The 115,343-nt window shown below is 37.9% G+C and carries 100 protein-coding genes and 6 tRNA genes (1 of these 106 running past the window's edge); 73 read left to right on the top strand and 33 right to left on the bottom strand.

Going from position 1 to position 115,343, the window contains the following annotated elements:
• Positions 1-789, top strand: partial view of a MalY/PatB family protein gene (locus KO505_RS05590; protein WP_216054467.1) — the 3' portion only. The gene continues 339 nt to the left of window position 1, outside the view; the window shows 789 of its 1,128 coding nt (coding positions 340-1,128); its start codon lies beyond the left edge, outside the window; the stop codon is at positions 787-789.
• Between the two features lie 75 nt (positions 790-864).
• On the opposite strand, the gene KO505_RS05585 is transcribed toward KO505_RS05590, so the two are convergent.
• Positions 865-1,539, bottom strand: coding sequence for a nitroreductase family protein (locus KO505_RS05585; RefSeq protein WP_216054466.1), 675 nt, complete (start codon positions 1,537-1,539; stop codon positions 865-867).
• Positions 1,540-1,639: 100 nt separating this feature from the next.
• Positions 1,640-2,146, bottom strand: coding sequence for a DUF3087 domain-containing protein (locus tag KO505_RS05580; protein ID WP_216054465.1), 507 nt, complete (start codon positions 2,144-2,146; stop codon positions 1,640-1,642).
• A gap of 252 nt (positions 2,147-2,398) precedes the next feature.
• Here KO505_RS05580 and KO505_RS05575 point away from each other — a divergent pair, with 252 nt between their 5' ends.
• The 5 genes from KO505_RS05575 to KO505_RS05555 all read left to right on the top strand — a co-directional run bounded on the left by KO505_RS05575 (position 2,399) and on the right by KO505_RS05555 (position 5,446).
• The gene (locus tag KO505_RS05575) at positions 2,399-2,827 is read left to right on the top strand and encodes a hotdog fold thioesterase (protein ID WP_216054464.1); all 429 of its coding nucleotides are present in this window, start codon (positions 2,399-2,401) and stop codon (positions 2,825-2,827) included.
• Positions 2,827-3,600, top strand: coding sequence for a HupE/UreJ family protein (locus KO505_RS05570; RefSeq protein ID WP_216054463.1), 774 nt, complete (start codon positions 2,827-2,829; stop codon positions 3,598-3,600). Before KO505_RS05575 ends, KO505_RS05570 begins: the two co-directional genes overlap by 1 nt.
• Positions 3,601-3,829: 229 nt before the next feature.
• Entirely contained in the window at positions 3,830-4,579 is a 750-nt protein-coding gene (locus KO505_RS05565; protein ID WP_216054462.1) for an enoyl-CoA hydratase-related protein, read from the top strand.
• A 195-nt stretch (positions 4,580-4,774) separates the two neighbouring features.
• Positions 4,775-5,149 carry a response regulator gene (locus KO505_RS05560; RefSeq protein ID WP_216054461.1) on the top strand — a complete coding sequence of 125 codons (375 nt, stop codon included), beginning with the start codon at positions 4,775-4,777 and terminating at the stop codon, positions 5,147-5,149.
• 6 nt (positions 5,150-5,155) lie between these two features.
• The gene (locus KO505_RS05555) at positions 5,156-5,446 is read left to right on the top strand and encodes a metalloregulator ArsR/SmtB family transcription factor (protein ID WP_216054571.1); all 291 of its coding nucleotides are present in this window, start codon (positions 5,156-5,158) and stop codon (positions 5,444-5,446) included.
• Between the two features lie 88 nt (positions 5,447-5,534).
• On the opposite strand, the gene KO505_RS05550 is transcribed toward KO505_RS05555, so the two are convergent.
• A complete protein-coding gene (locus tag KO505_RS05550) occupies positions 5,535-6,284 on the bottom strand; it encodes an outer membrane protein assembly factor BamD (protein ID WP_216054460.1) in 750 nt (249 codons plus the stop codon).
• A 121-nt stretch (positions 6,285-6,405) separates the two neighbouring features.
• Between KO505_RS05550 and rluD the strand changes: the two genes are divergently transcribed.
• The 5 genes from rluD (at position 6,406) to KO505_RS05525 (ending at position 12,610) form a co-directional block, all read left to right on the top strand.
• Positions 6,406-7,389, top strand: coding sequence for a 23S rRNA pseudouridine(1911/1915/1917) synthase RluD (rluD, locus tag KO505_RS05545; protein WP_216054459.1), 984 nt, complete (start codon positions 6,406-6,408; stop codon positions 7,387-7,389).
• Positions 7,370-8,155 (top strand): peptidoglycan editing factor PgeF, encoded by a 786-nt coding sequence (gene pgeF, locus KO505_RS05540; RefSeq protein ID WP_216054458.1) that lies wholly within the window; start codon positions 7,370-7,372, stop codon positions 8,153-8,155. Before rluD ends, pgeF begins: the two co-directional genes overlap by 20 nt.
• A gap of 356 nt (positions 8,156-8,511) precedes the next feature.
• A complete protein-coding gene (gene clpB / locus KO505_RS05535) occupies positions 8,512-11,094 on the top strand; it encodes an ATP-dependent chaperone ClpB (RefSeq protein ID WP_216054457.1) in 2,583 nt (860 codons plus the stop codon).
• A gap of 321 nt (positions 11,095-11,415) precedes the next feature.
• A complete protein-coding gene (locus KO505_RS05530; RefSeq protein ID WP_216054456.1) occupies positions 11,416-11,802 on the top strand; it encodes an STAS/SEC14 domain-containing protein in 387 nt (128 codons plus the stop codon).
• 55 nt (positions 11,803-11,857) lie between these two features.
• The gene (locus KO505_RS05525; protein ID WP_216054455.1) at positions 11,858-12,610 is read left to right on the top strand and encodes an SDR family oxidoreductase; all 753 of its coding nucleotides are present in this window, start codon (positions 11,858-11,860) and stop codon (positions 12,608-12,610) included.
• Between the two features lie 42 nt (positions 12,611-12,652).
• On the opposite strand, the gene KO505_RS05520 is transcribed toward KO505_RS05525, so the two are convergent.
• Positions 12,653-15,184 (bottom strand): PilZ domain-containing protein, encoded by a 2,532-nt coding sequence (locus tag KO505_RS05520; protein ID WP_216054454.1) that lies wholly within the window; start codon positions 15,182-15,184, stop codon positions 12,653-12,655.
• Between the two features lie 312 nt (positions 15,185-15,496).
• Here KO505_RS05520 and radA point away from each other — a divergent pair, with 312 nt between their 5' ends.
• A complete protein-coding gene (gene radA / locus KO505_RS05515; RefSeq protein ID WP_216054453.1) occupies positions 15,497-16,861 on the top strand; it encodes a DNA repair protein RadA in 1,365 nt (454 codons plus the stop codon).
• A 111-nt stretch (positions 16,862-16,972) separates the two neighbouring features.
• On the opposite strand, the gene KO505_RS05510 is transcribed toward radA, so the two are convergent.
• A complete protein-coding gene (locus KO505_RS05510; RefSeq protein WP_216054452.1) occupies positions 16,973-17,332 on the bottom strand; it encodes a PilZ domain-containing protein in 360 nt (119 codons plus the stop codon).
• A gap of 135 nt (positions 17,333-17,467) precedes the next feature.
• Positions 17,468-19,147: an energy-dependent translational throttle protein EttA gene (gene ettA, locus KO505_RS05505; RefSeq protein ID WP_216054451.1), complete on the bottom strand. Its 1,680-nt coding sequence runs from the start codon at positions 19,145-19,147 to the stop codon at positions 17,468-17,470.
• 323 nt (positions 19,148-19,470) lie between these two features.
• Here ettA and KO505_RS05500 point away from each other — a divergent pair, with 323 nt between their 5' ends.
• From KO505_RS05500 to KO505_RS05455, 10 genes are all read left to right on the top strand, one after another.
• Positions 19,471-19,641, top strand: a complete 171-nt coding sequence (locus KO505_RS05500) for a hypothetical protein (RefSeq protein WP_216054450.1) — start codon at positions 19,471-19,473, stop codon at positions 19,639-19,641.
• A 649-nt stretch (positions 19,642-20,290) separates the two neighbouring features.
• The gene (gene glyA, locus KO505_RS05495; protein WP_216054449.1) at positions 20,291-21,547 is read left to right on the top strand and encodes a serine hydroxymethyltransferase; all 1,257 of its coding nucleotides are present in this window, start codon (positions 20,291-20,293) and stop codon (positions 21,545-21,547) included.
• A gap of 142 nt (positions 21,548-21,689) precedes the next feature.
• Positions 21,690-22,190, top strand: a complete 501-nt coding sequence (nrdR, locus tag KO505_RS05490; RefSeq protein ID WP_216054448.1) for a transcriptional regulator NrdR — start codon at positions 21,690-21,692, stop codon at positions 22,188-22,190.
• A 46-nt stretch (positions 22,191-22,236) separates the two neighbouring features.
• Positions 22,237-23,403 carry a bifunctional diaminohydroxyphosphoribosylaminopyrimidine deaminase/5-amino-6-(5-phosphoribosylamino)uracil reductase RibD gene (gene ribD / locus KO505_RS05485; RefSeq protein ID WP_216054447.1) on the top strand — a complete coding sequence of 389 codons (1,167 nt, stop codon included), beginning with the start codon at positions 22,237-22,239 and terminating at the stop codon, positions 23,401-23,403.
• A 3-nt stretch (positions 23,404-23,406) separates the two neighbouring features.
• Entirely contained in the window at positions 23,407-24,048 is a 642-nt protein-coding gene (locus tag KO505_RS05480) for a riboflavin synthase (RefSeq protein WP_216054446.1), read from the top strand.
• Between the two features lie 38 nt (positions 24,049-24,086).
• Positions 24,087-25,196 carry a bifunctional 3,4-dihydroxy-2-butanone-4-phosphate synthase/GTP cyclohydrolase II gene (ribBA, locus tag KO505_RS05475; protein WP_216054445.1) on the top strand — a complete coding sequence of 370 codons (1,110 nt, stop codon included), beginning with the start codon at positions 24,087-24,089 and terminating at the stop codon, positions 25,194-25,196.
• Positions 25,197-25,344: 148 nt separating this feature from the next.
• Positions 25,345-25,809, top strand: a complete 465-nt coding sequence (gene ribE / locus KO505_RS05470; protein WP_216054444.1) for a 6,7-dimethyl-8-ribityllumazine synthase — start codon at positions 25,345-25,347, stop codon at positions 25,807-25,809.
• Between the two features lie 12 nt (positions 25,810-25,821).
• A complete protein-coding gene (gene nusB / locus KO505_RS05465; protein WP_216054443.1) occupies positions 25,822-26,241 on the top strand; it encodes a transcription antitermination factor NusB in 420 nt (139 codons plus the stop codon).
• Between the two features lie 33 nt (positions 26,242-26,274).
• A complete protein-coding gene (gene thiL, locus KO505_RS05460; RefSeq protein ID WP_216054442.1) occupies positions 26,275-27,252 on the top strand; it encodes a thiamine-phosphate kinase in 978 nt (325 codons plus the stop codon).
• A complete protein-coding gene (locus tag KO505_RS05455) occupies positions 27,252-27,767 on the top strand; it encodes a phosphatidylglycerophosphatase A (RefSeq protein WP_252731655.1) in 516 nt (171 codons plus the stop codon). Before thiL ends, KO505_RS05455 begins: the two co-directional genes overlap by 1 nt.
• A gap of 268 nt (positions 27,768-28,035) precedes the next feature.
• Here the strand turns inward: KO505_RS05455 and pssA are convergent, their stop codons facing one another.
• Both pssA and rnt read right to left on the bottom strand, forming a co-directional pair.
• Positions 28,036-28,833: a CDP-diacylglycerol--serine O-phosphatidyltransferase gene (gene pssA, locus KO505_RS05450; protein WP_216054441.1), complete on the bottom strand. Its 798-nt coding sequence runs from the start codon at positions 28,831-28,833 to the stop codon at positions 28,036-28,038.
• 118 nt (positions 28,834-28,951) lie between these two features.
• Complete coding sequence (gene rnt, locus KO505_RS05445; RefSeq protein WP_252731654.1) at positions 28,952-29,656, bottom strand: ribonuclease T; 705 nt, start codon at positions 29,654-29,656, stop codon at positions 28,952-28,954.
• 325 nt (positions 29,657-29,981) lie between these two features.
• Here rnt and KO505_RS05440 point away from each other — a divergent pair, with 325 nt between their 5' ends.
• The gene (locus KO505_RS05440; protein ID WP_216054439.1) at positions 29,982-30,863 is read left to right on the top strand and encodes an OmpA family protein; all 882 of its coding nucleotides are present in this window, start codon (positions 29,982-29,984) and stop codon (positions 30,861-30,863) included.
• Positions 30,864-30,866: 3 nt separating this feature from the next.
• Here KO505_RS05440 and mnmC read toward each other — a convergent pair whose 3' ends face one another.
• Positions 30,867-32,180, bottom strand: a complete 1,314-nt coding sequence (gene mnmC / locus KO505_RS05435; protein WP_216054438.1) for an FAD-dependent 5-carboxymethylaminomethyl-2-thiouridine(34) oxidoreductase MnmC — start codon at positions 32,178-32,180, stop codon at positions 30,867-30,869.
• Positions 32,181-32,412: 232 nt separating this feature from the next.
• Here mnmC and fabB point away from each other — a divergent pair, with 232 nt between their 5' ends.
• The 10 genes from fabB (at position 32,413) to purF (ending at position 46,002) form a co-directional block, all read left to right on the top strand.
• On the top strand, positions 32,413-33,621 hold the full coding sequence (fabB, locus tag KO505_RS05430; protein WP_216054437.1) for a beta-ketoacyl-ACP synthase I: 1,209 nt from the start codon (positions 32,413-32,415) through the stop codon (positions 33,619-33,621).
• Between the two features lie 98 nt (positions 33,622-33,719).
• Positions 33,720-34,853, top strand: coding sequence for a 4-phosphoerythronate dehydrogenase (locus tag KO505_RS05425; protein WP_216054436.1), 1,134 nt, complete (start codon positions 33,720-33,722; stop codon positions 34,851-34,853).
• Positions 34,854-34,945: 92 nt separating this feature from the next.
• Positions 34,946-35,965: an aspartate-semialdehyde dehydrogenase gene (locus tag KO505_RS05420; RefSeq protein ID WP_216054435.1), complete on the top strand. Its 1,020-nt coding sequence runs from the start codon at positions 34,946-34,948 to the stop codon at positions 35,963-35,965.
• A 250-nt stretch (positions 35,966-36,215) separates the two neighbouring features.
• Positions 36,216-40,100, top strand: coding sequence for a FimV/HubP family polar landmark protein (locus KO505_RS05415; RefSeq protein ID WP_216054434.1), 3,885 nt, complete (start codon positions 36,216-36,218; stop codon positions 40,098-40,100).
• Between the two features lie 65 nt (positions 40,101-40,165).
• A complete protein-coding gene (truA, locus tag KO505_RS05410) occupies positions 40,166-40,951 on the top strand; it encodes a tRNA pseudouridine(38-40) synthase TruA (RefSeq protein WP_216054433.1) in 786 nt (261 codons plus the stop codon).
• Between the two features lie 135 nt (positions 40,952-41,086).
• On the top strand, positions 41,087-41,959 hold the full coding sequence (gene accD, locus KO505_RS05405; protein ID WP_216054432.1) for an acetyl-CoA carboxylase, carboxyltransferase subunit beta: 873 nt from the start codon (positions 41,087-41,089) through the stop codon (positions 41,957-41,959).
• Positions 41,959-43,239: a bifunctional tetrahydrofolate synthase/dihydrofolate synthase gene (folC, locus tag KO505_RS05400; RefSeq protein WP_216054431.1), complete on the top strand. Its 1,281-nt coding sequence runs from the start codon at positions 41,959-41,961 to the stop codon at positions 43,237-43,239. The genes accD and folC overlap by 1 nt, the downstream gene beginning before the upstream one ends.
• 1 nt (position 43,240) lies before the next feature.
• Positions 43,241-43,912 carry an SPOR domain-containing protein gene (locus KO505_RS05395; RefSeq protein WP_216054430.1) on the top strand — a complete coding sequence of 224 codons (672 nt, stop codon included), beginning with the start codon at positions 43,241-43,243 and terminating at the stop codon, positions 43,910-43,912.
• Between the two features lie 73 nt (positions 43,913-43,985).
• The gene (locus KO505_RS05390) at positions 43,986-44,477 is read left to right on the top strand and encodes a CvpA family protein (RefSeq protein ID WP_216054429.1); all 492 of its coding nucleotides are present in this window, start codon (positions 43,986-43,988) and stop codon (positions 44,475-44,477) included.
• A 13-nt stretch (positions 44,478-44,490) separates the two neighbouring features.
• A complete protein-coding gene (gene purF, locus KO505_RS05385) occupies positions 44,491-46,002 on the top strand; it encodes an amidophosphoribosyltransferase (protein WP_216054428.1) in 1,512 nt (503 codons plus the stop codon).
• A gap of 153 nt (positions 46,003-46,155) precedes the next feature.
• Here the strand turns inward: purF and folD are convergent, their stop codons facing one another.
• Positions 46,156-47,010, bottom strand: coding sequence for a bifunctional methylenetetrahydrofolate dehydrogenase/methenyltetrahydrofolate cyclohydrolase FolD (gene folD / locus KO505_RS05380; protein WP_216054427.1), 855 nt, complete (start codon positions 47,008-47,010; stop codon positions 46,156-46,158).
• A 276-nt stretch (positions 47,011-47,286) separates the two neighbouring features.
• Here folD and KO505_RS05375 point away from each other — a divergent pair.
• The 17 genes from KO505_RS05375 to KO505_RS05295 all read left to right on the top strand — a co-directional run bounded on the left by KO505_RS05375 (position 47,287) and on the right by KO505_RS05295 (position 64,045).
• Positions 47,287-47,363, top strand: a tRNA-Pro gene (locus KO505_RS05375).
• 33 nt (positions 47,364-47,396) lie between these two features.
• Positions 47,397-47,473, top strand: a tRNA-Arg gene (locus KO505_RS05370).
• Between the two features lie 25 nt (positions 47,474-47,498).
• Positions 47,499-47,574, top strand: a tRNA-His gene (locus KO505_RS05365).
• Between the two features lie 9 nt (positions 47,575-47,583).
• Positions 47,584-47,668 (top strand) — tRNA-Leu (locus KO505_RS05360).
• Positions 47,669-47,684: 16 nt separating this feature from the next.
• Positions 47,685-47,761, top strand: a tRNA-Pro gene (locus KO505_RS05355).
• 233 nt (positions 47,762-47,994) lie between these two features.
• Positions 47,995-49,305: a trigger factor gene (gene tig, locus KO505_RS05350; protein WP_216054426.1), complete on the top strand. Its 1,311-nt coding sequence runs from the start codon at positions 47,995-47,997 to the stop codon at positions 49,303-49,305.
• A gap of 90 nt (positions 49,306-49,395) precedes the next feature.
• Positions 49,396-50,028, top strand: a complete 633-nt coding sequence (gene clpP / locus KO505_RS05345) for an ATP-dependent Clp endopeptidase proteolytic subunit ClpP (protein ID WP_216054425.1) — start codon at positions 49,396-49,398, stop codon at positions 50,026-50,028.
• Between the two features lie 91 nt (positions 50,029-50,119).
• Positions 50,120-51,388 carry an ATP-dependent protease ATP-binding subunit ClpX gene (clpX, locus tag KO505_RS05340; RefSeq protein WP_216054424.1) on the top strand — a complete coding sequence of 423 codons (1,269 nt, stop codon included), beginning with the start codon at positions 50,120-50,122 and terminating at the stop codon, positions 51,386-51,388.
• Between the two features lie 119 nt (positions 51,389-51,507).
• Positions 51,508-53,859 carry an endopeptidase La gene (gene lon / locus KO505_RS05335; RefSeq protein WP_216054423.1) on the top strand — a complete coding sequence of 784 codons (2,352 nt, stop codon included), beginning with the start codon at positions 51,508-51,510 and terminating at the stop codon, positions 53,857-53,859.
• 209 nt (positions 53,860-54,068) lie between these two features.
• Positions 54,069-54,344: a nucleoid-associated protein HU-beta gene (hupB, locus tag KO505_RS05330; protein WP_216054422.1), complete on the top strand. Its 276-nt coding sequence runs from the start codon at positions 54,069-54,071 to the stop codon at positions 54,342-54,344.
• A gap of 13 nt (positions 54,345-54,357) precedes the next feature.
• A tRNA-Asp gene (locus tag KO505_RS05325) sits at positions 54,358-54,434 on the top strand.
• Between the two features lie 109 nt (positions 54,435-54,543).
• Positions 54,544-56,421, top strand: a complete 1,878-nt coding sequence (locus tag KO505_RS05320; RefSeq protein ID WP_216054421.1) for a SurA N-terminal domain-containing protein — start codon at positions 54,544-54,546, stop codon at positions 56,419-56,421.
• A 299-nt stretch (positions 56,422-56,720) separates the two neighbouring features.
• Positions 56,721-57,974 carry an efflux RND transporter periplasmic adaptor subunit gene (locus KO505_RS05315; RefSeq protein WP_216054420.1) on the top strand — a complete coding sequence of 418 codons (1,254 nt, stop codon included), beginning with the start codon at positions 56,721-56,723 and terminating at the stop codon, positions 57,972-57,974.
• A 9-nt stretch (positions 57,975-57,983) separates the two neighbouring features.
• Positions 57,984-58,709, top strand: coding sequence for an ABC transporter ATP-binding protein (locus tag KO505_RS05310; protein WP_216054419.1), 726 nt, complete (start codon positions 57,984-57,986; stop codon positions 58,707-58,709).
• Positions 58,710-58,726: 17 nt separating this feature from the next.
• On the top strand, positions 58,727-61,237 hold the full coding sequence (locus tag KO505_RS05305; RefSeq protein WP_216054418.1) for an FtsX-like permease family protein: 2,511 nt from the start codon (positions 58,727-58,729) through the stop codon (positions 61,235-61,237).
• 15 nt (positions 61,238-61,252) lie between these two features.
• On the top strand, positions 61,253-62,686 hold the full coding sequence (locus tag KO505_RS05300) for a sigma-54 dependent transcriptional regulator (protein ID WP_341206002.1): 1,434 nt from the start codon (positions 61,253-61,255) through the stop codon (positions 62,684-62,686).
• A gap of 15 nt (positions 62,687-62,701) precedes the next feature.
• A complete protein-coding gene (locus KO505_RS05295) occupies positions 62,702-64,045 on the top strand; it encodes a PAS domain-containing sensor histidine kinase (RefSeq protein ID WP_216054417.1) in 1,344 nt (447 codons plus the stop codon).
• A gap of 111 nt (positions 64,046-64,156) precedes the next feature.
• On the opposite strand, the gene ychF is transcribed toward KO505_RS05295, so the two are convergent.
• From ychF to leuS, 17 genes are all read right to left on the bottom strand, one after another.
• Complete coding sequence (gene ychF / locus KO505_RS05290; RefSeq protein ID WP_216054416.1) at positions 64,157-65,248, bottom strand: redox-regulated ATPase YchF; 1,092 nt, start codon at positions 65,246-65,248, stop codon at positions 64,157-64,159.
• A gap of 42 nt (positions 65,249-65,290) precedes the next feature.
• Complete coding sequence (pth, locus tag KO505_RS05285; protein WP_216054415.1) at positions 65,291-65,881, bottom strand: aminoacyl-tRNA hydrolase; 591 nt, start codon at positions 65,879-65,881, stop codon at positions 65,291-65,293.
• Between the two features lie 26 nt (positions 65,882-65,907).
• Entirely contained in the window at positions 65,908-66,528 is a 621-nt protein-coding gene (locus KO505_RS05280; RefSeq protein WP_216054414.1) for a 50S ribosomal protein L25/general stress protein Ctc, read from the bottom strand.
• Between the two features lie 274 nt (positions 66,529-66,802).
• Complete coding sequence (locus KO505_RS05275) at positions 66,803-67,714, bottom strand: hypothetical protein (RefSeq protein WP_216054413.1); 912 nt, start codon at positions 67,712-67,714, stop codon at positions 66,803-66,805.
• A gap of 326 nt (positions 67,715-68,040) precedes the next feature.
• Positions 68,041-69,012: a lipoyl synthase gene (gene lipA, locus KO505_RS05270; protein WP_216054412.1), complete on the bottom strand. Its 972-nt coding sequence runs from the start codon at positions 69,010-69,012 to the stop codon at positions 68,041-68,043.
• A 30-nt stretch (positions 69,013-69,042) separates the two neighbouring features.
• Positions 69,043-69,702 (bottom strand): lipoyl(octanoyl) transferase LipB, encoded by a 660-nt coding sequence (gene lipB / locus KO505_RS05265; RefSeq protein ID WP_216054411.1) that lies wholly within the window; start codon positions 69,700-69,702, stop codon positions 69,043-69,045.
• A gap of 8 nt (positions 69,703-69,710) precedes the next feature.
• A complete protein-coding gene (gene ybeD / locus KO505_RS05260) occupies positions 69,711-69,983 on the bottom strand; it encodes a DUF493 family protein YbeD (protein ID WP_216054410.1) in 273 nt (90 codons plus the stop codon).
• Between the two features lie 91 nt (positions 69,984-70,074).
• On the bottom strand, positions 70,075-71,229 hold the full coding sequence (locus KO505_RS05255; protein WP_216054409.1) for a serine hydrolase: 1,155 nt from the start codon (positions 71,227-71,229) through the stop codon (positions 70,075-70,077).
• Between the two features lie 200 nt (positions 71,230-71,429).
• Complete coding sequence (locus tag KO505_RS05250; RefSeq protein WP_216054408.1) at positions 71,430-72,191, bottom strand: septal ring lytic transglycosylase RlpA family protein; 762 nt, start codon at positions 72,189-72,191, stop codon at positions 71,430-71,432.
• A 10-nt stretch (positions 72,192-72,201) separates the two neighbouring features.
• Entirely contained in the window at positions 72,202-73,317 is a 1,116-nt protein-coding gene (rodA, locus tag KO505_RS05245; RefSeq protein ID WP_216054407.1) for a rod shape-determining protein RodA, read from the bottom strand.
• Positions 73,310-75,226: a penicillin-binding protein 2 gene (gene mrdA, locus KO505_RS05240; protein WP_216054406.1), complete on the bottom strand. Its 1,917-nt coding sequence runs from the start codon at positions 75,224-75,226 to the stop codon at positions 73,310-73,312. Before mrdA ends, rodA begins: the two co-directional genes overlap by 8 nt.
• A 12-nt stretch (positions 75,227-75,238) precedes the next feature.
• Positions 75,239-75,709 carry a 23S rRNA (pseudouridine(1915)-N(3))-methyltransferase RlmH gene (rlmH, locus tag KO505_RS05235; RefSeq protein WP_216054405.1) on the bottom strand — a complete coding sequence of 157 codons (471 nt, stop codon included), beginning with the start codon at positions 75,707-75,709 and terminating at the stop codon, positions 75,239-75,241.
• A 21-nt stretch (positions 75,710-75,730) separates the two neighbouring features.
• Positions 75,731-76,075, bottom strand: a complete 345-nt coding sequence (gene rsfS / locus KO505_RS05230) for a ribosome silencing factor (protein ID WP_216054404.1) — start codon at positions 76,073-76,075, stop codon at positions 75,731-75,733.
• A gap of 120 nt (positions 76,076-76,195) precedes the next feature.
• A complete protein-coding gene (nadD, locus tag KO505_RS05225) occupies positions 76,196-76,852 on the bottom strand; it encodes a nicotinate (nicotinamide) nucleotide adenylyltransferase (protein WP_216054403.1) in 657 nt (218 codons plus the stop codon).
• Positions 76,836-77,885, bottom strand: a complete 1,050-nt coding sequence (gene holA / locus KO505_RS05220) for a DNA polymerase III subunit delta (RefSeq protein ID WP_216054402.1) — start codon at positions 77,883-77,885, stop codon at positions 76,836-76,838. Before holA ends, nadD begins: the two co-directional genes overlap by 17 nt.
• Positions 77,886-77,890: 5 nt before the next feature.
• Positions 77,891-78,379, bottom strand: coding sequence for an LPS assembly lipoprotein LptE (gene lptE, locus KO505_RS05215; RefSeq protein ID WP_216054401.1), 489 nt, complete (start codon positions 78,377-78,379; stop codon positions 77,891-77,893).
• Between the two features lie 137 nt (positions 78,380-78,516).
• Positions 78,517-81,090, bottom strand: a complete 2,574-nt coding sequence (leuS, locus tag KO505_RS05210) for a leucine--tRNA ligase (protein ID WP_216054400.1) — start codon at positions 81,088-81,090, stop codon at positions 78,517-78,519.
• 421 nt (positions 81,091-81,511) lie between these two features.
• Here leuS and KO505_RS05205 point away from each other — a divergent pair, with 421 nt between their 5' ends.
• From KO505_RS05205 to KO505_RS05145, 13 genes are all read left to right on the top strand, one after another.
• Positions 81,512-81,961 carry an N-acetyltransferase gene (locus tag KO505_RS05205; RefSeq protein WP_216054399.1) on the top strand — a complete coding sequence of 150 codons (450 nt, stop codon included), beginning with the start codon at positions 81,512-81,514 and terminating at the stop codon, positions 81,959-81,961.
• 141 nt (positions 81,962-82,102) lie between these two features.
• The gene (locus KO505_RS05200; RefSeq protein ID WP_216054398.1) at positions 82,103-82,795 is read left to right on the top strand and encodes an aspartate/glutamate racemase family protein; all 693 of its coding nucleotides are present in this window, start codon (positions 82,103-82,105) and stop codon (positions 82,793-82,795) included.
• Between the two features lie 320 nt (positions 82,796-83,115).
• On the top strand, positions 83,116-84,201 hold the full coding sequence (locus KO505_RS05195; RefSeq protein WP_216054397.1) for a GGDEF domain-containing protein: 1,086 nt from the start codon (positions 83,116-83,118) through the stop codon (positions 84,199-84,201).
• Between the two features lie 26 nt (positions 84,202-84,227).
• Positions 84,228-84,722 carry an ATP-binding protein gene (locus KO505_RS05190; RefSeq protein WP_216054396.1) on the top strand — a complete coding sequence of 165 codons (495 nt, stop codon included), beginning with the start codon at positions 84,228-84,230 and terminating at the stop codon, positions 84,720-84,722.
• Between the two features lie 55 nt (positions 84,723-84,777).
• Positions 84,778-85,284 (top strand): DUF6265 family protein, encoded by a 507-nt coding sequence (locus KO505_RS05185; RefSeq protein WP_216054395.1) that lies wholly within the window; start codon positions 84,778-84,780, stop codon positions 85,282-85,284.
• A 267-nt stretch (positions 85,285-85,551) separates the two neighbouring features.
• Complete coding sequence (locus KO505_RS05180) at positions 85,552-87,180, top strand: methyl-accepting chemotaxis protein (protein WP_216054394.1); 1,629 nt, start codon at positions 85,552-85,554, stop codon at positions 87,178-87,180.
• A gap of 195 nt (positions 87,181-87,375) precedes the next feature.
• On the top strand, positions 87,376-87,798 hold the full coding sequence (locus tag KO505_RS05175) for a tetratricopeptide repeat protein (protein WP_216054393.1): 423 nt from the start codon (positions 87,376-87,378) through the stop codon (positions 87,796-87,798).
• Positions 87,799-88,047: 249 nt separating this feature from the next.
• Positions 88,048-88,881 (top strand): MipA/OmpV family protein, encoded by an 834-nt coding sequence (locus tag KO505_RS05170; RefSeq protein WP_216054392.1) that lies wholly within the window; start codon positions 88,048-88,050, stop codon positions 88,879-88,881.
• Positions 88,882-88,897: 16 nt separating this feature from the next.
• Positions 88,898-89,353 (top strand): DUF3019 domain-containing protein, encoded by a 456-nt coding sequence (locus KO505_RS05165; protein ID WP_216054391.1) that lies wholly within the window; start codon positions 88,898-88,900, stop codon positions 89,351-89,353.
• On the top strand, positions 89,353-90,060 hold the full coding sequence (locus KO505_RS05160; protein WP_216054390.1) for a response regulator: 708 nt from the start codon (positions 89,353-89,355) through the stop codon (positions 90,058-90,060). The genes KO505_RS05165 and KO505_RS05160 overlap by 1 nt, the downstream gene beginning before the upstream one ends.
• An 18-nt stretch (positions 90,061-90,078) precedes the next feature.
• Entirely contained in the window at positions 90,079-91,380 is a 1,302-nt protein-coding gene (locus tag KO505_RS05155) for an ATP-binding protein (RefSeq protein WP_216054389.1), read from the top strand.
• 83 nt (positions 91,381-91,463) lie between these two features.
• Entirely contained in the window at positions 91,464-92,015 is a 552-nt protein-coding gene (locus KO505_RS05150; protein WP_216054388.1) for a YdeI/OmpD-associated family protein, read from the top strand.
• Between the two features lie 261 nt (positions 92,016-92,276).
• The gene (locus KO505_RS05145; protein ID WP_216054387.1) at positions 92,277-94,115 is read left to right on the top strand and encodes a hypothetical protein; all 1,839 of its coding nucleotides are present in this window, start codon (positions 92,277-92,279) and stop codon (positions 94,113-94,115) included.
• A gap of 79 nt (positions 94,116-94,194) precedes the next feature.
• On the opposite strand, the gene KO505_RS05140 is transcribed toward KO505_RS05145, so the two are convergent.
• The 4 genes from KO505_RS05140 to KO505_RS05125 form a co-directional block, all read right to left on the bottom strand.
• On the bottom strand, positions 94,195-94,410 hold the full coding sequence (locus tag KO505_RS05140; protein WP_216054386.1) for a hypothetical protein: 216 nt from the start codon (positions 94,408-94,410) through the stop codon (positions 94,195-94,197).
• Positions 94,411-94,573: 163 nt separating this feature from the next.
• Positions 94,574-95,311: a hypothetical protein gene (locus KO505_RS05135; protein ID WP_216054385.1), complete on the bottom strand. Its 738-nt coding sequence runs from the start codon at positions 95,309-95,311 to the stop codon at positions 94,574-94,576.
• 158 nt (positions 95,312-95,469) lie between these two features.
• Entirely contained in the window at positions 95,470-98,643 is a 3,174-nt protein-coding gene (locus tag KO505_RS05130) for an efflux RND transporter permease subunit (protein WP_216054384.1), read from the bottom strand.
• Between the two features lie 12 nt (positions 98,644-98,655).
• Positions 98,656-99,852, bottom strand: a complete 1,197-nt coding sequence (locus KO505_RS05125) for an efflux RND transporter periplasmic adaptor subunit (protein WP_216054383.1) — start codon at positions 99,850-99,852, stop codon at positions 98,656-98,658.
• 189 nt (positions 99,853-100,041) lie between these two features.
• Between KO505_RS05125 and KO505_RS05120 the strand changes: the two genes are divergently transcribed.
• The 4 genes from KO505_RS05120 (at position 100,042) to KO505_RS05105 (ending at position 105,648) form a co-directional block, all read left to right on the top strand.
• Positions 100,042-100,656, top strand: coding sequence for a TetR/AcrR family transcriptional regulator (locus KO505_RS05120; protein WP_216054382.1), 615 nt, complete (start codon positions 100,042-100,044; stop codon positions 100,654-100,656).
• 320 nt (positions 100,657-100,976) lie between these two features.
• On the top strand, positions 100,977-103,286 hold the full coding sequence (locus KO505_RS05115) for a S9 family peptidase (RefSeq protein ID WP_216054381.1): 2,310 nt from the start codon (positions 100,977-100,979) through the stop codon (positions 103,284-103,286).
• Between the two features lie 157 nt (positions 103,287-103,443).
• The gene (locus KO505_RS05110; protein WP_216054380.1) at positions 103,444-103,734 is read left to right on the top strand and encodes a DUF1244 domain-containing protein; all 291 of its coding nucleotides are present in this window, start codon (positions 103,444-103,446) and stop codon (positions 103,732-103,734) included.
• Positions 103,735-104,022: 288 nt separating this feature from the next.
• Entirely contained in the window at positions 104,023-105,648 is a 1,626-nt protein-coding gene (locus tag KO505_RS05105; protein WP_216054379.1) for a GAF domain-containing hybrid sensor histidine kinase/response regulator, read from the top strand.
• 90 nt (positions 105,649-105,738) lie between these two features.
• Here the strand turns inward: KO505_RS05105 and kynA are convergent, their stop codons facing one another.
• The gene (gene kynA / locus KO505_RS05100; RefSeq protein WP_216054378.1) at positions 105,739-106,587 is read right to left on the bottom strand and encodes a tryptophan 2,3-dioxygenase; all 849 of its coding nucleotides are present in this window, start codon (positions 106,585-106,587) and stop codon (positions 105,739-105,741) included.
• 317 nt (positions 106,588-106,904) lie between these two features.
• Between kynA and KO505_RS05095 the strand changes: the two genes are divergently transcribed.
• Positions 106,905-108,257 (top strand): sodium-dependent transporter, encoded by a 1,353-nt coding sequence (locus KO505_RS05095; RefSeq protein ID WP_216054377.1) that lies wholly within the window; start codon positions 106,905-106,907, stop codon positions 108,255-108,257.
• Between the two features lie 83 nt (positions 108,258-108,340).
• Here KO505_RS05095 and KO505_RS05090 read toward each other — a convergent pair whose 3' ends face one another.
• Positions 108,341-109,246, bottom strand: a complete 906-nt coding sequence (locus KO505_RS05090) for an AraC family transcriptional regulator (protein WP_216054376.1) — start codon at positions 109,244-109,246, stop codon at positions 108,341-108,343.
• Positions 109,247-109,392: 146 nt separating this feature from the next.
• Between KO505_RS05090 and KO505_RS05085 the strand changes: the two genes are divergently transcribed.
• The 5 genes from KO505_RS05085 (at position 109,393) to mmsB (ending at position 115,154) form a co-directional block, all read left to right on the top strand.
• Positions 109,393-110,895 carry a CoA-acylating methylmalonate-semialdehyde dehydrogenase gene (locus tag KO505_RS05085; protein ID WP_216054375.1) on the top strand — a complete coding sequence of 501 codons (1,503 nt, stop codon included), beginning with the start codon at positions 109,393-109,395 and terminating at the stop codon, positions 110,893-110,895.
• Positions 110,896-110,995: 100 nt separating this feature from the next.
• Positions 110,996-112,153, top strand: a complete 1,158-nt coding sequence (locus KO505_RS05080; RefSeq protein ID WP_216054374.1) for an acyl-CoA dehydrogenase family protein — start codon at positions 110,996-110,998, stop codon at positions 112,151-112,153.
• A 51-nt stretch (positions 112,154-112,204) separates the two neighbouring features.
• Positions 112,205-112,981, top strand: coding sequence for an enoyl-CoA hydratase (locus KO505_RS05075; protein WP_216054373.1), 777 nt, complete (start codon positions 112,205-112,207; stop codon positions 112,979-112,981).
• 98 nt (positions 112,982-113,079) lie between these two features.
• A complete protein-coding gene (locus tag KO505_RS05070; RefSeq protein WP_216054372.1) occupies positions 113,080-114,207 on the top strand; it encodes an enoyl-CoA hydratase/isomerase family protein in 1,128 nt (375 codons plus the stop codon).
• Between the two features lie 53 nt (positions 114,208-114,260).
• Positions 114,261-115,154, top strand: coding sequence for a 3-hydroxyisobutyrate dehydrogenase (gene mmsB / locus KO505_RS05065; protein WP_216054371.1), 894 nt, complete (start codon positions 114,261-114,263; stop codon positions 115,152-115,154).
• The last annotated feature ends 189 nt before the right edge of the window (positions 115,155-115,343 follow it).

Below are 115,343 nucleotides of genomic sequence, written 5' to 3'. Positions count from 1 at the left end.
ACACCTAATTATCCACCAATGTTCGCAGCACCAGCTAATAACGATTTAATTCGTGAAGAAGTAGGCACTGTTTTAGAAAATGGCCGTTGGACATTAGACTTTGCACAGTTAGAGGAAAAGGCATCTGATCCCAAAACCAAACTGTTTATTATGTGTAACCCAATGAATCCAGTGGGCACAGTAATGACAGAGGAAGAGTTAAGTAAGGTTGAGGCTATCTGCTTAAAGCATAACGTTGTTTTATGTTCAGATGAAATTCACTGTGACTTAATTTTAGATGAAAATGCTACTCATATTCCGGCGGGGAAATTAGCTGAAATCGGTTCTCAAACCATAACGTTAATGGCAGCAAGTAAAACCTTTAATGTTGCAGGTTTAGGCACATCGTTCGCTATTATTCCTGATGCGAGTGTCCGTTTGAAGTTCACTAAAGCCAGTGCTGGAATTGTACCTTGGGTAAATTTTATGGGCTTAGTAGCAACTGAAGTTGCATTTACTCAATGTGATGATTGGCACCAAGAGCAACTTGAATATTTAAGGGGGAATTTGGATTACGTGGTTGAACAAGTAGAAAAATTAAATGGTTTTTCTATTATCAAACCACAAGCCACTTTCTTAGCTTGGATTGATGGTTCTGAGTTAGGTGTTAGTAATGTTCATACTTACATGGAATCTAAAGGTGTGGGTCCGTCACCGGGTAAAGACTTTGGCTGGCCTAAATTTACTCGTATTAACTTTGGTTGTCCGCGCAGTATGTTAGAACAAGCGTTTGAACGTTTAAATAAATAAACATTCATATTTGTTTGCCAAGTTGTTACTGGTTAAGCCCTAATCATTATTAGGGCTTTTTTGTGGTTACAATATTTATAAAAAACTGGCTATCTGTGCCAATGTTTTTTTAGTTTGAGCGTGCTCTGGGACACTTGCATCTGCAGCAGGGTAACCTGCAATAATTAACATATAAGGGCGTTCATCTTCTGGCCGGTCACAAATTTTAGATAAGAAGTGCATCGGTTTTGGCGTATGAGTAAGGGTAACCAGTCCGGCATTGTGTAATGCATTTATCAGAAAACCCGTGGCGATGCCTACCGATTCGTGCACATAGTAGTTGGTGTTTTTATCTTCCGCATTCACACCACCTTTTTTCTGACTAAACACAGCGATTAACCATGGAGCATGTTCTAAATAAGGTTTATTTGAGTCAGTACCTAAAGGCTTTAACGCTTCCAGCCACTCTTCGCCAGCACGACCAGAGTAAAATCCTCGTTCATGTTGTTCTGCTTGTTCTCGCACTTGCTGTTTTACTTGATGTGAATGTATAGCGGTGAAATGCCACGGTTGATGATTCGCGCCACTTGGTGCAGTACCAGCTGCTTTTATGCAGTTTTCAATAATAGCTTGGTCGACGGGGCGGTCACTGAAACTTCTTATACTGTGTCTGCGTTTGATATCGAGATAAAACTGCTCAGAACGGGCTAACATTTCATCAGCAGGGTATTCAATATAATCAGTTAATGGGGTTGAATCGTGTTGTTTCATTGAGGCTCTCCGTGATTAATCGTCTATAGATTAACGATTTAACCACGGGTTAAGCAAGGATGGATTAGTTAATGTATTAAAATGTTAATCAGTATTTGTATTAGTAAGCTGACAAGCTTTTTCGTTCGAAATTTTCAGTGTTTATAGTTAAATTAAGGCTTGCAATTTGGCTGTCTAACTCAGCCGCTTTAATATTCAATGAACTAAGCGTAATAGTATTGTCATCCAAAGTGTATAATTGAATACAGGCTTTATAGTAAAAGTACATAATCTCGATGGCTGTTACGTCGTTCTCATTAACCGCTAAGTTAATCTTTTTGCTCTTTCGATGAATTTGATTAAGGACTTGTTTTAGATCCCACACATAAGCAATTTCATACATAAAAGGGTGTTGTTTATATTTTGCTAATATAGAACCAATAATAAATGACGCGATTACGACCCCTGCAAAGTTGATCCAAAAGTGCGAGCTTTCACCATCGTTCACCAGATAAATGACTAAGGTTGAAATGGAGAGGGATAGTACAATTAATCCAACAATACATGCCAAAATGACTTTGTTTAGATGTTTTCTATAACGAGTTTTATCAATGTTTTCTAGTTTCATTTTTCACTTATTCAGCAATTAAATTAAATAGGTTGTGTATTAAGTTGTGCACTTAATATGACGGAATATTTAGAATATAACTAATTTTATAACACTGAGTATACATTAAGGTGAATAGCGAATGAACGTAAGTCTACGAACTAAGTGTATGTTTCGATGAAAAAGCCAAAATTAGCGATAAAGCATTAATATTTCGATATAAATTACGTTAATATAGCGGCAATAGTAAACGTGATTAAGGTTGTTTATAACATGAGTATTTGGTTTTTACCTCCAGAATTGAGTGTCATTAATTCATGGAACAAAGGTACTATGTTGGAGCATTTAGGAATTGAAATAACGGAAGTTGGGGAGGATTACATTGAAGGGACTATGCCTGCGGATAATCGCACTTTTCAACCGTTTAAACTCGTTCATGGTGGTGCCAACGTTGTTCTCGCTGAATCGTTAGGTTCGATAGGAGCTCAGTTAACCATTGACCCAGCCCAATATTATTGTGTTGGTCAAGAGGTAAACGCAAATCATTTACGAGGGGTTCGACAAGGAACGGTTCGTGGCAGAGCTGAACAAGTTTATAAAGGTAAAACGTCTCAAGTTTGGGAAATAAAACTGTATGATCAACGTAATAAAATGACCTGTATTTCTCGATTGACGGTCGCTGTAGTTAAGGTAGTAAAATAATGAAAAATGCAATAATAATGACTTTGGTTCTGTTTATATCCATGATGACCTTATCCAGCCAAGCGATTGAAACTGGGGATAAAACGGAAAATCAAAAAGTAAAAACAACGGATAAAAAAACCATGACCATCTCGCCAGAGATGAAAGCAGCTATGGTAGCAAAAGATAATAACAGCAATACACAGCCCGCTAATGTGGTTGATGGATTATCTACGTCAGAACGCTTTGTAAAATACTTACATTCAGGCTTTATTCATATTATTCCAAAAGGCATTGATCACATTTTATTTGTGCTTGGATTATTTTTATCCACCATCATGTTCAGAAAACTAGTATGGCAAGTCACTACGTTTACCTTAGCGCATAGCATAAGTTTGGGGTTAGCCGCGTCAGGGGTTATTTCAATAAGTGCGGATATTATCGAGCCGCTTATTGCATTAAGTATTGCGTTTGTTGCTTTTGAAAATATCAGAAACTCAGAAGCAGGCTCCTCAAGATTGATCATGATCTTTATTTTTGGTTTGTTGCACGGTTTAGGCTTTGCTTTTGTACTCACTGAATTTGGTTTGCCTTCCAACTCTTTCGTAACGTCATTATTTGCCTTCAATATAGGTGTGGAAGTAGGGCAGTTAACTGTTTTGGCTGTAGCTGGAGTACTTTTATATTCTTGGAGTAAAAAGCCAAGTTATAGAATGTTCGTGCAAATTCCCGGTTCAGTGTTAATAGGTTTTGTTGGACTTTATTGGACAATTGAAAGGTTATTAAATATTTAAGTTGAATTCAGATCTAGCAACAGTTAATGTATTTCCGGTACATTTAGCTGTTGCTTTATGACAATAGAGTTAATTTCCAACAAAAATAATAAATAGGAAATGTTATGTATTCATCAAGTCGAGGTATCGGTCTAGGTACCGTCATAGTATTAGTCGTACTAATCGCTTTAGCTACATTTATAACTAAATTGTAACTGACTTCTAAATTAAACTTCAAAAGGCAATAATTGTGGGTAATAACCATATTATAACGTCCATTGCTAATCGTATTTTAACGATTACTATTTCACGGGAATCAGCAAAAAATGCGTTGTCGTTAAGTATGTATAGCGAATTAACTAATGCATTAAAGTTATTGGATAACGATCCAAATTTGTCAGTTGCAGTGATAACTGGCAGCCAAACTTGTTTTACGGCAGGTAACGATTTAAAAGACTTTATGTCTGGTGGAGCTTTAAATGAGCAACACCCTACAGTACAGTTTTTATATCAAATAGCCTCTACCAAAAAGCCTATTATAGCTGCAGTCGCAGGCCCAGCCATTGGTATTGGGACTACAATGTTATTACATTGTGATCTGGTATATGCAGCGAATAACTCAGTGTTCCAGTTACCTTTTGCCCAACTAGGTTTATGCCCAGAAGCGGGGTGTAGCGATATACTGCCGAGAATAACTGGACACGTTAAAGCATTTGAAATGGTGGTTTTAGGTGATAGGTTCTCGGCTCAAGATGCATTAGAGGTGGGGCTGATCAACAAAGTCAGTTCAGCAGAAGATGTGTTAAGCATCGCAAATGATGCCGCATTGAAACTTACTAAATTACCTGAAAATGCAGTTAGTACCAGTAAACAATTATTAAAACGAAATACTGAAAAGCGTGTGTTAGATTCAATTGCTGCTGAATTAGTCCAGTTTGAAACTTTATTAAATTCAGAACAAAGCCAAAAAATTATCTCGTCCTTCTTTAATCGGAAATAGGGAAAGGTTTACCAGTTCACCTATTTCTTTAACCAATTATCGTATATATCAAACATGGTTCATACGAAAGTAACCTAAAGAAGTGTGATCCTGTCGATATTTAATTTATCGCTCTGTAAAATTACTGTATAACGCTATTAATATATTTATTAGGTATAATAAATTAGATTTGTATTACTCTGGAGTAGTAAGTAAATGTCAGATTTGAGTTCACTGTCTTATCTCATCGTTGATGATGTTAGCTCTGTGAGAGTATTTTTACGACAAACTCTGGTTCATATGGAAGTGACCGAAATTTATGAAGCCTCTTGTGGGGCAGATGCATTAGATGCATTTAAAAAGCACATTCCGGATGTGGTGTTTTTGGATATTGAATTACCAGACTCTGATGGCCAAGAAATATTAAAACAAATTCGAAGTATTAAAAGTAATGCATTTGTCGTTATGGTTTCGGCGCATAGTACAGTAGACATTGTGAAGTACTCACTATCTCATGGGGCTGCTGGATTTATAGTTAAACCTTTTTCTCCTAAAAAGATAACGACCATTTTGAAAAAGTTTCAGGGGTAAATATTGATGAAATTAGAAGATATGCAGTCTTGTGCGCCCAAAGCACTCAAGTTACTTAAAACAATGGCCAATGAAAAAAGACTATTTATATTATGTAATTTATTAGACGGTGAATTGTCTGTGAATGACCTTGCAGAAAGAGTTGAACTCAGCCAGTCAGCTTTATCTCAACATCTAGCAATATTAAGACAAGATAAGTTTGTACAAACCAGAAAAGAATCTCAAACCGTATATTACTCTTTGTGTGGGGAAGATACTCAGCAAGTTATGGCATTACTTCATAAATTATATTCTTAACCTGAGCTAGTTAATATAAGAAAAAATTTGTATTAACAAACAGATATAAAAAAAGGAACCTAAGGGTTCCTTTTTTTATTGATTCGTTTTACTGATTATTTTGCAGTGCCAATTCCGCATCGGCTTTCATTTCAGGTAAACCTAAACTGTCATACGCACTTATCATAATAGTCAGCGCATCTTTTACCGATGTACTTTGCTGGTAATATTCTAATACATATTTACAGCGGTTTAAGGCCGCGACATAAGCAGAACGACGCATATAATATTCAGCAATTACAATTTCATGGTGTGCCAGTTTATCTAACAAAATCATCATACGTTTTTTGGCGTCAGGGATATATTTACTTTCTGGGTAATTATCCACCAATCTATTAAAGTCATTAAATGCTTCGCGTGAAGTCACCATGTCTTTGTCAGCATTCTCTATTCCAAAAAAGTCTTGAAATCCGTTTATCCCTGTTTCCATATTCACCAAACCTTTCATGTAGATAACATAGTCTAACTGAGGGTGGTTTGGGTTCAAATTGATAAAACGGTCTATTGAAGGTAAAGCTTCCGCAAACTTACCTGATTTATAATATGCAAATATCAAATCTAGTTGAACTTGGCGAGATAAAGGACCAAATGGGTACCTAGACTCTAAGTCGCTTAAAATAGTAATAGCACGGTTATACATGCCATCATTGAGCGATTTTTTCGCTTCGACATATCGAGCTTTAGGAGAATTATCTGATACACGTTCCACTTCATCTTCTGGCGAAGTGGTGCAACCTACAAGTGTTAGAGACAAAACTGTGAATATTGACAGTTGACGAAGAGTGTTAAAATTAAACATTATTTACTACCTGGAGAGTTTTCTTTTCTCGTTATCATAAAAATCGCGTAGAATACGAATATCGACGGCATTCTAACGTACTCTTCGTTAGCATGCACTTTCAAAATTCAAATTATTTATTATGACAAAACAAACAATTGAACTACAAGCACAAGTAAACGAAGAACAATTTGGCAAACGCTTAGATCAGGTTATTGCTGAATTATTTCCTGAATATTCACGCAGCAGACTTAAAGAGTGGATCTTAGCCGAAAAAGTTCAAGTCGATGGTGAAATAATTTCTAAACCTCGATTAAAAATGAACGGTGATGAAGAAATTGTTATTCATGCTGAATTAGATATTGAAGTCCATCATCAACCTGAAGACATAAAACTTGAAATCATTTATGAAGATGATGATATTTTAGTAATCAACAAACCGACAGACTTAGTTGTGCACCCAGGTGCAGGGAATCAGTCGGGTACTATTTTAAATGCGTTGTTATACCATTTCCCAGAAATTGATAAAGTTCCGCGTGCTGGCATTGTTCATCGTTTGGACAAAGATACAACGGGACTCATGGTTGTAGCTAAAACCGTACCTGCTCAAACGCAACTTGTGGCAGATTTACAAGCTCGCCAAGTTACACGTGAATACGAAGCGGTATGTTTAGGGCGCTTAACTGCTGGGGGCACGGTTGATAAACCAATTGGACGTCACCCAACAAAACGTACAAATATGGCGGTTAATGCATTTGGACGTGAATCAGTAACGCACTATCGACTGATAAAAAAATTCCGTGAACACACTCACATCAGGTTAAGACTAGAAACCGGACGTACCCACCAAATTAGGGTTCATATGTCTTATATTAAACATCCATTGGTTGGTGATGTTCAATACGGTGGCAGAGTTAGAACACCAAAAGGTGCATCTGAAGAGTTGTTGGCAACCATGCGAGGTTTCAAACGCCAAGCTTTACATGCAGCTATGTTGCGATTCCATCATCCGGTAACTGAAGAAGAAATGACATTTGAAGCTCCGTTGCCAGATGATTTTGTGAATTTGTTAGCGGCTCTAAATCAAGACTTAGAAGATCATAAAGATGACATGGATTACTGCTAGTTTTCCGTTTCTTGCGCAAGCATCGGTAAATAAAATTGGTGCAGTGACGACGACGAGAGAAAATGGTGTTTCCTTAACACCATTTAACTCGTTTAACCTTGCAACGCATGTAGGTGATAACTTATCTCACGTTCTAACCAACCGTGCTATTTTACGGGATTATTTGTCACAAGATGTTCAACACCCATCTGAACCGTTTTGGTTACAACAAACACATAGCTCAACGGTATTATCATTGCCTAACCAATATTTTTACGAATGTGCTACGGATACCGCGCCAATCGCAGACGCCAGTTTTACCTGTGAACCTTACGTTACCTGTGTGGTAATGACGGCAGATTGTTTACCTTTGTTAGTGGTAAATAATGACGCAACTGAAGTGGCCGCGATTCATGCTGGTTGGAAAGGTTTAGCGAATGGCATTATCGAAAAAACGATGAATGCGATGACCAGTTCAAATGATCAGCTACATGTTTGGTTAGGTCCAGCTATCGGCGCGAATGCTTTTGAAGTTGGGGAAGATGTACGTCATCAATTTGTTAGCCAATCCTCCCAATTTGATGCTTGTTTTGTACCCTATGAAGATAAGTCATTTAAATATTTAGCTGACATCTATCAAATCGCCAAATTGCAGTTACACGAGCTTGGCATCACACATATTTCAGGTGGAGACTATTGCACTTACTCACAACCTGAATTGTTTTTCTCATATCGGAGAGAAGGGCAAACTGGTCGTATGGCGTCGCTAATATGGATCAAACAATAACACATAGATAAGCGCCACTCTCATTTAATAAATAGTGTGGCCTTCCCCCCAAATACACTCTATTCTAGAGTTTGTAATATTATCTTTTCTGTTTATTAGGCGGCGAATATGCGCGGCCAACTAGACATAAATTGAGTCAGAAGTGGTTCTATCTAAGCGTTTGTTTATCATGTTTGTAGAACAATTAGTAACCAGTTTATAGGTTGACGATTCGTCATCCATAGTATTCGTTATACATAGACCGTTGTGGCAATCTGCAAAACTATATCTTTGTTTTACCATTGAAATTTGAACTTACGTCCTCAAATTTACAATAACAAGATTATATTAATTAACTCTCAATTGAGGCAATGAAAATGCGTTTAGATAGATTAACCAACAAATTTCAGCAAGCTATTGCTGATGCTCAATCGTTGGCGTTAGGCCGTGATCACCAATATATTGAGCCAGTTCATGTTTTACAGGCACTATTGAATCAAAAGAACAGCACGATAATGACGATTTTACATCATTGTCATATCAGTGCCCCTGAGTTACGTTCAAAGGTTTCTCGAGAATTAGAAAGCATTCCAAAAGTCACAGGTGTTGGTGGCGATATTCAACTTGCACGCGGCACGGCATCAGCACTTAATCTGTGTGACAAACTCGCCCAACAACGCAAAGACAAATTTATAACGAGTGAAGTATTTTTATTAGCACTCGTGGATGACAATGGCGCAGCAGGCAAAATATTAAAGCTGTTAGGTTTAACCAAAGAGAAAATCGATGATGCGATAAACTCGTTACGCGGTGGTCAAAAAGTTGAAGACCAAAATGCAGAAGACACCAGACAAGCATTAGAAAAATACACGGTTGATTTAACTGAACGAGCTGAACAAGGTAAGCTCGATCCTGTTATAGGTCGCGATGAAGAAATTCGACGGACGGTGCAAGTATTGCAACGTAGAACCAAAAATAATCCAGTATTAATTGGTGAGCCGGGTGTTGGTAAAACCGCGATTGTTGAAGGTTTAGCACAAAGAATTATTAACGGTGAAGTACCTGAAGGACTAAAAGACAAACGCGTATTATCGTTAGATTTGGGAGCCTTAATTGCTGGGGCTAAATACAAAGGCGAGTTTGAAGAACGCTTAAAGTCAGTCCTAAATGAATTAGATAAAGAAGAAGGCCGCGTTATTTTATTCATAGATGAGATACATACTATGGTCGGCGCGGGTAAATCGGATGGCGCAATGGATGCGGGCAATATGTTAAAACCGGCGTTGGCTCGTGGTGAGTTACACTGTGTTGGTGCAACAACATTAGATGAATACCGACAATATATTGAAAAAGACGCCGCGTTAGAACGCCGTTTTCAAAAAGTTCAAGTAGATGAGCCAAACGTAGAAGATACCATTGCAATATTACGTGGTTTAAAAGAGCGTTATGAATTACATCATTCCGTCGATATTACCGACCCAGCAATTGTTGCGGCGGCTAAGTTATCACATCGTTATATAAGTGATCGTCAATTGCCGGATAAAGCAATAGACTTAATTGATGAAGCGGGTTCTAGCATAAGAATGCAAATAGACTCTAAACCTGAAGAGTTAGAAAAATTAGAACGTAAAATTATTCAATTAAAACTAGAAGACAATGCGTTATTAAAAGAAACCGACGAAGCAAGTAAAAATCGCTTAATGATAATTCGCGAGCAAATAGCCAATTTGGATAGTAAATACAAAGAGCTAGAAGAAGTTTGGATTTCAGAAAAAGCGGCGTTAACAGGAACACAAAATATTAAGGAAGCACTAGAGCAGGCGAGAATGGACTTAGAAGTTGCTCGTCGTGCTAGTGATTTGCAACGAATGTCTGAATTGCAATATGGTCGAATTCCAGAATTAGAGAAGCAGCTGGACTTATCTGCACAAGTTGACATGCAAGGCATGAGCTTATTACGCAACAAAGTGACAGAGACTGAAATTGCAGAAGTGTTATCACGTTGGACAGGTATTCCAATTAACAAAATGCTTGAAAGTGAACGCGACAAACTCTTGTTATTAGAAGATCAGTTACATAAAAAAGTAGTGGGTCAGTCAGAAGCGGTCATTGCAGTGTCTAATGCAATTCGTCGTTCACGTGCTGGTTTATCTGATCCAAATCGACCTAATGGTTCATTTTTATTCTTAGGTCCAACAGGGGTTGGTAAAACAGAACTTACAAAAGCACTGGCGCATTTCTTATTTGACTCAGAAGACAATATGGTTCGCATAGATATGTCTGAGTTTATGGAAAAACATTCAGTAGCTCGTTTAATTGGTGCACCTCCAGGTTATGTTGGATATGAAGAAGGTGGCTATTTAACCGAAGCGGTTCGCCGTAAACCTTATTCAGTTATTCTATTAGATGAAGTTGAAAAGGCCCATCCAGATGTATTTAATATTCTATTGCAAGTATTGGATGAAGGTAGATTAACCGATGGTAAAGGCCGTACGGTAGACTTTAGAAACACAGTGATAATAATGACATCTAATTTAGGATCAGACATGATCCAAACGTTATATGTTAATGAATCTGAGGGTAATTATCAGCAAATGAAAGCGGCCGTTATGGACGTGGTTGGCAGTCACTTTAGACCTGAATTTATCAACCGTATTGATGATACTGTGGTATTCCACCCGTTAAATAAAGCTGAAATCAAAGAGATTGCCGTTATTCAACTAGCCGGTTTGCGTAAACGATTAGCGGAACAAGATGTGGAATTGGAGTTATCAGAGGCTGCATTAGATAAAATTGCTGATGCCGGATTTGATCCTGTCTATGGTGCTAGGCCACTAAAACGTGCGATTCAAATGTATATTGAAAATACTCTAGCGCAAGAATTATTAGCAGGGAATATCAAGCCTAAAGATAAAGTTGTGCTGGATATTGTTGATGATAAGTTTGTGATAGTGGAATAACAGAACTGTTATAAGTCGTATGTGTTAAGTTGTAAAAAAAAGAAGTGAAGCAGTCTTTAGTTTTATGCTCATATTGAGTGTTAAATTGAGGCTGCTTTTTTTATTTCAAATGCGGACGTCTCCTAGGGGGGAGAGAGTAGAGCTAAGCTGGATGCCAGAGCAAAAGCAGGAAGCGCTCCACAGGCGACAAATTGACTTAACTGTTTGTGCAAATTAGAGTGGCTTTAAACGTTATTTACACGCTAATAGAAATAGAGTCTATTTCAATTACGTTAGATGTTGTGTTTAACCAAAAAATTAATTTTACTGGGAGTTATTATTATGAGCAGTATTAAACATGGATTATCAATTGGCTTGGAACGGTCTGAAAATGACTTTTTTCTTTCATTAAAAGTGGTTGGTAAACTTACTCACGACGATTATAAAACAATTACACCCCTGCTAGATTCTGCACTAACTCAAGTAACAGACCCTAAAGTTAATGTGTTAATTGATGCTTCTGAACTTGAAGGTTGGGAGTTAAGAGCAGCATGGGATGACTTTAAACTTGGCCTTAAACATAACAATGAGTTTCATAGAATTGCCATTTACGGTAACCAGAAATGGCTAGCGGTCTCGGCAAAAATTGCAGATTGGTTCACGTCAGGTGAAGTTCAGTATTTTGAGAATTTACAAGACGCGGTTACTTGGGTTCAAAATAATCAATAGACTTACATTTTAGATTAATCTAAATGTTTGAATATTATGTTTTAAAGGGCAATTAATGACTAAACAAAAAGTGGTAATAATTACAGGAGGTGGTCGTGGTATTGGTGCCGCAACAGCGACGCTTTTTGCAGATAACGGTTACGCCATTTGTATTAATTATAAAAATAACTCACAAGCTGCAGAGTCTTTAGCTGAGCGCATCAAAGATAAAGGTGGTAAATGTATTACGGTACAAGCAGATGTCTCTTGTGAGCAAGATGTAGAGCGATTGTTCACAACGGTTGACAGAGAATTAGGTCAGTTATCAATCCTGATTAATAACGCTGGAATTTTAAAACAACAATCACGCTTAGAGCAGATGAATGCACAGCGGATAAATGAAATTCTCATTAACAACGTTACCAGTTATTTTATTTGTAGCCGAGAAGCGGTTAAACGTATGTCTACCAAGAATGGAGGTTTAGGCGGCGTTATTGTTAATGTCTCGTCTGGCGCAGCAAGGTCTGGATCACCAAACGAATACATCGATTATGCTGCTTCCAAAGGTGCAATAGATACCCTTACAAAAGGACTTTCATTAGAAGTTGCTGATGAAGGTATTAGAGTAAATTGTGTACGCCCTGGTTTAATTCACACCGACATGCATGCCGATGGCGGAGAACCTGACCGAATCGAAAGATTAAAAGATTTGATACCATTAAAAAGAGGCGGGTTTCCAATAGAAGTTGCCGAAGCTATTTTTTGGTTAGCGTCTGAGAAGTCGTCATTTTCGACGGGTAATTTCTTAGATTTAGCTGGTGGTTTGTAATCAAGGTTAGCGAATGAAGCGTTAATCTTTAATAACGATCTATTAATCAACCAAACGATTTTTCTTCATCATTTGTTGTCTTAACTGCTCGGTTTTGAACCCTAATCGGGTCATTACTTCGTCAGAGATATCAATGACATCACCGACACCAATGATGCTCCATAAGCGCTCTTCTAGTTCTTGCGCTCGGTGAATGGCGTAATTACCAACGTAAGCTAGTTCTTTGGCGATATAGTCCATGTCAGGACGACCTGTTCTTGATATAAAGATACGATATGCAAAGAACAAATCTGACTGTAATGTTGAGCTAACAAAACTAGCCAATTTTTCATTGGTCATAAATTGATCATTGTATTGAGCAATGAAAGCACGATCTTCTGTTTCTTCTCTTGGGCGGAAGCGAACATATAAATCAATATATTCTGGTCTGTCAGTGCGTTTTAATTTTGTTAACACAGGTGCGAAAACTGAAATTAATGCATTACCTTTTAATAATGGATAAAAGGTAGTTGCATGATCATCTGGTTTATACTTTTGTAACATCTGATGCAATAAATTAGTTTCAGTACCTTTACCAACCGTATTAACCTTTAATTTGCTGTTTTCTTTGGCAAAATATACTGGCAAGTTGTGAATGCTTTTAGCTGATATATTACGTAAACATTTAGATAATCCTGGGAATTTACTCTGCATTTTAGCCGGCGTTAATTTACTAATATTCTGACTGATCAAACGTCTAAAAAATGTCGCAGCAGGGTGTTCACCATTAGGTTCGTATGTACGAAGGTTCATAATGAGTTTATTACGCGAAATAGTCATTACTTCATAAGGTAATTTTTGCAATTTAAATGCTTTGGTGACTTTTTGAAAATCAGGCATCGCCAATAAAATGATGTCGCCTTTTTTATGTTCACCAGCCTCTTCAAGGACTATCTGTAAACCATGTTCGGAAAAGTCCCTTGTTTCACCTTTAATATTTTCCTCAGACTCTGGATCTTCAATGGTGATCCCTGACTTATAAAGGTAACGAGCTTCAGAACGTAAATTAACGTACTCAATTGATTCTACTGCAACAGAAATATAACGTTTTAACTTTGGATGACCAAACTGAGTTAATTTGGGAACTAACGCTTGATTAAACTTGTGATTTACTTGGTACTGCTCAGCAAAGTCATCGCCTTTAATTGGGGTCATACTGACCACGTATTTTAAATCTTTCAACATCGCCATAATTTTGTCAGACGGAGGCTGGTTTAATTGCTTTATTTCTTCACCGGCGCTATCAGGAATAGATAATGGTAAATAAGCGTCTTTTTCATTGGCGATTGATATTTGTAATTTGAATACCTTCCAACTGGCTTTTTTGGCACCAAAACCAAGAAAAGCACTTTTTAAATCTGGCTGTTGGTTTAACTCTTCTGATGTTGCACTGTAAAAATAGAGTTTGCCTTGTTTGGCATGGGTAAAACAAAATAATAAAGACTCGTTAACCAAATTGTCAGAATCTATAATAGCTTCTAACCTTGGTTTATTTAGGATCTGTTGCAAAACTAAGTTTTTATTTTCATCACTAAAATAACCTAACGTTTCACGATTATTTTCTGTAGCGAGTGCCATAGTCGGTAATAATCTGCCTTGTATTTCACGCATGAAAACAGGTAAGAAAGTCGATCTTGGCAAGTAATATTGTTCAAAACCTTTGATAATAATAGCGTCTAAGGTATTTTCTAAATTGACTTTATATTTACGTTTATTGCCGTTAATAAAGGTACTTAAAAATTCGTCAAAAGACGTAACATCTTCGGCAAAAGAACGTTTCATGCGAATATAATTGTAATTGGCGCCGGCACTTTCTATCCCGACAATTTCATATTGAATACCGTCTTTTAAACCAAGAGAAAACTCTTCCTCCAGACCAGTTAAATACAGAGCCACTTTTTGCCCTAATGCGACTTCTTTGGCCGCTGGAATTTTAACTTTAGCGCCACTAATAGACAAATCACTTGTACTGGCTTTTAATACATTGCCAATACCAAATTGCAATTCAACATTAATGCTGAAGTTCATCCGTTCTTCGTGCCGAATGCCATATTGGGTAAAGTGAACAATTTCTCCGCCATAGTCTGAGATAACTTTCTCTACTACTTTATTTGTTTTTTTAACTACTTGAGTAGGGGCTAATGATTTGTCTTTTTCAACTTGACGCTTTTCTTGTTGGATCTTATGCATGATCCTAAAATTGTTGTCAGCTTGTAAAACCGTTTCATAAACACCTATGGTGTAACGGCCAAACTTTTCAACTTGCTCAAGAAATATATTTTTGGCTAATTCGTCAAGGTAATGAATTTGACCTTTGTGCTCAAAGATAGTGGGTTCACCATCTACACTGCCGCGAAGATCGATAAGTCGATTACAAGGTTGAGCTAAACGTTTGAGCTCCATCTTGATCAGGAATTGCTTTGATTTAGGCACATCATCAGTCGCGGCTTTGAACTGAGCGTCAAAATCCGGTTGATTGATCACTGCTTTTAGATCTTCAATGATGCCATTGAATTCCTGTAAGTCAGCTGCCATAAATTAAGTAACCCCTTGTTTTTATTATTATTACTGGTTAATAGTAATTAAAGTCATAGCCATTATTAATCATCAGTTATTTAAGGTTAATTGATTGATATTGCTATGCTATTTTGTCTAGTGTCTAACCTAAGCAACATATATGCCATAGAAAATTAGTATAAGATTCTAAAGCAACTCGTTTGCCAGATACAAGACACCATTCAATTAATTGCGTATTAGAAATTAGTTTAAGCTTATTGTAAGCATTATTATCGGGTAAACTTCAATAGATGCTGTGTGACTTGAATGTATTAAGGAAATGTTAAATAAATGGCAAAAGCAAAAATAGCGTATGTATGTAGTGATTGTGGTGGTGAATTTCCGCGTTGGCAAGGGCAATGTAGCGAATGTGGGGCTTGGAATACCATATCAGAGTTTCGTGTTGCGCCTAAACAAAGTTCCGCTGGTGCAAAATATGTTGGTTATGCAGGTCAAGTTGAAAATAAAGTACAAACGTTAAGTAATATTGATTTACAAGCATTACCAAGATTTAGCAGCGGTTATAAAGAGTTAGATCGAGTGTTAGGCGGCGGTATTGTTCCGGGATCAGCCATTTTAATTGGTGGTAGTCCTGGCGCGGGTAAAAGTACATTATTGTTACAAACAATGTGTTATTTAGCTCAACACATGACTACTTTATATGTCACCGGTGAAGAAAGTTTACAGCAAGTGGCTATGCGAGCCCATAGATTAGGTTTGCCGTCAGATAAGTTAAATGTGTTGGCAGAAACCAACGTTGAAACGATTTGTACCCATGCTGTTAATCTAAAGCCGGCGATTATTGTTGTAGACTCGATTCAAGTTATGCATGTTTTAGATGTGCAATCAGCGCCTGGAAGTGTTTCTCAAGTAAGAGAAGGTGCGGCGTATCTAACTCGCTTTGCTAAACAAAATAATGTGGCGGTTGTGTTAGTTGGACACGTAACTAAGGATGGCTCATTAGCAGGACCAAAAGTGTTAGAGCATTGTATTGATGCGAGTGTGATGCTTGATGGTGATGAAGATGGCAGATATAGAACATTAAGAGGCACCAAAAATAGATTTGGTGCGGTAAATGAGTTAGGTGTTTTTGCTATGACGGACAAAGGATTAAAAGAAGTCACTAATCCGTCTGCTATATTTTTAAACCGAGCTGAAGGAGATTCGTCCGGGAGTTCTGTAACTGTATTGTGGGAGGGAACCCGCCCACTATTAGTTGAAATTCAAGCGTTAGTCGATGCATCTCAAATGGGTAACCCAAGACGAATTGCTGTTGGTTTAGATCAAAATAGATTAGCAATGTTATTAGCGGTATTACATCGACACGGTGGCTTGATGTTAGGAGACCAAGACGTATTTGTGAATGTTGTTGGCGGTGTCAAAGTGTCAGAAACCAGCGTTGATTTGGCATTATTATTAGCTATGGTTTCAAGTTTTAGAGATCAACCGCTAGATCGTGAATTAGTCGTTTTTGGAGAAGTGGGGTTAGCCGGCGAAATACGCCCAGTGCCTAGCGGACAAGAAAGACTGAGGGAAGCGGCAAAACATGGTTTTAAAAAAGCCATAGTCCCAAAGGCTAATATGCCGAAAGACGCCATACCGGGTATGAAAGTTATTGGTATAGCAAGACTGTCAGAAGCATTAGAGCATTTATAAAAATCAAAGCTAAAAACACATGGAAAGCGCTTATAACCAAGCATAGTGTTAGATATTAGGCGTTAAATGTTTGATTTTTGTGCCTGCAAAGCAGGCAAAGATCAAACGATTTTAAGGGTAAGTTAAACTTGTAAGCTCTCTATCTAAAATATCTTCATTGCCCAAGTTAAGGGCAATTAAGCGTTTTAAATGGGACACACTGTCCAAATCAATTTTAGAACAGACGATGCCTATATTATGATGTTCAACATGGGTAATTGACCCTTCAATGTTTATTTCTATTTCTGTGTCTGGCAATGTAAATGACAAAGTACATGATTTGTTTACCGAGTCATCAAGTTCTTGTGTATAACTGACTAGAGCGCCTTTTAACGACAAGTCAACCAAACTGGTCTGGAAAGATTGACCTTGTATGGTTAATTGAGCAGGGGTGGAAAAAATGATGCGAGTAAAACGTCTATTATCTTCCATGGTCAAACCTTATTAGCTGAATTGAGTTTAATTATAAGAACAAATAGTGTTTGTTAGCATGGAACTAGAAAACGTAAATTGCAAGTAATAAAAAAGGGCTGTTAGCCCTTTTAATTATTAAATAAAATTACAATATTAGTTTAAACGTTTATATTTAATTCTATGTGGTTCAGTCGCTGCTGCACCATAGGTTTTTTTCAACCATTCGTCATATTCAGTAAAGTTACCTTCAAAGAAACTCACTTGACCTTCATCGCGATAATCGATTATGTGAGTTGCAATTCTATCTAGGAACCAACGGTCATGTGAAATAACCATAGCACAACCTGGGAATTCTAGAATCGCTTCTTCCAATGCTCGTAAAGTCTCAATATCCAAGTCATTTGTTGGTTCGTCGAGTAATAATACATTACCACCGGTTTTAACTAACTTAGCTAAATGAACACGGTTACGTTCACCACCAGATAGCTGGCCTATAATTTTTTGTTGATCGGTGCCTTTAAAGTTAAAGCGGCTCACATAAGCGCGCGCTGGTACTTCATAATTACCGATTTGGATCAGTTCACTGCCTTCCGATATTTCTTCATAAACCGTTTTAGAATCTTCCATATCGTCACGGAATTGATCAACACTGGCCAGTTTTACTGTTTCACCTAGGGTGACGGTGCCCGAGTCTGGGGTTTCTGCGCCGGAAAGCATTTTAAATAAAGTCGATTTACCTGCGCCGTTAGCGCCAATAATACCGACAATAGCGCCTTTAGGAATAGAGAAACTTAAATCATCAATCAAGACACGATCGCCATACGATTTAGTTAAATTCTCAACGTCAATGACTTTATCGCCAAGGCGAGGCCCAGGTGGAATATATAATTCATTGGTTTCATTACGCTTTTGGTTTTCATTACTTGATAACTCTTCAAAGCGAGCCATACGGGCTTTACTTTTTGCTTGACGTCCCTTGGGATTAGAGCGAACCCAGTCAAGCTCATGTTTAATGGTTTTTGCTAAGGCATTTTCGGTACGTTTCTCTTGTTCAAGACGTGCGTCTTTTTGCTCAAGCCAGTTGGTGTAATTACCTTCATAAGGAATGCCGTGGCCACGGTCTAATTCTAAAATCCAACCAGCTACATTATCTAAGAAATATCTATCATGGGTTATGGCTACAACTGTACCTGAGTAATCATGTAAGAAACGCTCCAACCAAGCTACTGATTCCGCATCCAAGTGGTTAGTTGGTTCATCAAGTAATAACATGTCTGGTTTTTCAAGTAATAAACGACACAAGGCTACACGACGACGTTCACCACCACTGAGAACTGCAATCTTTTGGTCCCATTCTGGTAAACGTAAAGCGTCTGCTGCACGCTCTAAAACATTATCGATGTTGTGGCCATCTTGAGCGTTGATAATATCTTCTAATTGACCTTGCTCTTTAGCCAGTTTATCAAAGTCAGCACCTTCTTCAGCATATTCACTATAAACTTGGTCAAGACGCGCCATCGCATTTTTTACTTCAGATACTGCTTCTTCAACCGCTTCACGCACAGTTTGGTTTTCATCAAGTTGAGGTTCCTGAGGCAAATAACCCACTTTGGTGCCGGAAAGAAGTTTTGCTTCACCTTCAAATTCAGTATCAACACCCGCCATGATTTTGAGTAAGCTTGATTTACCTGAACCGTTTAAACCCAAAACACCAATTTTAGCGCCAGGGAAAAAACTTAATGAAATGTCTTTTAATATTGTACGTTTCGGTGGAACAATCTTGGAAACGCGGTTCATCGACATGATGAATTTATCTGGTAACGGCTGAGCCATATTGAGACCTTAAAAAAATAAAAGTGGATGTTCGTTTCACTGCAAGTATTTAGCAATGTTGAATGGTTTATATAAGCCATTCAAATGTATTAAGGATGGTATCGGATTAGGTATTATAAGATCAAGATTTAACGTCGTTATTCACCATTTAGACATGACGGATTGAGTGAACTGATGAATTTATTAACAGACCGAATTACTTTGAGGTTGAAAAACAATTAAGGAAGCGTGATAGCTAATTCGGTAAACAGTATTAAAGTCTGTTTGCGTTTATAACTAAAGCCGTGTGGGCAGTTAAATTCAAAGTAACAGGTATAAAAATAATGAAACCACAGCATATAGCGAAAGCATATGATCATTTAGTGCACCTTTGGCAAAATAACAGTTTTGATATGAGTAATGGCATTGAGCAACATAAACGAGCCATTAATTTTGTAGATAATAGAAATCGAGCTCTTGATGTTGGATGTGGCTGTACAGGTCGGTTTTTTTGATTTATTAGAAGACACGGGCTTTACAACTGAAGGTATTGATATTTCGAGTGAAATGCTAAATTTAGCACGGACTCATAATCCCAATACTAAATTCTATCAACACGATATATGTGAATGGCTAATACCAAATACCAATTAACTATGACTTAATAACCGCGTGGGACAGTATTTGGCATGTTCCAATAGAACAGCAACAGAAGGTATTAACAAAATTAATATCAAGCCTGAACCCAAATGGGGTTTTCATTTTTTCCTGTGGAGGCACAGAGCAAAAAGGAGAACATACTGATACATCTATGGGGAAAGGGTTTATAACTCCACCTTAGGGGTTAATGGATTTTTACAGCTGTTTATTGATTTAGACTGCATATGTCGACATTTCGAATACGATCACCCCCCCAGAGTTACATCGCTTTTTTATAAACCCAAAGAAGTATCAAAAGATTCTGCATGAGTTTTAAGGAAATTTAATATTAGCTAATTTAGAACCGTACCTTTTGACTGATATCTAATTGTTCTAAATCATAAATATTTCTAATGCTCCGGCTATATTATTTTTTTTAATTTGCGCGTATTATACGGCCAAATTTTGTTTTGTAACTTCAACTTTTAACCATTGTTAGAGACTTAAATTAGCCGAGGTGTGGATATGCTAACTCGTGATATGAATATCGCCGATTTTGACCCAGAATTATGGGAATCTATTCAACAAGAAACTAAGCGTCAAGAAGATCACATTGAGTTGATCGCTTCTGAGAACTACTGTAGTCCTCGTGTTATGGAAGCTCAAGGTTCACAATTAACCAATAAATATGCTGAAGGTTACCCTGGCAAACGTTATTACGGTGGTTGTGAGTATGTTGATGTTTCTGAACAATTAGCTATCGATCGTGCTAACCAGTTATTTGGTTCTGATTACGCTAACGTTCAACCCCATTCAGGCTCTCAAGCAAACTCTGCGGTATTCCAAGCATTAGTTAATCCTGGCGATACAGTGTTAGGTATGAGCCTAGCGCACGGTGGTCACTTAACTCACGGTTCTCACGTAAGTTTCTCTGGTAAAATCTACAATGCAGTTCAATACGGCATTAATGAAGAAACCGGTGAATTAGATTACGAAGAAGTTGAAGCACTAGCTCGTGAACATAAACCTGCGATGATTATTGCTGGTTTCTCTGCATACTCAGGTATTGTTGATTGGGCTCGTTTCCGTAAAATTGCGGATGAAGTTGGCGCGTACTTATTTGTTGATATGGCTCACGTTGCAGGTCTTGTTGCTGCAGGTGAATACCCAAATCCAGTACCACATGCTCACGTTGTAACAACAACAACTCATAAAACATTAGCCGGTCCACGTGGCGGATTAATCATTTCTGGTTGTGGTGATGAAGCCGTTTATAAAAAATTAAACAGTGCTGTATTTCCAGGTGGTCAAGGTGGTCCTTTATGTCACGTTATTGCTGCAAAAGCAGTGGCGTTTAAAGAAGCGTTACAACCTGACTTTAAAGAATACCAAAAGCAAGTTGTAATAAATGCTAAGAAAATGTGTGAAGTGATGATGTCTCGTGGTTACGATATCGTTTCTAATGGCACACATAATCATTTGTTCTTAGTTGATCTAATTGCTAAAGACATGACAGGTAAAGATGCAGACGCGGCATTAGGTAAAGCATTTATCACAGTAAATAAAAACTCTGTGCCAAATGACCCACGCTCTCCATTTGTTACTTCTGGTTTACGTTTAGGTACACCAGCGGTTACTCGTCGTGGTATGAAAGAAGCTGAAATGGTTGAGTTAACAAACTTAATCTGTGACGTTTTAGATAACATTGAAGACGAAGCAAACATTCAAGCTGTTAAAGCAAAAGTACAAGACCTTTGTGCTCGATTCCCTGTTTACGCATAAGCATAAATAGTTGCTCGAAAACAGCCTGTTAGCTGTGTTAAACTAAGCCGCGATTTTCGCGGCTTTTTTATTGATATAAAATACTCTTTTCTTTATTTATATTAACAAGCAACTTCATCTCGTATAACTAGTAGGTTTTTTTATGCATTGTCCATTTTGTTCAGCAACGGAAACTAAAGTAATTGACTCCCGTTTAGTTGGTGGTGGTTCACAAGTTCGTCGCCGTAGAGAGTGCAATTTATGTAATGAACGTTTTACTACCTTTGAAGGGGCGGAGTTAGTCATGCCTAAAGTGGTAAAACGGGACGGAAAACGTGAACCATTTAATGAAGATAAAATGTGTGCTGGTATTTTACGGGCCCTAGAAAAACGACCTGTCAGCACAGAACAAGTTGAACAATTAATACTGAGCATCAAAAAAGAAATACGAATGACTGGCGAGCGAGAAGTCAGCTCTGAATTTATTGGTAACTTAATCATGGATGGCTTAGTACAAGTGGATAAAGTGGCTTATGTAAGATTTGCCTCTGTTTATCGTTCATTTGAAGATATTAAAGAGTTTGGTGAAGAGATTGCTAAAATCGGTCAACAAGCGGATAAAAAAAATGAACTTAGCAAACTTCAATCCAAGCTATTCGATTAGATAGCGGTTTAAGAAAAGGTTTAACCTTGATTATTAAGATAACTCTATGAGCTTTTCTCTAGCAGATCACCAATTTATGGCTAGAGCTATTAATTTAGCTAAAAGTGGCCGATTCTCCACTAGCCCAAATCCAAATGTGGGCTGCGTGGTTGTTAAAGATAACCAAATTATTGGCGAAGGTTGGCATCAAAAAGCGGGTTCCGGACATGCTGAAGTTAACGCATTAGCAAACTTAACACCGGAACAAACCACCGACGCAACCGCTTATGTAACCTTAGAACCATGCAGTCATTTTGGTCGAACACCACCTTGTGCAAATCGTTTAATTGACGCCAACATCAAACGTGTTGTCGTTGCCATGTTAGACCCAAATCCATTAGTCGCGGGCAAAGGCATATTATTGTTAATGCAGGCTGGTGTTGATGTCAAACTTGGGTTATTAGAGGATGATGCTAGAGCAATTAACACAGGTTTTTTATCTAGAATGGAACGTAAACGTCCATTTGTAACCGTTAAAATGGCGTCTTCTTTAGATGGAAAGTCAGCGCTTGGTAATGGTCAAAGCAAATGGATCACTTCAGCTCAAGCAAGGGCGGATGTTCAAACGTATCGAGCTGCTTCATGTGCCATTTTATCAACTGCTAAAACAGTGATTGCCGACAACGCCAAATTAAATGTGCGTAAGGAACAGCTCAATTTCCAGTATCCTTTGAATGACGTCGTTTCTGAAATTAGGCAGCCAATAAAAATAATTTTAGACAGTCGTGGTGAATTAGACCCTAGATTGCAAGATAAGCTGGCATTATTTGATGACAATACACCTATTGTTATTGTTAGAAACGACACTGACCCATTACCAGAAAGTCAACGGACAAATGTTAAATATATTCAAATTCCTTACGATCTGACAAAAGGCAAGTTTGATATTGCACGTTTGTTAGATTGGTGTGGTATTAATGAGATCAATAACTTGTGGGTAGAAGCGGGGGCGACGTTAGCAGCCTATATAATTGAACAACAATTGTTTGATCAATTAGTGGTTTATATCGCACCTAAAATCATGGGAGTAAACGCGCAGGATGTTATGCCTGTAGGGCCATTTAGTTCCATGGAGCAAGTCATTGATTTGCAATTAAAACAACTTGTTCAGTTAGGCCAAGATATGCGCCTAAGTTATGTTAACAATTCTAAGTTTAAGAAATCTGAGGAATAATCCGTGTTCACAGGAATAGTTGAAGCGACAGGCAAGATCAGCTCTTTAGTAAAAAAGGGCGGCGATTATCAAGTTACAGTAAATAGCGGTGAACTGGATTTATCTGATGTTAAGTTAGGTGACAGTATTGCCACCAATGGTGTTTGTTTGACGGTTGTTGAACTTCTAAATGACGGTTATGTGGCCGATGTCTCAAATGAAACCATTAAACATACCGGATTTGCACATTATAAAAATGGTCAGATGGTTAATCTTGAGAAAGCCATGTTACCAACCACGCGTTTTGGTGGTCATATGGTCAGTGGTCATGTTGATACGGTAGCTAAGTTATTAAAAGTTATCAATAACGGTCGTGCCATTGATTTATGGTTTGATTTACCCAATGACATAAAAAAATACATAGTAAAAAAAGGCTCAATAACCATAGACGGCGTAAGCTTGACGGTGAATGAAGTCGAAGCGCAACAATTTAAGTTAACCATAGTTCCGCATACGTCGGCTCAAACCACCTTGGAAAATTTAACCGTAGGTGCTGCAGTAAATGTAGAAGTTGATATAATCGCTCGTTATGTCGAGCGTTTGGTGAGCAAATCAGACGAAGGCGTCACTATGGGTTTGTTAGCAAAGTCAGGTTTTTTGAAATAGAACCTTCATTTTAGATTTAAACGATTCTGGTAGAAGAAATGAAATTAAATACCCCTGAAGAAATAATAGAAGATATCCGTCATGGCAAAATGGTCATTTTGATGGATGATGAAGATAGGGAAAATGAAGGTGATTTGATCATGGCAGCAGACATGCTAACGCCTGAACATATTAACTTTATGGTAACTCATGCTCGTGGATTAGTGTGTTTACCAATGACAGAAGAAAGAGCTATAGCGCTTAATTTGTCATTAATGGTAGATAATAACAATGCACAGTTTGCCACAAATTTTACGGTATCGATTGAAGCAGCCGAAGGTGTTACTACTGGGATTAGCGCGGCGGATAGGGCTCGTACAGTACAAGCTGCGGTTTCGGTAAACCCAAAACCGTCTGACATAGTGCAGCCTGGACATATATTCCCACTGGTTGCTAAAAAAGGTGGCGTATTAACGCGTGCAGGTCATACAGAAGCGGCAGTTGATTTGGCTCGTTTAGCTGGACGTATAGATGCGGGTGTTATCGTTGAGATCTTGAACGAAGATGGCTCTATGGCTCGCCGACCAGATTTAGAGATTTTTGCAGAAAAACATGATTTAAAAATTGGTACCATCGCCGATTTAATTGAATATCGTAATTTAAACGAAACTACAGTTGAACGTATCGCTAAATGTAAACTACCAACTAAGTTTGGTGAATTTGATTTATATACTTTTAAAGACACGATTGATGAGCAAGTACATTTTGCTTTGGTTAAAGGTGATATTGAACAACAAGAGTCTCCTTTAGTTCGTGTTCATTTACAGAATACGTTTAGTGATCTTTTGTCTTCTGACCGTTCAGTGAATAGAAGTTATGCGATTGACAGTGCACTTGAAAAAATTGCTGCAGAAGGTGGCGTGTTTGTCTTATTAGGTAAACAAGAAGATACCGCTGACCTTATTAATATAGTGAAACGCTTTGAAGCTGAAGACTCAGGTGAAACCTTAGCCCCAGCTAAATGGACGGGCACATCACGTAATGTTGGTGTTGGTTCACAAATGTTAGCGCAATTAGGCGTTAAAAAAATGCGACTGTTAAGTTCACCTAAGAAATACCATGCATTATCTGGTTTTGGCTTAGAAGTGACAGAATACGTAAGTGAATAAAAAAATAACTCACCAGTTACGATTAAATGTGCGTTTCTGATGATTAATATTTAATTCATTGGCTATAAAAAAGCTTATCCCTAACATCAAAGATTTTGTTGTGTTATTATCGCGCAAAATTTTTTAAGTAAAATAGAAAGGTTTACGAATGAACATCATTGAAGGCAACTTCCGTGCTACAGGTAAAAAATTTGCTGTTGTAGTTTCACGTTTTAATCACTTTATAGTGGACAGTTTATTAGACGGAGCGCTTGATGCGTTAGATCGTCACGGTGAAGTATCTGATGAAGATATTACGGTTGTTTATGTTCCTGGTGCGTATGAGCTTCCTGTTGCCGCTAAAAAAATAGCTAAGTCTGGCAAATACGATGCAATTATTGCGATTGGTGCGGTCATTCGTGGTGGTACACCACATTTTGATTTTGTCGCTGGCGAATGTAATAAAGGTTTAGCTAATGTTTCTTTGGAATTTGATATTCCAGTCGCGTTTGGCGTGATCACAACAGATAGCATTGAGCAAGCCATAGAACGTGCTGGCACAAAAGCTGGTAACAAAGGTGGCGAAGCGGCATTAAGCGCGCTTGAAATGGTCAATGTAATGGCTCAACTTTAGGACGCTCATTTAATGAAACCTGCAGCAAGAAGAAAAGCCAGAGGATTAGCAGTACAAGCTATTTACTCATGGCAACTCAGTCAAAATCACGTTACGGATATTGAACAACAAATGTTGTTGGACAATGATGTAGCTAAAGTTGATGTTCAATACTTCCAAGAATTAATCCGTGGTGTTGCTGCGCATTATAAAGAAATTGACGTTGCTTTAATGCCTTATACCGAACGTCCTTTTGAAGAAGTCGATCAAATTGAAAAAGCGATCTTACGTTTAACAGCATTCGAACTTAAGTATCGTGTTGACGTTCCATATAAAGTAGCTATTAACGAAGGTATTGAACTTGCTAAAAAGTTTGGTGCTGACGATAGCCATCGCTTTGTTAATGGTGTACTTGATAAAGCGGTTAAAGATTTACGCGTACCGTTACTGTAATTCAAAAAAACAAATGTGTTGTAGGAAATTGGAATGAAAGAGTTTGAGCTCATTCGGAAATATTTCTCCGAGCGTGGGCCAAAACGCAAGGATGTAGTGTTAGGTGTTGGCGATGATGCCGCCCTAACACGTGTACCGCAAGACAAGCTTCTTGTAGTTGCCACCGATACTATGGTGGAGAATACTCACTTCTTCCCAGATGCGTCTCCGCGTTCTATTGGCCATCGTTGTTTAGCTGTTAATTTAAGTGACTTTGCTGCAATGGGCGCTGAGCCTGCTTGGGCCTCTGTTGCGATAACGTTACCAACTTCAGATGAGAAGTGGGTCGAAGAATTCTCTAATGGTCTATTTGAGGTTGCAGAATACTTTAATGTACAAATCATTGGCGGTGACACGACACAAGGTCCATTAACGGTTACTGTTTGTTTGAAAGGTTTTGTACCAGAAAATAAAGCATTAATTAGAAGTGGTGCTAAGTCTGGTGATTGGATATATGTTACTGGCTCTCTCGGCGACTCAGCACTAACGGTCGCGTCAAAATTAAATAAAATAAATGTTAAAGCAGAACATTTAGAACAAGCACAAAGAAAATTTAACTATCCCGTTGCAAGATTAGCTGCGGGACAAGTATTACGTCATGCTGCCACTTCTGCCATTGATATTTCTGATGGTCTAATTCAAGACTTATCTCATATTTTGAACGCATCAAATGTGTCTGCAGAAATAGATGTCGCAAATTTGCCTATTTCACAAGCGGTTTTAGACAGTTTAGATGAAGATAGTGCAATAGAGATGGCGTTAATTGGTGGTGAAGATTATGAACTGTTATTTACTGTGCCAGAAGAGCAAAAAGGTTACTTAGAACAAAATGCCACAGCCATGGGGGTTCCTTTTACCTGTATTGGTCAAGTTAGAGGTGGTGACAGTGGAATATGTTTAGTCAAATCGGGTCAAAAATATCCATTACCAAACTTAAATGGTTATCAGCACTTTTCGTCTGAGGAAAACTAATGTCAGAGCCTAAATCAGAAAAGGGTGAACCAGAAAAGACTATGCAAGAAAGAAACTTTAATCTTTGTAATAAAACACACCTTTTAGCAACCGGTTTTGGCAGTGGCTTATTGCCTTTCAGTCCAGGTACATTCGGAACGGTAGCCGCAATTCCATTTTATCTTTGTTTTGTGTACGCACCTGATTGGACGTTTTGGTTATTCACATTATTAGTTTGTTTAGTTGGTCCATATATTTGTGGCAAAGCAGCGGATGATATTGGTGTTCATGATCATAAAGCTATAGTGTGGGATGAGTTTGCAGGTTTCTTTATAACTATGTGCTTGGTCCCTTTTAGTTGGATAAATGTACTTATAGGTTTTGTACTATTTCGTTTCTTTGACATTATCAAGCCTTGGCCAATATCTTGGTTAGATAAACATGTTCATGGTGGCTCAGGCATTATGATTGACGATATTGTAGCTGGCATTATCTCAGCTGGTATATTGTTTTACATACAACCTTTTATAAATTAATACTTACCAGTTCAGCTAATCAAAGTTGGATTATCTCAACTCTTTTAATTTTACTCGTATAATAATCCGACTGAGCTTTACTCAAACTTGAGTATATATATTAGTTTGAGGAGTATTAGAGCTCACAAGTATTAATACTATATTAGAAATCCGACGTACATTAAGGCATAAACTTCACAGGTAATTAGTTACTGTATTAAGAGGATTAGAAAAGTCAGGCATAAAAAAACCTACACAGTGGTAGGCTTTTTTACAGAATAACTGGATGTTAATCTTTTTTATCTTTGTCGTTAAAATCAGCATCGGTTTCAGTATCATCACCAACAACGTGTTCTAACTTTAATTTCTTAACCGTTTTAATCGTAATAATTGGGCCTGAAAGCGCATATAAACCAAATACCGCTAATAGCACCTCAGCAGGGCGAGCTGCGACAAATGTGAAAACAAGAACTATCACTAATACCGCAACAAATGGGACTTTTCCGCGCCATTCAATTTCTTTAAATGAGCTATAACGGAAATTACTGACCATTAATAATCCAGTGATCACTGTGATAATTGCTAAATACACACCGTAATCGTGACCATCAATTTCAAATCCAACAGCAGTCCATACCGTTGCCGCAATAACAGCAGCAGCAGCTGGAGAGGCTAGACCTTGGAAATAACGGCCGTCAGCAACACCAATTTGTGTATTAAAACGAGCAAGTCTTAATGCTGCACAAGCAACAAATATAAATGAAGCTAACCAGCCAAATTTACCTAAGCTATTTAGTGCAAAGTTATACGTTACTAGTGCGGGAGCCACACCGAATGAAACTATGTCGGCCATACTGTCGTATTCAGCACCAAATTCACTTTGCGTATTGGTCATTCTGGCAACACGGCCATCTAAGCCGTCAAAGATCATAGCGACAAATATAGCGACAGCAGCAGCTTCAAAGTTTCCATTCATGGAAGAAACTACGGCAAAAAAGCCTGAAAATAAACCGGCAGTTGTTAACAAATTAGGAAGTAAGTAAATACCGCGACGAGTTGTTGTTGGAGAATCTGATTTGTTTGTCATATAACCTTGGATATTATTAATTAAAATTACTTTTGTTACTTAGGCAGAGAATAACATAGTTATTGTTCTGACAAAATAATACATTAACACGCTAATAAATGCTGTGAAATATCTATATTTAATCTTCAGTTGTTGGAGTTAATGGCCAACCACCAAGTTCTTTCCATTTGTTTACCATATAACAGAATAATTCAGCCGTTTTTTCTGTGTCATAAATAGCTGAATGCGCTTCTTTATTATTAAAACTTAGTCCGGCCTGAATACAAGCTTGTGCTAATACTGTTTGGCCTAAAGTTAATGCGGCAAAAGACGTGGTGTCAAAAGTCACAAAAGGATGAAATGGAACACGTTTGTATTTTTCACGTTCTATTGCAGCCATAAAGAAACCATGATCAAATGCAGCATTATGAGCCACAATCACAGAACGATGACAACCGGCTTCTTTTTGGCCTTTACGTACAGCTTTGCATATTTCTTTTACCATTTCACTTTCAGGCACTGCGCCTCTTAGTGGGTTAAATGGGTCTATACCATTAAAGTCTATTGCGGCTTGTTCGATATTCGCGCCTTCAAATGGTTCAACATGAAAGTGGAATGTTTGATCTTTTTCCAATACACCTTCATCATTCATTTTTAATGTAACTGCGGCAATTTCTAATAAAGCGTCAGTCTTAGCATTAAATCCCGCCGTTTCAACATCAATGACAACAGGGTAAAACCCTCGGAATCGTGATGAAAGTAAGTTTGGGTCTTTGGCGTTAGTTTCAACGTTAGCAACATTGTTTGTCGCATCGGAACTTGTGGAGCTTGAATTTGTAGACAAAACAGTAACCAGATTCTTATGAATTTTATATATTATCTCATGCAATAGTTTTTTGTGCATTGGCATTATTAATAATTTGGCACTTAATGTGTAAGACTTTGCTAAAAAGACAAGACAAATGGTAATTACCATTAAATTGTCAGTTTGTTGTCATGCGTTGTGGTATTTATATTGCTTAATCAAATATACGACTATGCACATAAAACGGTTCCAAAGCAGCTTAAAACCCGCTTTCATGCCTTTTATAGATTAAACATGCAGATGAACTATGAATGTTAGATTGTCTGTGGTCATTATTAGTGAAACCTAAATAATAAAGTTGAGTATGAATAAAGTAAAATTTCTATTTATCCTAGTGGCAATGATATGCCAGATTTTGCCGTACTCAGCGCAGGCCGATTATCGACGTTATTCCGGTTCGTTAAATAACTCCAAGTGGAATATCACGACCGAATCAAAGCTACAATGTGATTTAACTCACGAGATACCCAACTATGGTTATGCCATTTTTAAAAGTGAAGCCGGCAAAATTGCTAATCTGGAATTTGAATTGGATATGATGCGTTTACCTGCAGACTATAGCTTAGCCAATATCGAATCTGTACCACCTCGTTGGCGTCCAGGGGTTGCTTCCAAACCGATTACGAGTATGCAATGGCGTAAGCAGTTCAATGGTGAAGTGGATGAGAAGTCGGCTTGGGTAATGTTAACTGAATTAGAGAAAGGTTTTTTCCCAACGCTTTATTATACAGACTGGCACAATAAACATGACAGAGTCGCGGTTGCACTTTCAGCGACAAACTTTACTGACAGTTATTTTAAGTTTTTAAATTGCATGGATAACTTATTGCAATACAACTTTACGGATATAGCGCAATTAGATCTAAACTTTGAGTTTGGTGGGGCAGAGTTAGATAAGCCCTCTAAAGCAAAATTAGATCAAGTTAGAGAATATTTAAAACACGATAATGCAATCGAAGGGATCACCGTTAAAGCGTATAGTGACTCTTGGGGCGGACGTTGGAAAAATTTACAAGTCTCGATTCAGCGTGGTGAACAAATCAAACAAATGTTTGTAGACGCAGGCATTGATGAAAGTAAAATTACCATTGAAGGTTTTGGTGAAAAACGTCATGTTGCGTCAAATCAAACTGAATTAGGTCGTCAAGCAAACAGACGCGTTGTGGTTGAAATGGTTAAACCTTAATCATTAAGGTTTAACTTTGTTTTTTATCGATTTATTTCGCTTTAGTTCTCTTACCTGAAACCGCATTGGGGAAACAGACTTAATTAATCTTGGTGATAACGGACTTTCAGTATTTAGCATTATAGCGGTTAAATGTTTTGCCATTAATGGTGCGGTTGTTAATCCACGTGCGCCTAATCCTGTCATAATATACAAACCATAATGATCGGAATTTGGGTAGGTTTCCAACTTTAACTTATCTAATCGTTTTAACAGCCCATTGTTTTGGTCAACATTACTATCAACCCAATGATCACTCATAACTTCACCAACAATAGGGTGATGATCTTGGCTAGTAGCACGAATCGCAGCATTCTCTCCGGTTATGTCGTTTTCAGTTAATTGAGTTGCCCAGTCTTGCTCTAAATATACATCTTGTAATTGTTGTAAATTTCTTATGTTGTCCTTAGCTGTGGAAACTTCATCGTCAACACCTCGATCAAAAGTGGCTCCAAAACACTGGAGTGCTTCAGTCGCAGGGGTCATATAACCATTATGGCAAAGGACTGTGGATAACGGGGCGACTTTGGTTGAATGGTTAAGGTGTGAGACTTGACCACGAATAGGGATTATATCGTACTGTTTGGTTTGCTCATACTGAGATGATAAATGGCCTGTACAGATAACAACTTGATCGAATATGTCGGTTAACGTTTTTTGATTGTTTTCTAATTGCCACTTTTGTTGACTTGTTTGATGCAGTTTAGTTATGTGGGTATTAGTAAAAACCGTCAGATTAAAATTACTAATTAAGTAACTTATGGTGTTTTGACAGAATTGCTTTGGTGCAAGCCAGCCGCCATCTTTAAAAAATAAACTGGCATATGGTAAGGATAAATTAGCAATTTCAGATGATTTTTCAGACGAAATATACTGACCTAACAAGGGCCACTCATTGGCTATTTGTTTCAACCTCTCAACTAATTCAGGGGTAAATGCTTGTTGTAATACACCACACCATTGATGTGGGAAGTTTATGCCTGTTTGGTCTGCTTGTTTATAGAAATTAACGGCGTAGGTGTAACATTCAGAATATAACTCAGCCAAAACTGAAAATTGGCCACCTTGCAATAAAGGGTAAATAGCACCTTGTTGGTTTCCTGATCCTCTAGAACCTAATTCGTCATCACAACAATATAAGGTTATTTCTAGATTTGGGTTTTGTTGAAACAATTGAAAAATTAAACAGGCAGACGAAATCCCTCCTCCTATAACAGCGATTTTATTTTTGTTATTAGCGAGTTTGATTGGTGCGCTGTGAAATAATTCTGCATTCATTTTAAGGTTTAATACACTGTTAAATTTTTCTAGGAAGTGCCATGTAGAGCATACATATTAATGCTTTGGCGGCTGAAACGTAATCTATTTTACACATTTAAATACTAACATGATAAAGGTAAATAATTCTCAGCTAACACTTGTTCGCTGAAATTAGACCAGTTAGTATAAAAATACAGGTAGAATACGGCAAAATTATTAGTGTCCTTTGGATATAAATTAGGAATTGAGAATGAAAAGAGCAGTAATTACTGGTTTAGGTATTGTTTCAAGTATTGGTAACAATAAAGCAGAAGTATTAGAAAGTTTAAAAACTGGTAAATCGGGTATCAGTGCATCTGAGCAGTTTAAAGAATATAATTTACGTTCACAGGTTTGTGGTGATATAGATTTGGATGTGACTGCGATTATTGACCGTAAAACCATGCGCTTTATGGGTGAAGCTTCAGCTTATGCTTATATTGCTATGCAAGAAGCAATCGATGATGCTGGTCTTACTGACGAACAAGTGTCTAATCCTCGTACAGGTTTATTAGCGGGTTCTGGTGGTGCATCTTCAAAAAACCAAATCATAGCTTGTGATATTTTACGTGAGAAAGGCGTAAAACGTGTAGGTCCTTATCAAGTACCTCGTACTATGAGCAGTACTTGTTCAGCTACATTAGCAACACCTTTTAAAATCAAAGGTATTAACTACTCAATCAGTTCAGCCTGTGCAACATCAGCACATTGTATTGGTGCAGCACTTGAACAAATACAATTGGGTAAACAAGATATTGTGTTTGCCGGTGGCGGTGAAGAAGTTGATTGGACACTAGCTGGTATGTTTGATGCGATGGGCGCATTATCAACTAAATATAACGATACGCCAGAATTGGCTTCTCGTACTTATGATGCGGACCGTGATGGATTTGTTATCTCTGGCGGCGGCGGTATGGTTGTGGTTGAAGAGTATGAGCATGCTGTAGCTCGTGGTGCAAAAATATACGCTGAAATCGTAGGTTACGGTGCAACGTCTGATGGTTTTGATATGGTTGCTCCGTCTGGAGAAGGCGCAGAGCGTTGTATGAGAATGGCACTTGAAACGGTTGACGGTTCAATTGATTATTTAAATACGCACGGTACTAGTACTCCAGTTGGCGACGTTAAAGAGTTGGGCGCTATACAAAATGTATTTGGTGGCAACTCTCCAATGATCAGTGCAACTAAAGCAATGACAGGTCATGCTCTAGGAGCTGCTGGTGTTCACGAAGCTATATATAGTTTGTTGATGATGGAAAATAAATTTGTTGCTCCGTCTATTAATGTTTCTACGCTTGATGAAAAAGCGGAAGGGTTAAACATTATCACCACTGCTACCGATGCTGAAATCACTACGGCTATGTCTAATAGCTTTGGTTTTGGTGGTACTAACGCGACGTTAGTATTCAAAAAAATCTAAATGTTAATTCTTAAATAGTAGAATTTATTGGGTTCTTAAAAACCTGAAATATCGTATGATGTTTCAGGTTTTTTTATACAATTTTAAAGTGCTGATTAATGAACATATTTATTGATGAAAACATCCCATACGCCGAAGACTTTTTTGCTGAACTCGGTAATATTACCCGATTTGCAGGGCGTGAGTTAACAGCTGAGCAAGTGAGTGTAGCAGACATCCTACTCGTTCGTTCTATTACCAAAGTTAACTCCCAGCTATTAAACCAAGCGAAGAACTTGTCTTTTGTGGGGACTGCCACGATAGGTGAAGACCATATTGATAAAACGTTATTACAACAAAAAGGCATTACTTTTACTTCGGCCCCTGGTTGCAATGCTATATCCGTTGCGGAATATGTTATTTCATCTTTATATGTATTATCTGAAAAGTATAACTTTAATTTATTAGATAAAACGGTCTCAATAATCGGTGTGGGGAATATAGGTAAGGCATTACAAAATAAGTTAATGGCTTTAGGCATTAACCTTTTATTGTGTGATCCAGAGCGTGACCAAACAGAAGAGGACTTTGTCGATTTAGAATATGCCTTAACTCACGCCGATATTGTTACATTCCACACACCATTAACATCAACAGGTAAGAATCCTACCTTTCACTTATTAAATGAAGAAAATATTCATTTGTTAAAACAAGATGTGTGTTTGATTAATGCCAGCCGTGGTGAAGTCATCGATAACCAAGCATTGTTAGCCGAAGCGATTCGAAGAGAAAAACAAAATGAATTACCGATAAAGCTGGTATTAGATGTTTGGGAGAATGAACCAACTCCACTATTAGAGCTGATCGAATATACGGATATAGCGAGTGCACATATAGCGGGTTACAGCTTAGAAGGCAAAGCTCGAGGCACAGAAATGTTATATCAATCTGTTTGCCAGCACCTAAATCTTCCTATCGTTAAACGGTTAGATAAATTACTGCCAGTTCCTAGTGTTACTAATCTAGTGTTAAACAATGAATATCAAAGCGAAACTCAGTTAAAGGCAGCGATTCATTTGGTGTACGATCCAAGGCGAGATGATGCTTTGTTTAGGAACTTATTAGCTAAAAATGGCTTCGACTGGTTACGCAAAAATTATCCAATTAGACGAGAATGGTCTTCTTTGAAATTAGAACGTATAACTAATAATGAAAAAGGATTAAATTTTTTGAAAATAGGGTTTGATATTTAGACGTCTAGACGGTAGTTTTAGTGTAAAAGCACTAACCAATTAAAATAATTGTTTATAAGCCAGTTTATAAACATCAACAACAGAGTATTAAAATGTCAGAACAAAAATATAATGTCGCAATATTAGGTGCCACAGGCCTAGTTGGTCAAAACCTAATCGAAATTTTAGAACAAAGAAATTTCCCAGTAGGGGAGTTATTTCCTTTAGCGAGTTCACGTTCAGCTGGGTCGACAATTAAATTCAAGGGGCAGGACGTTGAAGTATTAAATGTTGATGAATTTGATTGGAGCACAGCTCAAATTGGATTGTTCTCTGCTGGTGGAGATGTATCGGCAAAATACGCTCCGGTAGCTGCAGAAGCTGGCTGTGTTGTTATCGACAATACATCACACTTCAGATACGAACCTGATATTCCATTAGTGATCCCTGAAGTAAATCCTCATGCCGTGGCTGATTATAGAAATAGAAACATTATCGCCAATCCTAACTGCTCAACTATCCAAATGTTAGTCGCGTTAAAACCAATCCATGATGCATATGGTATAGACCGTATAAACGTGTGTACTTATCAGTCGGTAAGTGGTGCTGGTAAATCAGCGGTGGATGAATTGGTAGGTCAAACTGCACAATTAATGAATGGTCGTCCTGTTGAGTCTAAAGTGTTCCCAATGCAAATGGCGTTTAACGTTATTCCACAAATTGATGTTTTCCAAGATAATGGTTACACCAAAGAAGAAATGAAAATGGTGTGGGAAACGCATAAGATTTTGGGTGATGAGTCAATTGGTGTGAATCCTACAGCGGTCCGAGTACCGGTGTTTTATGGACATGCCGAAGCTATTCACCTAGAGCTACGTCAACCAGTTTCAGCAGATGATGTGAAGAATGTTCTAGAACAAGCTCCAGGTGTAACATTAATGCCAGATAGCACAGATTACCCAACTCAAGTTACTCATGGCAGTGGCCAAGACAGTACTTTTGTTGGCCGAGTTCGTGAAGATATTTCACATGCCAATGGTATTAATCTATGGGTTGTGGCTGACAATATTCGTAAAGGTGCAGCAACAAATAGCATCCAAATTGCAGAGGTGTTAATCGCTGATTATCTATAATTAGTTCTGCAAGTTAAGAATGCCTCTTTAATAAAACTAAAGAGGCTTTTTTTTTGGTCGATATAATATGCGAAGTAAAGTTTTTCCCGTTCCTTATCGTATTTACCGTGTTTTTTGGTTAAAACTGGTATGTGCTTTGCTTTGAAATTGTAATAGTGTTTAAATTTACTTGTATTTTGATTTATTGAGGGCAATGATTGTCCTTAATGACTTTTCTACTCTTTTTGTAAAATATTTTGGAAATTAGTTAATGCGATTAAGCCTTAAAATCCTTATTGTTCTTATAGTTACTAGTATTTTTGCTGGTCAAACTTTTGCTAAGTCTGATTCCAAGTTGAGAGGCCCTAAAGGGGTTGATTATGGAGCAAAGGGGGTTCAATACGGCCCTATCTCCAAACAAGACACCATGTGGAAGTTAGGCAATAAGTTCCGCTTTAGAAATGACGTTACTGTCCACCAAGTAATGATCGCCATCTTAAAGAAAAACCCTAACGCATTTGAATTTGATAATTTAAACGGACTGTATGATGGTGCGTTTATTGATATCCCTAGTCACGCCGAAGTAAAAGCCATCGATCCTGTTTACGCCAAACGCAGAGCCGACGCAGATGATGAACTTTGGGTTGCCAGAATGAATGGTACGTTTACACAAAGTCGTCAGGAAATGTTATTGAGCCCAATAGAAGGGGCTAAACAGCAAGATCTAACTGAGGCAAAACAAGAGTTATCAGAAAAAATTCAACAAGCCAGTGTTCAGCAATCTGTAAAGTTTGATAATTTACAAGAAAAGTTTAGTTCATCGGTAAAAACCATAGAAACTGTTTTACAAGAAAGCCAAACGAACCAAGATAAACTAACTGTGTTAGGTGATAAATTAGGTTTATTAGAACAAGACTTAACCGCTGAGATAGAACATAGACAACTACTAACTGAACAATTAAATAAAATTTTAAGTATGACGCAAGCTCAGCTTGAAATGGCCCAAGCAAGAGAGTTAGAAGAAAGCCAATCATTTGACAATCAACTTGCTGAATTCTTTAAAACCACATTTGGGATGATAATACTGTCAGTTGTACCTGCGTTGTTAGTTTTATTCGGCGCTGTGTATTTCTTACGTAAGAAAAACGATTCAAAAACAAATACAGATGAGTTTTTAGATTCCCCATCAATTCTTAATCAAGATTTCTCTTCTACTGGAAATTCAGGCAAAGCTCCAAGCCCTAGTGATGATTTCCTAACGGATCCGATGGATGATTTAAATGATGCTCTATCTGATTTAGATCTTGGCGATTCGTTAGACGATGCCATTGAATTAGACTCTGATGATGATCTTGATTTATTGGGGGACTCTTTTGATGATGATGATTTATTGTCTGATGATGGATTATTATCTCCAGATGACGATGAAGTGTTATTGGATGAAGGTTTAGATTTAGAAGATGATGTTTTATCTGAAGATGACTTTGACGGTTTATTAAATGAAGGCGCTGCTGAAGATTTAATCCCAGATCTTGATGATACAACTAATCCAGACGATTTTGATGTCGATAATGTCCTCAATGCTGACGATATCGAAGAGTTATTAGAACAAGAAGAAAGTGATGAGATCGATGAAGATGAGATCTTAGACACTGGCGTTGATGATGTTGACGCTATTATGAATGAACTCGGTATTAATACTAATGAAGATGATGAATTAGAAGATGATCTAGGGTTAGATTCAGATGCCGACGATGACTTTGATATTGATGATTTATTGGAAGCAGAAGCACCGGAGCAAAACTCAGAAGAAAGTTTAGAAGAGTTGGCTGAAGGTTTGGACGATTCAGAGGTTGCAGAAGATGACTTTGATATCGATGATTTGTTAGACGCTGAAGCACCAGTAGAAAATCTAGAAGAAACACTGGAAGAGCTTGCTGATGAAATTGATCAACCAGACGTTGCCGAAGATGATTTTAATATCGATGATATATTGGATGCAGAAGCATCTGACAGTAATTTAGAAGAAACATTGGAAGAGTTGGCTGATGAAATTGAACCTGCCGACGAAACTGATTTTGATATCGATGACTTATTAGATGCTGAAGCACCAGAAGACATGTCTAATGAAGTTGTTGATGCCGCTGAAACGTTAGAAAAGGTTAATACCGAAGAAGAGCCTGCCGGTTTTGATATTGACGGTGTATTAGAGAATGGTGCTGATGATGATTCTCAACCAGATGAATTTGATATCGACGATTTATTAGAAAATAGTAATGCTGATGATAATGAACCGGATGAGCTCGACATTGCCTCAGATGAACTCGATATTGATAATCTAGCTGACTCAAGCTCCGAAGGTGAAGACTCATTAGATTCGAACATTGCGGATGAAGATGTTGATGATGCAATTGATGACTTTGATATTGCTGATGGACTAGATGTTGAGGAAGAAGTGTTAACTGAAGAGTCAGCTTTAACGTCAGAAGTTGAATCAACAGAAGGCGCTGAATCAACAGAACAAGCTGAATCAACAGAACAAGCTGAATCAACAGAACAAGCTGAATCTAAAGAAGACGCTGAATCAACAGAACAAGCTGAATCAACAGAAGACGCTGAATCTACAGAAGACGCTGAATCTACAGAAGACGCTGTATCTACAGAAGACGCTGAATCTACAGAAGAAGTTGAATCTACAGAAGACGCTGAATCTAGAGAAGACGCTGAATCTGCAGAAGACGCTGAATCTACAGAAGACGCTGAATCAACAGAAGACGCTGAATCAACAGAAGACGCTGAATCAACAGAAGAAGCTGAATCAACAGAAGACGCTGATTCAACAGAAGAAGCTGAATTAACAGATGAAGCTGTATCAACAGAAGAAGCTGAATCAACAGAAGAAGTTGAATCAACAGATGAAGCTGAAAGCCTTAATGTAGATGAGGAAGTTGTTGAATCAGATGCAGTTGATTTGAATGAATCTGAATCAGAAAGTGATTTACCAGAGCAAGATGTTGAAGCAAGTTTAGAATTAGACACTTACCCTGAATTAGATCTTGATGATGGTGAGGAAAGTGAGATTGAAAGCGACTCAGACACTGAACTACCTGATTTGGACTTAGAAGCGTCAGACGAGTCAACAGATGTAGAAACCGATGAGATTTCAATCGATGATCTAGGCGATGAACTTGATGCTGAATTGGAAAGTGCAGAAACGATAGTTCCTGACTTAGAACAAGCTGAACAAGAAGATGATATTCCAGTTCAAGACGTTGAAGAAAGCGCAATGTTAGATGTATATCCAGATCTAGTGTTGGATGATACTTCATTAGAACCAGACGAAGATAGCATTGTTACCGACAATCTAGATGACGTTACGATTGATGATTTAGGGGACGATTTAAGTGTTGGAATAAATAGTGCCGATGATGACGAATTAGCTGATATTGACATTAGTTCGTTGGTTACTGATTCTGATGAGTCCTCAGAGCAGATTTTAAGTGATGATGAATTAATCAATAGCAGTTTTGATGAAACGGATATAAATGACTTATTAACTGACGAACAAGTTTCGGAAGGTGATTCAGAGCCAGACGTAAAAGAAGACGTTATTGAGTCAGAATTGGCCCAACAAGAAGATGAAAGTTTAAGCGCTGAAGAGTTAGATATTGATGAATTGGAACATGCTGATTTCGATCAGTTATTATCTGAATTATCAGAACCAGAGGCCGATGAACAAGCTGCTGAAGAAGCAGAGTTCGTTGAAGATACTGACAAAGAGTCAATTTCACAGACTGAAAGTCATAGTGTAGAACTATCTGAAAATGATTTAGCCGACGTTGATCTTGATAAGGATTACGTAAACGTTGACACCTTAATGGATGAACTTGATGACACTGAAGATGAAGTTATCCCTGAAGATTTAGATATTGATGTTGGTTTAGGTGAATTTGATGAGTTAACTGAAACTAGAGGTTCGGTGGATGTTGATCAAGACTCTGGAGGTTACGGATCTAAATTAGACATCATTAGAACTTACATTGACATGGATGACGAAGAAAGCGCACTTGCCGCGATTAAAGATGTTATGAATGGCGATAACGATGAAGCAAAAGCAGAAGCTCAAGAACTTTTAAAAGAGTTAGGTAAAGAATAAAGCTTTGTTTAATGCAGTTAGTTTTTTATAATCGACGATTATTGAAAAAATAATAGATTAGTTTTATGCGATTAGCGCTAGGTGTCGAATACGACGGAGCCCAGTATTTTGGCTGGCAACGTCAAAAAGAAGTAAATTCAGTTCAGGAAGAGCTTGAAAAAGCTCTGTCTAAAATTGCCAATCATCCCGTTAGCGTATTCTGTGCAGGACGCACAGACGCTGGGGTGCATGGTACTGGTCAAGTAGTTCATTTTGAAACTGAAGCGGTTCGAACCGATCGTGGTTGGACTATGGGGGTGAATGCCAATTTACCCGACTCTATCGCCGTGACTTGGGTTAAACAAGTTCCTGAGGACTTTCACGCTCGCTTTTCTGCTACAGCACGTCGATATCGATACATCATTACCAACTCTCAATTACGACCAGCAATATTAAATGCCGGCCTGAGTCATTATTATAGTCCCCTTGATGTAGATAAAATGCATTTAGCTGCACAGTCTTTGTTAGGTGAAAATGATTTCAGTTCTTTCCGTGCCGCCCAATGCCAATCAAATTCACCCAATAGATGTATACATTTTATTAATGTAAAACGGTTTAATCAGTTTGTTGTAATTGATATTAAAGCAAATGCGTTTGTTCATCATATGGTTCGTAACATAGCCGGAAGTCTAATTGCGGTAGGCAAAGGCGAAAAGCCGGTTGAGTGGATCGCAGAAGTGTTAGCATTAAAAGACAGAACGCAAGCGGCGGAAACGGCCAAACCTAATGGTTTATATCTCATTCAAGTTGATTATCCAGAAGAATTTGATTTACCAAAACATAATCCTGGTCCATTATTTATTCCAGAATGAATTTAATATCTGACTAATAAGACCAGTTTATTGAGTTCTTTAGTCTTACATTGTGTTTTAATAGCGGCAATTTTGTTGCTTAGTACAATTTTAAATTACTAAGCGGTTTTGATTTTTATTTAGGGTAGTGACGACATGAGTTGGATAGAAAGAATTCTTCCAAAAACAAATACATCAACTAAACGTAATATTCCTGAAGGCGTTTGGACTAAATGCACCAGTTGTGCATCAATTTTGTATAAAAATGACTTAGAAAAAGAGCAAGGTGTATGTCCTAAGTGCGATCACCATATGCGTCTATCTGGTCGTAAACGTCTTGAATTGTTCTTAGATACAGGCGAAAAAGTAGAGATTGCTGCCGATTTAGAACCTCAAGATGTGTTGAAGTTTAAAGATACAAAACGATATAAAGATAGAATCGTTGCGGCACAAAAACAAACCAATGAAAAAGATGCAATGATAGTAATGAAAGGTCGCGTTAAAGGTGTTCCTTGTGTTGCAGCTGCATTTGAATTTTCTTTTATGGGTGGTTCAATGGCCACTGTCGTTGGTGAAAAATTTGTACAAGCGGTTAATGTTTGTATTAATGAAAATATACCATTCATTTGTTTTTCTGCATCAGGCGGTGCCAGAATGCAAGAAGCACTATTCTCTTTAATGCAAATGGCAAAGACCAGTGCGGCCTTAGCTAAGTTAAGCGAAAAGGGTATACCTTTTATTTCCGTATTAACCGACCCTACAATGGGTGGTGTGTCAGCTAGTTTAGCTATGTTAGGTGATATCAACATTGGTGAGCCTAAAGCACTAATTGGTTTTGCTGGCCCTCGTGTTATTGAACAGACAGTACGTGAAAAATTACCGGAAGGTTTCCAACGTAGTGAGTTCTTAATTGAACATGGTGCAATAGATATGATTGTCGATCGTCGAGAAATGCGAAATACAGTTGCACGTTTATTTGCAAAAATGTGTAAACTACCGTCATTGGAAAAAGAACACAGAACGGCATAATGTCAGAACAAATTATCTTTAAAAGCCAATCTCTTCCAGATTGGCTTTTTTATTTAGAATCCCAGCACACAAAAGAAATTGACCTTGGTCTAGAACGCGTATTAACAGTAGCGGACAATGCTAAGGTCAGAGACTTACAAGCAAAAAAAGTTGTATTAGTCGCCGGTACGAATGGCAAGGGCACAACTATCCGCTTTATAGAGCAATATTTGTTAGCTTTAGGTAAAACGGTTGGTGTATACAGCTCTCCTCATATGTTTGAATATAATGAGCGTGTTCGTATTAATGGTGAGTCAGCGTCCGATCAAGATTTAATCGATGCCTTTTCTTTTATAGAGCATCATCGTCAAGGCACTGGATTAAGTTATTTTGAGTTTGGAACGTTAGCGGGTTTTAAATTATTACAAAGTAAACAGCTTGATTATGTTTTAGTTGAAGTGGGATTAGGAGGGCGTTTAGACGCGACTAATATACTTAACCATGATGTGTCGGTCATTACCTCAATTGGATTAGATCATATTGATTGGTTAGGGGATACCATAGAAAAAATTGGTTTCGAAAAAGCGGGTATCTTTAATCAAGGTAAACCTGCAATTGTTGGTGAACCCGCTAAAATTGATTCAATCATTGAGCAAGGCAAAGTCCATCAGGTCTCAGAGTTTATTCAATTCGGCCAAGATTATTTATTTGAACAAAAGTCGGATAAATGGAATTTTTCTTATGGGGACATTTGTTTTAATGACTTACCGAATATATTGATCCCAAAACAAAATATTTCTACCTCTTTGGTTACTCTAATAAAACTTGATATTCAGTTAGAACAAACTTTGATTGAACAAACGTTAATGCAGCTTTCATTACCCGGTCGTATGCAAATAGTGTCAATGCAGCCGTTAACTATGGTCGATGTAGCACATAATGCACATGCGGTTAACTATTTGCGTTCCATGTTGTTAAATGACAGTAAATTAAAATCAGTATCAAGTGTCTGTGCGGTTATCGCCATGATGAAAGATAAAGACATAAAAGAAACTTTACAATTAATGACAGACGTTGTTGACGAGTGGTATGTTGGCGACTTAGAAGGTAATGGACGAGCTGCCAGTAAAGAGTATATTGCAGAAACGTTATCCAGTCTGGGGCAAACCAATGTCACGGTTTTACCAACAATCAAACAAGCTTGGCAAAGCGCCTGTGCAAATCAAAATAAAGATAGTCTTTTACTTGGCTTCGGATCGTTTTACACTGTCGCCGATATTTTAAATCAGGTGGAGAATTAAAATGACTGACCTTATTAAACAACGTGTTGTAGGTATGTTATTAGTATTAATAGCAGGGATTGTTTTTTTACCGGATTTATTAGACGGGAAAAAAGAACAAACAAAAGAAGAATTTAAAAAAATCCCCGTACGACCTCAAGTAGAAGCCTCCCCGATAGTGACCGAGTTTCCTACCGAAGAAGTGTTAAATGCAATAAAAAAAGCACCTAAAGTGGTTGAACTTAAAGCAGATGATGATTCGACTGAGGTTGAAGATGATAAGGTCGAAGTAAACAAACAAGAGCCTGTTGCTCAAGTTAAAACTGAGTCCGATAAAGCTTCGACTGTGGCGAATGAAGATAAAACAAAAGACGTGAAAACTGTTTTAACCAAAATGGACAATATCAAGCCAGAAAAAGTTGTTAAGCCGGTACAGGCTGATTTTGAAAAAAATGCTTGGATATTACAGTTAGGTAGTTTTAAACATAAAGAAAATGTTGATGCACTGAAAAAACGCTTAACCGATGCTGGTTTTAAAGTGTTTATTAAACCAGTAGAAACAAAGGCAGGTGTACTGTCCAAAGTCTTTGTTGGGCCAGAGTTAGAACGTAAAAATTTAGAAAAAGCACAATTGACGTTAAAAGAGTTAACTGGATTAGATGGTAAAATCACTCAATTTGATCCGATAAATTAGTAGGCAGTTTCTACTTAGTCTGTTAGAATTCGCGCCGAATTTTAGCCACCATTTTATAAGTTTTTAAATCAGTATGGTTTGGATTGATTACGCTATTTTAGCAGTTATTGTAATATCTGCGCTGATAAGTTTAACCCGTGGATTCATCAAAGAGGCCGTGTCTCTTGCAGTATGGATTGCCGGGTTTTTCATTGCCAGCCGCTTTTATGCAGATTTAGCGATCCATTTAACGGGCATAGAAAAAGACTTATTTAGAAATGGTGCCGCCATTTCTATTTTATTTATAGTCACCTTAGTCTTAGGTGCACTTATCAACCACTTATTATCCGAGATTGTTCACTACACAGGTTTGTCTGGTACTGACAAAATGTTAGGGATGGTTTTTGGTGCATTACGCGGCGTATTAATTGTTGCCGCAACCTTATTATTTTTAGACACCATGACACCTTCTAGTGATGCGTCGTGGTGGCAAGCATCTATTTTAATCCCAGAATTTTCATTTATAGTCGACTGGTTTTTTGAATTATTAAAAGAAAACTCCAGTTTGCTATCTACACAACATTGATGGAGACCTGATCATGTGTGGTATCGTTGGTATCGTTGGTAAATCGCCTGTTAATCAAATTATTTATGATGGATTAACTGTTTTACAGCATCGTGGTCAGGATGCCGCGGGAATAGTCACTATAGATGAAGGACGTTTTAGATTACGTAAAGCCAACGGCTTAGTACGTGATGTATTCCAAGAACGTCATATGCAACGCTTACAAGGGAATATGGGAATAGGGCATGTACGTTATCCTACAGCCGGTAGCTCTAGTTCTGCGGAAGCCCAACCTTTTTATGTTAACTCTCCTTTTGGTATTGCACTAGCTCACAACGGCAACCTAACAAACGCAACTGAGTTAAGAGAAAGCTTATTCAAAGACGCTCGTCGCCATATCAATACTACTTCAGACTCAGAATTATTACTTAACGTATTAGCTCACGAGTTGTGTGAATCAAAGTTAATGGAATTGAGTGCTGATGATGTATTTAGTGCGGTAAAACGCGTTCATAAACATATTCGTGGTGCCTATGCTGTTGTTTCTGTGATCATCGGTCATGGTCTATTAGCATTCAGAGACCCTAACGGTATTCGTCCTTTAGTGCTAGGCCAGCGCGAAACTGAGCAAGGCGTTGAATATATGGTGGCATCAGAAAGTGTTGCCTTAGATATCGACGGTTTCAAATTAGTTAGAGATGTCGCACCAGGTGAAGCCATTTATATCACTGAAGCAGGTGAGCTTCATACAAAACAATGTTTTGAAGGTGCTAAATGTGTTCCATGTATTTTCGAATATGTTTACTTTGCACGTCCAGACTCAACTTTAAATGATGTTTCAGTTTATGGTTCTCGTGTTCGTATGGGAGAACAGCTTGGTCTTAAAATCAAACGTGAATGGGCTGATCTGGACATTGATGTGGTTATTCCTGTTCCTGAAACGAGCTGTGATATCGCTTTAGAAATAGCGAACGAATTGCAACTACCATATCGTCAAGGGTTTGTTAAAAACCGCTATGTTGGTCGTACATTCATCATGCCTGGTCAAGCACAGCGTAAAAAATCAGTTCGCCGTAAATTAAATACCATTGAAGTCGAGTTTAAAGGTAAAAATGTTTTATTGGTTGATGATTCTGTTGTTCGCGGTACTACCTCTGAGCAGATCATTGAAATGGCAAGAGATGCCGGCGCTAAAAAAGTGTACTTTGCATCCGCTGCACCAGAGATTAGATTCCCAAATGTATATGGTATTGATATGCCATCGGTTAATGAATTAATAGCTCATGGTCGTGAAGTAAATGAAATTGCTGAAATGATTGGTGCAGATGAATTAATCTTCCAATCATTAGACGATTTAATTACTGCAGTAAAAGGTGATAATGAGTCGTTAACTCATTTTGAAACGTCTGTATTTGATGGTAATTATATTACTAACGATATAGATCAAGCTTATTTAGAAAGCTTAGAGTCCGCGCGTAAAGATAATGCGAAAAAATCTAAATCGTTACCATTAGAAATGGGATTAGAGTTACATAACGACGAGTAACCTAATAGTAAGTTACGAAATCTATAAGGCTGTTTAATAACAGCCTTTTTTGTGCCGGACACTAACTGTCCTGGCATTAACTATAGAGTTAATGCCAGGACATAAAAAAGCCAGTTAAATAAACTGGCTTTGATCATGGATATTCAGTTTAAATTAACTGTGGAATTTTTCACAAGCCTCTAAAGTATTTTCAACCAGTGATGCTACGGTCATTGGGCCAACTCCACCTGGTACCGGTGTGATCCAACGAGCATTTTCTTTAGCTACGTCAAATTGAACATCGCCAACCAATTTACCGTTATCTAATCGGTTGATACCTACATCAATAACAATCGCATTCTCTTTAATCCAATTGCCTGGGATAAATTCTGGTTTACCAACGGCAACGACAAGAATGTCTGCACGTTTTACTTGTTGCTCTAAGTCTTTAGTGAACTTATGGCATACCGTTGTAGTACAACCGGCCAATAACAATTCTAATGACATAGGTCGACCAACTATATTTGAAGCACCTACAACAACGGCGTGCATGCCTTTTAAATTTAATTGAGTGTAATCCAATAAGGTCATGATACCTTTAGGCGTGCAAGGGCGTAATGCAGGCATTCTTTGTGCAAGTCTGCCAATATTATATGGGTGGAAACCGTCTACGTCTTTATGCGGGTGAATACGCTCTAGAATGGTTTCTGCATTTAATCCGTGAGGTAACGGCAACTGTACCAATATACCGTCTATTTCATTATCGTTATTTAACTCATCTATAAGTGTAATTAACTCTTGTTCAGATGTAGTGTCTGGCAAATCATAAGAGCGTGATACAAAACCGACTTCATCGCAGGCTTTTTTCTTATTTCCTACATATACCTGAGAGGCAGGATCTTGTCCTACTAATACAACAGCGAGACCAGGGGCTCGTCTGCCTGCTTGTACGCGTGCATTAACACCTGTTCGTACTTTATCTCTCACTGTTTGTGCGATGGCTTTACCATCAATTAATTTTGCCGTCATAAATAACTCATAATAGATAACCGGGAGTAGGGTAATTGTATCTTTTTTAATTAATATACGCATGGCCTTTTTATAGCCAAGCAAATAAAATCTAACGTTAATATCTGAATTATCTAATTTATGATTAACAAAAATACAAACTCTGTTTGTTTTATATTCTTTTGCTGTAAAAAGCAGCAGTTGAATAAAATCTTTAAAAAAAGGTTTGACTGCAAATGGGGATGTCCGTAATATGCCGCCCTGTCGCGAGGCAGTAAGTTCTCAAAGATTCAAAGTCGGTGTTTAGCGCAGCTTGGTAGCGCACTTCGTTTGGGTCGAAGGGGTCGCAGGTTCGAATCCTGCAACACCGACCATTTTGATAACTTTGATATATGCCCGTAGGTTATGCGCCCGTAGCTCAGCTGGATAGAGCAACGCCCTTCTAAGGCGTCGGTCGTAGGTTCGAATCCTACCGGGTGCGCCATACCTCGTGTAACAGTTTTATAGTGGTGATTGTAGCTCAGTTGGTAGAGCCCCGGATTGTGATTCCGGTTGTCGTGGGTTCAAGTCCCATCAGTCACCCCACTCTTTTCTGCGGAAGTGGCGGAATTGGTAGACGCGCTGGATTTAGGTTCCAGTATCGCAAGGTGTGAGAGTTCAAGTCTCTCCTTCCGCACCATTTTTTTAAGTATAGTCGGTGTTTAGCGCAGCTTGGTAGCGCACTTCGTTTGGGTCGAAGGGGTCGCAGGTTCGAATCCTGCAACACCGACCATCTTAAAAAATTCAGAAATACTCCCCATTTATCATTCAATTCTTATAAATATCCTTATATTTCGTTTGTTTGCCTATTAATTGAACCAAAATTAGTGGTTTAACATGGACGATTTAAAAAGACATGGCTATAATGCGCCGTTATTTTAAGAACATGAATTGAGCCGTTAAAAATAAATAAATACCATAGGTATCTTTTAAGACAGGCCATTAGTTAATTAATTGAGGTATAAAATGCAGGTTTCTTTAGAAACGACTCAAGGTTTAGAACGTCGTATTACAATTACAGTTCCTTCAGACAAAATTGAAGAGTCAGTAAAAAAACGTTTACGTGAAGTAAGTAAAACAACTCGAATCGATGGCTTCCGTAAAGGTAAAGTTCCAGCATCTGTGATCGAAAAACGTTTTGGTCAGTCAGTATTTTCTGAAGTTGCTCAAGAAGAGATGCAACAGAATTATATTCAGGCAATTATTCAAGAAAAAGTAAACCCAGCGGGCGCGCCTTTCTTTGAACCTAAAACAATTGCTCGTGGTCAAGATTTAGTATTCACAGCTACGTTTGAAACATTCCCAGAAGTTTCTGTTAATAATATCGAAGATATTAAAGTAGAACGCCCAGTTGCTGAAGTAACAGATAAAGATTTAGAAAACATGATGGAAACGTTGCGTAAGCAACAAGCCACTTGGACTGAAAAGAAAGTTCAAGCTAAAGAAGGTCATCGTGTAAACATTGATTTTGTTGGTAAAATCGATGGCGAATTATTTGAAGGCGGAAAAGCTGAAGGTTTCGATTTAGAACTTGGTGCTGGTCGTATGATCCCTGGTTTTGAAGACGGTCTTATTGGTAAAAAAGCAGCGAAGAAATCATTCACTATCAATGTTTCTTTCCCAGCTGATTATCATTCAGAAGCGTTAAAAGGCAAAGAAGCTGAATTTGAAATCACTATCAATAAAGTTGAAGTTCAAGAGTTACCTGAATTAAACGACGAATTCGTAGTTAAATTTGGAATTTCAGAAGGCGGTGTTGATGCACTTAAAACTGAAGTTAAAAACAACATGTCTCGTGAACTTGGTCAGCAATTAAAAGCTAAAGTTAAAGAGCAAGTGATTAAAGGTTTATTAGAAGCGAACGAGCTAGAAGTTCCTAAAGCGCTAGTAGATCAAGAAGTGACTAACCTTCGTCAACAAGCTATGCAACGTTTTGGCGGTCAAGTTGACGCAGCTAACATGCCAGAGCTTCCAGCTGAATTGTTTGAACAACAAGCTAAAGATCGTGTTCGCACTGGATTGTTATTAGGCGAATTTATTCGTACTAATGAAATTAAAGCTGACGATGCGAAAGTTAAAGAAATTATTGAAACTCAAGCTTCTGCATACGAAGATCCAGCAGAAGTTATTGAACATTATTACAATAATGAGCAATTACTTGAGAATATCCGTAACTTAGCAACTGAAGATCAAGCAATTGAATTGATCCTTGAAAAAGCGAAAGTAACAGATAAAACATTAAGCTTTGATGAATTAATGAACCCTCAAGCTGCTTAATGCAAAATCCCAATTGACTTAGGGGTTGAAGACAGGTTTTAATGGCTCGATATATATTATCGAGCCATTTTTGTTTTTAAGGAAAATAATATGATTAACCACACAAATAATGTGGCGGGTGGAATAAACACTGACTTATTAAATGCGCTAGTACCTATGGTTGTTGAGCAAACAGCAAAAGGTGAGCGTTCTTACGATATTTTTTCACGTCTTTTAAAAGAACGAGTGATCTTTTTAACTGGTCAAGTTGAAGACCACATGGCTAATTTGATTTGTGCTCAATTATTATTCTTAGAATCAGAAAACCCTGAAAAAGATATTTCTATTTATATTAATTCACCAGGTGGTTCAGTCACTGCGGGTATGTCGATTTACGACACTATGAATTTTATAAAGCCAGACATAGCAACGGTATGTATGGGACAAGCTGCTAGCATGGGTGCATTTTTATTATCAGGTGGAACAAAAGGCAAACGTCAATGTTTACCAAATTCACGCGTGATGATCCATCAACCGTTAGGCGGATTTCAAGGGCAAGCATCTGATTTTGAAATACATGCCAAAGAAATTCTATCTATTAAAGAAAAATTAAATCGATTAATGGCAGAACATACGGGCCAACCATATGAGAAATTATGTGTTGATACAGACCGTGATAACTTCTTAACTGCAGAAATGGCCGTTGAGTATGGTTTAGTAGATTCTATTTTAACCAATAGATAAGCTAAATAAGTTAAGCTTTTAACCGATACAATATTATATTGATTAAGCTGCCTCTAATGTAGGCAGTCATTTAGCAAAGTGAGGTGACGTTATGTCAGAACCGACAGATAACGACAATAAATTACTGTATTGTTCATTTTGCGGTAAGAGTCAGCATGAAGTTAGAAAACTAATTGCTGGACCTTCTGTTTATGTGTGTGATGAATGTGTAGATCTATGCAACGATATTATTCGTGAAGAGATAAAAGAAATTTCTCCAAAGCGTGATTCGTCTTCTCTACCCACACCAATGGATATTCGTGATCATCTAGATGATTACGTGATTGGCCAAAAGCATGCCAAAAAGGTACTTTCAGTAGCCGTTTATAACCACTATAAACGTCTAAAGAATATGAATGCTGATATGGAAGTTGAGTTAGGTAAAAGTAATATTTTGCTTATAGGGCCTACTGGTAGTGGTAAAACATTATTGGCAGAAACGTTAGCTCGTCTTTTAGATGTTCCATTCACTATGGCAGATGCAACAACATTAACTGAAGCCGGTTATGTTGGTGAAGATGTAGAAAATATCATTCAAAAGTTACTACAAAAATGCGACTACGATGTAGAAAAAGCACAACGTGGTATCGTTTATATCGATGAGATAGATAAGATTTCGCGTAAAGCGGATAATCCATCTATAACACGTGATGTTTCTGGTGAAGGTGTTCAACAAGCGCTACTAAAATTAATTGAAGGTACGGTTGCATCAATACCACCTCAAGGAGGCCGTAAACATCCACAGCAAGAGTTTTTACAAGTCGATACTTCTAAAATCTTGTTTATCTGTGGTGGTGCGTTTGCTGGTCTTGATAAAGTTGTCGCCGCACGTTCAGAAACTGGAACTGCTATAGGATTTGGCGCTGAAGTTAAATCTCCGAGTGATGAAAAGACATTATCTCAACATTTCCAAGATGTGGAACCTGAAGATTTAGTTAAGTATGGTTTAATTCCAGAATTTATTGGCCGTCTACCTGTAGTTGCAACGTTAACGGAATTAGATTTAGATGCATTAATTCAAATCTTAAGCGAACCTAAAAATGCACTAACAAAACAATACGCTGCCTTATTTGAATTAGAAGGCGTAGAGTTAGAGTTTAGAGAAGATGCATTGGCTGCCATTGCCAAAAAAGCAATGAACAGAAAAACGGGTGCTCGTGGACTTCGATCAATTATTGAAGCTGTCTTGTTAGATACTATGTTTGAATTACCATCGTTAGAAAATGTTTCTAAAGTGGTAATCGATGGTTCTGCCATTGACGGTGAGTCTGACCCAATATTAATTTATGATAATGTGCAGTCAAAAGCCGCACAAGAATAGATATAAATCGATTAAAAAGGAGTCAATTGACTCCTTTTTTATTTTGAGCAATTGAACTTTGCAATACTCTCCCCATATACTAAAAATCAGCGATTAAAAAACCTAGAGAAATTAACGATATGACGCAAGACGCAGCAACTTCAAATATCCCCGTTTTAGCCTTAAGGGACGTTGTGGTATATCCGCACATGGTAATTCCGCTTTTTGTTGGCCGAGAAAAATCAATTGCTTGTTTAGAACAAGCGATGGAAAAAGACAAAAAGATATTTTTAGTCGCCCAACAGGACCCGACTAATGATGATCCTAAAGTAGAGGACATGTATGACGTCGGCACGATTGCGACCATTTTACAATTATTAAAGTTACCTGATGGCACTGTAAAAGTACTAGTGGAAGGGACTGAACGAGCTAAAATTGTAGAGTTCACTGAAATTGAAAAGTACTTCGAAGCGAATATCGAGATCATTACACCAGTTGTAGGTGATGAGAAGGAACAAGAAGTTCTTATACGCTCTGCGATAAGCCAATTCGAAGGTTACATCAAATTAAATAAAAAAATCCCACCTGAGGTATTAACTTCAGTATCTGGTATTGATGACGCTGATAGATTGGCAGATACCATGGCATCACATATGCCATTGAAAGTTGAAGAAAAACAAAAAGCGTTAGAAATCGAAGATGTTCGTGAACGTGTTGAGTACTTAATGGCGTTGATGGAAGGTGAAATTGATTTACTGCAAGTAGAGAAAAAGATCCGCAGTCGCGTTAAAAAACAAATGGAAAAAAGCCAACGCGAATATTATTTGAATGAGCAAATGAAAGCCATTCAAAAAGAATTAGGCGAAACCGAAGATGGTGTGGACGAATTTGAAGCGTTAGAGCAGAAAATTGAAGAAGCGGCTATGCCAGAAGAAGCGGAAGCAAAAACCAAAGCTGAGCTTAAAAAATTAAAAATGATGTCGACCATGTCGGCAGAAGCAACCGTTGTTCGTAGTTATATTGAATGGATGACAAATGTTCCTTGGAAAAAACGTTCAAAAGTTAAAAAAGACTTAAACAAAGCACAAGATATTTTAGATGCCGACCACTTTGGATTAGACAAAGTAAAAGAACGTATTACAGAGTACTTAGCGGTACAACAACGTACCAGTAAATTAAAAGGGCCTATTCTTTGTTTAGTTGGACCTCCAGGTGTTGGTAAAACATCACTAGGTCAATCAATTGCAAAAGCAACAGGACGTAAATACGTTCGTATGGCTTTAGGTGGTGTAAGAGATGAAGCCGAAATTCGCGGTCATCGTCGTACGTATATTGGTTCTATGCCAGGCAAAATCATTCAAAAAATGTCAAAGGTAGGCGTTAAAAACCCACTGTTCTTGTTAGATGAAATTGACAAGATGAGTTCAGACATGCGCGGTGATCCGTCATCAGCTTTGTTAGAAGTGTTAGACCCAGAACAAAATATGGCGTTTAACGACCACTACTTAGAAGTCGATTACGATTTATCTGACATCATGTTTGTGGCAACTTCCAACAGCATGGATATTCCTGGGCCTTTATTAGACCGTATGGAAGTAATTCGTCTTGCTGGTTATACCGAAGATGAAAAATTAAACATTGCTAAACACCACTTACTTGAAAAACAAAAACAACGTAATGGCTTAAAAGCGAACGAAATCGTCATCGATGATAGTGCGATTATAGATATAGTTCGTTATTACACACGTGAAGCGGGTGTTCGTAGTTTAGAACGTGAAATTTCGAAAATATGCCGAAAAGTCGTGACTGAGATTTTAACCAAAAAAGACGTAAAATCTGTTGAAGTGACCGGCAAAAACTTATCCGAATATCTAGGTGTACGCCGTTGTGACTATGGTAAAGCAGATGAAGACGATAGAGTCGGTCAAGTAACTGGTTTAGCTTGGACACAAGTCGGTGGTGATTTATTAACGATTGAGTGTGCAACCGTACCAGGAAAAGGTAAGTTAGTTTATACCGGTTCATTGGGCGACGTAATGAAAGAGTCGATTCAGGCAGCGATGACGGTTGTTAAGAGCCGTGCTGAAGGGTTACGTATTAACTCAGACTTCCATGAAAAGCGTGATATTCATATCCATGTTCCAGAAGGGGCTACACCTAAAGATGGACCAAGTGCAGGTATTGCTATGGTGACGTCTTTAGTTTCTAGTTTAACGGGTAATCCTGTTAAGGCAGACGTGGCCATGACAGGTGAAATTACGTTACGTGGTGAAGTGTTGGCCATTGGCGGATTAAAAGAGAAGTTACTTGCTGCTCATCGTGGTGGCATTAAAACCGTTTTAATCCCGCATGAGAATGAACGAGACCTGGAAGAGATCCCAGAGAACGTGAAAAAAGACTTAAAAATTATTCCAGTAAAATGGATTGACGATGTGCTAGAAGTCGCTTTAAGTCAGCCTTTGGAGCGAATTTCGACTGAAAATTGCGCATAAAATGAAAAAAAACAGTTTTTTTGAAAAAAAGGCTTTTCAAAAATATGAACTGTGCTAGTTTATTGGGGCGAGGAGGGTTAGGTACGCCTTACCCCCTGTAATCTAAAGGAGTCTGAAGTAGTTTTGCTGACGGCAACTTATCCAATTAAATATTTTAGTTGGTTAAATTTTTAAACTAAAAATTATAAAAACAAATAGGGGATGACATTGTGAACAAGTCTCAATTAATCGAAAAAATCGCTGAAGGCGCAGACATTTCTAAAGCTTCTGCTGGTCGCGCTCTAGACTCTTTCATTGAATCAGTAACTGGTGCTCTTAAAGATGGTGATTCTGTAGCTTTAGTTGGTTTTGGTACGTTTGCTGTACGTGAGCGCGCAGCTCGCACAGGCCGTAACCCACAAACTGGTGCTTCAATCGAGATTGCTGCTGCAAATGTTCCATCATTTAAAGCTGGTAAAGCTTTAAAAGACGCATGTAACAAGTAATATATTTATTTAAGGAGCGGTAGTTCAGTTGGTTAGAATACCGGCCTGTCACGCCGGGGGTCGCGAGTTCGAGTCTCGTCCGTTCCGCCAATAAATTGTTTAAATTTCTTAAAGCGCATCTAATAGATGCGCTTTTTTTATAAATTGTTGTACAATATCGCCCAATTTTAGAACTCAAATTCAGCAAAGAGAAGTAATAATGCTAGAAAGAATCAGAGAAGGTTCTCAAGGAATCGTTGCAAAATCCATTTTAGGTTTAGTTATATTAACGTTTGCCGTAAGTGGTATAGGTAGCTATATCAACAGCCAAGCAGATACAACACTGGCCGTTGTTAATGATGTAGAAATAGGACAAGCTGCTTTTGAACAGTCTTATCAAAACGAGCGCGCTAGAATGAAGTCTCAGTTTGGTGACATGGTTGAACAGTTAATGTTAGACGATAACTATGTTGCTAACTTTAGAAGAAGCATTTTAGATCGTTTAGTTGTTGAAGAATTACAACGACAAGAAGCCGATAATCTAGGCGTACGTGTTGGCGACGATCAAATTCGTAACGCTATCCGTGAAATGCCAGAATTCCAACAAGCGGGCCAATTTAATAACGACCGTTATATTGCTTTGTTACGCCAAGCGGGTTTCCAACCAAATGAATTCAGAGAGTACATTCGCGAACAAATGAGCCGAACGCAATATGTCGGTGCGGTATCAGGTTCTGAATTTATCCTACCAAGTGAAGAAAAAGCATACCAAACCTTAGCGGATCAAATCCGTAGCTTTGACATGGTTACTATTTCTGCTGCAGGTTTAAGACCAAGTATTAAGCCTGAACAAGCTGAACTTGACTCTTTTTATAACGCCAATAAATATCGATTCCAAACACAACCTAAAGTGGCTGTTGAGTACTTAGTTATTGATGTTGCAGAGCTAACTGCTGATATTGATGTTTCTGACCAAGAAATTGAAACGTATTATAACGAAAGTATTGCTATGTATACGCAAGAAGAACAACGTCGTTTATCACATATTTTAATTGAAACCGGTGACGATGCGACAGCGGCTAAAGCTAAGTTAGTTGAAGTTCAGACGGAACTTAATGCAGGTAAAGACTTTGCTGAATTAGCAAAACAATATTCTGCAGATACTTTCAGCGCTGAAAATGGCGGTGATCTTGAATGGGTTGGTACAGGTGTAATGGATGCGGCTTTTGATGAAGCAGTATTAACACTTAACAAGGTTGGCGATGTGACTGACATCGTAGAAACTGATTTTGGTTTTCATTTAATTAAATTAACAGATTTTAAAGCAGCTATTGTACAACCATTAGCAGAAGTTAAAGCTGATATTTTAGCGTCTTTAAAACAAAACAAAATCACTGAAATTTATTTAGATGTGCAAACTAAAGCGGTTGAAACTTCATTTGAAATTGCAGACTCATTAGTAGACGCAGCTGAAGTATCAGGTGTTAAATTACAAACAACAGGTTTATTGCCTCGTGGTCAATTACCAGCCGTTTTAAATGATCAAAAAGTAACGAGTAAGTTATTTGATGAAGACTTTATCAACGAAGGATTAAATAGCGAATTAATTGAATTATCTGACGAAAAGTCAGTGATCGTTCGTGTTAACGAATACGAAGCGGCTAAACAGCAATCGTTAGATGACGTTATCAATGAAGTAACGGCTGCAGTTGTTGCACAAAAAGCTAAGGACTTAGCGGACACTAAAGCGCAAGATATTTTAACTAAATTAAACGCTGGCGAAGCTTTGTCTAGTCTAGGATTGAATATTGAACGTCAAGATAATATTGGCCGTTATGAAACTTCAGTTGATGTTACTGTAAGAGACGCAGTATTTGCATTAGCAAAGCCGTCTGAAGGCACTAAAGAGTTAACGAGTGTTACATTGAACAATGGCGACGCCGTTGTTATCTCTTTAGATTCAGTGGCATTAAAATCTACAGACGATGCAGTTGAAAATACAACTAAACAACAAGTTGAATCATTAGTTAGTCGTATAACTTCTAAAGCGTATATCGATGCTTTAAAAGCCAACGCCGATATACAAATTAATATGTAATAGTACATATGTATTGAAAAGGCTCTTAGGAGCCTTTTTTTGTGCCTGTAAATTCTCCCATTAATTTTTCTACCAAATCCTTTTACTAAACTAATCTGCTCACTCATCAGAAAGTCAGCTTACCTTGCCAATGTTTCGATTTCGAAATACAGACATAAATTTCATGTTCCATTAATGGGATGTTTAACATGGTAATTTGCAATGAATTTACGTAAGTGTCTGTTTTAATACAATAATATTTATTGGCATCACATCTGCAAATTACTAATTACAGTGGTAGTTGTTAGGGTTCAAGTTAGATGGATATCGTTCGTAAGAAAACAAAAAATAATAACAAAAAGTTTAGCCTAATCGCGGTAGTGTTATTGGCGGGAATAGGGATGTTTTGGCAATTAGCCAATTCAAATCCAAGTAGTTTTATCGCGGATAAAGACTCATTGTTATTAGACACAGTACAGCGTGGTACTTTTGAAGTGTCAGTGCGCGGTATAGGCGTGTTAGTACCAAAAGACATACGTTGGGTAGCAACTAATGTAAACGGTCGTGTAGAAGCGATACACGCTAAATCAGGAGCCCAAGTCAAAGCTGGTGATGTATTGATGGAGCTAAGTAATCCTGAGTTAGTGCAACAATTGGAAGAACGGCAGTGGGAGCTTGAGGAGATGCAAGCGCAGCTACATGCCGATCAAGTCTCATTAGAGTCACACTTATTAGATCAAGAAACATTAGTAATCAATAGCAGGCTTAACTATGAACGTGCTTTGTTGACATTAAATGCGCAAAAAAGCTTATTGGCTCAAGGGTTTGTTGCGGTTTCTGTGGTTGAGCATGAAGAAATTAAGATTGATGTGGAACAGTTTAATGAACGTTGGATGTTAGAACAGAAACGTCTGATAAAACGCCAAGAAAATGTAGCGGCACAAAAGAAGGCATTTTTAGCCAGGTTAACGCGTATGCAGCGAATTGTCGCTCGTATGCAATCTCAAGTAGATGGACTTATTGTTCGTGCCAGTATCGACAGCATAGTACAAGAAATGCCATTGGAACTCGGTCAACAAGTTAATGCGGGGAGTAATTTAGCTCGATTAGCAAAAAGCGGAGAATTCTTAGCAGAACTTCGTGTACCAGAGCAACAAGTAAGTAATGTTAGCTTAGGTCAGCATGTGGTAATTGACACTAAAGCGAATAAAGTTGATGGCATCGTTAAACGTATAGAACCTTCAGTAAATAATGGCTCGGTACAAGTTGATGTTGAACTTATTGGCGAGATCCCAAAAGAAGCAAGGCCAGAACTTTCGGTCGACGGCATCATTGAAATAGCTAAACTATCAGATGTGTTATTTGTAAAACGACCTATGTTTGCCAAACAATCTTCTCACTCTACCGTATTTTCGTTCGATGAAATAACCAGTATTGCCAATTTAACCGACGTTGAATTCGGCCAAGTATCTAACACTCATATAGAAATAAAAAATGGATTATCAGCAGGGGATCGCATTGTCGTTTCAGACATCTCCTCGTGGGATGATCATCAACAAGTAAAATTAAATTAAGGGAACACTATGACTACAAATAACAAGAGCACATTAGTTAAACTCAATAATCTACAAAAAATATTTTACACCGATGACGTTGAAACGTATGCACTAAACGAAATCAACTTAGTGGTAAATAAAGGCGAATATATCTCAATTTCAGGCCCGTCAGGCTGTGGTAAATCAACCTTGTTATCTCTATTAGGCCTGCTTGATAACGCAACCGCTGGCGAGTATCACTTAGCCGGACACGATGTTTCAAACTTAGATCGTGATGAACGAGCCGCCATTAGAAACGAAAAAATAGGCTTTATATTTCAGGCATTTAATTTGATCAGTGACCTAACCGTGTCAGAAAATGTTGAATTGCCATTAACTTATCGTAAAGACATTAGTAAAGAGCAACGTAAACAGATGGTATTAGATGCGTTGACCAAAGTGGATATGTCCCATAGAGCCAATCATTTTCCTTCACAACTTTCAGGTGGTCAACAACAGCGAGTTGCTGTAGCAAGAGCGATTGCAGGTAACCCATCTATTATTCTAGCGGATGAACCAACCGGTAATTTAGATTCCAAAAATGCACAAGCGGTAATGAACCTTTTAGATCAGTTACATCAAGAGGGTTCAACCATTTGTATGGTGACACATGACCCTCGTGGCGCGAGTAGAGCACAACGAACTATTGAAGTTTTTGACGGAAAAATTGTTGCAGATACTGTTAACGATAACACTGCCGCCATTAGTGTATAAAGGCTAGGGGAATAATTATGTCAATTGCAATTGAGTTAAAATATACCGCAAGAATGCTGCTTAAAAAGCCGATATTCACTGCGCTAACCATATTAATTGTCGCCATTGGATTGGGTTTAACCATCTACGCCTATTCAATTTTAAATAACTTAGTGTTTAAACCAATGACACTTAATGGTGATACTGAAATAGTGGCCATCGAAGCCGGATTTGATTACAACCACCAATTCCGCCAACGTCCTGACCCATATCATTTACAGTTGTTAGATAAACAGTCTGGCTTATTTGAACAGTTAGGTTTTTATCTTGAAGGAACGACATTTGCCGGTGGCGCTAATTCCAGCAATGCAAAGCTGGCTATAGCTCGTAAATATAACGCCACTTATGTAAGTTGGAATGCTTTTGAATTAGCCGGTGTCCAGCCAATCAAAGGTCGAGGATTTACTCCAGAAGATTTCCATAACGGTGCTGAATCAGTATTTGTTCTTAGTTATCAAGCGTGGCAACGCGATTTTGATGGCGATGATAATATTATTGGCCAAATGGTTCCTTTAGATGCTATGCCTTCTCGTATCATAGGGGTTATGCCTGAAGGGTTTGCGTTCCCACAATTTGCTCAGATATGGCAACCTTTAAGCAGTTTAGGTGAAGGATACCTGTCTCCAATCGAAGCCTCTGGCCGTAGTGTTTATGGAATGGCTCGATTAAAGCCTGGTGTTAGTTTTAGCCAAGTTGAAGATGCGGTGACGACGTTTAATAAAAATATTATTCCAGAGTTAAAGAAAGACTTTATTTGGCGCTTGACCAATGATGTTTATCTCACCGTAATGCCTTATAAACATGCCAGTATTATCCAATATTATAATGTGTTTATTGCGCTGTTTGTTGTTGTGTTCTTAATTTTGTTGTTAGCCTGTATCAACGTAAGTAATTTGTTATTGGCTCGGGTAAACGAACGCTTAAAAGAAGTTGCCATTCGGGTCGCATTAGGTATTCCTCGCAAGCGTCTGATTATGCAAATGTTATGGGAAAGTATATTTATTTGTATTACAGGTGGGGTGTTGGCCATTTTGTTTGCAGCTTATGGCTTAGAGGTCAGTAACGCTGTATTACAACAAAACTTCAGTGTACAGGGAGATAAACCATTTTGGTGGCAACTGTCGTTAGATAACAGTGCTTATATGTTATTACTTTGTTCGGTTGTATTAATGATCATCATCACCGGTCTGATCCCAGCAATCCGTTCATTATCAGGTGATTTTAATGCAGTAATACGCGACGGTACTCGAGGTTCAATAAGTAAAAAAGCGGCTAATGCAGGTAAGGTTTTGGTGATTTCAGAAATTTTACTGTCATGCGTGGTTTTAGTGATAGCAACTATATTGCTCGTCACGGGTTATTCGGCAGGTGTGGCTGACTACGGTGTTGATACGGACAAACGTTTAACGGCTCAAATTCAAATTTCACCAGAAAAATATCCAATCAGACGTAATACCGAGTTTGAATTTCAAGACAGACTAGCGCGCAGTGAAGTCTTATATAAATTAAAGTCTGCTTTAGAAGTTATGCCCAATGTCGATGCGGTTGCTATGATGAGCGAGTTACCAGGACGAGGTGAAGGCACTAGTTACTTCGAAATAGAAGGTCGTCCAGCTGCGGTATATAACGAAAACCCTTACAGTAATAATGAAGGTGTGGTGAAAGACTCTTGGCATGCTATCGGTATGGAAATGATCGCTGGTAGAGATTTTGATCATCGTGATAGAGACCCTGATGCTCGCAGTTTTATCATCAATCAATCAATTGCAGAGGACTTTTTTCCAGACGGCGATGCTGTCGGCCACCGAGTGAGAAGAGTTCATAGAAACCGTGAACCTGGTGACTGGTCAACAATTATTGGTGTTGTGTCCGATACGTTTCATGGTTCGACAATGCGTTCATCGAGTGCAGCTTATAATACTTATAGTTTAGTTGATTCCTGGGGGCCTATGCGCATGAGTGTGGCTATCCATTACAATGGTCGTTATGTGGCGGCGCAAGCCTCATTAATGGATGCGGTTAACCGAGTTGACCCTGATATTGGTATTTACCATATTCAAAGTTATGACGACTTAATAAAACAACCTATGTTATTAATGTTATCCGTAAGCCAGATATTTCTATTTTGTGGTGTCATTGCAGCATTCCTAGCGGCGAGCGGTATATATGCCATGGCAGCGAATAGTATTACTCAGCGAACTCAAGAAATAGGAATACGAAGAGCCCTTGGTTCTCCAGACGGTAAGATTATAAATATGTTTATGAATCAAGCGGCTATGCAGCTAATCATTGGACTTACCATCGGCATTGGCTTATCGTTACTGTTAACGAGCATAATGACAGACACCATAGTGATCAGCGAAACGAGCTACTTACTCGGTATGTTTGGTGTGCCAATTTTGATTATATTTATGGTATTAGTCGCCACCTTTATTCCAGCTAAAAAAGTGATCAAAATGGAACCTAGTGATGCCTTGCATCATGACTAATTAACCTTAGCCCTTATGGCAAACAAACATTTTGGTTTGTTTGCCAAACAAGTGGAAGAACAAATGAATAAACAACCTGCTTCCATTCTAATAGCAGATGATGACAGCAATGTTTTAATGGCATTAAAGTTATTATTAAAAGCAGAGAATTTTGACGTTACTGCCGTTGATAAACCTTTTGACGTATTGCAGTTAATAGAACGTAAAAACTTTTCCTGTGTGATCATTGATTTAAATTATCACCGTGACACGACTTCAGGACATGAGGGGCTTGAGTTGTTAACAGCGATAAAAAAGCGAGATGAACATTTACCTGTGATAGTGATGACGGGTTTCAGTAGCATAGATATCGCGGTTGAAGCCATGAAATTAGGTGCGGTGGATTTTGTTCAAAAACCGTGGAAAAATATCGAATTAATCGGAAAAATCCAAGCTCAAATAACCATTGGGGAATTGGCTCAAAAAGGCAGTCGTTTAGCCCAAGAAAATGCATTGCTAAAAAGTGAAGGTCAGTTAAACAGTCAACACATAGTTGCTGACTCTCCCAATATGAAAGCGCTATTGACACAAATAGAGCTGTTGGCAAAAAGTGATATGAATATACTTTTTACTGGGGAGAATGGGACAGGCAAGAGCATGTTGGCTTCTTATCTACATCATTGTTCGACACGTAATGAGCAGCCGTTTTTATCAGTTAATATGGGTGCGATTACAGAAACCTTATTTGAAAGCGAAATGTTTGGACATGTTAAAGGTGCATTTACGGACTCGAAGGAAGCCAGAATAGGGCGGTTCGAACTTGCCGATAATGGCACACTCTTTCTTGATGAAATTGCAAATATTCCTTTGTCGCAACAAGCTAAGTTGCTGCGTGTTTTAGAAGAACGACAGTTTGAAAAAGTGGGAAGTGCAAAAACACAACAATTAAACATACGTATCGTTTCAGCAACCAATGCGGATTTGTCGTTAATGGTTGAACAACACCAATTTCGCCAAGACTTACTCTATCGATTAAATACCGTTGAAATTAACATCCCATCTTTGCGAGAACGTAAACAAGATATTATTCCATTAGCCGAATATTTTAGTGAGCATTTTTGTGAAAAATACCGAATAGAGAATAAAACCTTCTCTGATAAAACGAAGGACGTTCTAGTTAATTATACTTGGCCGGGTAATATTCGAGAGTTAAGTCATATAATTGAGCGTGCGATGTTCTTATCTCAAAATGATCAAATAGAAGTTACTGACCTAGGTATTTCCGGCGTGGAGGTGATTGATAATTCACCAGAGCCGTTGAGCCTAAACAGTGCGAGTCTTGATGAGATTGAAGCTTACTTAATAAAACAACGGTTAGAGCGTTTTAATCATAACGTGCAAGAAACAATAGAGTCTTTAGGCTTGAGTCGAAGTGCATATTATCGCAGGATTGAAAAATACAAACTTTAAACATAAGCGTAGGTTATGAACAAAAAAAAGCGACAAAGCTTCGAAGGGCTAATAGTTAAGTTAGTCGCTATTGCTTGTTTTACCCCAAGCATATTGCTGTTTTACTTTTTGATTATCAGCCCAATCTCAGTGTACTTGAAACTGTTAATCATCATTTTAGTTACTGTGGTTGTATCTTACGTTTGTTTTGTTGTGTATTTAAAAATAAACCATCAATTTCGTACTTCTACCAATTTACTTGAAGCCATAATTGTTGGTGATGGCTCAATGCGCGCCAGCTCGAAAATTACAGATGGCGCATTGGCTGAATTTAACCAAGTACTTAATGGCATAACTCAAGCGTTAAATAATCAGAAACAAGCGGTTAAAGAGCAACAATTATTGTTTGCAAAAGTGATAGAGCAAATTGATGTGGCCATTATCGCCACGGACAATCAAGACAAAATAGTCTTGGTTAACCCAAGTGCAGAAAAGCTATTTTCTTGTCGTTTTGACGAGGTGAAATCCGCCTCAATTAGTCGATTAGGTTTACAGCATGTGGGTCAGCAAGATGTTAATAAAGTGGTGGAGTTTGAACTAAAAAAATACCGTAAAAAGGTGTATTTACATACCGATGAGTACTTATTAGGTGGTCAAAGGCATAAACTTATTTTTATAACCGATATTCAACGCTTATTGCGAGATGAAGAACGCCAAGCTTGGCAACGATTAGTTAGAGTATTAAGTCACGAGATTAATAACTCATTAACGCCAATAGCTTCTATTAGCGAATCATTACAACAGATTTGTGAGCAGGATTTAACCCTGTTAGATAATCAATCTGATTTAAAAGAGGGGCTGTTGGTCATTTCTGAACGAGCACAATCGTTAAACATGTTCATTAATAGCTACCACCAATTATCTACTTTACCTTCACCGGTTAAATCTCTGATTAATATTAATAAATTTATCTATTCAATTATCGCTTTATACCCAGATGTCAGTTGGGATATCCAAGGTGACGCTCAACTTGATGTGTTCATAGACTCACAACAAATGCAGCAAGCGTTAGTAAATTTAATCACAAATGCCAAAGAAGCAAGTGAGTTAAACCTTGAATTAGATAGCACGATAGATTTGTCGATTAGCTGGCAAATTCTAAACGATAAGATCATTATTGAACTGATTGATAATGGTAGTGGTATCGCCAACCTTGATAATTTATTCGTGCCTTTTTACAGCACCAAAAGTAACGGTAGCGGGATCGGTTTAGTCTTGAGCAGACAAATAATTATGAATCATGATGGTGATTTACAACTTAAAAATCGTGAAGATGCTTTAGGTGTTAACGCTTCTATTTATCTACCTTTAACACTGTAGAGACTAGTGCTAGTGTTGGCATTGAACCCGTTTCAAACTCTCTGTAGTTAATTTAAGCAAAAAAAAACAGGCAAGTTAAGTGCCTGTTCTTTTAATCTAACAATTAGGGGGTTAGACGTTAAATCTGAAGTGGATCACATCACCGTCTTTTACTATGTAGTCTTTACCTTCTAAGCGCCATTTACCGGCTTCTTTAGCACCAGACTCACCATTGTTATCAACAAAGTCTTGATAACCTACAATTTCGGCTCTGATGAAACCTTTTTCAAAATCGGTATGGATTTTACCAGCCGCTTGAGGCGCAGTAGAACCTTCTGTATATGTCCAAGCTCTTACTTCTTTAACACCAGCAGTAAAGTAAGTGTTTAATTTTAGTAATTCATAACCAGAACGAATAACTCGGTTCAGACCTGGTTCTTCCCAGCCTAAGTCTTCCATAAATTCAGCTAAATCTTCAGGTTCTAATTCTGATAATTCAGATTCAATAGCAGCACATACAGCAACAACAACTGCGTTTTCGGTAGATGCAATTTCACGTACTTTGTCTAAGAAAGGATTGTTTTCAAAACCATCTTCCGCCACGTTAGCAACATACATCGTTGGTTTCATGGTTAATAAGTTAAGATAACTGATTGCCGCTTTTTCTTCTTTTGTTAAATCTACAGAGCGAGCCATGCCGCCTTCATCAACAATCGGTTTTAGCTTTTCTAATACTTTAATCTCAAACTTAGCGTCTGAGTCTCCGCCTTTCGCTTTTTTAGTATTACGGAAAATAGCATTGTCGATAGAGTCCATGTCGGCTAATGCAAGTTCAGTATTGATTACGTCAATGTCTTCTTGCGGGTCGACTTTACCAGCAACGTGAACAATGTTTTCGTCGTCAAAACAACGCACAACATGACCAATAGCATCGGTTTCACGAATATTAGCTAAAAATTGATTACCTAAACCTTCACCTTTAGATGCACCTTTAACTAAGCCTGCGATATCAACAAACTCCATCGTTGTAGGTAATACTCGTTGTGGATTCACTATTTGAGCTAGTTTATCTAAACGTAAATCAGGAACTGGAACCACACCTGTATTAGGTTCGATTGTACAGAATGGGAAGTTGGCCGCTTCAATACCAGCTTTTGTTAACGCGTTAAATAATGTTGATTTTCCAACATTTGGTAATCCTACGATCCCACATTTAAAACCCATGATGGTTCCTTAATCTAATACTTAAAATTATGTTTAAATTGGTTATTCGGCACTAAACGTATGAAGTCGGCTTTGAGCCTTTTTCAAATCTTGTTTAAACCATATTTCAATACTTCTGACTGCCTCATCAATAGCGGCATCCATTTTTTCTTGGTCTGTTTGTGGCGCTTTGCCTAAAACCCAACCAGTAACTTGTTCTCTGTGCCCAGGGTGACCAATGCCAATCCTAAGCCGATAAAAATCTTTGTTGTTTGCTAACTTAGCAATAATATCTTTAAGCCCATTATGACCGCCATGACCGCCGCCTTTTTTTATACGGGCAACACCTGGAGATAAATCTAATTCATCATGTACAACCAAAATTTGTTCTGGTTTTATTTTGTAAAAATTAGCGAGTGCAGAAACAGATTTACCACTTAAATTCATAAAGGTGGTTGGGATCAGTAATTTTACTTCTTGTTCTGCAATAAATGTTTTGGCGGAATAACCAAAATATTTGGGGTCGTTTTTCAGGGTGATATTATTACTTCGGCAAAGTTCTTCAATGAACCATGCACCAGCATTATGGCGGGTGTTTTTATATTCGGGGCCTGGATTTGCCAGGCCCACGATTAGTTGAATGTCATTACTCACGAATAAGACGTAAGTTAATCAACTAATTATTCAGCGTCAGCTTCGTCAGAAGCTTCTTCTTCAGCTGCAGCGCCTTTAGGAGCGTGCAATGTAACAACTGCTAAATCGTGAGATTCACCTTTAGCTAGTTCTACAGATGTAACACCTTTAGGAAGTGTTATATCGCTGATGTGTAACGTTTGACCAAGTTCTAAACCAGAAATGTCTAATTCGATAAACTCTGGTAAGTCTTTAGGAAGACAAGTTACTTCTAACTCATTGATTGTGTGTGCAACCGTACCACCAGTTTTAAGGGCAGTTTCTTCACCAATGAAGTGAACAGGTACATTAGTGTGCAATTCTTGTTTTGCATCAACACGTTGGAAATCAAGGTGTAAGATAGTTGGTTTGAACGGATGACGTTGAACATCTTTTAAGATAACGTCTTCTTTCTTGCCATCAATAACTAATGTTAAGATATGAGAGTAAAAACCTTCATTATCTTGTGCTTGCCAAACTTTATTGTGAGCAAGAGCAATGTTTTGAGTTTCTTTTTCAAGACCGTATACGATTGCAGGAACTTGGTTAGCATGACGAAGGCGGCGGCTCGCACCCGTACCTTTGTCAGAACGAACTGTAGCTTCTAAAGTGTAAATAGCTTCAGACATTTGGAATTCTCCAGAATTAATAATTCTTTATTTAATTTTATGTTTCTTCTCGCGACCAAGAAAAAACGCATACCTCGCTTATCGAGGGCGGCGTATTCTAAGCGAAAGCCGGTTATTACTCAACCATTATATTGGGACTTAGCCGTATTTATGCTGTTTTTTATTGTTAGTAATCTTGGTTAGGAAGGACTGATTAGGATGAGGGGACCGCATGTGGAATCGATAAGAGAGAAAGCCTTTGCCGATGGCAAAGTGACAAAGGCTTTTTTAAGCGTTAAGGAACTTGGTAATTGCTACTATTGATGGATATATCGTAAAGTTTACATGCCATTACTTTCATATTGTGCTGGCTGATAGGGTTATTTGATTGCTCTAAATCATACCTAACTTCGATAATATCAGGGTTATCTACGGCTACAGGGAAAACACCTTTCATTAACAAACGTAAATAAGCGAGTATTTCACCATGTTCGTATACTCTATATATGGTTAAACCTTGTTTGCTTTCATTCCTGATTGGTGCCGGTATCGAATAAAAACCAGTGACTATCGATGGGTCAAAGGCAATGACTTGGTCTACTCTTTTATCGGCGTACGCAGCTTGTTGTGCTAATCCCCCGCCTAGGGAGTGACCCGTTGCGATCACTTTATACTCATTACCCCATCTATTCTGAATGTAATCTAACAAAGGTGAGATTAAGTCTTCAACCTGTTCATATTGATCCCACAGCAAAGGGATAGGTCTTGTTATCCATCGTAAATTAGCTGCCCAGTCTTCATATTCATTAAAGTCTGTACCTCTAAAAACAATTGAAATGATTTTGTCATTATCGTTGACCCACACTTCATAACCAACCACACCAACTTTGATATTCCACTCTGGAGTGACAGGGAAATTAGGTAAGTCGTTTGGCATTATCATTGACCATTGCTGCAAGTTAAACCGTTTTCCGTCGTCAACACATGAATTACTGGTTTCGTATGTCTCGTATACATTTGCACTTAATAAAGCAAAATGTTCCACATGGGTTAAGTTTTTGTCAATGCGGCCAGTTGGGATATCAATTACAGGTAATTGTTTAGGCTCATGAGGTTTATCTCTATAGATTAGGTGGTCTTTTTTTTGGGGAAAAGTAATACAACCGGATAGTAAAGACAGTAATAAAAGTATAAATATAATTTTCATATCAAACTACTCCTTGTAAATAAGAACATAAAAGTAACTTAATCAAGACTCCCGCAGCATATTACTAATACGCTCGAATAAGCTTTACCAATTAAAGAGGATATTTTGAATATGTACAAATTTATCGTTGAATTAATGTGGTTAGATAATGGTTAAAAGCGCGAAAGGTGAGTGATAAAAAATTACTATGGGAGTTTTCTGATTTAGTCTATCAAAATTGGATAGGTTAAAAGGGTTATCTGGATAAGAAAGGAAGGAGTAACGTTAATATCGATGTTGTTTTGCCATCAATATTAACGTTATCAAACTTGATTAAGTAACCAAGTTTATTTTACTTCTTCACCTGCAGCTTGTTTGTCTGCATGGTAACTAGAGCGAACAAAAGGACCACTGGCAGCGTGTTTAAAACCTAGTGCATCCGCTTCGGTTTTGAACATGTCAAATTCAGCTGGCGGCACATAACGTTCAACTGGTAAATGATGTTTACTCGGTTGTAAGTATTGACCTATGGTTAACATATCTACGTCATGTTCACGTAAGTCTTTAAGTACAGCAAGGATCTCATCATTGGTTTCGCCTAAACCAACCATTAAGCCCGATTTAGTATCAACTTCTGGGTGCATTTGTTTAAAGCGTTTTAACAATTCTAATGACCATTTGTAATTAGCGCCAGGTCTAGCAAGACGATACAAACGAGGCGCTGTTTCCATATTATGATTAAATACATCAGGTGGAGCAGTCGATAGTATTTCAAGAGCCGTATCCATACGACCACGAAAGTCAGGCACTAAAATCTCTACTTTAATTCCTGGGTTGTGCGCTCGGATCGCTTTAACACAATCAGCAAAGTGTTGTGCACCGCCATCACGCAAATCATCTCTGTCTACTGATGTGATTACCACATACTTTAAACCCATTTCTTTAATGGTTAAGCCTAACTTTTCAGGCTCTTCAGCATTAGCCGGAAGTGGTCTACCGTGACCAACATCACAGAACGGACAACGACGAGTACAGATGTCACCTAAGATCATGAACGTAGCCGTACCGTGATTAAAACATTCAGGTAGGTTAGGGCATGAAGCTTCTTCACAGACAGAGCTTAACCCTTGGCTACGCATCGCTTTTTTTAGGTTATCGATTTTTTCACTTGATTTAGGTAAACGAATCTTTAACCAATCAGGTTTACGTAACATGGTTTCACGTTCAGAAGGCATTATCTTTACTGGGATTAATGCCATTTTGTCAGCATCTCTTAATTTAACACCAGCTTCTAATTTTGAAGATTTTACAGTAGTCATTATTTTTACCTAAAACACCTAATCGTGAAATTAATTATTTTCTAACCCTACAAGGGTTGTGATCTCTGTAGCGTTTAAAGACGCCGCTAGTATTTTTGTTAATCCATTTGCTGCTTCGGCCACTGTTTTGGGACCGTTGATTTTACTTGTTTGTAACATCTCTAGACCGGCATAACCACAAGGGTTAATTCTTAAAAATGGCGCCAAATCCATATCAATATTTAATGCTAAACCGTGAAAACTACAACCTTTACGAACTCGTAATCCTAAAGACGCAATTTTCATTTCATCAACATAAACACCAGGTGCATCTTTTTTAGCATAAGCATTGATGGAATATTGTTTTAACAACTCAACAATAGCGACTTCTATTTGTGTTACTAAATCACGAACACCCATTTTACGTCGTCGTAAATTTAGGAGTAAATATATTACTAATTGACCTGGTCCGTGATAGGTCACTTGCCCACCACGGTCAACTTTAACAACTGGAATGTCACCAGTGTTTAATAAATGTTCTTCTTTACCAGCTTGGCCTTGAGTAAATACTGGGTCGTGTTCCACTACCCATAATTCGTCAACAACAGAATCATCTCGATTATCTGTGAAGTTCTGCATGGCGTGCCAGATAGTCTGGTAATCACCAGTATCAACTTGCCTGATTATTAGTTGATCATTAAGCTCAGTCATTATTTGAACTATAAAACGTATCGGACAATATCGATAGCGCCCAATTCATTGTAAATTTGTTCCATTTGCTCTTTGCTGGTTACTGTTACAGCAATAGATACCGCATGGTAAGTACCTTTGGAGCTAGCTTTAATCTTTGGTGTGTAATCATTTGGCGCAATGGTTTGCAAAACTTCGATGATTTTAATTGGCAAATCGTCTTGGGCTAACCCCATTACTTTAAATGTCTGTTGGCAAGGAAAGTCCAACAGTTGATCAAAATGGGTGTCTTTAACTGTCATAAGGTGTGGCCTATAAAAGCAAAAATATATCGATGGATAATACCAAGCCGACCTAAAAGGTCGGCTCAATTAAAAAGGGTTATTACACGTATTACAGGTCGAGTTTTAAACGAACGTAATCTTTAAGTTTTTGGAATAAACTACCTTCATTTACTTCATCAAGCGCAACCAACGGGTATTCAGTGATCACTTCGTCTTCGATTTTTAATACCAAAGTTCCAACCACTTCACCTTTGCGAATAGGCGCTTCTAGCTCTTTATCAAGCGTAAAGTGCGCTGTTAGCTTTTCTCTGAATCCACGAGGAACCGTAATTGCAGTACTTTGGTTTATGCCTAAACGAACTTCTTCTTTGTCACCCATGTAAATACGTTGTTTAGCAAACTCAGTACCTGCTTCGTAAGCTACTAGTGTTTCAAAGAAACGGAAACCGTAATTAAGTAACTTTTTACTTTCTTTGCTACGCGCTCGTTCACTAGACGTACCCATAACAACAGCAACTAAACGCATACTGCCTTTGGTTGCAGATGAAACTAAAGAATAACCTGCAGCTTCAGTGTGGCCTGTTTTAATGCCATCCACTGCTAATGTTTTATCCCATAACAAACTGTTTCTGTTTAATTGAGATATGTTGTTAAAGGTAAAGTCTTTTTCTTTATATAGGGCGTATTCTTCTGGCACATCACGGATAAGTGCAGCACCTAACGTCGCCATATCTCTTGCTGTTGTCATATGACCTTCAGCCGTTAAACCATGGCTATTTACAAAATGAGAAGATTTAAGACCGATTTCGTCAGCGTGAAAATTCATTATCTGTGCAAATTGTTCTTCACTGCCTGCGATATGTTCAGCCATTGCAACACACGCATCATTACCACTTTGAATAACGATACCGCGGTTTAAGTCTGCAACTGATACTTGTTTGCCAACTTCAATGAACATTTTTGATGAACCCGGGAAATTTTTAGCCCAGGCATTTTTACTGATTGTCACCATATCGTTAATCGAAATAGTGCCATTTTGAATCTCTTTACCAATGACATAACTGGTCATCATTTTGGTCAGACTGGCTGGGTTTAAACTTTCATCAGCATTTTTTTCAGCTAGTACTTTTCCGGTTTGGAAATCGACTAAAATAAAAGCTTTAGCGTTGATCATTGGGGGATTTGGTACCAATAGTTTGGCATTTGAAACAAATGAAAGGGTACACAAAGAAATACAAACTAACTTAGATAATAATTTTTTCATTTTTTTCCGATATAGGTTGAATATGATTAACGAGAATAAGAAGCGGTATTATCCACATGAGACTAACGCGTGTCTAGGGTAAAGGTAGCTTTCGTAGTGGATTTAGTAGATTAAGACAATTAAAAATGTCAGTTTTGATAAACAAAAAAAAACAGCAGAAATCACAGTAATAAAAATGATAACGAATAACGTCAATTTAACTAAGGTAAACTGCTCTCAACGATCGTTTTATTGTACTCATGATCCGACAGTTGCTTGCTAAATGATTCGGCCTCACTTTTATTTGCAAAAGGGCCAAATAAGAGGGCGACTTCATTATTAGATTGGCTAGATGAGAATTTTTGGTTCAACATAATAGATAAACCTTTACCGATTTCTTCGGCGTGTTCAAGGCTCTCTATCCCACTTAACTTGACATGAAACTGTTGCAGCACGTTTTCTTGCTGAATATCAGTTTCAGGAAAAACAACTTCTAAATGGACTTGTGCCGTACCAGTGTCATACACGCCAATTTTATAAGCCGCGGCATAAGATAAGTCGATTATTCTATCTTGATAAAAAGGGCCTCGGTCATTAACTCTGACGATAGTGGACTTGTTATTAGCGAGATTTGTTACTTTGACAAAACTCGGCAGAGGTAAGGTTTTATGCGCCGCGCTCATTTGATACATATTATAAATCTCACCGTTTGAGGTTAGGTGACCGTGAAACTTTTTACCATACCAAGAAGCTGTGCCTTTAGCGGTATATGGTTGTCGTTGGGTATGAGGCACATATTTAATACCTTTGATACTATAAGGGTTGTTGCCCCGCCCAATCCCTTCAGACGTCACAACGGCGTCTTTCAGCTCTAATAACGTTGGCGGTCTTGTTGGTGCGCTGTCATGTTTATGTTGATAACGACTTGTTGTACAGGCGGTTAGGTAGATAATAAACAGTAATGAAATAATCAGTTTTAACATAAACAATAACTTAAGTTGCTAATAAACGTTTGTTGGTAGCTATGGCCATTAATATGCCAAAACTGGCCATCAAAGTAACGATAGATGTGCCACCATAACTAACAAGAGGTAAAGGGACTCCAACCACAGGCATTAAGCCCGAAACCATACCAATGTTTACAAATAAATATACAAAAAAGGTTAAAATCAAACTACCTGCGAGCAGTTTGGTAAACCCTTCTTGTGCGCGAATAGCGATAATAGTGCCGCGAATGATAACAAAGGCATAAACCGCCAATAATAATAACACCCCAACAAATCCAAACTCTTCACTAAATACCGAAAATATAAAATCGGTATGACGTTCAGGTAAAAACTCCAATTGTGATTGAGTCCCTTGTAACCAACCTTTCCCCTCAAGTCCACCTGAGCCAATTGCGATTTTTGATTGGATAATATGGTAACCAGAACCTAAGGGATCACTCTCTGGATTTAAAAAGGTTAAGACTCGTTGTTTTTGATAAGAGTGCATTAAGTAAAACCATAAGATAGGTAAAAATGCGGCAAACAAAGCAATTAAACCAAACAGTATTCTAAATCGTAATCCCGCTAAAAATAATACAAAAAATCCGCTGCTCGCGACCAACAAAGATGTCCCTAAATCAGGTTGCTTGGCAATCAATAAAGTAGGAAGGGCGATGATACAAAAGCTTATAAATGTATGTTTATTAGACGGCGGTAATGTGTATTTACTTAAAAACCAAGCCATCATCATTGGCAGCGATAGTTTCATTACCTCTGATGGCTGGAATTTAGTGACACCTAAGTTTAACCAACGTTGAGCGCCTTTACCCATATCGCCAAATAACAAAACGGCAATCAGTAAACCCACGCCAATAACAAAAATATGTGGAGCCCATTTTTGATAAAAAAATGGGGAGATTTGCGCAACGACCATTAATACACATAGACCGATACCAAGACGAAACATTTGACGAATCGCCATGTCGATATCTTGACCGCCAGCACTGTATACCACCAAAACACTCAGTAACATTAAGGTTAGAATACCTAACATTAAAGGTACATCTATATGGAAGCGGAACCAAATGGAACTTCGGCGTCTCTCATTTTCAGTTTTAACCATCGTTTACATCCACAGTTGGGGCGGTTGTTGTTAAGTTACGTTTACCAGATAACCCTAAGCCAAAATAAAGGTCTAACATCTTACGAGCGATAGGTGCCGCATTAGCACTACCTCCGCCGGCATTTTCCACGGCAACAACAATAACAATGCTTGGGGCTTCAAAAGGGGCAAAACCGACATACATGGCATTATCTCGATATCGTTCAGCCACGTTTTCTACTTCATATTCTTCATCTTCTGCCAAGCTAAACAACTGAGCCGTACCTGTCTTACCGGCTGAACTATAAACGGCATCTACAAAGGCAGTTCTGGCGGTACCATCAGATGCATTAACTGTTTCATACATCGCATCTAATACGGTATCCCAGTGCTTTTTATCTTTGATATCGATTGGTGCTCTGTGTCTCGTAGGAGTTTCTTGGTATACACCATTTTTGGTCATTCCAGTGACTAATCTCGGCTCCACCACTTTTCCACGATTAACTAGCGCAGCAGTAGACATGGCTAATTGCACTGGCGTTGCTGTCCAATACCCTTGACCAATACCTATAGAGATAGTGTCGCCTTTATACCAAGGCTGTTTAAAGCGTGACTTTTTCCACTCTCGAGACGGCATGATTGCTTTGGACTCTTCAAATATGTCCACGCCAGTGTAATCACCAAATCCAAACTTAGAACCAAATTCACTGATGTTGTCTATGCCTAAACGGTAAGCAAGATCATAATAAAAAATGTCACAAGATTGTTTAATCGATAGTAACACATCAACATGACCATGACCGCCAGGCTTCCAGTCTCTAAAACGACGTTGACCTTCCACATTTGGAATATGCCAATAACCTGGATCTCTAATAGTGGTATGTTTTGTAATTAAGCCTTTATCTAAAGCTAACAGAGCAAGTTGAGGTTTTATGGTTGACGCAGGTGGATATTGCCCTTGAGTTACTCGGTTTAACATAGGTTTATCTTTTGAACCTATGATCTTTGAATATTCAACTTGGCTGATACCATTTACAAATAAGTTAGGGTCGTAAGTTGGGTTACTATAGAAAGTTAACAAGGCACCATCTCTTGGGTCCATGGCTATGATAGCGCCTTTATTTTCCCCTAAGATTTCTTTGGCTTTAATTTGCAACTCAACATCTATAGATAAATGCAGATCAGTGCCTGAAACTGGCGGTGTAACACTTAATTGTCTTAAAATTCGACTGCGGTGGTTAACTTCAACCTCTTGGCTACCTGTGATGCCATGCAATTGATTTTCGTAATAACGTTCAATGCCGAGTTTTCCAATGCTACGAGTCGCGGCATAATTTTTAATTTGGTCGGTGTCTTCCAGTCTTTGTAAATCTTTCTTATTAATTTTTCCTACGTAACCTACGCCATGAGTAAAGTACTCACCAAAAGGATAATGTCTTGCTAAACGCGCTTCGATTGATACACCTGGGAATCGGTGCTGATGCACAGAAAACATCGCCACTTCTTTATCGGATAATTTAGATTTTAACGGCATACCTTTAAAACGACGACGATATTTGATGGCCCGTTTAAATACTTTTATTTGCTCATCACTGATCTCTATTATTTTGCCAATTTCTGTCAGCGTTTCATCCATATCTGTGATTTGTTCTGGGACTAAATCCAAACTAAAGGTCGGTTCATTTCCGGCTAATAACTTGCCATTTATATCTTTGATTACACCGCGGTTAGGCGGAATAGGTTGGACTTTTATACGGTTATCATTAGAACGTGTTTGATAGGTTTTATAAGAACTGATTTGTAAATAAAATAAATTGGCGATGATCAACAATAATAAACTGCCTACCCCTATTAAAGAGATAATTGCTCGACGAGCAAATAAATTAGACTCCGCGGAGTGATCTTGAATATGGTAAGAGTTTCTACGCATTGCTAATGACCCTTATTCTCTATGATAAGGATGGTTATTGTTCAAGCTCCAAGCCCGATATAACCCTTCAGCTACAATGACTCGTACCATAGGATGAGGCAGAGTCAGTGGCGATAATGACCATTTTTGTTCAGAACGTTGAATGCATTCAGGGGAAAGGCCTTCAGGCCCACCGACTAATAAACTGACATCTCTGCCGTCCATTTGCCAGCTACTTAATTGTTTGGATAACTGATGGGTATCCCAAGGTTTACCGGTCACTTCTAATGTTACGACTCTATTCGATGGCGGAACTTGGGCGAGCATTTTCTCGCCCTCAATTTGAAGTATTCTTGTTATGTCAGCATTTTTGCCACGTTTGCCAGCGGGAATTTCGATTAATTCAAATGCGCAATCTTTAGGAAAGCGTCTTTGATATTCGGCGAACCCCGTCGCAACCCAAGCGGGCATTTTGGTTCCAACAGCCACAAGTTGAATTTTCATTCAGTACAATACCTAAATTGATTATTCGTCAGAAGACGTTCTATTTGACGGTTGCCATAGTTTTTCAAGCTGATAAAAGTCTCGTGTACCTTCTTGCATTACATGCAATACTACAGGTCCCATATCAACTAATACCCATTCACCTTCATCTTTCCCTTCTACACCTAATGGTGTTTCGTCAACCGCTTTAGCTTCAAGTGCTACGTGGTCAGCGATGGATTGAACGTGTTTTTTGGAATTACCTGAGCATATCACCATAAAATCAGTGATAGTTGAGGTTTTACTTACATCTATAGTAATGATGTCACGGGCTTTAAGATCGTCAATTTTATCTAATACGAATTCGAGGATTTGTTGATTTTGCAAAGTGCTAATAGACCTGTAGTTAGCTTTTAATTAGCTTAGATTCTACTTGTCTAATGGCTTAGAGTACAGGCCTAAAATAACCTTAAACTGTATGAATTAGAATTTGCGGGTGATTAACCACTATTTGTATAAGTTATGTGTGTTTATGTAATGTTGAACCGACGTCGGCAGTAACGATAACTCTTTTAAGGATTTATTATTAGATTGGTTATACATGGCTTTTATTTGGCTGGATGAAATATCCACCTCAGTAACAGATGTTATTGTTATTTGGCTGTTTAAATAAGGGCGTAATTCTTCACACAGCTGAGATTTACTAAATGAAACCCCGGGACGTTGCATTACTAACAGATCACAAAATGACAAAATTTCCTGCCACTTAAACCAAAGATGAAAACTCAGCAGTGAGTCCATGCCTATTAAAAAATACAAATGGTGTTGAGGATACGACTTAGCAAAGTATTCAATGGTTTTTCGTGTATATGACGGGCTGGTTAATTGAGTTTCGTAATCACTGATTTCAATGGTTAATTGCTCATCGTTAATGTCTTGCAACGCTAATTTAGTCATCTCTAAACGATGCAAACTATTAACACTAGGTGTGTCTTTATGTGGTGGTATGTGGCACGGTAAATAGATAAGTTTTTCAGCATTGATTGATTTTGCCGATTCAATTGCAGGGACGATATGGCCGTTATGAATAGGGTTGAAGGTGCCACCATAGATAACGATTATTGGTTTATTGCTTAACCCCATAACGTTAAATAAACTCTGCATCTAACGGCAATTTAATGTCAGCTAACTGGGTAGCGCCGGTTAACATCAGACAAACATGGACAAACATGGAATAAGGACAGGTTAAGGTATGAAATTTTATAGCTTGATCAATTTGACTGAGTTGATTAACGGCAGCATTTAAAATTTCAGCCGGTATTCGTTTGGCCTGATTAAGGTAAACCGCTTGTTTGTTTTTCCATACTTTATGTGTGTCTAAAATAGACTTAGTGTCTAAATTGTAAGTCAGTGCTTGATTCAGTTGCTGAATCAGTAAAACGTCTTTTTGTAACGCCCAAAGGATGATGTTTGGCTCCAACTCTTCTATCTTTAAACGCTCGATAATATTGACACACTGCTTGGCATTGCCTGCCCATAACTGATCGATGAGTTGAAAGACAGAATACCTAGATTGGTCGGCGACTAGTTTTTCAACATCTGAAAGTGTGATGTTTGAAGAGGAAAGTGCCATCGAAATTTTCTCTAACTCTTGCGCACAGGCCAATAGATTTCCTGCAGTGTACTCCAGTAGATAAACTTGCGCTTCATAAGCCATTTGCATTTTACGTTTGCTTAATTGGTCTTTTAACCAACGTTGCAAATGATTACCATCAATATCATATACAGGAATATAGATACCTAAGTTATCTAATCCTTTAAACCAAGCCGCTCGTGTTTGGCTGCTTTCTAATTTGGGGCCAAATATGACTAAACAAGTATCAGCAGAAAGTTGTTCTGTAATTTGTTTAATGGCGTCACTGCCTGCTTTTGGTAATTTACCTGTGCTTAATTCGAGTTCGATTAACTTGGTTGAAGAGAATAAAGACATGGATTGACAATGTTCCACTAATTCATCCCATTCGAACTGATCGTCATCAGACAGGCGAATAAACTCTTCTACCCCTTGTTGTTTTGCCGCTTGTTTTATCTGTATACGACAGTCGTTTATCTGGAAGGGCTCATCACCAAATAATAAATAACAAGGCGCTAGACCGCCTTTAAGTGTATTGGTTATTTGATTGGCATATATTTTCATGCTGGTTACTGTATGCCATTAAGTTGGGACATGATGCGATCGCTGGCTAACACTCTTAACTCTGATAGTATCAGTTCACGTTCTCTTTCTTTACCTAATGCATTATTGGGGTCGTCTTGGAACTCACGGTTTAGTTCAAAGGCAAAATGTTGAGTTGGTTTATTTGGTAACCTGACTTCAAATTTAACTTGATAAATAAGCTCGTACTCTGCGACTTGGCCATTAGGAAATAATGACAGGGTACGGCGCTGAAACGCTTCTGGCAGAATCTTTAACTCTGCATTGCCTGGATTAAACTTAGGCAGTAAGTTTACTTTATTTTGGCTAAGTCTAAGTTTGACTTGTTTGGCCAAAGGGCTAAATTTTTTGGTAGACGTTAAATATAAGGTTTGTAATGAGTCTGGAAGATAATAATGACCCTTTAGTTTAAATCCGCAACTGGAGGACAATAAAGCCAGCGAGAGAGTCATAAATAGAAATACAGATTTGATCATTTAAATGGCGCTTATTATTAAGTGAGATTAGATTTAATAAGTCTGGTATTAAACGCTATTTAAAAAGGATTTAAAAGCGATAAGAAAGAAGCCAAGTATAAACTTGGCTTCTTATTAGACTTGTTAGTGATTATTACTTAGTTAGCGACAATGTTTAACACTTTGCCTTTAACAAAAATAACTTTTCTTACGGTCACGTCAGTTAAGAAACGTTCAACATTTGCAAAACCTAACTCTTTAACTTGTTCTTCATTTGCGTCAGCAGGTACGGTTATCTTGCCACGTACTTTGCCGTTAACTTGAATGATGACCAGTTTTTCATCTTCAACCATTGCTGACTTATCTGCAACGGGCCATTGTGCATTTTCAACGTCGTTACCGTTACCTAACATCGCCCACAAATCATGACAAACATGTGGAGTAATAGGCGTTAGCATAATAACAATCGCTTCCATACCTTCTGTTAACACTGCTTTATCTGCTTCTGTTTCTAATGGCGCTTTAGCAAGCTTATTCATTAATTCCATAATGGCAGCAATGGCCGTGTTAAACGTATTACGACGGTCTAAATCGTCGGTCACTTTATCTATGGTTTTATGAACTTCACGGCGAATTGATTTTTGCTCGTTGGTTAACGTAGAGAAATCAAAATCTTTAACTAAACCAGCGTCAATCACATCGTTCGCTAATTTCCATACACGTTTGATGAAACGGTGTGAACCTTCAACACCCGTATCAGACCATTCTAATGTTTGCTCTGGTGGTGCGGTAAACATCATAAATAAACGCACTGTGTCGGCACCAAGTTTGTCGATAACTTGTTGTGGGTCAATACCGTTGTTTTTTGACTTAGACATTTTAGACATGCCTGAAGAAATCACCGGTTGACCATCCTGAATATGCCATGCTTTTGTAACTCGGCCTTTCTCATCACGTTCAACATCAACTTCCGTAGGTGATATCCAAACTTTGCCGCCATTGTCAGATTCACGGTAATAGGTTTCAGCTAATACCATGCCTTGACATAATAAACGTTTAAATGGTTCGTCAGACTCAACTAAACCAACGTCACGCATTAGTTTGTGGAAAAAACGTGCGTACAATAAATGTAAGATTGCGTGTTCAATCCCGCCAATATATTGATCTACAGGTAGCCAGTAATTAGCTTGTTCAGGATCTAACATCATGTCGTCAGACTGTGGTGAACAATAACGCGCGTAATACCAAGATGACTCCATGAAGGTATCAAAGGTATCGGTTTCTCTAAATGCCGCTTGGCCGTTTATTGTGGTTTTTGCCCACTCAGGATCCGCTTTAATAGGTGACGTTGAGCCATCCATAACTACGTCTTCTGGTAAAATAACCGGTAAGTCTTGTTCAGGAATTGGAACCGATGTGCCATCTTCTAATGTTGCCATTGGAATAGGCGCGCCCCAGTAACGTTGACGAGAAACACCCCAGTCACGTAAACGGAAGTTAACGGTTTTTTTACCTTTGCCGTCTTGTTCTAATTTAGCAACAATAGCGTTAAACGCTTGAGAGAAATCTAAACCATCAAATTCACCTGAATTGATCAAAGTGCCTTTTTCAGTATAAGCAGCAACCGATAAATCAATTTCTTCATCTGAAGTAATAACTTGTTTAATATCTAAACCGTATTTAGTGGCAAATTCCCAATCACGTTGGTCGTGTCCAGGAACCGACATTACCGCACCAGTACCGTAACCCATTAATACAAAGTTGGCAGTCCATACAGGCACTTCTTCACCGGTAATAGGGTGGATTGCACGGTAGCCAGTATCAAAGCCAAGTTTGTCCATGGTGGCCATATCAGCTTCTGCGACTGACTGACTTTTACATTCTTCAATAAATTCCGCTAACTTAGGGTTCGTTTCTGCTGCTTTTAATGCAAGAGGGTGTTGTGCAGCAACGGCAACATAAGTCACACCAATAAGCGTATCTGGACGTGTTGTGTAAACTTCTAACGATTGGTCTTCACCAACAATTTCAAATTTAATATCTGCGCCTTCAGAACGACCAATCCAGTTTTTCTGCATAGTTTTAACTTGCTCAGGCCAGTTATCTAATTGGTCTAAATCAGTTAATAGCTCTTCCGCATAATCTGTGATTTTAATAAACCACTGTGGAATTTCTTTTTGTTCTACTAATGCACCTGAGCGCCAGCCTCGACCGTCAATAACTTGCTCATTAGCTAAAACAGTTTGGTCAACTGGATCCCAGTTTACTGTCGCTGTTTTTTTATAAACTAAGCCTTTTTCATACAACTTAGTGAAAAACCATTGCTCCCAGCGATAATATTCAGGCGTACAAGTGGCCACTTCTCGGTTCCAGTCATAACCAAAACCTAAAGAGTTAAGTTGGTTTTTCATATAATCGATATTTTCGTATGTCCACTTAGCTGGCGCTGTTTTGTGATTGATTGCTGCATTTTCAGCAGGCAAACCAAACGCATCCCAACCCATAGGTTGCATTACGTTTTTGCCATTAAGTCTTTGGAAACGAGATATCACATCACCGATAGTGTAGTTACGTACGTGCCCCATATGCAGGCGACCACTTGGATATGGCAACATTGAGAGGCAATAAAACTTTTCTTTGGTTTTATCTTCCGTCACTTTGAACGTTTGATTTTTTTGCCAATGTTGTTGAACTTTTTGTTCAATTTCCTGATGGTTATATTCTGCTTGCATGGTTAGATCTCAGTTTGCGGTTACGCTTTAACGTCTGTTTTCAGGCGTAATATGATTAGTTTCGGCACAATTTAAATTAGAAATAATATAGAAAAATTGCCTTAGAAAATTAAGGCGCTAAGCATATCGAATAAGGCTCTTAGCAACAAGAGAGGATATGATAAAAAACAGCAAATTGAGTAAAAAAAATCAAGTTTAAAAATTGAGGTGTTTAACGCGTAAAACAAAATAAATATTCAATTACTTTTTGCTCACTCAGAATTACAAAGTGCTTATGGTGCATTTTTTGTCTTTGGTTTTCACACTGAGGTTAAGATCTAGGATGGATAACAACATTAAGGTTTATAAAATAAACAACTAGTAAAAGGGTTACTGCTTAGTTAACAATAGTCATAAATTTAAAATCGTCATAGGCCCTGTCATGATAAAGCAACTGGATAATGTAAATGAAAACATAGCTGAGCAGATTTTTGCTGTGTTTCAACACGCTTATAGAATAGAGGCCGACTTAATTGGTGTGGTCAATTTCCCACCTCTGTCTCGTTCAATCAAAGATATTCAAGGCGCGAAGACGCAGTTTTATGGTTTCTATGTAGACCAAATAGTCGCGGCGGTCATTGAAATTAAATTAGAAGGCCAACAGCTAAATATCTGTAGTTTAACGGTTGCCCCTAACTATTTTAGGCGAGGGATTGCGGACACCTTGATAAGTTATGTCTTAGGATTAAGCTACTTTAGTAAAGCGCTGGTGGAAACCGCCGTGGTTAATCTACCTGCGATAAAATTATATGAAAAACATGGGTTTATTGAATATAAACGATGGGTTCCATCGCATGGCATTGCCAAAGTCGCTATGAGTCGAATCTGTTAAATTCAAACAAGGCTTAGTGTAATAAAAAGTAAAGTAATGGAAGCGGATATGGTTAAACGAGATGGTATTTCCCCATTATGTTTTACGAATGATTTCCTTTACCTGACTCATCATATTATTAAAAAAGAATAGGGGAACAAAATGAAAACGATTGGATTGTTAGCCGGGATGAGTTGGGAGAGTTCCGCCGGTTATTATCGTAGTATTAACCAAGGAATAAAAGACACCTTAGGCGGATTACATTCAGCCAAAATAGCGATGGTTAGTGTTGATTTTGATCCCATTGAAAAATTACAACACAAAGGGGATTGGGCTGGGACGGCAGACATACTTTGTGATGCGGCTAAACATATTGAGCTTGCGGGCGCTGACTTTTTACTAATATGCACTAATACTATGCATAAAGTCGCACCACAAATTGAACAAGCTATTGATATTCCATTGCTCCATATCGCCGATGCCACTGCAGAAGAACTGGTAAGTAAAAATATAAAATCGGTGGGGTTGTTAGGCACATCATTTACCATGGAGCAGGCGTTTTACAAAGGGCGGTTGCAAGATAAATACGGGTTAACCGTTTTGACCCCAAATGAAACAGACCGAAAAGTCATCCACGACGTTATATATAATGAGCTCTGTTTGGGTCATGTTCTTCCCGCCTCAAAACAGCAGTACTTACGTATTATTAATGATTTGTCGCACTATGGCGCTGAGGCTGTTATTTTAGGTTGTACAGAAATAGGTATGTTAATACAGCAAAGTGACACAGATGTTATCCTAGTTGATACCACTCAAGTTCATGCAAATAAAGCGGTGGAATGGGCTACTAAATAAACATAGTAAAAGTATGTTAATTGAAAATACGCCTAACAATTAAAAAGTATAAAGAAATATCAAAATGAAACATTTAATCTATACCGTTATTTGCCTATCTTTCTCATTTTAAATACATGTTAGCGGCTGCAGGGTAAGATTTAGACGACTTAAAACTTGTTCTTAAATACAATGGTTTGGCTGGCTAAGCTAAATTGATTTATTGATTTGTCTGTAAATTCTGAATCACAGTGTTTAACAGGCTGGTGGTGAAATACAAGCAATTAATAAAGAGTAAATAATCTTCGATATGAAGCAGAATGAAAAAGGAAAATCGGTAAATGGGAACTGACCCAAGAATGGTGGATGCGAGACGGATTCGACTTTTATCTGTCATCGGCGCAGTATTACTGAGTAGTTTTATTGCTGTCGATTTGTCAGTGTTAACTGATCCCTTACAAGAGATATATTTAACGTCTCGTCTGTTAATGCAATTACCAGTATGTTTTGTTTTCTTTTTACTTACATTTTTACCTGGCTATCCCAAAATACACCAAGAGACAGTTTGTACTGTTGTACTGGCTTTGATTTTCAGTAATTACTGGGTCATTGTGCAATGTTGGGAGTTGGAACAGTTTGCTTTTCCTTACGAAGGTACCTTAGTTTACAGTTTATTTGCATTATTTGTCTTTCGAATAAGATTCAGTACCGCCTTGGTTTTATGTGCTATTTCATTAGTAGGTTTTGCCATTTTATTATTTAACTATCCTGTTTATGGTGATTTAAATTCAATTAACTTTGGTTTTGTTATTTGCTCCATGTTCGTGGGGTTAATAGGTGTCTATCAAATCGAAAGCGGTTTATCTAAGCTTAGAACGGCAAACGGTAAATTATTTGAACTCAGCCAAATTGATCAGTTAACCAATATTTATAATCGAGGCACCTATGAAACCAGATTTTCAGATCAGTTAGAGTTTAACAAACGAACGGGCAATACCATGTGCGTGTTTATTGTCGATTTAGACTCGTTTAAAAAATACAACGATAGTTATGGTCATGTACAAGGAGACAAGATCATTCAGTTGCAGGCAGAGATGTTAAGCAAAACGTTCCGTCGTACTACGGATATTGTCGCCCGTTATGGTGGAGAAGAGTTTGTGGTGGTCACCACCAATAATACAGAACAAGAATGTGAACAATTAGCGCAACAAATTATAGCTCAATGGCAAACGCAACATATTCCACATATCAATAGTGATGAAACAGGGCATGTGACTTGTTCTGTTGGTTATCACTTTGAACGTGTAGATAGCAGATCGCGAAAAGAGAAAATAGTGGAAAAAGCCGATTTAGCGCTGTATCAAGCAAAAACAAATGGTCGAAATTGTTTTGTTCGTTATCAAGAAGACATGATTGACGTTAGTTAACGCTTTAGGATTAAGGATATTTGACAATGCAGTTGGGTAAATTGATTTATTTCTGCGGTAAAATGGGAGCCGGAAAGTCGACCGAATCTAAAAAAGTGGCCGTTAGCATCAATGGGGTATTAATTTCTGAAGATGATTGGTTATCTGCATTGTATCCAGAACAAATTTTAAGCTTTGATGATTACATTCAGTATTCAAATCTATTAAAACCTTTAATTAAAACCCATGTACAACATTTATTACGTATAGGTACCAATGTCGTGTTGGACTTTCCAGCCAATACTAAAAAACAGCGTCAATGGTTTAAGCAATTAACTACAGAAATTTCAGCGGACAGTGAACTCATCTACTTAGAAGCTGAGAATGAACTATGTTTAACCCACATAGCACAAAGAAGAATAGAACAACCCTCAAGAAGTGCTTTTGATACAGAGGAGGTGTTTCATCACGTGAATCAATATTTTGAGGCTCCAACCCCAAATGAGGTCTATAGTCTAACCGTTATTAAACAAACTTGTTAATAGATATAAGGTTATTAGTCGTTTACCCCTAGTTATTAAACTTGAAGAGAGAATAATGATAAAAAGTTTATGTTCCTTAATTCTATTACTTAGTTTTAATTTACTCGCGAATAAGCCATTTCCCAATGTTTTACAGCTAGCACCAAATCAATCATCTCCAGCGGCTAATTTAAATGCAGTGAAGTGGATGGCAGGGCATTGGCGAGGAGAAGCATTTGGTGGAATAACGGAGGAAGTTTGGTCTGTGCCATTAGGTGGAAGCATGATGGGCGCATTTAAGCTAGTTGTTGATAATCAGATAAGTTTCTATGAGATAGAGACCATATCGGAACTAAATGGCAGTTTAATATTTCAGTTAAAACATTTTGCTAAAGACTTAAAAGCTTGGGAAGAAAAAGACGATACCATTGATTTCCCCTTAGTGAAGGTCACCCCTAATAAAGTCTATTTTAATGGGTTGACGTTGGAGCGTGTCAATAATGACGAAATTAATATCTATGTTGTTATTGAAGATGATGGGGGTAAAACGGAACAAAAATTTAACTATAAAAAAGTGAAATAACCACCTTGATATTCACGTCTATTAAAATCAGATGTAACTCATAAACAAGCCAGCACTGCATTTTAAAAACAAAACATATTGAAAGAGAAATAACATAATCTAGGTCTAGTAAACTCGCATCAAATAATCAAGATGAGAATAATGCCAATTTTCTTAAGTACTTAATGAAATTGGTATAAGTACACAGCAGAGTTAGTTTAAAAACACGGAGTGTTCTAATTTTAGAATGCTTTTATTCAGCACCATAATTTGTAAATGAGTAATTATATGAAAATGAGCACGCGGTTGATCGTCGGTTTTGGAACCTTATTGTTGATGATGTCTTTATTAACACTAATGGGCATTAATAGAGTTAACTCGATAGATCATATTCTGACTCAAATGACAGATGTTAATTCTAAAAAGCAGCGATACGCCATTAATTTTCGGGGTAGTGTACATGATCGTGCCATAGCATTACGTGATGTGGTTTTAGTGCAATCTAAAAGTGAATTTGACGCGACTGTAAAGTTAATTAAAGACCTTGATAATTTTTACCAAATCTCGGCAAAAGCGTTAAACCGCGAAATCTCTGCTGATATGCATATGAATAGAAAAGAAAGTGAAATATACCAGCGCATTCAAAGCATTGAAAAACAATCAGTGGCGTTGTTAGATCAGGTTATTAAACAAACTAAAAATAATAATGTTGAACAAGCAAAACAAACGTTACTTAATAAAGCCAGACCTGCCTTTGTAACTTGGTTAAACACGATAAACGAATTTATTGATTACCAAGAAGGGTTAAATAAAGTGGCGACGGTAGAGGCGAGAGCTGTAGCCAGTGGCTTCCAGAATTGGATGATAATACTCACCTTAGTGGCGTTAATACTTGGTGCGGCGTTAGCCTTTTTTATCTTAAAACGAATTGAAGAGTCTGTAGGTGGTGAACCTCAAGAAGCGGAAGATTATATTTCTCATATTGCCCAAGGTGATTTAACCGGATCAATAGTAACAAAATACAACCGCAGTATTATGGGCTCAATTGTTAGCATGCAAAGCACGTTGAAAAAAATAGTGAATAATATTTCACTGTCCTCTACTGAGCTATTACAGCGTGCAGAAACCGTGACACTGTCATCAAAAAGTTCATTAGATTTAGCAGAGAAACAAATTAGACACACTTCTTTTGTAGTGGACTCACTGCAACAGATGGCTGAACGAGTAAAATCAATCGTAAATATAGTGCATCAAACAGAAAGTAATTCGAGAGAAACTGTAAGTTTGTCATTATCTGGTCGTGAGGCCGTTCAGAAAGTGGCAAATGAAATTGAAGATATATCTAGTACGGTCGCGAATACAGTTCAACAAGTTAATTTGTTAGATCAAACAGCAAAAGAAATTGGCACTATTATAAATGTGATACGTTCCATTTCAGATCAAACAAACTTACTGGCATTAAATGCAGCAATTGAAGCCGCCAGAGCAGGAGAAGCGGGTCGTGGTTTTGCGGTTGTTGCCGATGAAGTTAGACAGTTAGCACAACGAACCGGTGATGCAACCGGTGAAATCGAAACAATGATCTCACAAGTACAAACTAATACCGAAGCTTCGGTTACGGCGATGGAAACCACAGTGCCTAAAGTTGAGAGAGGGTTGGTGTTAACAAAAGAAGCAAGCAAATTACTGGATGAGATACAGCAACAAGCAAACAGTTCGATGGAAAATGTTATGCAAGTGGTGAATCTGACGAGTAAACAAGAGTCAACGATTGGTAGTATTAAAGATACAGTGACAGAATTAGATCATATGTCGAAAGATACCAGTATGTCGTTAAAAGAAAGTTCTGAACAAGCGGATCATCTTGAAAAACTATCCTCAAAACTCAGCGCTGACATTGAATTTTTTAAAGTATAAAGCATGAATGTTAACTAGAATTTGGCGTGCCAAGTTAATGGTTTAAAAGGTAAATGTTGGAGCTTATTAGACATAATAACGTTAATATAGCGACGACCATTAATTACAGTGGTACAAACGGTTAATTCGATATAATGCTAACAACATAGTTAGCATTATTTTAAAGTGAACAAGTTGTAACAAAGGCAATTTAGCATGATGAACACCCAAATATATAAATCAGTACATGATTTAGCTGAGCAGTTAATGACAGCGGCGAAAAAAGAGGACAGAGAAACATTTGAATCTCTTTATGCAAAGTTACAATCAATCTGTATTGATAATGAAAATAGCAATAAAGATCATCCTGTACAGTGGGAAACCCTTGCTGATTTTACTGAAGATCTAGAAGACGCTGTTGCCGGATATGCTAAAGCATTGGAAAAAGCTACGGCAATGAATTCTAAAGATTATATGTCTTCAATTGCCTTTTCTATGGCCACATTACAACTTGAATTAGGCCTGACTGACGAAGCGATTAAAAACCTAGAAGCGGCAAAAGCTAGTTCAAATAAGATTGAAGATAAAGAGCTTAAAGCAGAAATAGATGATCTACTAACATCATTATTAGAAAAATAACCGTCATCGCCATTAAGATCTCTTAATGGCGAACCCATTTACCAGACAAGTATTAACGTGTAAGGCGTATATCACTACCATCAGGTAATTAGGAACTTGTCCATATTTCCCGCAACCAATTGGTTTTATTACATTATTCGCTAGTTTTGGCTAATGTACATATTGTTACATCTTGCAAATCTTGTTACGTTTAAAGTGATACCATCACTATTGCCAAAGTGTGAACTCGTCAACTGAAAAGAATATAAGATGCCTAAAATCAGTAAATTACCCCACATCATCCTAATCATGTTAAGCCTAATGTTTATTAGCCAAACTATGGCATCCGATATCGCCCATTCACTAAGAAATAATACGCAAGGTAATTCATTAACCGAAAACTATATCGAACTCGGTCTTTTCGGATTTACTGGAGTATTGCCATCGGTTAAAGAAGATGATGATGGCGTAAGTGGTATTGGTATTTTGGCCAATGGCAGTTTCAACATAAATGGTTTTTTCATTGAGAAACAAGGAGAAAGTCAGGAGCCTTTTGTGTTTGGTTATAACGCTTATGATGACAACTTGTGGTCATTTGATATTGTGATAGCAACCACATTTGGTGGCTTACCGGATGACGATCGGTTTAAAGATCTTGATGCTCGTCGTGCATCCATTATGTTAGGAGGAAGACTTACCGGAAACGTCTTTGGAAATACTATTCAACTCTTGGCCAAAACGGACGTATCAAGTCATTCAAACGGCACCACGTTTTCTGCATTGTTAGGCCGTAATTGGCAAATACGAAATGTGAACCTTCATGCCATGATAGGCCTTAACTATATCGACGATAATCAAAGTAATTATTATTATGGCATTAGCCAAAAAGAAGCCAATAAAACAACATTTGAAACTTACAGTGCCGCTGACCATTATTCTACAAGGTTAGAGATAGGCGTAACCTATCCATTAACGCAACATTGGGTGTTTAGAGCCACAGGACAGGCATTTACGGTTTCAAATGAAGTAACAGACAGTCCTTTGTTTTTGAATAAACGCAAAGGCGGTGCGTTATTAGAGTCGAGCTTAAGTTATGTTTTTTAACAACGGATATTGTTGTATGTTAATTCGTCAAAGACGGAATTTAGCCGAACAGCGCATGACGATATTTGTATTGGTGAGTATGTTTTTATTCACACTGTTTTCCTTGCCGTTAAGTGCTAATACAGACATAGAAACAACGGCAGTCACTGAACCGATACTTAGGTTACAAGTCACACCGGAGCGTTGCATCGCTCTTCACAGAGGGCAAACCTGTTATTTAGATGTTGAGTTCAAATGGACGTTAGATGTCGTAGATGATTATTGTTTAATTAATACCACTACCAATGAGCTTCTGAGATGTTGGAAACAACAAAAACAGGGACAACATATACATGAGTTTCAATCATCACAAAGCAACCGATTTAGTTTGATCACGAGAGCGGAGTCCATCGAAGTTGGTGCAACAAAAATAGAAGTGGCGTGGGTTTATAATTCTACGAAACGAGCAAAGTCAGGTTGGAGATTATTTTAATGGAAGACATCAGCGCAAAACATATCATGTTAGTGGAAGACGATATGTCATTAGCCCAGTGGTTTAGTGATTATTTAATTGAACAAGGGTATTTTGTCACTATCGTAAATCGTGGCGATCTCGCTATTGAGTTAATAGAAGAAGATATACCGGATATGGTGTTGTTGGATATTATGCTGCCTGGTAAAGATGGATTTGATGTCTGTAAGGCGGTCAGAGCGTTTTATCATGGGCCTATTTTAATGATGACGGCCAGAGATCAAGAAACGGACGAAGTTTTAGGATTAGAGTTAGGAGCAGATGACTACTTAACCAAACCCGTAAAACCTAGGGTACTTTTATCCCGCATTAAAGCTTTGTTTAGGCGAGTGAATACCGACACAGCACTAGATAGTCATAACATCATCACATTTGGCAAGTTAACGATAGATAAAAAATCACGAAGCACTACATTAAACGGCGAAGTTGTTGCTGTATCTTCTAATGAGTTTGATGTGCTTTGTTATCTTGCAGACAAAGCAGGACAAATTGTTAGCAGAGAAGAATTAATTCAGAGTTTACGTGGAATTGAATACGATGGTTTTGACCGCTCTATTGACATCTTAGTCTCTCGACTTAGGAAAAAACTTGGCGATGACTCATCCAGCCCATTTCGGATTAAAACAATTTGGAGTAAAGGGTATTTATTCGTTCAAGATGCTTGGTAGTCCATTGGGAATTCTGTTTTGAAAAAACTCACGTTATCACTAATCGCCGTTATTTTATTTACCATTTATGCTTTAGGTTGGGGGTTAGACGAACTATTTTCTCAGTATCAATCGAATGACCAAGAAACGATTAACGCCGATGAGCTGTCTCCATATATCAGCTTGGGTACGTATTTAGCTAAAAATATAGATCAGCAATCCAATACCCAACAATTTGTAGATAGTTGGGAGGATACTCAACAACTTTCTTTGACGGTTACCTCACTCGATGAATTTCAATTACCAATGTCCTTGCAACAAAGTTTTAATCAAGGTGAACCTTTGATGCTTGAGTCAGATGAGAATATTTCAATACACTTCATTTTACCTAAACATCAACAAGTGATGACGTTAGTTGTAGAGCGAAGTTTAGTTTTTAAGGGCAATGATAAAATTAAAATAACCTTAACTCTGGTATTTTACTTAGGGATTATTTTCATTTTATTTATTTGGTTGTATCCACTAATCCGAGATCTGCAAGCCCTTAAACGCGGCGCTAAAGTGGTAGGTAATGGTGATTTAACCCATAGAATTAATACGCCAAAACGTTCATACATTACCGAAGTACAAGATGAATTTAACCGGATGGCTAATCGTATTGAGACCTTAGTGTCTGATAATGAAATGTTAGGTAATGCGGTTGCCCATGATTTAAGAACCCCATTGGCTAGACTGAGGTTTGGCATTGAAATGTTGCAAGACACGGATGATCACAGCAAACGTAAAAAATACGAAAACCGAATGAACAGCGACATCAACGAAATGGAAAAGTTGGTGGACGTTTTATTATGTTATGCCCGTTTAGAACAGAATATGGTCGCCATTGATAAACATGAATTAAACCTACTGAGTTTAATACATCAATGTGTTGATGCATTTAAAACGCCTGACAATAACAATAGTTGGGAGATTGAGGCGGTATCACCACCTTATTTGGTTTTAGCCGATGAAAAATACTTAAATATGTTAATCAATAATTTATTAAAAAATGCAGTTCAGTACAGTAAAAGTAAGATCAAGATCTCACTAGAACAGGTTGATGGGCAAGTTCATTTTTCTGTTGAAGATGATGGTGTTGGCATCCCTAGGCACAAAAGGCAAGATTTACTTAAACCTTTCTGCCGAGGCTCCGACTCAAATGAAATTACTGGTTTTGGTATGGGATTAGCCATCGTAGATAGGATAACCCAATGGCATAACAGTCAATTATTTATTGATGACTCGTTAACATTAGGTGGAGCTAAATTTACGGTTATATTTAGTCAACTGGCTAAAACCTAACTTTGTTACTTCCCAAGTTGATATCTATTGTAGTAATTTAACTTAATAAACCTCAACATTGTTATTTACAGGGATAACAATTGATGAATAAAAACAATAAAACGTCACTATTTCAAGCAACATTATTACAACCGGCATTGTCTGAAACGGATGAACAATGGGCATTTGTTGTGTTACCAAAAGAAGTCAGTGAAACATTACCCAGACGTGGCAAGACAAGTATCGAAGGGACAATTAATGGACATGAATTTACTGCAACATTAGACCCTGATGGACAACTCAGTCATTGGTTGAAACTAGATCAACATATGCTCAAAGTCGCAGGTTTAGTGATTGGAGATCTTGTTACATTTGACATCAAGCCAATGGAACAAGAACCAGAACCAGAGGTACCAACGGATTTAGCCCAAGCACTTGCGGCTGATCCAGTTGCGAAAACAGTTTGGAATGATACAACAACAATAGCTCGGTTAGATTGGATCCATTGGATTATCTCTGCTAAACAAACCAAAACTAGGGATAAGCGCATAAACGATGCGTGTTCCATGTTAGCGTCGGGTAAACGTCGAGTGTGTTGTTTTGATCCCTCAGGTTTTTATAGCAAAGCGCTTAAAGCGCCAAAACAAGAATCATAAAATTATCATCTAACGCCATGTGTATTCTCCCATTAAGTTTAAACAAAATGTTAACGGCTCTTGTTGGTATTGAGATAGTCATCGAGTCTATGGAAGGAAAGTGGAAGTTAAGCCAAAACCGGTCAGATGCAAATAAACAAGCCGTAATTCAAGGTTTGATTGAATAAGAGCAGCCGCACAAATAGTAGTAAGTGAGTTAATTAAAGGTTTGCAATAAAACGCCGATATAGAAGTGATTATTTTACTTTCAATGGATGACAAGTGTTTAATTCAATCGAACAACCTATTTCAGCTAAAGTGGCAAGTACTAGCCACAATCAGGCGCAATCTGTAAATAATACGGATAACCAGAAGCGTATTGAAAATGATACTTCTGTGAGTCATCCGCCTAAAGTTGCTGCATCAGTAACAAAAGATAAGTTACCGTTATCTGAGTCCAGTATTGAACAATGGCTATCTAAGGTATTATTAAGCCCGAGTGACACGTTAGGTTTTTCTAATACAGCAATCTCAAACAGCATGTCCTCAAGGCTCACTGAACGATATTTAGATTCAAATTTGAATGACTCACTTGAATCAGTTCAAGATAACTATTTACGGCTTTCCAAACAAAGTTTCACAATCACAGAATTTAAATACGTTGACCTTGAGAGAGATAGGGCGGCAAGAATTGCTGAATTGTCAAAATCGCAAATTACACATTCAAAACAAGCCCATACACAAGTAAAAGAGATCTTATCCAACTTAGGTCGTTTAGATGAAGATGCACAACAATACTTAGCGAACAGTGAATATTACATTGAAGGTGAGATTAATAAATTAGAAAAATTAGCCTTGGCGTCTAAAGAAGAGAATAATTATTTTACCTTTGAAGTAAAGACGCAAGAAGGGGATACGATATTTATAAAGTATCACAAACCGAATTTTGCACTTGCTGATTTAGACAGTATCAGTCCGCATTCAAACTTTTCTATCACGGTTGATGGTGATATCTCCGAAGAAGAACAGCACGCGTTAGAAGCCTTGTATGAAAAGGCTTCCGTATTTATTGAAGATAACCTTGATACCATGCAATCTAATAACAAAGGATTTTCATTAGATAAACTTGTGTTGGGGGATAGTTTCGATAGCAGTATATTAACTGGATTCGAAATTAACATGCAGGAAAATTTAAACAAGTCGAGTTACCACTATCAAATAGATAAGGCGAATCAAACTCAAACGTTAACCACGAGTATGCAACATGCTACCAAGCAGTTAAGTTACGACTTTTCATTAACAACTGGGTTAAATCAATCACAAGACAATGGCCAACTGGCTAAGAACATTGAGCAATTAAAAAAGGTATTAGACGACTCCAATGGCTCTTTTGCCGGAAATAGCGGCCTAAACCAATATTTATTAGACAGTTATTCGTCACTTTTTACCAATATGGAAGCGGTTAATAATAACGACAGTGATAACCCAAATAAGGCTACTACGCTAAATTTGGTCAATGACCAGCTTTTAGGTCTAGAATATTCGCTGCCGTCGATGAACTTAATGAAGTTCAGCACCTTAATGGATTTTGAATTTACCTTATCCGTCATGTCTCGTTCCGGCTTAAAAACCTATGATACCCAAATTGATATGTCGCAAAATACCCAGGTTGAGACCGTAAACCAAACTAAAAAAATCACGCAATCAAAACAACTAGATGTGGAAAGTGAAATCGTTACTTATATTCCCAATAGTCTAGATGTGAAAAGCCATTCAAGAGATTACCACTGGCAACAGACATTAAGTGCGACCTTAGATAACGCAGGTAAATTATCTAACTATAAATCTATTAGTAATGAGTCGATTGAAGATATCAAAAAAAGAATTGAATCGAGCGGAAAGGTGTCTACTGAGATAAATTACAAAGAAAATTCAGCGTTATTAGATTTAAAGGTTTTGGATGATGTTATTAAAATCACAAAAGCTAATACCGAAGTAGAAGAGAACAAATCTATAGTTAAATTTAAAGATGAACGTCCGATAACCTTGTCACATGACAAACAGGTGTCGGCTTATTTAGAGGTTGAATCTTATAAGCTACCTTCAGGTAAAATAAGTTAACTTAGCGTTCTTTAGGTAGTCATTAAATAGGCATTAAAAAAGGAGCATTCGCTCCTTTTTTGCTTTAAGTTTAGATATGTTATCTAACAGCAAGTGATTTGGTGAAATCTATAATACGGTTTTTGACTTGTTTGTTTAACCCTAAGGTAATTAAACTCGCAGCAATTAAGCCAATCAAAAAAATCCCTTTGTAAATTTTAGCGCCAGTGAAAATAGCCACTGCTAATAACAAAGCCACATAACCTAAACTTAACATGCCCAGAAATAAGCATAATCCTTTTAAATCATCTCTCATGGTGAGTTCCTTTAGATAATTTTTAACAACCTTAAACAGCTTAACAAAAGTACAAAATTTTTCTTTAACATTTTAATTAATTGTTAAATACAATTGTAAACAAATATGAATGCATCAATATTTGACTACTAATTAGCGACGTTAAGCATGATAAGGTTAAACACTAACTGGCTTTTTCTGCGCTAATCGAAAGCTTCCCATCGGTATCAAAATTTAACAAAATTGTGTCGCTCTCTCTATTGTCATTAAGTAAATGTTGATACTTTTTCACAATCAAGTTTTGCTCAGAAAGGCTTTTAGCTTGCGAAAATTCTTCATTAAATGGGGTTAACTTTTTCATCTCGTTAACGTGAGAAGCAAGGGCATTAACCGTGTGTAATTCACGCGCTATAGCCGGCGTTTCTTCTAATGCTTGTTTGAACTGCGTTGCATAAAGATAATCCGCAGGAAGCTGGATCTGTCCTTGATTATCATATTGAATAGTACTCGGAGGCTCAGGAATATTATTGTCCTTTAAAAACTGCGGCATTTTTTGCGAAAGGTGTTCCGTTATTGCATCAACATTATCTTGAGAGGGCATTAAAAATACAACATCATTTAATCCCTTAACCCCTACGTTGCCTTGTGGCGGCAAAAAGTAGTCATCTAAATCTAACTTTTTATACCCTTTGTTGGTATTCATCGTAACTGAATTATCATCACGTTGATCAGAACTTAAGATTGATTTTGCCGTGTTAGATATAGTTACGGTATCGCCATAATTATTACTTGTTAATGATGATTTTTCATCATTGGTTACCTTATTATCTAAGCTTGCAGCTATGTTTTGGTTATGTTGATTATATGGCGTTTGGCTTACGTTATTAGAAAATAGCGAAGATAGTTGGTTTAAAATTGACATGCTCGATTCCTTTCATGTAACGATAAAGATAGTTTTGTCTGGTGAATAAAGGGGTATTTGAACATGGAATAGCAAGGTATATACCAGTAGAGTAAATGCATAAAAAAAGGGAACCACTTAGGTTCCCTTATCAAATATTTATAAAAACAAAGTCGTATTTACACTAAACCTTCTTCTGTTTTCACATGTTCTTTTTTGTGATTATCAGCAATTTCTTCAGCAAGCTCTTGGCGAGAACGTTTCTCTGTTAACTTACGATCTGTTAACCAGAAGAAAAATAAAGGCACAAAGAAGATAGCTAAGAACGTCGCTGCAATCATGCCACCCATAACACCAGTACCAACACTGTGACGAGCACCTGCGCCGGCACCAGAGCTAAACGCTAATGGCACAACACCTAAGATAAAGGCTAACGACGTCATAAGAATTGGTCTGAATCGTAAACGTGCTGCTTCTAATGCTGCACTGCTTGCACTCCAACCTTCTTGATATTTCATTAATGCATATTCCACAATTAATATGGCATTTTTACTGGCAAGCCCCAACAGGGTAACAAGGCCAATTTGGAAATAAACATCATTTGTTAAACCTGCAATCCAAACAGAAACAAGCGCACCAAATGTACCAAACGGTAGAGCAAGTAATACTGAAACCGGTAACGACCAACGCTCGTACAAGGCCGCTAAGATTAAAAACACCATGATAACAGCTAAACCTAACGCTAGACCTGTTGTGCCAGATGTTTGTTTTTCTTGGAACGCTGCGCCAGTCCATTCGTAAGTTAAATTAGGTGGTAATACTTCTTTTGCAATTCGCTCTAACTCAGCGATAGCTTGACCAGAACTGTACCCCGGAGCGGCACTACCTAATAGTTTAACCGCAGGTAAGTTATTGTATCTGTCTTGGCTATCCGGCCCACGACTAAACTTAATATCTGAAAACGCAGAGATAGGCACCATTTCACCAGAACTACTTTTTACGTAAATACGGCCAATATCTTCAGGTGAATTCCTAAATTCAGCTTCTGCAGACATAATAACCTGCCATGCACGACCAAACTTATTAAAGTCGTTTACATAATAAGTGCCTAAGTTGCCTGCTAATGCAGTAAATGCATCGCTAATATCAACACCCATAGCACGGGCTTGTTCACGGTCAACATCTACATTTAACTGAGGTGCATTTGGACGCCATAAAGTTTGTATACCACCTAAGATTGGGCTTTGTTGAGCTGCCCCCATAAGGAGTTGCATACCTTGTTTTAACTCTTCCGTACTATTGCTGCCTTTACTTTGCAGATACACTTCAAATCCACCTGTATTACCTAATCCCATTATTGCTGGTGGGTTAAACGCTAATACTAATGCTTCTTTGATGTGTGCGGTTTTCATAAACAATTCACCAACTAATGACGTTGTATCTTGTTCACGTTCGCTCCAGTCTTTTTGCGTTACAAATAAAGTGGCTGCGTTATTTTTATAACCACCACCAATAAAGTCAAAACCGGTAAAGGCCACAACATCTAGATTAGCCGGGTTAGATTTGGCCGCTGCGATAACTTCATTTGTTACTTTTTCAGTACGTTCTAAAGACGCGCCATCGGGTAAGAATATTGCGGAAATATAGAAACCTTGATCTTCGTCTGGTACCAATGAACCAGGCGTGTTTTTCCACATAACTCCGGTAATAGCGACCATTCCAACCACTAAGGTTAGGCCTAATAATCCACGGCGAACAAAGAAACTTACGCCACCAACATACTTACCTGTAATTGCGGTAAATACGCGATTGAACCATAAGAAGAATCGAGCAGTTTGTTTGTGTTCTTGTTTTAAGATCAATACACAAAGAGCAGGGGTCATCGTTAACGCCACGACACCTGATAAACTTACAGCAATCGAAATAGTGATAGCGAATTGACGGAATAACTCACCTGTTAGCCCACCTAAGAAAGCAATTGGAACAAACACTGAACATAAAACTAACACGATAGCGATAACTGGACCACTGACTTCTTTCATCGCTTTAATAGAAGCATCACGTGCGTTTAAGCCTTCTTCGTGCATGATACGTTCAACATTCTCTAGCACAACAATCGCATCATCTACCACAATACCAATTGATAACACCATACCAAACAAGGTCAGAGTATTGATTGAATACCCCAACATATACAAACCAGCAAATGTACCTAGTAAGGATACCGGAACCGCTAAAATAGGAATTAATGTCGCGCGCCAGTTTTGTAGGAATAAGTAAACAACTAGGAAAACAAGTAACATAGCTTCTGCAAGCGTTTTTACTACTTCAGTAATAGATACTTCAACAAAACGTGTGGTGTCGTATGACGTAGAGTGCTCAAGTCCCATAGGGAATTGTTGTTTCACTTCTTCCATTACACGTTTAACTTCACCCGCAACATCTAACGCATTGGCGCCTGGATTAAGGAATACACCTAATAAAACCGCGTCTTTTCCGTTAAACGTCCCTTTAAAGTTGTAATCTTTAGAACCAAGTTCTACACGAGCGATATCTTTTAATCTTAACGAACTACCATCGGCATTAGCTCGAATGATAATCTCTTCAAACTCACTGGCATCGGTTAATCGTCCTTGTGCCGTAACGTTGTAAACTAACTCTTGAGGTGAGCTTGATGTGGGTGTAGCACCAATTTTCCCCGCGGCATATTGCGAGTTTTGACTACTAATTGCCGCAGCCACTTCAGGCACTGTTACTTTTAATTGACTCATGATGTCTGGGCGTAACCAGATACGCATAGCATAATCACGGGCACCAAACACAGTAACACCTGTTGTGCCTGGAATACGCTTGACTTGATCAAGTATATTTAAGGTCACATAGTTAGACGTCCAAAGGCTTGAACGACTGCCATCTGGTGAGAAAAAGGCATGAATTTGTAAAAAGCTTGATGAGGCTTTTTCAACTTGAACACCTTGACGTCGGGTTTGTTCTGGTAATCGAGCTTCAACTTGTTTAACTCGGTTGTTGACGTTTACGGTTGCTTGGTCAACATCGGTTCCAATTTCAAAAGTAACAGAGATAGTAACAACACCAGAGCTTGAAGAACTTGATGACATATACATCATGCCTTCAACACCCGTTAGGGCATTTTCGATAGGCGCCGCAACGGTTTGAGACAGCACTTCAGCAGATGCGCCTGGGTAAACCGCAACCACTTGTACAACCGGCGGTGATATTTCTGGGTATTGTGAAATAGGTAAGCTGCGCATGGCGGCCAACCCAGCCAATACAATTATAATAGATATGACAAATGCAAAGATTGGTCTATCGATAAAAAATTTAGAAAACATACGTTATCCTTATTATTGAGCTTGGCTATTATCAGCTATGGCTACAGGCATACCCGGGAAGAAAATACGAGCCATTCCATCTACAATCACTTGGTCATTTTGTTTAAGACCTGAACGAATTACCCAATAATTATTAACTACACCGTCAACTTCTTGTTGAACCCATTCGCCTACTTTTACTGGCGCAGGAAGGGCAACGGTCATACCTTTATCATTAGGCGTTGCTAAATATACAAATTTACCCGTTCCATTATCTAACACGGCACGTTGTGGTACTAAATACGCATTTTTGCGAACGGCACCAGATAAAATTACACGTACAAATTGACCCGGACGTAAACTAAACTCTGGATTGGCGACAATCGCTTGTAATTCACTAGTACCAGTGGATTGATTAATACGGATATCACTGAAGTTAACTAAACCTGTGTGCGGGTACTGTGAACCATCTTGTAATTTGATGCTTGCTTTCCAACGGCCATCTTCAGGTAACGTAAGAGTTCCAGCCGCTTGGTCTGTACGCATTGCTAATTGCTCACGCTCTGACAAACCAAAACGTAAACGAATAGGGTCTAATTGTGTGATTTGACTTAATAATACTTCTGGACCAGTAATAAAGGTACCTTCAGAAACAAATTCTCTACCCATTACACCATTAACCGGTGATTGCACTTGAGCATAATCTAAGTTTAATTTGGCTTGTTCTAATTCAATATTGGCTTTATTCAATTCAGCCGTTGCTATTTCGACTGAAGCTTGAGCATTATCAAAGTCACTTTGTGAAATTGATTTATTGTCTTTTAGCTCTGCAAGACGAGCTACGTCTTTTTTAGCTTTAGATAATGTGGCTTTGGCACTTTGCAATACAGCATTAGCACGAGCAACCGCTAATTTATAAGGTTCAATATCGATTGTGAAAAGTGATTGACCTTTAGAAACCGGTTGACCTTCATCAAAGTTACGTGATGTTAAGATACCACCAACACGAGCTCTCACTTCAATTTCTTTAGAGCCTGAAAGGGTTGCTGGTAATTCAATATTAAAAGCCACATCTTGTGTGGTTGCTGACATTACAGAAACGCTCGCTGGAGGCATTCCACCATGTCCACCAGAAGCTGGGGCTTCACCACAGCCAATGATAAAAGTTGAAAAGGCTCCCAAAACAGCTAACTTTAGCGGGGTTAAAACAGTATGGTTTTTAATTGGCATATTGGTTCCAAACTTAATTTAAAAGTAAAATTAAAATAACGGTTAATCAAAAGTAAACGATAGTGTATACTAAAATTATTATGAGGTACACGGTGCCGTTTACTTTCTTTAGAATAATTTAACTAACTCTTAGTTAAACTGGTTCTAAGCTAAAGTTTGGATAGAAATAATTAAGGTAGTTTGATTTTTATGGAGCATTGCAACGCTAAACAAAGTGATATACTTCATGCCGCTATTGCAGAGTTTGCAAAATGTGGCGTGATGGGCACCACTATGGAACAAATTGCAAAAAGTGCTCAAGTTTCTAAACGTACCTTATATAAACATTACGCTAATAAAGATGAATTGTTTGATGAAGTTGTTGAATTACAATTAAATACCATTAGACGATTAAAAGACTTTCCTTACCACCCAAACATGCCTTTGTTCGATCAGCTAAAGTTATTGGCTAAAGAAGTGATCAAACTAACCCAAAATGAAGACTATCTTACGTTATCTCGTATCGTTATCATCGAGTCTATGCGCTCTAAAGAAGCGGCTGACAGAGTAAATGTTAAATTTACCGATTGTGAAAAAGGACTAACCGGTTGGTTTTCCTATGCTGAAAAAGCCGGTGCATTGGGTGAGTTAACGGCCAAAACCGCAGGCACTATGTTTTACGGCAGTATTAAACAATTGATCTATTGGGAACAAGCAATTAAATGGCAACCGCCTCTTCCTCAGGAAGAGATTGAGTTATTGATTGATCAGGTTTGTCATGTATTTTCATTTGGCTTATCACCAAAAACACTCAATAAAATCTAGTTTTTAAAACATTCAAATATCGATAACCGCACACTTCCATCACAAATAACCCTTGGAATTATCTAAGGCTTATCAATCAGCCTATCTGTAACTTTCTTATAAATTGGGACTCTGAGCTGAATCCACTGATTATTAATTCAACATTAATAACTATTGTTATTGGAATAAACTCGATTTTATGTTGATTCGTAGCAATTAATCACAGGGCACTTTAGTTTTAATTGCAGTTGGTATACCTTTGACCACGATTAATAAGTCTAAGCAAAATCTTTAGCACTTATTCTAAGAACTAACAGCAAGAATTAACTTAGGAACGATAGATGAAAAATCTAAACGTATTTCGATTGATATCTTTGATTGCAGCTGGATTTCTAGTCCAAGCCTGTGGCCAATCTGAGACGCAAAATACCGAAGTGGGCAGTGAGCAACTGACACTTGAAAGCATTTATAAAGATAAAACTTTTAGCGGAGAGCGTGGCACCTATTTTAGATGGTTAAAAGATGGGTCAGGTTACACCGTATTAGAAGAACGTGAAGGTGTATCTGAAGATTCAGAGCAAACTTCAGATGAAGAACATGGCATAAGCGGCAATGATATTGTTTTTTATAACCCAGATGCCACCGGTCGAAACGTACTGGTTGAATTTGAAAAACTGATCCCTAAAGGTGCAGAAGAACCTCTATCTATCGAAGATTATCAATGGTCTGAAGATGGTAAGTGGTTAATGGTATTTACCAACGGTAAAAAAGTTTGGCGCTCGCGTAGTCGCGGTGATTTCTGGGTATTAAACCTTGAAACGTCGGCTTTATATCAACTTGGTGGTGAATCACCGGAACCTTCAAAATTAATGTTTGCAAAATTCTCTCCTGACAGTTCTCGTGTTGCTTATGTAAAAGACAACAACATTTACACTGAAAAAGTGGGTGATCAAACTATTACAGCCTTGACCACTGACGGTGATGAAAACACAGTTAATGGTAATTTTGACTGGGTATATGAAGAAGAGTTTTCAATCCGTGATGGTTTCCGTTGGAGCCCTGACAGTAAAAATATCGCTTACTGGCAGTTAGATACTTCTGGTGTTAAGTACTTCACTATGATCAACAACACTAAGTCGTTATATCCTGAGTTAACTGAATTTCCATACCCTAAAGCCGGTGAGCAAAACTCAGCAGTTAAAGTGGGAGTGGTAAAACTGGCCGATAAAAAAACACGTTGGGCTAACTTAGAAGGTGACAACCGCGACCGTTACATTCCAAGAATAAGCTGGACTGGTAACGGTAAAGAGTTATTGATCCAAGATGTTAATCGTCCACAAAATCACAATACTTTGTGGTTGTTCGATTGGGAAAACAACAAACTTGCTAATATCTTAGAAGACAAAGATGAGGCCTTTTTAGAATGGTTTTATGATGCAAACTGGTCAAAAGATGGCGAGTACTTTGTATGGCACAGTGAAAGAGACGGCTGGCGTCATCTTTATCGAGTTTCTCGTGACGGTAAAACGATTGTTGATTTAACGCCGGGCGAGTATGACATCGTTTCTATGTTAGCGATGAACGAAGAAAAAAATGCCATTTACTTTACCGCATCACCAGATGACCCAGGTCAAAGGTATTTATTTAAAGCTACATTAGATGGTTCTGCAAAACCGGTTCGTATTACACCAGAGCAACTTTCTGGTTCAAATTCGTATTACATGTCAGAAGACGCATCTTGGGCTATGCATACCCACTCTAGTTATGGCGTACCATCGACCAAACAAATTGTTAAAGTGAGCGATCATTCAACGGTTAAAGTGTTAGTTGAGAACAAAGAACTTAAAGAAAAACTAGCCAAAATTGAATTACCAAAACACGAGTTCTTTAGCGTAGTTGCAAAAGACGGTACAGAATTAGATGGTTATATTATGTTCCCAGCGGACATGGATAAATCTAAAAAATACCCAATCGTATTTTATGTTTACGGCGAACCTTGGGGATCAACCGTTCAAGATCGTTGGGAAGGTGGTAACTATTTATACAAGTCTTTGTTAACGCAAAAAGGTTTCATCGTGGCATCTGTTGATAATCGCGGAACCCGAGCACCTAAAGGTCGTGACTGGCGCAAATCAATTTATAAAAAAATTGGTATTGTAACCGTTCAAGATCAAGTTGATGCGTTAGAAGCCATGGCTAATCGTTGGTCTGTTATTGATACTGACCGTGTAGGCGTTTGGGGTCATTCGGGCGGTGGTAGTTCAACATTGAACTTATTGTTCCGTCATGGTGATAAATTCCATGTGGGTATTGCCTCAGCACCGGTTCCTGATATTCGTTTATACGATACGATTTACCAAGAACGTTATGCGGGAAACCCAAATGATGATCCAGAAAGTTATGACAACAGTTCACCTGTTCATTTTGCTAAAAACTTAACCGGAAAGTTATTGTTAATTCATGGCACTGGCGATGACAATGTTCATTACCAAGGTTCTGAAAGACTGATCAATGAATTGGTAAAACATGATAAACAATTTGAATTTATGTCTTATCCAAACCGTTCACACAGCTTACGTGAAGGCAAAGGCACTAGCTTACACAGAGCAAGATTAATGGTTAATTTCTTTGAGAAAAACCTGATCAAATAAGTTAATCAATAAACGTATTTGAAACGAATAATAAAGGCGACAAACTTAACGGTTAGTCGCCTTTTTATTTGCATTAAATCTAGTTTCTAAAACCTAGCGTCAATAAACAATTTACTTTAAGCTAACGTCATAAAATTAAGTTAAAAAGGTTACGATTATGGATAAAGAAATAGAAGTCCAAGCGGCGGTATTTCGTCGCTTATTAGCGCATTTAGACAGCCGTAAAGATGTGCAAAATATTGAATTAATGAACTTAGCTGGTTTTTGTCGTAACTGTTTTTCTAAATGGACGGTGCAAGAGGCGGAAAAATTAGGCGTAGATGTGGACATAGATACTGCACGTGAACAAGTTTACGGTATGCCTTATTCTCAGTGGAAAGAACAGCACCAATTACCAGCAACGCCAGAGCAACTCGCACGTTTTGAACAATTAAATCCTAAAAAGTAGAGCTTGTGATAATTAAAGAGTGCTTAAGTGTAATCGCGGCTTTGACTTTAGTTGGATGTGCTTGTTGTACAGAACTAACAGCAACTATATATTAACAAGCCAGTTAACGAGTTTATATGACTTTCAAATTGTTGAAAATATAAGCGATGACAATAATAAGCGTGAAGTTTAAATGCGCTAACTATATAAAATCTAATATATTAATTGATATCAAAATAGGCAAAATTTCAAACTAGTGCCATGCTGTAAATATGTATAAAGTAATGCGTATTACAAAAGGAATTAATCTTGAAATCTGCGGATAAACCGATAAATGAAAATGAACGTCTTAAAGCATTATTTGAATATGAGGTTTTAGATACAGATTCAGAAAAAGCATTTGATGAGTTAACTGAGCTTGCATCAGAGATTTGTGAAACGCCTATATCGTTGATAAGTTTAGTAGATCCAAACCGGCAGTGGTTCAAATCTAAAGTAGGTATCGATGCTGAATCGACAGATAGAGATATTGCATTTTGCTCACACGCTATATTGCAAGATGACTTGTTTGAAGTTCAAAACGCTTTAAAAGATGAGCGCTTTGTTGATAATCCTCTTGTAACCTCAGAACCCAATATACGTTTTTATGCAGGCACACCTTTAGTGTCAGCTAGTGGTCATAAAATTGGTACTTTGTGTGTTATCAGTGACAAACCTAAAAAGTTAACTACTAGCCAAAAAAAAGCGTTAACTATATTAGGTAAACAAGTGATCACCCAGTTAGAACTGAGGATGAAGAATAAAAAATTAGTTATTGCTAATAAATATAAAACAGAGTTTTTATCAAACGTTTCTCATGAAATACGTACCCCTTTAAATGCTATTATTGGTTTGTCAGGACTTGTTTTAGAAACTCAAGAGTTAAAAGATAAGTTTTTGGAACAATATGAATTTATTCAACAAATTGATTTTAGTGGTAAGCGACTCTTAAGTATTATTAATTCAATTTTGGATTTAAATAAAATCGAAGCGGGGAAAATGGAACTTGAGCCCAAAGAGTGTAACTTATCACAATTTATAACTAATATTTTCACCTCATTGTCTGCTAAAGCAAAAGAAAAAAATATCAATTACAATAAAGTTGAAAACTCAGATATGCCTCAAACTGTCATAGTTGATGAGTCAAAATTAGGACAAGTTCTTACTAATATTTTAGGCAACGCATTAAAATTTACCCCTTCAAACAGATCAATTGAGTTAAATATAGCGGTTGATAAAAATATACTAAAGATAGCTGTTTTTGATGAAGGGGTTGGTATTGATACTAAAGAGCAAATTAAATTATTTGATAAATATGCACAGGTTGGGAAAAGTAAAAATGGTGAAGAGGGGACTGGGTTAGGGCTTTCAATTACTAAAGGATTGATTGACGTGATGGGTGGGAGTATTAACTTGGAAAGTCAATCGGGTAAAGGAACAACCGTCTCATTTGAAATACCATTCCAAGTCACTACGATTACGTCTATGGAAAAAGGAGATACTGGAGGCGTAGGTTTAATAGACTTTAGTAAATTAAACGTTTTAGTTGTTGAAGACAATAAAGTGAACCAAATGGTTATTTTAGCTATGCTTAAGTCTTTAAATATAGCAGCTACCGTAGAGGGAAGTGGGGAAGAGGCATTAGATAATTTAACGCGTCATCAATATGATATTATTTTAATGGATATAAACCTTCCAGGTATAGATGGAGTGGCAACCACCAGAAAAATTAAAGCTATGAATATTAATAGTTATATGTTGGCATTAACCGCAGATGTATACCGAGACAATCAAGATAAAAAATTATTTGATAACTTTTTAACTAAACCAATTTTGTTAGATGATTTGAGAGATTCCTTAACTCTGGCTTTGACAAAGTTAGGGGCATCTAAATAATTTAAGAAAATATTAAGTCAGTAGGTTATCCCTCTCGTCCGTTTTATTTATATAAAATGGACGAGAGGGATGAATGTTTATGACAAACTTTTATAGCTTAGTTCTTAACTCTAATAGCTCAGGGAAAAAACTAATATCCAAGGCTTTTTTAAGGAAAGCAACGCCGGATGAACCACCGGTTCCCATTTTATTCCCAATGATACGTTGTACGGTATACATATGTTTAAAACGCCATTGTTGGAATGCATCTTCAATATCCATTAGTTTTTCGGCTAATTCGTATAATTCAAAGTGCTTGTCGGCATTTCGGTAAACTTCTAACCACGCATTTAATACTGACTCATTACTTTCGTACGGTTGGTTAAAATCTCTTTCAACCATATTAGCGTCAATCTCAAAACCTGAATGTGCCATTATTTTAATGATCTCATCATAAATACTTGGTGCATTTGAGATAGCGGTTAATTCTTCGTGTACATCTGGGTTACTCGCATGAACTTTAATGAGTTCTTGGTTTTTATTGCCCAGTAAAAACTCCATTTTTCTGTAACCATAAGATTGGAAACCAGAAGAGTGACCTAAAGAATCACGGAACTTCAAATAATCAACGGGTGTTAAGGTGGATAAAATATTCCAAGACTGGGTGAGTTGAATGAATATTTGTTTTACTCGAGAGATCACTTTAAAAGCTGGGCCAAACTCAGCTTGTTTTAGCATAGAGATCGCAGCGGTTATTTCATGACCAGCCAATTTTAACCAAAGCTCACTGGCTTGATGAATGACAATAAATAACATTTCATCGTGTTGGTCAGATTGAGGTTGTTGAGCCGATAAGATTTTTTCTAAATTTAAATAGTCGCCATAAGACATATCATCTTTAAAATCTGTTTTTATTGAGTCTTCCATCTCGCGATAATTACTTGAATGTGGACATGACATACATTATTTCCTTTAAACCGATTAATTTATCTCATGTGAGTGAGCATAAATTAATCATCTCTAATTGGTTTCTTAACTGTATTTTAACCTGCATAAGCAAAATTTAATAATGATAATAATTTTAGCTTTTGATAAATTTTACGAATGTGACAAAAGCTAGATAATTTCTTTACAGATTAAATTGACTAAGAACAAATATGACGTTAGTTTCAAGTTCAAAATCTAGATACTGCTGATGATGTCTATTTCTTTGCTAAACAGGCATTCCATTTATAAAGCAGAATATTAAAAATAATTATAATAAAAAGGTGTCATCCATGGCGGTTAGAGGTCAATTTTCATCTCGATTAGGATTCATATTAGCGGCGGCTGGTTCTGCTGTAGGTTTAGGTAATATATGGGGCTTTCCCACTCAAGTTGCCAGTAATGGTGGTGCTGCATTTGTATTAGTGTATTTAGTACTTACCTTTATTGTTGCTTATCCGATACTGATGGCTGAGTTAGTTATAGGTCGTCATTCACAATCTAATATGGTTGATGCATTAAAAAAGATATCTGCGGGTAACATAGCTAAAAAGATTGGTGCAGGAACCGGTTACTGGGCATTGATAGTTGTGAGTCTAATTCTCAGCTTTTATATGATAGTAGCGGGGTGGATGATTGCTTATATGTTCCAAGCCGTAACAGAAGTATTAGGTTGGTCAGCCGCCTCAACTTGGTTAACTGACTTCTCGATTTCTAGAAACATAATATTCAGTTTAATTTTTGCTTTAATGACCATAGTTATTGTTTCCCGTGGCGTTAGTAGTGGTATTGAGAAATGGTCAGGTCGTTTAATGCCTATGTTATTGGTGTTAATTGTATTGCTGATTATTTATGTAAGCATGCAAGCTGGTGCATCAGAAGGTTGGAAAGCCTACTTAGTACCTGACTTTTCAAAAGTACTTAATGGTGATTTGATCCTGAGTGCAATGGGCCAAGCATTTTTCTCTTTATCATTGGGCGTAGGTTCAATGCTTGTTTACGGTTCGTATGTCAGTAAAAAAGAAAATCTTGTGTCTTTAGGTGCATCAGTTGCCTTAGTTGACGTTGGTATCGCCATAATGTCAGGCATGTTAATTATTCCTGCTATGTATGTTGCGCTTGCTAATGGTGTCACTATCTTTAATGAAGCAGGACAACTAATCGGTGGAGACCAATTAATCTTTACGGTTATTCCAGCCTTATTTGAGACTATGGGCGGAGCTGGTGATTATGTTTCTTTTGTCTTTTTTGTATTAATGACAATAGCGGCATTAACCTCATCGATTTCAATGTTAGAAGTGCCAGTGGCTTTCACCATTGAAAGCACTAAGTTAGAACGTAAAGGTGCTTCTTGGGCAATTGGCATCTTTGTTATGCTGATCAGTTTGCTGCTTATCTTTAACTTCGACGTTTTATTTGGTTTAGTTATTTCTTTAACCACACAATATAGCCAACCTTTATTAGGCTTGATGTTGTGTATCTTTACCGGTTGGGTATGGAAACGTGACTCTATACTGCAAGAAATAAAACAAGGTGCAGATGATGTAGAGTCATCTTTGTTTTGGAAGATCTGGCCTGGTTATGTTCGTTTTGTTTGCCCATCGCTAATTTTAGCTATGGCTTACCACACAATTTTTGTTGGCTAAGAAACTTAAAATACATCTAAAATCAAAAAACCGACAATCGTCGGTTTTTTTTATGCCTATTATTTAGTTAGACACAGATAATTTTAGTGACCGTGACGAGAAAGGCGATATTGTTTAGGTGATAAACCCATTACGTTTTTAAATAAACGTGAGAAATAATAAGGGTCGTCATAACCTAATACTGCAGCAACATCTTTAATGGATTTACTCGACCTGTCTAATAAACCACAAGCGTGTTGTATTTTAATTTCTAAAAAATACTTCACTGGACTTATTCCTGTGGCGGTTTGAAACTTCTTCGCAAAATGAAATTTAGATAACCCCATGTATGAAGCCATTTCATCTAACGAAAGCTGTTTGGTAATATTCTCTTCCAAAAAGGCATTGAAGGTAATTAAGTTGAAATCCTTTTGCGGCGTAACATGCAAGGCAGGAAGCTGCATGGTTAACAAACTTAATATTTTTTTTAAGATGTTCGCCGCTAATATAAATGAGTTAAGTTGGTAACCTTGGTGGCGGGTTTCCATTAATTGTTCAAACTCATTCTTTATTTGTATTGGGTTTAATATTTGGATTTTTAATTGTGACTTATTTAAACCAATAATATCCATAAATTGCATAAACAAATGTCCATCCATATGCACCCAATAAATGCTCCAGGGATCTTTACTATCGGCTTTATAATGATGTGTAGTTCCTTTTGGGATCATCAAAATGTCATTTTCCACTATAGTTTGATTATAGTGTGGTGAGCTGATTGTCCCTTTGCCTGCACAACAAAAAATTAACAAGTGGTCTGTATGCTCCAGCCTTTTAATTGCGTGGTTGTGCGCATTTTCGTAATAACCAAAAGCTAAAGGAAATAATCCACGGCTGACCACATTCAGTTCAAGTTGTTCAATCATAGGTTTCGGTATTAGATAACGAATACTAGACTTAGGTAGTGGCCAATTTGACGGAGCGCTCATAAATTCAACTCGATTAGTCATGCATGACAAGATAGTCCATTAAAATAACAATTTAATCAATGTTAAATAGTTGGAAGCTCTGTTTTAATCAGCTCAATGAAATTTCCTTGTACTTAAAACTGTAAATCGCAGTAGCAAGAAATAACTAAATTATAAAAGGCATAAGCATGAAACAAGTACCTCTATTTATAAACGGCGAATGGGTGTCGTCAAAATCAACCCGCGTGATTGATGTTACAAACCCTGCAACTCAAGAAGTGATTGCTCAGGTACCTTGCGCGACAGCAGATGAAATGCAACAAGCTATTACCAGCGCTAAAGAAACGTTTAAAGTTTGGAAAGACAAACCAATCATGGAACGCGCTCGCATTATGATGCGTTATGCTGCTTTATTAAAAGAACATCAAGAAGAAATCGCCGGTATCATTTGTGAAGAGTTAGGTAAAACCCACGAAGATGCGATGGGCGATGTTTGGCGTGGTATTGAAGTGGTTGAACATGCAGCAAATATCCCTTCTATGATGATGGGCGAAACCGTTGAAAATGTTGCGACCAGTATTGATACATATAGCTATACACAACCTTTAGGTGTTTGTGTTGGTATTACGCCATTTAACTTCCCTGCAATGATACCGCTTTGGATGTTCCCGTTATCAATTGCTTGTGGTAATACCTTTATCTTAAAGCCGTCTGAACAAGATCCATTATGTCCAACTCGTTTAGTAGAGTTGTTTGAAGAAGCTGGTGCACCAAAAGGTGTATTACAAGTGGTTCATGGTGATAAAGAACAAGTCGATATCTTATTACATGAAGAATCAGTGAAAGCGATTTCATTTGTCGGTTCTGTTGGTGTTGGTCAATACATCTATAAAACAGGCACAGATAATATGAAACGTGTTCAATCCTTCTTAGGTGCTAAAAACCATATGGTGGTTATGCCAGATGCAAATAAAGCTGCAGTTATTAACAATATTGTTGGTGCATCGGTAGGCGCAGCAGGACAACGTTGTATGGCAATTTCGGTTGCGGTATTTGTTGGTTCTGCCAAAGAGTGGATACCAGAAATAAAAGAGAAATTAGCATCGGTACGTCCTGGTCATTACACCGACTCAGAAGCGGCTTATGGTCCTCAAATAACTCCAGCGGCGAAGGATCGTATTGAAGCATTAATAGAAACGGGTAAAAAAGAAGGAGCCAATTGTGTTTTAGATGGTTCTAACTTCACTGTCGCTGGTTTTCCAAACGGTAACTGGGTTGGTCCAACGATGTTTACAGATGTGACGACTGAGATGGAAATTTACAAACAAGAAATTTTTGGTCCAGTATTTTTAACCATGAACGTCGATACTTTGGATGATGCGATTAGTTTGATTAATTCAAATCCATACGGTAACGGCACGTCAATATTCACATCGTCAGGTTTTGCAGCGCGTAAATATCAGCATGAAATCGAAGTTGGTCAAGTTGGAATTAATATTCCAATTCCAGTTCCATTACCATTCTTTTCATTTACGGGTTGGAAAGGTTCTTTTGCAGGCGATCAACATGCCTACGGTAAACAAGCCGTTAAGTTTTATACAGAAACTAAAACCATTACAGCTCGTTGGTATGATGATCACGCGGATGAGTCAGCTGATGCGGGTCCTAACATGTCAATTGCTCTTAAATAAAGATAAAAGTAACTTGCCGCATTGTTGTTAAGTGTCATAAACACAGTGCGGTAGTACACCGAATAATAAATAACGAATAATAAAATAAGTCGGATCTTTCATGAATTTTAATTTAAATGACGATCAAAAAGCGTTTGTTGATGTTGCTAAACAGTTTTCGGATGCAGAGTTACTGCCAAACGCAGCAAAATGGGATGCAGAACATATCTTTCCAAAAGATGTGATGGCCAAAGCAGGGGAGCTAGGTTTTTGCGGTTTGTATTCACCGGAAGACGCTGGTGGTATGGGGTTATCCCGGTTAGATGCTTCATTAATATTTGAGCAACTCGCCATGGGGTGTACAGCTACTACGGCTATGCTCACAATTCATAACATGGCAACTTGGATGGTAGCAACTTGGGGGACCGACACAGTTAAACAACAATGGTGCCCAGGATTAGTCATGGGAGAGCAATTAGCTTCTTATTGCTTAACAGAACCGGGGGCGGGGTCCGATGCAGCTTCATTAACGACTTCTGCTAAACGTGATGGCGATGAATATGTCATTAACGGTTCCAAGATGTTTATCTCTGGCGCGGGCGAAACTGACGTTTTAGTGGTGATGGTAAGAACTGGTGAAGCTGGCGCAAAAGGCATTTCTGCAGTTGTTGTCCCTGCTGATGCTGAAGGTGTCATATATGGTAAAGCAGAAGAAAAACTCGGTTGGAATGCACAACCAACAAGATTAATAACGTTTGATAATGTACGTATACCACTTGCCAATTTACTTGGTGAAGAAGGCCAAGGTTTTTCTTTTGCCATGAAAGGGTTAGATGGTGGTCGAATTAATATTGCAACTTGTTCAATTGGTACGGCCCAGCAAGCATTAGATACCGCATTAAATTACATGAAAGAACGTGTGCAATTTGGCAAACCGTTAGCGGCATTTCAAGCTTTACAATTTAAACTGGCCGACATGGCAACAGAACTGGTCGCCGCCAGACAAATGGTGAGACTAGCTGCATTTAAATTAGATCAAAATGATCCAGAAGCAACGGCTTATTGTGCCATGGCAAAACGTTTTGCTACCGACATTGGTTTCCAAGTCTGTAATGAAGCACTGCAATTACATGGTGGATATGGCTATATCAAAGAATATCCACTTGAACGTCATTTTAGAGATGTACGTGTACATCAAATCCTTGAAGGGACTAACGAGATCATGCGTTTGATTATTGCTAGACGATTATTAGACGAAGCTGCAGGGCCAATATTATAGATCTTAATCTGTAACAGCTTTAGCTATAACGATAAGAAATAAGGAACAATTATGTCAGATTTACTTAAATTAAAAATAGATGGGCACATAGCTCAAATCACTATCGCTAACCCTCCAGCCAATACTTGGACATTTGATTCATTAAGCGAATTAAAATCATTAGTTGAAGCCTTAAACATAAATAAAGCCGTTTATGCTTTAGTGATCACCGGGGAAGGTGACAAGTTTTTCTCTGCCGGTGCGGACTTAAACGTGTTTGCTGACGGTGATAAAGGCGTTGCCTCTGACATGGCAAGAGTATTTGGTGCCGCTTTTGAAGCACTACGTGATTTCCAAGGTGTATCTATTGCCGCAATTAATGGTTATGCCATGGGCGGTGGATTAGAAGTTGCGTTAGCTTGTGATATTCGAATTTGTGAAGAACAAGCTCAAATGGCATTGCCAGAAGCAAAAGTAGGTTTGTTACCTTGTGCTGGTGGCACACAAAACTTATCTTGGTTAGTGGGTGAAGGTTGGGCAAAACGTATGATCTTATGTGGTGAACGCATTAAGTCAGACGTGGCGTTAAAAATTGGTTTAGTTGAAGAAGTGGTTGCCAAAGGTGAGTCGTTAAATGCAGCGATGAAATTAGCCGAACAAACGGCAGAACAAAGTCCAACTTCAATTACCGCTTGTAAAACACTTATTCAAGCAGGCAGAAGTGGCAATATTAATGCTGCGTTGCCATTAGAACGTGAAATGTTTGTTGGCTTATTTGACAGTAAAGATCAAAAAGAGGGTGTGAATGCCTTTTTACAAAAACGTAAGCCGACTTGGTTAAACGAATAGTAGATATAGCAGTTCGTAGTCTTTTAAATAAAAAGTCTTTTAAATAGAAAGCCTTGTAAATAGTAAGTCTGTAGGTCGTAGGCCTTTTAGGAAAAAATATGTCTAACCTTGTTTTATTTAGAGAGCTAGAGTCGGTATCTGATAAAAAAATTGGTGTCGCCACATTAAACTCTGAAAAATCGTTAAATGCACTTAGCCTAGATATGGTTAACCTTTTAATGCCGCAGTTACTCGCATGGCACGCAGATAAAGACATCGCTATGGTGATGTTAGAAGGTGCCGGTGAAAAAGCATTTTGTGCCGGTGGTGATGTGGTGCAACTTTATAACTCAACGGTCGCAGCAGGAAAAGGTAACTATTCAGCAGAAGTAGAAGAGTTCTTTACAAAAGAGTACGAACTCGATCACTTAATCCATACATATACTAAACCTATTTTATTGTGGGGACATGGTATCGTTATGGGCGGCGGACTTGGTTTGTTGGCTGGCGCAAGTCATAGAGTCGTGACAGAAAAATCAAGAATAGCAATGCCAGAAATCACCATTGGTTTATACCCGGATGTCGGTGGAAGTTATTTCTTAAACAGAATGCCTGCAGGTTGTGGTTTATTTTTGGGTTTAACGGGCGCTTCAATTAATTCAGCGGATGCGAAGTTTGTTAATTTAGCGGATTACTTTATTAGTGTTGAACATAAAATTGATTTAATCGAAGAGTTGTTATTAGTGAACTGGGAAAGTCTGGACAGATTAAATCATCAAAAACTGTCTGAACTGTTAGCTAAATTTGAACAGCAAGATATAAGTCTGATACCTGAAGGCAATTTACAGCACTTTGCACCTTTATTAGCTGAATTAGCTGAATGTAAAAGAGTTGAAGCGGCAGTGGTAAAGATTTTAGATCAGCAAGTGGACGATAAGTGGTTTAATAAAGCACAAGCCTCTTTAGCTCATGGCAGTGCATTAACCGCGCATATCATCTATCGCCAATTAGCAGTGGGTAAAAACCTATCCATCGCAGATTGTTTTCGCTTAGAACTAGGTCTTTCAGTGCAATGTTCTGCTATCGGTGAATTTGCCGAGGGAGTACGTGCACTATTAATAGATAAAGACAATAAACCTCAGTGGCACTTTAATACCGTGCATGATGTCGATGAAGAGTCTGTTAATAACATGTTTGTTTCACCTTGGTCTTCTGACAAACATCCGTTAAAAAATTTAGGTAACTAGATTGTCTAGTTTGTTAAGACAATCCCCTTAGAACAAATAAAGAGAATTTTAACATGGCAAATATCGCATTTTTTGGATTAGGTAATATGGGCGGTCCAATGGCTGCTAATTTAATACAAGCAGGTCATCACGTTTGTGTGTTTGATTTGTTCCCTGCAGCGGTTGAAAAATTAGTAACACTTGGTGCGACGACAGCTGAAACGCCAAAGCTTGTTGTTAAAGATGCCGATGTTGTAATTTCTATGTTACCAGCAGGTAAACATGTCTATGACTTGTATTTAGGAAATAATGGTATAGCTGAGGTTTTAACAGCGGAAACATTGGTAATAGATTCTTCAACTATCGACTCTGCCACCGCTATTAAAACAGCTGAAGGTTTAAAAGCGCATAATATTCATTTCATTGATGCGCCGGTATCGGGTGGTGTAGCTGGAGCAACTGCTGGAACCTTAAGTTTTATGGTAGGTGGTTCAGAACAAAACTTTGCAGTAGCAAAACCTTTTTTAGATGTGATGGGCAAAAATATCTTCCATGCAGGAGAGGTTGGTGCAGGGCAAGTTGCTAAAGTTTGCAACAACATGCTGTTAAGCATACTTATGGTTGGTACGTCTGAAGCAATACAGTTAGGGATCGACAATGGCTTAGATCCAAAAGTGTTATCTGAAATTATGTCTAATAGCTCGGGCAGTAACTGGACATTGGATGTATATAACCCTTGTCCAGGCGTTAGTGAAGGGGTGCCATCTTCGAATGATTATAAAGGTGGCTTTATGACTGACTTAATGGCAAAAGATTTAGGCTTGGCAATGGATACCGCCGTTCAGTCAAATTCATCCACTCCGTTAGGTGCATTAACAAGAAATTTATACGCATTACATCAAAAAGCTGGAAATGGAAAAAAAGACTTTTCGAGCATCTTCCAGCAATTTAGTGCTAATGATGCTTAAAAAAAAGCCTAAATGGTATATAAGTGAATAAATAGAAATATATTCATCATTAAAATTGCCAAAGCCTGGAACTTAACTATAGTTAATTTCCAGGCTTTTTTAGTGGAAGACTAAAGAATAAGACGCTATTCGGTACACTTATACAGCGGTTTGTGTGTTTATTGTTCACTTGAACGGTTTTTGTAATTT

Source organism: Psychrosphaera sp. F3M07 (assembly GCF_018860345.1).
Classification (GTDB): Bacteria; Pseudomonadota; Gammaproteobacteria; order Enterobacterales; family Alteromonadaceae; genus Psychrosphaera; species Psychrosphaera aquimarina.
This window is presented reverse-complemented; position numbering and strand designations above follow the sequence as displayed.

Coding starts and splice junctions, on each gene's coding strand:
- KO505_RS05585 (WP_216054466.1), bottom strand. CDS start 1,539: ATGAAACAACACGATTCAACCCCATTAACTGATTATATTGAATACCCT.
- KO505_RS05580 (WP_216054465.1), bottom strand. CDS start 2,146: ATGAAACTAGAAAACATTGATAAAACTCGTTATAGAAAACATCTAAAC.
- KO505_RS05575 (WP_216054464.1), top strand. CDS start 2,399: ATGAGTATTTGGTTTTTACCTCCAGAATTGAGTGTCATTAATTCATGG.
- KO505_RS05570 (WP_216054463.1), top strand. CDS start 2,827: ATGAAAAATGCAATAATAATGACTTTGGTTCTGTTTATATCCATGATG.
- KO505_RS05560 (WP_216054461.1), top strand. CDS start 4,775: ATGTCAGATTTGAGTTCACTGTCTTATCTCATCGTTGATGATGTTAGC.
- KO505_RS05555 (WP_216054571.1), top strand. CDS start 5,156: ATGAAATTAGAAGATATGCAGTCTTGTGCGCCCAAAGCACTCAAGTTA.
- KO505_RS05550 (WP_216054460.1), bottom strand. CDS start 6,284: ATGTTTAATTTTAACACTCTTCGTCAACTGTCAATATTCACAGTTTTG.
- rluD (WP_216054459.1), top strand. CDS start 6,406: ATGACAAAACAAACAATTGAACTACAAGCACAAGTAAACGAAGAACAA.
- pgeF (WP_216054458.1), top strand. CDS start 7,370: ATGACATGGATTACTGCTAGTTTTCCGTTTCTTGCGCAAGCATCGGTA.
- clpB (WP_216054457.1), top strand. CDS start 8,512: ATGCGTTTAGATAGATTAACCAACAAATTTCAGCAAGCTATTGCTGAT.
- KO505_RS05530 (WP_216054456.1), top strand. CDS start 11,416: ATGAGCAGTATTAAACATGGATTATCAATTGGCTTGGAACGGTCTGAA.
- KO505_RS05525 (WP_216054455.1), top strand. CDS start 11,858: ATGACTAAACAAAAAGTGGTAATAATTACAGGAGGTGGTCGTGGTATT.
- KO505_RS05520 (WP_216054454.1), bottom strand. CDS start 15,184: ATGGCAGCTGACTTACAGGAATTCAATGGCATCATTGAAGATCTAAAA.
- radA (WP_216054453.1), top strand. CDS start 15,497: ATGGCAAAAGCAAAAATAGCGTATGTATGTAGTGATTGTGGTGGTGAA.
- KO505_RS05510 (WP_216054452.1), bottom strand. CDS start 17,332: ATGGAAGATAATAGACGTTTTACTCGCATCATTTTTTCCACCCCTGCT.
- ettA (WP_216054451.1), bottom strand. CDS start 19,147: ATGGCTCAGCCGTTACCAGATAAATTCATCATGTCGATGAACCGCGTT.
- KO505_RS05500 (WP_216054450.1), top strand. CDS start 19,471: ATGAAACCACAGCATATAGCGAAAGCATATGATCATTTAGTGCACCTT.
- glyA (WP_216054449.1), top strand. CDS start 20,291: ATGCTAACTCGTGATATGAATATCGCCGATTTTGACCCAGAATTATGG.
- nrdR (WP_216054448.1), top strand. CDS start 21,690: ATGCATTGTCCATTTTGTTCAGCAACGGAAACTAAAGTAATTGACTCC.
- ribD (WP_216054447.1), top strand. CDS start 22,237: ATGAGCTTTTCTCTAGCAGATCACCAATTTATGGCTAGAGCTATTAAT.
- ribBA (WP_216054445.1), top strand. CDS start 24,087: ATGAAATTAAATACCCCTGAAGAAATAATAGAAGATATCCGTCATGGC.
- ribE (WP_216054444.1), top strand. CDS start 25,345: ATGAACATCATTGAAGGCAACTTCCGTGCTACAGGTAAAAAATTTGCT.
- nusB (WP_216054443.1), top strand. CDS start 25,822: ATGAAACCTGCAGCAAGAAGAAAAGCCAGAGGATTAGCAGTACAAGCT.
- thiL (WP_216054442.1), top strand. CDS start 26,275: ATGAAAGAGTTTGAGCTCATTCGGAAATATTTCTCCGAGCGTGGGCCA.
- KO505_RS05455 (WP_252731655.1), top strand. CDS start 27,252: ATGTCAGAGCCTAAATCAGAAAAGGGTGAACCAGAAAAGACTATGCAA.
- pssA (WP_216054441.1), bottom strand. CDS start 28,833: ATGACAAACAAATCAGATTCTCCAACAACAACTCGTCGCGGTATTTAC.
- KO505_RS05440 (WP_216054439.1), top strand. CDS start 29,982: ATGAATAAAGTAAAATTTCTATTTATCCTAGTGGCAATGATATGCCAG.
- mnmC (WP_216054438.1), bottom strand. CDS start 32,180: ATGAATGCAGAATTATTTCACAGCGCACCAATCAAACTCGCTAATAAC.
- fabB (WP_216054437.1), top strand. CDS start 32,413: ATGAAAAGAGCAGTAATTACTGGTTTAGGTATTGTTTCAAGTATTGGT.
- KO505_RS05425 (WP_216054436.1), top strand. CDS start 33,720: ATGAACATATTTATTGATGAAAACATCCCATACGCCGAAGACTTTTTT.
- KO505_RS05420 (WP_216054435.1), top strand. CDS start 34,946: ATGTCAGAACAAAAATATAATGTCGCAATATTAGGTGCCACAGGCCTA.
- KO505_RS05415 (WP_216054434.1), top strand. CDS start 36,216: ATGCGATTAAGCCTTAAAATCCTTATTGTTCTTATAGTTACTAGTATT.
- truA (WP_216054433.1), top strand. CDS start 40,166: ATGCGATTAGCGCTAGGTGTCGAATACGACGGAGCCCAGTATTTTGGC.
- accD (WP_216054432.1), top strand. CDS start 41,087: ATGAGTTGGATAGAAAGAATTCTTCCAAAAACAAATACATCAACTAAA.
- folC (WP_216054431.1), top strand. CDS start 41,959: ATGTCAGAACAAATTATCTTTAAAAGCCAATCTCTTCCAGATTGGCTT.
- KO505_RS05395 (WP_216054430.1), top strand. CDS start 43,241: ATGACTGACCTTATTAAACAACGTGTTGTAGGTATGTTATTAGTATTA.
- KO505_RS05390 (WP_216054429.1), top strand. CDS start 43,986: ATGGTTTGGATTGATTACGCTATTTTAGCAGTTATTGTAATATCTGCG.
- purF (WP_216054428.1), top strand. CDS start 44,491: ATGTGTGGTATCGTTGGTATCGTTGGTAAATCGCCTGTTAATCAAATT.
- folD (WP_216054427.1), bottom strand. CDS start 47,010: ATGACGGCAAAATTAATTGATGGTAAAGCCATCGCACAAACAGTGAGA.
- tig (WP_216054426.1), top strand. CDS start 47,995: ATGCAGGTTTCTTTAGAAACGACTCAAGGTTTAGAACGTCGTATTACA.
- clpP (WP_216054425.1), top strand. CDS start 49,396: ATGATTAACCACACAAATAATGTGGCGGGTGGAATAAACACTGACTTA.
- clpX (WP_216054424.1), top strand. CDS start 50,120: ATGTCAGAACCGACAGATAACGACAATAAATTACTGTATTGTTCATTT.
- lon (WP_216054423.1), top strand. CDS start 51,508: ATGACGCAAGACGCAGCAACTTCAAATATCCCCGTTTTAGCCTTAAGG.
- KO505_RS05320 (WP_216054421.1), top strand. CDS start 54,544: ATGCTAGAAAGAATCAGAGAAGGTTCTCAAGGAATCGTTGCAAAATCC.
- KO505_RS05315 (WP_216054420.1), top strand. CDS start 56,721: ATGGATATCGTTCGTAAGAAAACAAAAAATAATAACAAAAAGTTTAGC.
- KO505_RS05310 (WP_216054419.1), top strand. CDS start 57,984: ATGACTACAAATAACAAGAGCACATTAGTTAAACTCAATAATCTACAA.
- KO505_RS05305 (WP_216054418.1), top strand. CDS start 58,727: ATGTCAATTGCAATTGAGTTAAAATATACCGCAAGAATGCTGCTTAAA.
- KO505_RS05300 (WP_341206002.1), top strand. CDS start 61,253: ATGGCAAACAAACATTTTGGTTTGTTTGCCAAACAAGTGGAAGAACAA.
- KO505_RS05295 (WP_216054417.1), top strand. CDS start 62,702: ATGAACAAAAAAAAGCGACAAAGCTTCGAAGGGCTAATAGTTAAGTTA.
- ychF (WP_216054416.1), bottom strand. CDS start 65,248: ATGGGTTTTAAATGTGGGATCGTAGGATTACCAAATGTTGGAAAATCA.
- KO505_RS05280 (WP_216054414.1), bottom strand. CDS start 66,528: ATGTCTGAAGCTATTTACACTTTAGAAGCTACAGTTCGTTCTGACAAA.
- KO505_RS05275 (WP_216054413.1), bottom strand. CDS start 67,714: ATGAAAATTATATTTATACTTTTATTACTGTCTTTACTATCCGGTTGT.
- lipA (WP_216054412.1), bottom strand. CDS start 69,012: ATGACTACTGTAAAATCTTCAAAATTAGAAGCTGGTGTTAAATTAAGA.
- lipB (WP_216054411.1), bottom strand. CDS start 69,702: ATGACTGAGCTTAATGATCAACTAATAATCAGGCAAGTTGATACTGGT.
- ybeD (WP_216054410.1), bottom strand. CDS start 69,983: ATGACAGTTAAAGACACCCATTTTGATCAACTGTTGGACTTTCCTTGC.
- KO505_RS05255 (WP_216054409.1), bottom strand. CDS start 71,229: ATGAAAAAATTATTATCTAAGTTAGTTTGTATTTCTTTGTGTACCCTT.
- KO505_RS05250 (WP_216054408.1), bottom strand. CDS start 72,191: ATGTTAAAACTGATTATTTCATTACTGTTTATTATCTACCTAACCGCC.
- rodA (WP_216054407.1), bottom strand. CDS start 73,317: ATGGTTAAAACTGAAAATGAGAGACGCCGAAGTTCCATTTGGTTCCGC.
- mrdA (WP_216054406.1), bottom strand. CDS start 75,226: ATGCGTAGAAACTCTTACCATATTCAAGATCACTCCGCGGAGTCTAAT.
- rlmH (WP_216054405.1), bottom strand. CDS start 75,709: ATGAAAATTCAACTTGTGGCTGTTGGAACCAAAATGCCCGCTTGGGTT.
- nadD (WP_216054403.1), bottom strand. CDS start 76,852: ATGCAGAGTTTATTTAACGTTATGGGGTTAAGCAATAAACCAATAATC.
- holA (WP_216054402.1), bottom strand. CDS start 77,885: ATGAAAATATATGCCAATCAAATAACCAATACACTTAAAGGCGGTCTA.
- lptE (WP_216054401.1), bottom strand. CDS start 78,379: ATGATCAAATCTGTATTTCTATTTATGACTCTCTCGCTGGCTTTATTG.
- leuS (WP_216054400.1), bottom strand. CDS start 81,090: ATGCAAGCAGAATATAACCATCAGGAAATTGAACAAAAAGTTCAACAA.
- KO505_RS05205 (WP_216054399.1), top strand. CDS start 81,512: ATGATAAAGCAACTGGATAATGTAAATGAAAACATAGCTGAGCAGATT.
- KO505_RS05200 (WP_216054398.1), top strand. CDS start 82,103: ATGAAAACGATTGGATTGTTAGCCGGGATGAGTTGGGAGAGTTCCGCC.
- KO505_RS05195 (WP_216054397.1), top strand. CDS start 83,116: ATGGGAACTGACCCAAGAATGGTGGATGCGAGACGGATTCGACTTTTA.
- KO505_RS05190 (WP_216054396.1), top strand. CDS start 84,228: ATGCAGTTGGGTAAATTGATTTATTTCTGCGGTAAAATGGGAGCCGGA.
- KO505_RS05185 (WP_216054395.1), top strand. CDS start 84,778: ATGATAAAAAGTTTATGTTCCTTAATTCTATTACTTAGTTTTAATTTA.
- KO505_RS05180 (WP_216054394.1), top strand. CDS start 85,552: ATGAAAATGAGCACGCGGTTGATCGTCGGTTTTGGAACCTTATTGTTG.
- KO505_RS05175 (WP_216054393.1), top strand. CDS start 87,376: ATGATGAACACCCAAATATATAAATCAGTACATGATTTAGCTGAGCAG.
- KO505_RS05170 (WP_216054392.1), top strand. CDS start 88,048: ATGCCTAAAATCAGTAAATTACCCCACATCATCCTAATCATGTTAAGC.
- KO505_RS05165 (WP_216054391.1), top strand. CDS start 88,898: ATGTTAATTCGTCAAAGACGGAATTTAGCCGAACAGCGCATGACGATA.
- KO505_RS05160 (WP_216054390.1), top strand. CDS start 89,353: ATGGAAGACATCAGCGCAAAACATATCATGTTAGTGGAAGACGATATG.
- KO505_RS05150 (WP_216054388.1), top strand. CDS start 91,464: ATGAATAAAAACAATAAAACGTCACTATTTCAAGCAACATTATTACAA.
- KO505_RS05140 (WP_216054386.1), bottom strand. CDS start 94,410: ATGAGAGATGATTTAAAAGGATTATGCTTATTTCTGGGCATGTTAAGT.
- KO505_RS05135 (WP_216054385.1), bottom strand. CDS start 95,311: ATGTCAATTTTAAACCAACTATCTTCGCTATTTTCTAATAACGTAAGC.
- KO505_RS05130 (WP_216054384.1), bottom strand. CDS start 98,643: ATGTTTTCTAAATTTTTTATCGATAGACCAATCTTTGCATTTGTCATA.
- KO505_RS05125 (WP_216054383.1), bottom strand. CDS start 99,852: ATGCCAATTAAAAACCATACTGTTTTAACCCCGCTAAAGTTAGCTGTT.
- KO505_RS05120 (WP_216054382.1), top strand. CDS start 100,042: ATGGAGCATTGCAACGCTAAACAAAGTGATATACTTCATGCCGCTATT.
- KO505_RS05115 (WP_216054381.1), top strand. CDS start 100,977: ATGAAAAATCTAAACGTATTTCGATTGATATCTTTGATTGCAGCTGGA.
- KO505_RS05110 (WP_216054380.1), top strand. CDS start 103,444: ATGGATAAAGAAATAGAAGTCCAAGCGGCGGTATTTCGTCGCTTATTA.
- kynA (WP_216054378.1), bottom strand. CDS start 106,587: ATGTCATGTCCACATTCAAGTAATTATCGCGAGATGGAAGACTCAATA.
- KO505_RS05095 (WP_216054377.1), top strand. CDS start 106,905: ATGGCGGTTAGAGGTCAATTTTCATCTCGATTAGGATTCATATTAGCG.
- KO505_RS05090 (WP_216054376.1), bottom strand. CDS start 109,246: ATGACTAATCGAGTTGAATTTATGAGCGCTCCGTCAAATTGGCCACTA.
- KO505_RS05085 (WP_216054375.1), top strand. CDS start 109,393: ATGAAACAAGTACCTCTATTTATAAACGGCGAATGGGTGTCGTCAAAA.
- KO505_RS05080 (WP_216054374.1), top strand. CDS start 110,996: ATGAATTTTAATTTAAATGACGATCAAAAAGCGTTTGTTGATGTTGCT.
- KO505_RS05075 (WP_216054373.1), top strand. CDS start 112,205: ATGTCAGATTTACTTAAATTAAAAATAGATGGGCACATAGCTCAAATC.
- KO505_RS05070 (WP_216054372.1), top strand. CDS start 113,080: ATGTCTAACCTTGTTTTATTTAGAGAGCTAGAGTCGGTATCTGATAAA.
- mmsB (WP_216054371.1), top strand. CDS start 114,261: ATGGCAAATATCGCATTTTTTGGATTAGGTAATATGGGCGGTCCAATG.